Origin of the sequence: Streptomyces sp. NPDC093089 (genome assembly GCF_044754405.1) — a bacterium.
Classification (GTDB): Bacteria; Actinomycetota; Actinomycetes; order Streptomycetales; family Streptomycetaceae; genus Streptomyces.
Map to the genome: position 1 here is coordinate 1 of NZ_JBIVPA010000018.1, position 113,657 is coordinate 113,657.

The window sequence follows — 113,657 nt, forward strand, 5'->3', positions numbered from 1 at the left end:
CGGCGCCCTCGGGGCCTCCCACGACCTGTGCCCGATCGGCTGCTGCCCCGCCAGGGCCGAACGGCCGGCCGCCGCCGGAGCCGACAGCCCGTACGTCTCGTCAACCGTCGAGGAAGACACGGATGAGCACTCCTCACTGGCTGTTCGGTGACCAGCCGGTGCCCTCGTTCGCAGCCCCTGCCGACGACGGGCCCTCCCGCGACTCCCCGCTGGTGATGATCGAGTCACGTGCGGTGTTTCGACGTCGCCGATATGGACGGTGACCGGCCCCCCCCGGTGGCACGTGGAACCTCGACCACGACAACCGAGAGCCTCCGCCGCGCGGAGCCTCGACACTCAAAGCCCCTGCTCCGTACCGGCCGCGCGAGGACGGCATCGGCGCCGAGGTCCGCCACGACCTGGACCGCTGGGAAGCGGCGGGGACGTGTCGTTCGTCGGTCGCGACGGGCCCCGGCTCTTCCCGGCCGACCGTCGAGGGGAGCTCGCCGCACTCCGGCGTTTCATCGCACACCTGCTGGCGGGCTTCGGTGCGTACGAGGACGCCGCGCCGGCCGCCGGCCCCATCATGGGTCACAGGCTGCTGTCGTCCTCGCTCAATCTGGGCTTGCTGGATCCGGCCGAGTGCGTCGAACGGGCGGAGGCTGCCCGGCGGGCCGGCGACGCTCCTCTGAACCCGGTCGAGGGTTTCGTCAGACAGGTCGCGGGACGGCGGGAGTGCGTCTGGCACCTCTACTGGTACTTCGGCGAGGACCACCGCGCTTCGAACACGCTGCGGCACCACGCGCCCCTGCCCTCCTGGTGGACCGACCTGGACGCCGACGCCGTGACGGCACGTTGCCTGTCGACGGTCATCCGCCAGGTCAGGGAGACCGGTTGGACGCACCGCACCCCCCGCCTCATGGTGCTCGGCAGCCACGCCCGCCGGCGGGGCTGGTATCCAGCTGCGGTGACCGACTGGTTCCATCGCTGCTTCGTCGACGGCTACGACTGGGTCATGCTCCCCGATGTGGTGGGCATGTCCCAGCATGCCGACGGCGGCCTCATGACGACCGAGCCCTGTACCTCCGGCGGCTCGTGCACCCACCGCATGAGCGATCCGTGCGGTCCTGTCGCTACCGCCCCGAGAGGCGGGTCTGACCGGACGCCTGCCCCTTCACCTTGGGCTGCTGGGCCTTCATGCACCGCCATCGTCACCTACTGGCGCACACCGCACGCACCTCCCGGAGCAAGTCCCTCGGCGAAGCAGCCCGGTCGGCCGGCAGATCATCACTGCGGCGGAGGCCCCGCGTGGGATCGGTGAATCGCCGGGTCCCGCCCACGGTCGACATGAGAACGGTCGGGCTGAACCGACGAAGCCGCAGTCGCCGCAGGCCAAGCAGTCTCTTGACCTGTGGGTACGACGTGTTGAAGATCTGGAATCGCGGTCGACCGTGAAACCCGCGACCTGATCGCTGCGCATGCGGCCACCGGGTGACTCGTCCGCCTCCAGGAGCCGGGCCGCAACCCCGCCGGCAGCGAGGTCCGCCGCACACGCCAGGCCGGCCGCACCGGCCCCGAGACGACGACGCCCGAACCTTCCCTCCCTGACACGACCGTGCCGGTACTCCTCGTCGGCGATGCTCTCCGGGGCGTGCGTGGCCGACCCACACCGCTCGATCAGTCGCCGTGCCCTGTCCCGCCACTGCCGAAGCCGCCGCTGGAGATGCCGCGCCACTTGCGCTTCTCCTCGCTCGGGGGTTCGGGGTCGGCCTCACCCGTGTTCTTGAGGTTGTAAGGCATGAGGCGGTGCTCCCCATCGGTCACAGGAACCTCGGAGGGCTTGCGGTACTCGGTCATCTCACCGGGTAGCTGATCGGATTCGGGCCGGTGGGGTTGCGATTCCGGATCGGGAGGCGGGAGTTCCTTGTCCTTGACCCGGATCCCGAACGCGAAGGCGCCGATCAGTACCGCCACGACAACCAGCCCGCCAAGCACCTGGGCCAGTCCGGACTGCCAGACTCCGGCCGCGAGTACCGGCCCTTCCAGAAGATGAGAGTGCATGGTGCATACCTCACTGTGGCTCGGGGTTGCTCGAACCTCGTTCCGAGAGTCGGCAACGTCACTGATCCATTCCCCGCGGGGGCCGGACTTGGATGCACCCCGGCCATGGGACTCGGCCGTCACCCCGCCTTGAGCCACAGGACGAGCGGAAGGTGAGACGGCTCTTGTCCTCACCCCGCTCCTACCTGCGCTTCGCTGCCGACGTACCTCCCGAGCGCGGAGCGGGGGATATCTGGGGTAGCGGCGGGGGAGTCCCACGATGTCGCTGTTCAGGATGGCTGGACTCGGTCGAAGAGGGCGAGTGCTTCGGCGGGGTCGGGGCTCACGAGGCGTTCCGGTCCGGCCGCCGTGATCCGGGCCCACCTGCCGGCGCGTGCCCACATGCCTTCCTCGAAGGCCCGGACGGCTCGGTCCGGTTCTCCGTGGCCGGTGGCGATGGACTCGGCGAGCTCGGCGCCTTCCAGCATGGCGAGGTTCCCGCCCGCTTCCAGTGGGGGCATCAGATGGGCGGCGTCGCCCAGGAGCGTCACCCCGGGGACGTGGGTCCAGGTGTGGGACACGGGTAGGACGTAGAGGGGGCGACGGACGAAAGCGGTGCCGTGGCGGAGGAGGTCGAGGACGGGAGCGGTGCCGTGGCGGAGGAGGTCGAGGACGGGAGCGGTGCCGTGGCGGAGGAGGTCGAGGACGGGAGCGGCCCAGCCGTCGAACAGCGCCAGCAGGCTTGACCGTACGGCCTCGGCGTCGGCCGGGTCCAGGTTCGTGTGACGGCCCAGCGGCGTTCGGAACCGGGCGTACACCTTGACGTGACCGCCGCTGTTGCGCTGGGCGACGAGAGACCGGTTCACGCCGTACACCGCCAGGGAGCCGTCCCCGATCAACCGTGCGAGGCCGGGGTGGCGGGGGCCGACGGCGTCCAGCGAAGTCTCGACCGCGGTGACGCCGGTGTAGTGCGGGGTCACCGGTGAGACGGCCGAGCGGGTCCGGGACCGGGCGCCGTCGGCACCGACCACGAGGTCGAACGTCTCCTGTCGCCCGTCCGCGAACTGCACCAGAACGCCGTCCCGGGCGCCCGGCACCACTTGTGTCACACCCCGCCCCCACTGGACATCCAGAGGACCGAGCAGGAGGTCGCGGAGGAGTCCGCGGTCGATCTCGGGATTGGCCTGCTCGTCGGGGCGGGGGCGCCAGTCGCGCAGAACGGTCCCCACAGCAGAAACGCATACGGGCCCTCCCCGCCTGGGGCGTTGACGAGGGCATTGGGCGGGGCGACGAGATCGAGTCCGTCAACGGCACGGCTTTGAGCCGGTTCCTCGACGACGTGGATCCGGGAACCGTGCCGCTGAGCCGGCCCCGGGGCGTACCCGGCCGGTGGAGGCCCCGATCATCCTGGTCATCGACCCCGCAGATCCGCGAGTGCGGCCTGTCGCGGCCGCTACGGTGACCCTCCGCCAGGGCTGACACGCGTGCCGGCGCACTCGAACCAGGTAGGCGCTGGAGCCCTGGCTCAGGCATCAGCCGCAAACCAACCGGGTGATCACGCGCCTGCCGACGTGGCGGCCTGTTCGTCGTGTTCGCGAAGCATCCGTACGGCCGTGGCGGGGGCGGCACGCCGAGCGACTTGGCGAGTCGGGGGACAAGGCGGAAGCGGTACGGCCAGACCTGCGGCCAACGCCCCAGCTCAGTCGGTTTCGGATGTCTCCCGAGTGCGGGTGGGGTAGATCCCGTGCCAGTACTCGGCCGAGCGGACCAGGTCGTCCATGACGTGGAGGAGGAACTGGCTCGTGTTCTCCAGCCGGGCGCCGGCCGGGGTGGTGGCGCCGAGTTTCTGGGCACCGGTTGCGCAAGCCTCGGCGATCTGGGTTTGGTTGTGCGCGCTGGCCATGATGGATCGGAACACCACGTCGTCTTCGATGGCGTAGCGTTCGGCGCGACTGCGGGGGTCGCGTTCGCGTTGGATGAGTGCCTGGTTCTCCAGGTAGCCGACGGCCTTGGAGATGGAGGCGGGGCTGACGTGCAGACGTCGCACGAGTTCCGCGGAGGTGAGGCTGCCGCTGTCGGTGGTGAAGAGTGCGGCGAGCACCTTGGCCATCATCTGCGGGAGCCCGGCCTGAACCATCAGTTCTACGCTCTGCGCGCCCACCTCGTCCACGAGCCGTGGATCGCGCCCGTTGAGGTCGGTCCTGCCCGGTGAGGCCGTCGGCGCAGTGGTCCTGCCCTGACGCGTCTGCCGCGTGCCGGCTCGATGGGCCGCCTCGGCGTGGTAGCCGCGCGGTCCGCCGTTGCGCACCACCTCGCGCGTGACGGTCGAGGTCGGCCGGCCGATGCGGCGGCCGATGGCGGCGTAGGTCAGCTGTTCGCGCAGTCCTCCCGCGATCTGCCGTCGCTCCTGGAGGGTGAGTCTGTCACCAGGCATCGGGTGTCCTCCGCTTTCGTCGTCGGGTCCACCTTAATGCAACGCGATGCATTGCATTAGCCGGCATGTTTCATGCAACGATTCAATGAATCTACCTGGGAATACTCCGTTGCTTCATTCCAGAGTGATTGACGATTCTATGTATGCAACGTAATTTTCGCATAAATGTGAAGTGCAGGAGCTCATCGACGGAAGTGAAACCCATGCTTACCGACCTCGATCACCCCGCGCTCACGGCGACCGCGGTACGCAAGGCGTACGGCGACCACGTGGTGCTGAGCGGCATCGACCTCGACATCCCTGCGGGATCGGTCTTCGCGCTACTCGGCCCCAATGGCGCGGGCAAGACCACCATGGTGCAGATCCTGTCCACGCTCATCCGCGCCGACGCCGGGGAGATGAGAGTCGCCGGCCACGACGTGGTCCGGGATCCGGACGCGGTCCGTGCCGCGATCGGAGTCACCGGCCAGTTCTCCGCGGTCGACGGGTTTCTCACCGGCGAGGAGAACCTGCTGCTGATGGCCGACCTGCACCACCTGCCCCGCCGGGAACGGCGGCAGTGCGCCACCGACCTGCTGGCTCGGTTCGACCTGGTGGACGCGGCCCGCAAGCCCGCGGCGACGTACTCCGGCGGGATGCGCCGCCGCCTGGACCTCGCGATGACGCTGGTCGGCCGGCCCCGGGTGATCTTCCTCGACGAGCCGACCACCGGCCTTGACCCGCGCAGCAGGCGGACCATGTGGGAGATCATCCGCAGGCTGGTGACCGACGAAGGCGTCACGATCTTCCTCACCACCCAGTACCTCGAGGAGGCCGACCGGCTCGCCGACCGGATCGCGGTGCTGCACCGGGGAAAGATCGTCGCCCAGGGCTCGGCGGAGGATCTCAGACGGCAGGTCGGCGGCGGCCACATCACCCTGCGGTTCACCGACGCACGCGGCCACGACTACGCGGCCCGGACCCTGGACGTGGTGTCCCGCGACGATGAGGCACTCACTCTGCAGGTTTCCAGCCAGGGCGACGTCCGGTCGTTGCGCGCACTGCTCGACTGGCTCGACCGCGCCTCGCTCACCGTGGACGAACTCCAGGTCCACACCCCCGATCTCGACGACGTCTTCTTCGCGCTGACGGGCAACCCCGCCGCGGAACGGGAGCCTGCCCGATGAGCGGTGCCACCCACGCCTTCACCGACTCGGCGACCATGCTGCGCCGCCAGTTGCGGCACATGCTGCGCTACCCGACGCTCACCCTCACCGCCGCCGGGGTCCCGGTGGTCTTCCTGCTGCTGTTCGTCTACGTCCTCGGCGGCATCCTCGGCAGCGGCCTCGGCGGCCCGTCGGGCGGCCGGGACACCTACGTGAACTACATCGTCCCCGGCGTCGTCCTGATGACCGCGGCCACCGCGGCCCAGGGCACCGCGATCTCGGTGGCCATCGACATGACCGAGGGCATCGTCACCCGCTTCCGCACCATGGCCATCGCCCGCGTCTCGGTGCTCACCGGCCACGTGCTGGGCAGCCTGGCCCAGACCCTGCTGAGCATGACCGTCGTCACCGGCGTCTCACTCCTGGTGGGCTTCGAGCCCACCGCGGACTTCGGTGAATGGCTCGGCGCGCTCGTCGTGCTCGCGCTGATCATCTTCGCGCTCACCTGGCTGGCGGTCGCCCTGGCCATGGCGGCCAAGAGCGTCGCGGCCGCGAGCAACATGCTGACGCCACTGATGGTCCTGCCGATGATGGGCAGCGGATTCGTCCCCACCGACTCGATGCCCCCCGGCCTCAGATGGTTCGCCGACTACCAGCCGTTCACCCCGTTCATCGAGACCCTGCGCGGACTGCTGATGGGCACCCCGATCGGCAGCAACGCGGTTCTCACCATCGGCTGGTGCGCCCTGATCACCCTGGGCGGCTACCTGTGGGCCAAGAAGCTCTACAACCGTGAGCCCACCCAGTGAGCGGCTCAGGCGCCGGAGACCAGCAGCCCTCCGGTCCGCACACCGCCACGAGCATCCTTCGACGGCAAGGGCGAGGCCCTGGCAGCGACTTGTCAGGGAGGCGCCCCGGACCCGCACCGACGAACCAAGGGATACCCCCGCGCCAGCGCCTTGGCACTCCGCCCAGACCCAACCCACCACCAGGTCACCCGATCAGCGGCTCCCGGTCTCGCCGGAGAACACCGGCCACGGTCGAGTACGGCACCGCCGCGAACGGCCTACAGCCGGATCCCGTTCACACCGGGGCAACGGCTCTCGTATGACCCGACGAAATCAGCCGGGTCAATACACCTACCTAGGTCTATTGACCCGCAGGGTTGCTGCCGCTCCCGGGGTTCGGACGGTGAAGGACCGGCCCAGGCACGTCCGTCCGACGGTCCGATCCTCTCCCGGCCTATCGACACGCCCAGGTCCGAAGGACATCGTTGCGTGCGGATGCCTGCCGTGACTGACTTGATCGAAGCGCCGAGGACGATGACGGGGAGGAGACGGCCATGGGCCTCAACAAGGCGGTCTACGAGAAGGAACTGCTGCGGCTCCAGACGAATCTGGTCCAGCTTCAGGAATGGGTGCGTGCGGAGGGCGCCAGACTCGTCGTCGTGTTCGAGGGCCGTGACGCGGCGGGCAAGGGGGGAACGATCAAACGAGTCGCCGAACACCTCAACCCCCGCGTGGCCCGTATCGCGGCGCTTCCGAGGCCGACGGAGCGGGAGCGCACCCAGTGGTACTTCCAGCGCTACGTGGAGCATCTGCCGGCCGCCGGCGAGATCGTGCTCTTCGACCGAAGCTGGTACAACCGTGCTGGAGTGGAACACGTCATGGGCTTCTGCACGCCTGTGGAGTACCAGCTCTTCCTGCGCCAGTGTCCCGTCTTCGAGCGGATGCTGGTGGAAGACGGGATCCTGCTCCGCAAGTACTGGTTCTCCGTCAGCGATGCCGTGCAGGAGGAGCGCTTCCGGCGCCGCACGGAGGACCCGCTGCGGCGGTGGAAACTCTCGCCGATGGACCTGGAGTCCCTCACTCGGTGGGAGGCGTACTCGCGGGCCAAGGACGAGATGCTCGTTCACACGGACACCGCGGACTCCCCCTGGTACGTGGTCGAGAGCGACGACAAGCGCAGCGCGAGAGTCAACATGATCGCCCACCTGCTGTCCTCCGTGCCGTACGAGGGCGTGGCCCTGCCGTCGCTCGTCCTGCCGCCCCGGCCGGCGCCGACGGGGTACGAGCGTCCGCCCAAGACGCTGCAGACCGCCGTACCCGATCATGCGTCCACTCTCCGGAAAGCGTGATGCGCCGCCGACGCGGTAGGCGGCCGCCTGACGAGTCGTCGGCAAGGAGGGCGGTCCCCGAGCGCGGAAGGCCCTCCCTGGTGCCCGCCGGTCTGCGGGGATACCGCCGGTCGTGGTTCGGACAGGACGCGTTGGCCGGGGTCACGGTCACTGCCTATCTGGTGCCGCAGGTCATGGCGTATGCGGGCGTGGCCGGACTGCCTCCGGTCGCGGGGCTGTGGGCGGTCCTGCCCGCCATGGTCGTCTACGCGTTCATGGGTTCCTCGCGGCTGCTGTCAGTGGGGCCCGAGTCGACCACGGCGCTGATGACCGCCGTCGCCGTCGGACCGCTCGCGGCGGGTGATCCGGGCCGGTACGCGGTCCTGGCGGCAGCCCTTGCCGTGGTGGTCGGTCTACTGTGCCTGGTGGCATGGGCGGTGCGCCTCGGGTTCCTCGCGGACCTGCTCTCGCGGCCGGTCCTCGTCGGATACCTGGCCGGTGTCGCAGCCATCATGATCGTCGATCAACTGCCCCGGCTCACCGGCGTGCATACGACGGGTTCGGACTTCTTCCCGGAGCTGTACTCCTTCGTACGGCACCTGGGGCAGGCGCACTGGCCTACCGTGGGCCTGGCCACTGCCCTGCTCCTCGTGCTCTTCGCGGCGCCCTCGCGCTGGCCGGCGGTTCCGCGTCCGCTGCTCGCCCTGGTCCTCGCCACGGGCGTGGTGGCGGGATTCGGGCTGGACGACCGGTACGGGATCGCCGTGATCGGAGCCGTACCCTCAGGGCTGCCAGTGCCTGCTTTCCCGTCTCTCGGCGACCTGCCGCAGCTGGTGGTCCCGGCGCTGGGCGTCCTCCTCGTCGGCTACTCGGATGTCATTCTGACCGCCCGTGCCTTCGCGAGGCGCAGCGACCTTCATCCGCTGGACGCCAATCGTGAACTGCTGGCTCTGGGCGCGGCGAACCTGGGAGCGGGGCTCCTGCATGGTTTCCCGGTCAGCAGCAGTGCCAGCCGCACCGCCCTCGCCGAATCCGCCAAGGCCCGGAGCCAGGTGTACTCACTGGTCGGGGCGCTTGCCGTCCTGACGGTACTGCTCTTCCTGGGCCCTCTCCTCTCCCACACCCCGAGTGCCGTCCTCGGAGCGATCGTCGTCTACGCCGCCGTCCGCCTGATCGAAACAGGCGAGTTCCGGCGCCTCGCCGCCTTCCGTCGCCGCGAGCTGCTGTTGGCCGTCGGGTGTCTGCTGGGCGTCATCGGCCTCGGCATCCTCTACGGAGTACTCGTCGCGGTGGCCCTGTCGGTCATCGACCTGTTCGCCCGTGTCGCCCGACCGCACGATGCCGTGGAAGGGCTGGTACCCGGGCTCGCCGGCATGCACGACGTGGACGACTACCCGACGGCGCGCACCGTTCCGGGGCTTGTGGTCTACCGCTACGACTCGCCGCTGTTCTTCGCCAATGCTGAGAACTTCCGCAGTCGTGCCCTGGCCGCGGTGCACGAGCAGCGCCCCCCGGTCCGGTGGTTCGTCCTCAACATGGAGGCGAACGTCGAGGTGGACATCACCGCACTCGACGCCGTTGACGCGCTCCGCCTGGAACTCGAGCAGCGGGACCTCGTCTTCGCGCTGGCCCGGGTCAAACAGGAACTCCGCGAGAATCTGGACGCCTACGGACTGACGGCCTCGGTGGGCGCCGACCGGATCTACCCGACCCTGCCCACGGCCTTGGCGGCATACCGCGCCTGGAGCCACGGGACAGGTTCCGGCGTGGAGTGACTCGGAGGGCGCCCGATGTTTATCTCCCTTCCTTTACCTGGTGTTGAGCCTCCTCCTGCAGGAGCCCCGCCAAGGGCAGCGCCGCATGCGCTGCCCCGAGGGAGCGACAGGCTGCCGCCGCTTGTCCTTCGAACACCCAATCCCGTCCCCCGCGTCAACGGTCCCGTCTGGCGTCGGAGTATGACGGAGCCGCAACAGGATCCATCTGCGGCAGCGTCACCTCCGGACTCTTCCGCTGCCGGACAGTCATCTCCGGGCTCACCCAGGGCGGTGGGGGCGATTCGCGTCGCGGTCTGCCGCGGTCGGTGCGGGCGATGCTGCGGCACTTTGGCCGGCAGTCGTCAGTTTCCGGGGTGAACAGCGGGCCGTCGATGTTTCCGCGAGGGGTCCCCCAGCAGATCGCGTGCCTGGCGGTCACTGGTGAGGACGTGCCCGGCGAACCGGCGGTCGGCGGCGGTGACGCGGCTGCGGTGGACGCGGGGGCGGATGCCGTCGGCCGTGAGCTCCAGGCTCCCGGGAGCTGGGCGGGAGATGACGGCGCGGAGCGGGGCCCTTGACGGGCTGCTCGTCATTCGGTGACGCGGACCGCGAGCGCCGGGCGGATGGCGGCCGCGCGGCGCGCCGGCCCGATCGTGGCCAGGAGCGAGGCGGCGAAGGTGGCTGCGGCCAGGACGCAGATGCTGGTCCATTCGATGGGGAAGCCTCCTTCGAGGCCCTCGAACGCAGCACTGTTGGCGTACATCAGCCAGGTGGTGAGCACGCCCAGGAGGGAGCCGAGCACGATTCCTTCCACGGCGATGAAGGAGCTCTCCCACAGGAAGGACCGGCGGACCGTCCGTGCCCGGAAGCCGAGGGCGCGCAGGATGCCGATGGTGCGGCGGCGTTCGCGTACGGATCGGACCATGACGACGCCGAGGCCGGTGATGCCCACGCCGAGGCCGAGGGCGAGGAAGCCCTGCATGAGGCGGAAGAAAGCGGTGCTGGAGTCGAACTGTTGGCGGATGTCCGACTCTATGGGTGTGGCGACCAGGCTGGACGAGAGCTGCTCGCCCTGCAGTCGGGTCGCCAGGGCGTCGGGGGAGGTTCCGGGGCTGGTTCTCACCAGGGCGGAGGCGTTCTGCGCCTGGGCGCCGAACAGTTCGCGCGTCGCCTGCTCGCTCAGCACCACGGGGTAGGTGGTCGAACTGGCGCCGGTACCCGGGTAGAAGACCAACCCGTTGCTGAGCACGCCGGCGATGATCTTCTGTTCGCTGCGGCCGGTGCGGGGATCGGTCAGGGTGAGGGTGTCCCCGGGGTCGTAGTAGTCGCCGGCCGGGCCGCCGGTGCTGCCGAAGAAGCTGTCGAGCACGATGTAGCGCGGGTCGGAGGCGAGGGCCTGCCACACTGCGGGGTCGTTTTCCAGGCCGGGCAGCCGCTCCCGGAAGGTGATGCCGGCGATCGCCCCGTCCGGCACACCGACGACGGCGGTGTCGAGCGGTTGGGGGCTGCGATGTCCCGGATCGGTGGCCCGCCCTGTGGCGTTGAGCAGCGGTGTCACGGCGGCGATCCCGGCGGCCGACTGGCCGCCGCGGAGATCGGAGACGAGTCGGTCGCCGGCGACCTGGGGGTTGTAGTCCAGTCGCAGGGAGTATCCGGCGGTGGCATCGGCGACGACTCCGTCGACGCCGGCGCGGAGGATGCCCGAGATCTCCGTCAGCAGGACGAGGACGAACACGATCAGGGTGTACATCACCAGCGTCGCGCCGGTCCTGAAACGCTTGGCCAGCGGGTAGGCGACGGCGAGCCGCGCCGCCAGACCGCCCTCCGTCGGGCGCTGGAGGAGTCGCCGCACGGGGCGTAGCAAGGTCTTCTGGTTGTCGCTGACGAGCACCACGGCGGAGAAGGCGGCCAGGGCGCCCTGGACGACGTACACGGACATCGAGGGTGTGTCGAAGATCCGGGGGCGGATGACAGGTGCCAGGAGCGTCCAGGCGAGGACGACTCCGGCGACCAGGGTGGTGACCGTGTGACGGGGAAGAACGCGCAGCAGTGCCGGAGTGGCGAAGGCGAGCGCGAGCGCCGGCATGAGGTAGGTCGCGTCGGGCTGGCTGCGCGCCACTGCGGGGACGGCCACGAGCGCGCACAGGACGGCCAGGGTGGTGGACACCGCGAGCAGCCGGCGGCGCGGTCCCTGCCCGGGCGTGGCGGGCAGGTCCCGGATCGCGGCGATGATGTTGAATCTGCTGATGCGCACGCTGGTGGCCAGGATGGCGGCGAAGGCGATGAGCAGGCCCATGGCGAGTCCGTTCAGGACGCTCGTGGGCGTGACGGCGAATGCGATGCGGAGGCTGCTTCCGCCGACCGACCAGCCCTGGAAGATCTGCGCGGCCACCACGGCGACGCCCCAGCCGACGGCGACCCCGATGGCCATGCCCGGCAGTGCGGACAGCAGCGCGTAGGTCGCCCCTTCGAGTGTGAAGGACCCGACGAGCCGCGAGCGCTTCATCCCCACGGCCCGCACCATGCCCATCTGGGACTTCCGCTCCTCGCCGAGCATCACGAAGATGTTCACCAGGAGCAGTGCGCCGGCGATGATGCTGAAACTGCCGATCATGAGGAACAGTGCGCCGAGGGAATCCCCGGCCTGCTTCGCGTCGCGCAGGACCGTCTGCTTCGGTGTCTCGATGCCCGTCTGCCCGGCGAGCGGGCCCAGAGCCTGCCGGATGTCGGCCGTCACCCGGCCGGTCAGGGCTTCGCCGCTTTCGACGCCGCCCCGGTTGGAGACGAAGGTGACCGAGCGCGGTTCCGCACCGGCGGCCCGGGCGGCGGCGTCCAGGGTCCCCGGCGCCAGGAACACGTCGCGGTTCAGCCTGCCACCGAGGCCCACACCGGCCAGCCCTGCCTCCGGCACCACGCGCTCGACCCTGTACGTCCCCGGAAGTCCGAACAGGTACAGCGTGACCGGATCCCCGGCCCCCACGCTCAGGGAGCGGGCCAGCGGTTCGTTGACCACTACCTCTCCTGGCTTCGGGTTCGGTCCGCCGAGACCGGACTCGCCTCCCGCCGCGCCGAAGCGCGCCGCCTTGTCGAAGTCCATCTGCCAGGCCAGGACGCGTGGCTCGGCAGCTGTGCGGTCGTCGGTGGTGCTGACGGCCGATGCCTGGGTGGCCTGGGCGTTCAGTACTCCGTCGACGTCGGGGTCGTCCACGAGGGCGGCCAGCCGTTCGGTCGCGGCGCGCCCGGTCGGTCCGGGGGGTGCGACGACGCGCTCGTCCACGGGCCCCAGTGTGCGGTACGCCTCCTGCCGTACGGAGAAGTTCAGGGTGTCGCCGACGACCAGGGCCCCGATGACGATGGCCGTGCCGAGCATCGACCCGCCGATCACGAGCGCTGCCTCGGTGCGCCGGCGCGCGACCTGCCGGAAGGCCAGCCGCCGTGACACCGGCTGCCGTACGGCGACCAGCACCAGGGCCGCGAGGGCGAGCGCCAGGGCGGCGAGCAGCGGGACGAGGAGGTTCGGGTACATGCTCAGCCCAAGGGGACGTCGGGGATCGAGGCTCGGGCCGTGACGTCCTGGCGGACGTCGTCGACCAGCTGCCCGTCATGCATGCGGATCAGCCGAGGGACCCGGGCGCCGATGGCACTGTCGTGGGTGACCAGGACGATCGTCTGGCCCTCGTCGCGGTTGAGCTCGCACAGCAGGTCCATGACCTGGTCGGCCATCGCGCTGTCGAGGTTGCCCGTGGGTTCGTCCGCCCACACGATGGCCGGGCGTCCCGCCAGGGCACGGGCGATGGTCACCCGCTGCTGCTCACCCCCGGACAGCTCGCTCGGCCGGTGTTCGACCCGGTGGCCCAGGTCCACCCGGTCGAGCATGTCCAGCGCCCGGCGACGGGCTTCGCGCGGACGGGTGCCCACGAGCAGGAGGGGGAGCTCGACGTTCTCCACCGCGGAGAAGACCGGTATGAGGTTGAACGCCTGGAAGACGAACCCCATGGTGTGAGCCCGGTGCTCTGTCCGAGCGGAGTCCGACATCGCGAACAGGTCGTGGCCGTCGACCTCGACCCGGCCGGCGTCGATGTCGTCGAGCCCCGACAGACAGTTCAGGAGAGTGGTCTTTCCGGAGCCGGACGGTCCCATGACCGCCACCATCTCCCCGTGGCGTACGACGAGATCCAGGTCGAGCAAGGCCGTGACCTCGACCGAGCCCGTCCGGTAGATCTTGCGGACTCCGGATGCCACGAGGAGCGCTCGATCGGTATTCATGCTCTCCATACCACCCTCCGGATGGAACGCGGGGCTACGGCCACCTTGGTCCCCAGGAAGGGCCGAAAGGCCCAACGGCCGGGCCGCAGTGACGCTCGCTGGGCTGCCTCGACCCCGCCGTCAGGCGTCCGGGGTCGCCCGGGCGCGGCGCCGGACGGCGGTGGCCGCCAGGGTTCCTGCGCCCGCCGCGGTGACGGCGAGGAGGGCGAACCCCCACGTGTAGTCGTGCGCGACGCCGTCGACCACCCCCATCACGAGGGGTGGGAAGAAGCCTCCGAGACCGCCCGCCGCCCCGACCACTCCCGTGACCGAGCCGACCCGCTCGGCCGGAACCAGACGTGCCACGAGTGCGAAGACCGCCCCGGACCCGGCGCCCAGGCCTGCGGCCATGCCGAAGAAGGCCGCCGTTCCCACGGGGACCAGGTCGGCCTCGAACGCCGCGACCAGCGCACACACCGTGACGAGCCCGTACGAGACGGTCAGTACGGGTACGGGATGCACACGGTCCGACAGCCAGCCACCCACCGGCCGCATCGCGACGGCCAGGACGACGAATCCCGCGGTTCTCAGTGACGCGTCGGAGCGGCCGAGCTCATAGGCCCTGGTGAGGTAGGTCGGCAGGTAGACGCTGAACGCGACGAACCCGCCGAAGGAGACGGCATACAGGAACGCCAGCTGCCAGGTGGCCGGTGTACGCATCGCCAGTGCCGTGCGCGAGAACAGCGACCCCGCCGCCGTCGCGCGCCCGGGCCTGTCGCGGAGCAGGAACCAGGCCACGCCGGCGTACACGGCGAGGCAGCCGGCCACGAGGTCGAAGGGGAAGGCACGTCCCACGGCGTCGGCGAGCTGGACCGTGGTGAACGCGGACAGGGCCGTACCTCCGGTGCCGATTCCGAAGATCCCGAGGGCGACGCCCCGCCGCGCGGGTGGGTACCAGGCGTTGACGAAGGGGACTCCGACGGCGAAGGCCGTTCCCCCGAGCCCGAGGAGGAAGCCGCCTGCGAGTACCTCGGCAAGCGAGTCCGCCAGGTGGCCCAGGTACAGCACGGGGAGGATCGTCAGGGCCGCGACGAGGGGGAAGACCCTGCGTGCTCCCCAGCGGTCCGTCAGTGCCCCCGCCGGGATCCGGCCGAGCGCACCGACCACCACCGGTACGGCTACCACCAGTGACTGCTCGAAGGAACTGAGGCCCAGGTCGTCACGCAGCCGTGGGCCGAGCGGGCCCAACAGCGCCCACGCCCAGAAACAGAGGGCGAACCCGATGGTGGCGAGGAACAGCATCTGCCACGGTCGGGGCGCCTCCACGACGGGTGGGATCCCCGAGTTCCGGACCATGGTGGCCTCCCGGCAGCGATCCGCATGGGCTGGCGTGAGCCTGCTGTTCCCCACCCTCCGGCCCTCGGGATCCCGGCCCCAGGGGCCGCCTGTTCCCTTCCGTGCCCGTCCGGCCCCCTGACGGGGACCGGACGGCCCTGTGCTGGGCCTCCCGGGACGCCGCACGGTGATAGCGGACAGAACGGAGGCAGGGGCGTCCGGTCCCTGCCGGCCCGGCCGCCGGGAGTGTGAGTGGCGATGACGTTCTGGTACGGCGACGGCATGAACGGATGGGGCTGGTTCGCCATGTCAGCCGGAATGGTGCTGTTCTGGGGCCTCCTCATCACCGCCGCGGTGATGCTCTTCCGCACACTTGACCGTGCCGCGGAGCGGCCGTCGGGGCATTTGCCTGCCACGTCGGCCGAGCAGATCCTGGGCGAGCGACTGGCGCGCGGTGAGATCGACGAGGAGGAGTACCGTCGGCGGCTGGCCGCCCTGCGCGACGCGAAACCGTGAAACCCACGTCCGGCCGGGATGCGGGCGGGAGCATGGCCGGTCACCCTGGGAGCATGACCGGTCGGATGCCCGGGGAACCGGGCCGACGCCCAGACGCGCTCCGTGAGCTCACCGAACGGCACGGACACCGCGGGGGGCTGATACCGGCCGCGCTGGAACGCGCCAGGTCGGGCACCTCCGCAGGGCCCGAGGTGTGGGCGCCCCCGGTCGCGCAGGCGGCCGGACTGCCGGCCGCCGCAGGGCTCGGCCCCGCCACCTTCTTCGCCGACCTCGCCGCCCCGCGCGGCGAGCGGCATGTGAGGGTGTGCACCGCGACGGCGTGTTTCGCCGCGCGGGGCGGGGAGCATCTGGCGGAGGTCGAAAGCGCCCTCGGTGTGATGGCGGGCACCGTCGACGAGGCGGGTTCGACCTCGTTGCAGACCGTGCACTGCCTCGGCTACTGCTACGCGGGCCCCGCCGCCCTCGACGGCACCCTCCCCTGCGCAGGCCCGGACCTGGCCGACCAACTCGGCGGGAGGACGGAACCGCGGACGCCGGGCATCCCCGCTGCCGACACCACCCGGGCGCCCGTCCTGCTCGCGGGCCTCGTGGGAGGGCAGCCGGCCTGGGAGGTCTGGCGCGAGGCGGTGGCCGGGCTGACGCCCGCGGACGTACGGGAGGAGATCGCGGCCTCGGGACTGCGCGGGCGGGGCGGTGCAGGCTTTCCGGTTGCCGACAAGTGGGCCGCGGCGGCGGGAAAGCCGGACACGGTCGTGGTCGCCAACGGGGACGAGGGGGACCCTGGCTCGTACGCCGACCGGCTGCTCATGGAGGAGGACCCCGAGCGCGTCCTCGCGGGACTCGCCCTGGCCTGCTTCGCCTGTGGTGCCCGGCGCGGCACCGTCCTGGTGCGCTCCGAATATCCGAAGGCCATGTCCCGGCTGCGCCGGGCGGTGGAGCGGGCGACGGAGGCGGGGGACCTGTCCCCCTCGGTGGAGGCGACCGGTCCGCGGCCGTTCGTCGAGATCGTCGAAGGAGCCGGTTCCTACGTCGCCGGCGAGGAGACCGCCCTCATCGCCCGCCTCGAAGGCGCTCGCGGCTGTGCGCGCCCGCGGCCCCCCTACCCCACGGACCACGGCCTGTGGGGCATGCCGACGGTGGTCAACAACGTGGAGACCTTGGCGGCCGTGCCCTGGATCGTCGCCCACGGCGGCACGGTCCACGCCCGACGCGGCGTGCCGGACGAGACCGGCACCAAATTGGTCTGCCTGTCCGAACGCTTCGCACGACCCGGCGCCTACGAAGTCGAACTCGGTACTCCTGTGGTCGAGATCGTCACCCGGCTCGGCGGCGGCCTCAAGGACGGCCGCGAGCTCGTCGCGCTCCAGGTCGGCGGGCCCCTCGGTGGCTTCCTCGCCGGGACCGCGCTCGACATACCCCTCACCACGGCGGCGCTCGCCGAGAACGGCGCCGCCCTCGGTCACGGTGGCATGGTCGCCTTCGGTGACGACATCGATCCGTACGAACTCCTGAGTCACATATGGGAGTTCGCCGCGGACGAGAGTTGCGGAGCCTGCTCGCCCTGCAGGGTCGGCACCCGGCGAGGAGTCGAACTCGCACAGGTCCGGGGCGAGCCGGGAGAGACGTACGAACGACTGGCACGGCTGATGGGCGAGGCGAGTCTCTGCGCCTTCGGCCGCCGCGTCCCCGCCGCCGTCCGCAGCCTGGCCCGGGCCTACGGGCCTGCACTGGAAGGATGGGACCGATGACATGGCTCCAGGTCGACGGTGCTTCCGTTGAACTGCCCGCCGGTTCCTCACTGCTTGACGCCGCACGTGCCACCGGGGCCGACCTGCCCAGCCTCTGCCACGACGCCCGTCTCCGGCCGGCCGGCTCCTGCCGGACCTGCCTGGTCCGCGCCGACGGGCGTACCGTCGCCGCCTGCGTCACGCCCGTGACGCCGGGCCTCACCGTCGACACCACCGACGAGGACATTCGGAACCTGCGCCGGGACGCGATCGCTTTGATCGCCTCGGAGCTCCCGCCGCACGCCCTTTCCGACAGCGCGCACAGCGAACTCGCCGAGGCGTGCCGGAACTCGGGGATTCCCGCGGACGCGGCGGCCGGTTACCCCACGCGCGGTCGGGACGAGAGCCACCCGTACGTTCACCTCGACCGCGACCTGTGCATCGCGTGCGGGCGCTGCGTACGCATGTGCGCCGACGTCCAGGGCACTTTCGCGCTCACCCTCGCAGGACGCGGCGCCGACACCGTCGTCGCCCCGGGTACCGGCGGCCCCTGGGCCGCCTCCGACTGCGTGTCCTGCGGTGGTTGCGTCGACACCTGTCCGACGGGGGCCCTCACCCAGCCCGGACCCGGTCAGGGCCTCACCTCCCGGCAGGCCCCCACCGACCGGGTACGCACCACCTGCGGCTACTGCGGAGTCGGCTGCGCCCTCGACGTCGTCGTCCGTGAGGACCGTGTGGCCGCCGTGCTTCCTGCCCGGGACGGGCCGGTCAATCGGGGCCACGCCTGCGTCAAGGGCCGCTTCGCGTACGGATATCTCAGCTCCGCCGAACGCCTCACCGAGCCCCTGGTCCGCGAGGGCGGCGAACTACGACCGGCGACCTGGGACGAGGCGGTGACCCGGGTAGCCGACGGCCTGCGCGCCGCGCTACGGGACGGCGGCCCCGCCGCGGTCGCCGCGATCTCCTCCGCCCGCGCCACCAACGAGGAGAACTACCTCGTCCAGAAGTTCCTGCGGACCGTCATCGGCACCAACAACGTCGACAACTGCTCCCGCCTCTGCCATGCCCCCTCCGCAGCCGGCCTCACCGCCTCCTTCGGACACGCCGGCGGCACCGACCCCTTCGACGACGTCGAGACCGCCGACTGCCTCCTGGTCGTCGGAGCCAACCCCGTCGAAGCCCACCCCGTCGTCGGCGCCCGCCTCCTCCAGCGCGCACTCGCAGGGGCCTCCCTGATCGTGGCGGACCCCCGTGCCGTGGGCCTCGCCCGTCATGCCGACGTGCACCTTCGTCCGCGCCCTGGCACGAACGTCGCTCTCTTCCACGGCCTGGCCCACGTCCTCGTCGACGAAGGCATGACCGACCCGGACTTCCTCCACGACCGGGCCACCGGACTCGACGAACTCGTCGACCTGCTGGGCGACCACCCGCCCGAACGGGTCGCCGGGATCACCGGAGTCCCGGCCGACGACATCAGGAGGGCCGCCCGCCTCTACGGCCGTGCCGAGCGTCCGGCCGTCCTGTACGGGCTGGGCGTCACCGAGCATCTGCACGGCACCGACGGTGTACGCACCCTGGCGAACCTCCCGATCCTGCGCGGGGCCGTCGGAGGCACCGGCCGTGGGTTCGGGATCAGTCCCCTGCGCGGCCAGAACAACGTGCAAGGCGCCTCCGACATGGGCGCCCTGCCCGACCTGCTCCCAGGCTACGGCCGCGTCACCGACCCGGAGGCCCGAGCTCGTGCCGAGACGGTGTGGGGCCGACCGATCCCCGAGCAGCCGGGCATGCGCATTCCCGAGATGTTCGCGGCAGCGCGGGAAGGCCGCCTGCGCGCACTCTGGATCATCGGGGAGGACGTGTGCGCGACCGACCCCGACAGCCGGCGCGTCGCCGAAGCCCTCGACGCCTGTCCCCTCGTGGTCGTCAACGAGCTCTTCCTGGGTGAGACCGCTCACCACGCCGATGTCGTCCTGCCCGTGGCCTCCTGGCTGGAGAAGGACGGGACCTTCGTCAACTTCGACCGCCGCTTCCAGCGCGTACGGCCGGCGGTGTCCCCGCCGGGCACGGCGCGCTCCGACTTCGAGGTCGTGCACGCCGTCGCCGGTGCCCTCGGTGCCGACCTGGGCTGTTCCACCCCGGCGACGGCGCTCGCCGAATGCGGACGTGTGGCACCGCGCTTCGCGGGACTCTCACACCAGCGGCTCGACCGGGAGGGGGCCGTTCCCTGGCCCTGTCCCGCGCCGGACCGACCTGGCGAGAGCACTCTGTACGTCGACGAGTTCGCCACCCCGGACGGGCGCGCCCACCTCTCGGCGGCCCCCTACTTGCCGCCCGGCGAAGAACCGGACCAGGACTATCCGCTGGTGCTCGTCACAGGGCGCCGATGGGCCCACTACAACTCCGGGAGCATGACCCGGCGCGGCGGCAACCTTCTCCTCGACGCGTTCGACCACCTGGACCTGCACCCGGAGGACGCCGCCCGGTTCGGTTTGCGGGACGGCACCCCTGTCACCGTCGAGAGCCGTCACGGACGGGCGAGACTGGTCGCCCGCGTCGGGACGGAACTCGCTCCCGGACAGGTTTTCTGCGCGTTCCACTTCCCGGCCAGCGGCGTCAACTCCCTCACTTCGCAGCACGCCGACGCCGTGACCTCGTGTCCGGAGTACAAGGTCACGGCGGTACGACTGCGACCGACGGCGTCCGACGGCTGATCGGCACCGAAGTCAGTCGTGGGGGACGAGGGCGACCGGCGAGTGACAGTGGTGCAGCACCGCGTGGGCCACGTTGCCGATGCGCGTGCCCAGTGCCGACCCCCGGGCGCGACGACCGACGACCACAAGAGCCGCGCCCCCGGCAGCGTGCACCAGCTCCTGACCGGCCGAGCCGATCGCCACTCGCCCGGCCGCCGACAGGTCGGGGAACTTCTCTTGCCAGGGTTCGAGGAGCTCGTCGAGCGAGCGTTGGATTTCGGGGGCGACGGTGGGTCGGATGTCCGGGACCATGGAGGGGCCGAGCGCCCCGTAAGCCGACAGCTGCTGCGTGTAGACGACCTGCACCCGGGCGAGACGCCGTGCCGCCTCCTCGAAGGCGAATCCCAGAACCGTGTCCACGGGCTGCCGCAGGTCCACGCCGACCACGACGGGTCCCTGCGAAGGCGATGTGCCGACCGACCGTACGAGGACGACGGGCCGATTGACGCGACCCGCGACCGTCATCCCGACCGAGCCGATGAGGTATCCGGCCATGCCGCCCAGGGCACGCGAGCCGAGGACGAGCAGGTCACCCTCCTCGGCCGCGGCGACCAGGCTCGCCACGGGATCCGACGGCAACAGCCTGGTGGTCACGGACAGATCCGGATGGCGTTCGCGCAACCCGGTCGCCGTGCGCGCGAGCAGATCCTCCGCCCACGGCTCGTCGGGCTCCCGCGTCGCGAACGGCAGCAGGGCGTCCGGCGACATCTCCTTCACATGCACCAGGCGCACCCCGGTACCGCGCAGCACCGCCTCCGCCGCCGCCCACCGCGCGGCCGCGTTCGCCTGATCCGTGCCGTCCAGACCGACCACGATGCCCTGCGTCATGACCGCCCACCTCCTCGTTCGGTGTCGTCGGTGTCGTGGGCGAGACGGGTCGAGGAGACCGAGACCACTCCGTCGACCGTCGCGCACATACGCTCGACCGCCGGGATCATGCTGCGGAGCGGAAGCTTCCCGGTGAGGTCGACCCGCCCCTCGCGCACGTCGACGGTGAGCAAGGCCGGGTCGAGACGCAGGGTGTCACCGAGCACGTCCTCGACGATCTCCCGGCGGATGTCGTCGTCCTTGCGGAGGAAGACGCCCAGGAGGTCGCGGCGACTCACGATGCCCACCAGCCGGTCCTCGTCGTCGACGACGACGAGCCGCTTGATTCCCTGGACCTCCATGAGCCGTGCCGCCTCCGCCACGGTCCAGTCGGGGCGGGCGCACACGGCGGGTGCGGACATCAGCTCCTCCGCGCGCGTTCCCTCGGCCTTCGCGCGCTCCCAGGCCTCCAGCCCCGGCACGCCGGGCACCTCTCCCGGTGTGGCCGTCCGGTCGGCCGTCTTCCGCATCAGATCGCCCTCCGACACGACTCCGACCACCCGGTTCTCTGCGTCCACCACCGGCAGCGCGGTGACCCGGTGCTGCGACAGGATCCGCACGATCTCCTTGAACGGCGCGTCGCCGAGGACGCTCACCACCTCACGGGTCATCAGCTCGTCGATCCTGCGGTGTCGCATCACCCGCTCCTTCCCTGCGCGGACGCACCCGCTCCGGCCACCAGGCGGGCGGCGCAGCCGTCCCAGGTGACGAGGGCCGGATAGTCGTCCTCGGTGAGTTCCCTCCCACTGAGTTCGGCGAGCGCTTCCACGAACTTGAGGAAGTCCAGCGAATCCATCTCGAAGGTGTCCCGCAGGGACACGACGGGATCGAGCCCCGTGAAGTCGGCGCCGGGGACGACACGCTGCACGGCTTGCCGAACGAACGCCTTCGCCTGGTCGTGGTTCACAGTTCCTCCGGGTGTTGCAGGAGCCGGTCCAGGGCGGTCAGGAGACGCGCGCCGGTGGCGCCGTCGGCGGCTCGGTGATCGGCGGACAGCGTCGCCGTGAGTACGGGACGTACTCCCAGCAGGCCGTTCACGGCCACGGGCCGCTCGACGATCCTGCCCAGGCCGACGAGGGCGACCTGCGGCGGGTAGACGACGCCCAGCACGGCCTCGACGCCCTGGTCGCCGAGGTTGGTGACGGTGAGACTGGGGTCGACGGTCTCGGACGCCCGGAGCCGTCCGCCCCGTGCCCGTGCCACCAGATCCTTGAGCGCGGCCATCACCTCGGCCACGGAGAGGGTGTCGGCGTGGGCGAGGGCTGGTGCGACGAGGCCGCCGCTCCGCAGGGAGACCGCGACGCCCAGTCGCACCTCTCCCGCCGGGACGAAGCCGTCGTCGACCCAGTGCCCGTTGAGCTCGGGCACCTTCCGTGCCGCCAGCGCCACGGCCTTGAAAGTGAGTGCCGCCGGCACCAGCCTTGCGGAGAGCGGTAGTTCGCGGTTGCGGGCGTGCATCCACTCCAGGGCCGCTGCCATGTCCACGGTCGTGGCGAGGTAGAAGTGCGGGATCTCCCGCTTGGATCGGCTCATGAGTCGTGCCGTGGCCGCCCGCCCCATGTCCGGGACGGTCGGCCGCTGCGCGCCCTCGGCGGCCGCTGCGGAACGGACGTCCTCCGCACGGACGGTGCCACCCCGACCCGTGCCGGTCACCTCGGCGAGGTCGACGCCGAGCTCGGTGGCCAGCCGCCGTGCGAGCGGAGAAGACTTCCCACGCAGCGGAGCTGGACGCTCCCTGGTCGAGCGGGTGCCGCGCACCGGCTCGGCCGGCCGTCTCGTCGGCGCGGTCTTGTCGCGCTCCGGTTCCGGTGCGGGCTCCGCGTGCTCCACGTCCGCGCGTGTGACCCTGCCTCCCGGGCCCGAACCATGGACGGCGGCGAGGTCGACGTGCCGGTCCTGGGCGAGTCGGCGGACCAGGGGCGTCGAGGACGGCTGGCTTCCGGCGGGCGGGCTCTCGGCCGGTCCGCCCTCGGTCGGCCTGGTCTCGGCCGACGGGCTTTCGGGCGCCGTGCCGATGCGTGCCAGCGGGGTGCCCACCGGCACGGTGGTTCCCTCGTCGACGAGGAGGGCGTCGACCGTACCGCTGTGGAAGCACTCCACCTCGATCGCGGACTTGGCGGTCTCGACCACCGCGATGACGTCGCCGCGCTTCACGCGGTCACCCGGGTGCACCAGCCACTCGGAGAGCGTGCCCTCCTCCATGTCGGCGCCGAGCGAGGGCATCGTGAACTCGGCCATCTCAGCCCACCGCCCGGCGTGCCGCCGCCACGATTCCGGCCGGCTGGGGGAGCGCCGCCTCCTCCAGCCGACGGGCGTAGGGGATGGGAACCTCCGCGCTGCAGACCCGTTCCACGGGCGCGTCCAGGTCGAAGAACGCCTGCTCGCAGATGCGCGACTCGATCTCGGCGGCCAGACTGCCGCTGCGCCAGCCCTCGTCGACCACGACGGCCCGGTGGGTCCGCCGGACCGAGCCGACGATCGTGGCGTCGTCCAGGGGCCGCAGCGACCGCAGGTCGACGACTTCCGCGCTGATCCCCGCACCCGCCAGTTCCTCCGCGGCTTCGAGGGCCTTGGGCACACAGCCGCCGTACGCGACGACGGTGACGTCGTCGCCCTCGCGGCGGAGGACCGCACGGTCCAGGTCGACCTCGTGGACCGCCGGATCGAGCGTGCCGGCCGCGTTGTAGAGGCTGCCGTGTTCGAAGAGCAGCACCGGGTCCGGGTCGGCCAGCGCGGCGGACAGCAGATGGCGGGCGTCGTCGATCGTGGCCGGCGCCAGGACACGGAGGCCGGGGATGTGGGCGTACCAACCCTCGAGGCTGTGGGAGTGCTGCGCGGCAAGCTGCCGTCCCGCGCCCGTCGTCATGCGGATCACCAGCGGCACACCGAGCTGTCCGCCCGACATGTGCCTCAGGGTGGCGGCGTTGTTGAGGATCTGGTCGAGTGCCAGCAGGCTGAAGTTGACCGTCATGATCTCCACCACCGGCCTCATCCCGGCCAGTGCGGCGCCGATCCCGGCTCCGACGAACGCGGACTCCGAGAGGGGGGTGTCGCGGACGCGGTCGGGGCCGAACTCCTCCAGGAGGCCGAGGCTCACGCCGAAGCAGCCGCCGTAGCGGCCCACGTCCTCGCCCATCAGGAAGACACGGTCGTCCGACGCCAGCGCCTCGCGCAGGCCCTCCCGAAGGGCCTCCCTGAAGGTGGTGGTGCCGTCGTCGGGATGCGCCCGCGGTCGCGTACGCGTGCTCATGACGGAACCTCCTCGCGTTGGCCCGTGACATGGAGCAGCAGGTCTTCGGCCGGCTCCTCGGGAGCCTGTTCGGCCTCGCGGACAGCTCGGTCGATCGCCACCGTGACCTCGTGGTCCAGGGCCTCTTGGGCGTCCGTGTCGAGGAAACCGGCCTTACGCATGCCCTCGGCGAGGCCCGTGACGGGATCGTGCCGCTTCCACTCCTCGACCTCGCCCTTCGGCCGGTACCGGTCCGGGTCGTACATCGAGTGCGCGCGGAACCGGTACGTCCGCATCTCCAGGAAGTGCGGTCCGCTGCCGGCCCGAATCGACTCGACCGCTCCGCGCGCCGCCTTCTCGACGGCATGCACGTCCATGCCGTCGACGGCCCAGGCCGCCATGCCGTACGACGCAGCCCGCATCGCCAGGTCCGTCTGGGCGTGTTCGCGGGTGAGGGCCGTCCCCATCGCGTACAGGTTGTTCTCGCAGACGAAGAGCACGGGCAGCCCCCAGAGCGCGGCCAGGTTGGCGGTCTCGTGGAACTCGCCCTCGGCGAAGGCCCCGTCACCGAAGAAGCAGCAGGTCACTCCGGACTCGCCGCGCATCCGGTCGGCGAGGGCCAGGCCGGCCGCGAGCGGCAGGCCGCCGCCCACGATGGCGTTGCCGCCGTAGAAGCGGCGGTCGGCGTCGAAGAGGTGCATGGAGCCGCCGCGGCCGTGGCTGCATCCGGTGGCCTTCCCGTACATCTCCGCCATCACGGCCTCGGGCGGCACCCCGCGGGCCAGCGCGTGGCCGTGTTCGCGGTACGTGGAGACGACCGCGTCGGCCTCGCCGAGCGCCTGGTGGACGCCGACCGCCACCGCCTCCTCGCCGATGCAGAGGTGGACGAAGCCCCGGATCGCGGCCGCACTGTACAGCTCGACACACCGCTCCTCGAAGCGTCGGATGAGCAGCATCCGCCTCAGCAGGTCCAGGTCGTGGGTCGCCGCGGGAGTCGCGGCGGGCGGCGCAGGGCCCCGTGCGCGACGCGGAGGCTTCGTCCGCGGTGTCCTGGCGGACGTGCCGCCCTGTGTGGTGGCCATCACGGCTCCTTCCCGGAGAGCCCGGTCGTCCCGGCGGGCTCGGGTGCCTCCAGCGTCGACACATCGCCCTCGGGCAGGCCCAGTTCGCGGGCCCGCAGCAGGCGGCGCATCACCTTTCCGCTGCGGGTGTGAGGCAGATCCTCGACGAACTCGATCTCCCGTGGGGCGACAGCCGGCCCGAGGCGCCGACGAGCGAACGCCAGGACGTCCCGCCGTAGTCCGGTGTCGGGCGGATACTCGGGGCGCGGCAGCACGAACGCCTTGACGATCGCGCCCGCCAACGGGTCAGGGCGTCCGATGACACCGGCCTCGGCGACGGCCGGATGCTCCATGAGGGCGCTTTCCACCTCGAACGGCCCGATGAGGTGCCCCGCGGACTTGATGACGTCGTCGGCCCGGCCCACGAACCAGTACCAGCCGTCGGCGTCGCGGCTGACCAGGTCGCCGGTCAGGTACCACCCGTCCGCGAAGCACGCCTCGTAGCGGCTCGGTTCGTGGAGGTAGCCGCGGAACATCGACGGCCAGCCCGCCCGCAGGGCGAGCTCGCCCTGCGCGCCCGGCTCCTGGAGGATCCGGACGCGCCCGCCGACGACCGCGGCCCGGCCGTCCTCGCCGCACTCCAGGACGGCGGCCTCGACACCGGGAAGCGGTCGGCCCATCGAACCCGCCCGCACCGGATCGGCCGCGAAATTGGCGATCATGATGGCACCGGTCTCGGTCTGCCACCAGGTGTCGTGGACCGGAAGCCCGAGTGCCTCCCGGCCCCAGTGCACGGCCTCGGGATTGAGCGGCTCGCCGACGCTCGCGACGAACCGGAGCGACGAGAGGTCGTGGCCCGCGGCGGGTGTCGGGTCGCCGCTGCGCGGTGCTGCCCGCATGAGCATGCGGAGCGCGGTGGGGGCCGTGTACCAGACGGTGACGTGCTGGTCGGCGAGGATCCCGTACCAGCGGGCGGGGGAGAAGTCTCCTTCGTCGACGACGGTCGTCACCCCGTGGGTGAGCGGGGCGATGATGCCGTACGACATTCCGGTGACCCAGCCGGGGTCGGCGGTGCACCAGAAGACGTCACCCTCGTGCAGGTCCAGGGCGTAGGCGGCGGTCACGTGATGGGCCAGGACCGCCTCGTGCACGTGTATCGCGCCCTTGGGGGTGCCCGTCGTGCCGCTGGTGAAGTGCAGCAGCGCCGGCTCCGCAGGGTCGGTCGGTCCCACCGTGTACTCGTCCGGCGCGGCGTCCGTGAGCGCGGGGTGGGAAAGGGTGCCCGGGGGCGGGTCGTCCCCGGGGTCGAGGAGAAGGACGTGCCGCAGGTGCGGAAGCCGGGACCGTACCGGCGCGACCTTGCGCTCGTACAGCTCCCGGGTCGTGACCAGCGCCCGGGCGTTGCCCAGCTTCATGCGCAGCGCGACCGGTTCGGGACCGAAGGCGGTGAACAGGGGGCACAGGACTCGCCCGGCGCGCAGCGTTCCGAGGACGGTGCCGTACAGCTCGAACCGGCGGCCGAGCAGGGTGAACACCCGCTCGCCGCGTTCCAGGCCGAGCGTCTCCAGCACGTGCGCGAAGCGGGAGCTCTCGGCTGCGAGCCGGGCGAAGGTCACCGTCGCCACGGCGCCGTCGCGACCGACGCAGCGCAGCGCGACGCGATCGCCGTGCCCCTCACGCAGGTGCCGGTCGACCGCCTCGTACCCGATGTTGATGCCGCCGTCCGGCAGCCCGGCGAGCCGGGACCGCTCGCGTCGCCAGGAGAACGTGGCCCGGGCGCTGTCGTAGTCGGGCATGACCGGCGCCACCCACAGGGCGTTCATCGCGGGGGCTCCACGTCGAGCGCGAGGTTGTCGTAGGCGTACTCGATCGATTCGTGCAGGGCGACCACTCCGTCGACCGAGCGGCAGAGCCTCACGATCACGCGGACGTCGGCGCGTTCGTCGACCCGACCCGTCAGGCTCACGACTCCGTCGTCGACCGTCACACGGATCGTGTCGGGAGCGAGGCGCAGGGTGTCGGCCAGGACGTCGTGCTCGATCTCGTCACGGATCGCGGTGTCACTGCGCAGGAAGGGCCGCAGCAGGTCGCTGCGACTGATGATCCCGATGAGCCGACCGGTCTCGTCCACGACGGGAAGCCGTTTCACTCCCTTGCGATGCATCGTCCGGGCCGTCTCGACGAGGTTCCAGCCCGGCTGCGCCGTGATGGCCGGTGAGGTCATCAGCTGGGCTGCCGTCTCCGCGTCGGGCAGCCCTCGCTCCTGGGACAGGAGTCGGACGCCCGCCGAACGGCCCTCCAGGTCGGGGAGCTCGGCGGTGGCCCGCAGCAGGTCGGCCTCCGAGACCAGGCCGAGCAAGCGCCGGTCGGGGTCGACGACCGGGACCGCGGAGACGTCGTGTTCGGCGAAGAGCCGGGCGATCTGCTTGAACGGGGTCTGGGGGGCGGCGGTGACCACGTTGTGGGTCATCACCTCGAAAACCGTGCGGTGCTGCATGACGGTCCTCCTTCACGGGACGAGGCGGCCCCGGTAGATCTCACCCTGCTGCGCGGAGTAGCCCACGGGCAGTGCCGAATGGTCCCCTTCCGGGACGGTCGGCCCCATGACGAGCGGCCGATCGGGACGCAGGGTGGAAGGCGTGAGCACCGGTCCCGGGAGGGCCGTGGCCGGTCACTCCGACCAGGAGGCGAGGAGCATGACTGCGACCGAAACACGGCAGGGCCAGGAGACGCCCCGCGTAGGGTTGTGGGCCCACGTCGGCGACCGTCTGATCGTGGGCGGTTCCACCGTCGGGGACGAGGGACGTGACGGTGAGGTCGTCGGTCTGCACCACGCGGACGGCACTCCCCCCTTCGACGTCCGGTGGTCGGACACGGGCAGGGTCACCTTGGTCTTCCCGGGCCCGGACGCGCGAGTCCAGCACTTTCCGCCGCATGACACGAGGGCCGCTACGCGGTCGTGAAATCCTCCGCCGCGTCCACCACACCGGGCACCGCCCGGGTGAGCCGCAGGGCCAGCCCCGGGGACACGGATGGCGGCAGGCGTCCGGAGAGCGTCACCACTCCGTCCGTGACCCGTACGGCGAGTGCTGCGTCGCCTTCGGCGATCAGGTGCGTGAGGAGCTCGTGCCGCACGTCCTCGGCGATCTCGGCGTCGGAGCGCAGGTAAACCTTGAGCAGGTCGCCCCGGCTGACGACACCTACCGGGCGACCGTTCTCGTCCACCACGGGAAGCCTCTTGAGACGCCCACGCCCCATCAACCGCGCCGCCCCTGCGATCATGGCGCCGCGCGGCACGGTGATGGCCGGCGCCGACATCAGACTGCCCGCCGTCACCGGACCCGCGTTGTCGCCGTCGTCTCCCGGAACCTTGCCGAGTACGTCCGCCTCGGACACCACGCCGACCACCCGCCCCTCGGTCGACAGCACGGGAACCGCGCTCACCCCCCAGTGCCGCATGGACCGGACGATCTCCTTGACGGGTGCGTCGAGCCTGGCGGAGACCACCGCGTGGGTCATCACGTCGTCGACGGTACGTGGGTGCCTCATGACCGGCCTCCGGTACTTCCGCGCCCGAATCCTGTTCCTGCGAGGGTGCCGTCGCCGGACTGCGGACGACAAGGGCCGAAAGGGGCATGTCGGAACCCGGCCAGCCCTGGCCCGGCCCGTCGACCGGTGCTTTCCTGAAAGTGAGGAGGGGCCCGCCCCCAAGACGCGGGGAAGCGGCTTCGAGCCGTGCACCGCGCGATCAGGATCCGCGAGAAGCGGATGGGCCCCTCCCCTCGTCATGTCGCCTCTCTCCGAGGTCCTGGCGGGCCGCGAGCGGGACCGACCGGCCCTACCCGATTCCCCGAACCCGGTGCGAGCGTGGCAGCAGGCCGTCTCACGACCTGGAAAGGCGGTGGGCACGATGGAATCGCCCCTGGTGGTAGGAGTGGACGGGTCCGACGCCAGTCTCACGGCCCTGGACTGGGCAGTCGACGAAGCCGTACGGCACGGGTTTCCCCTCCGGATCGTCCATGCCTCGCTGTGGGAACGGTACGAAGGCGTCGTGCCGACCTGGGCCACGGAACGTCCGTCGGGCCAGGTTCTCGCCGAGAACATCGTCGGCATCGCGGCCGAACGTGCCCGACGCCGCGCACCCGGTCTCCCCCTCACCACGGCTGTCCTGGCCGAGGACGCGTCCACCGCGCTGCTCGGGGAAGGGCAGGCGGGAGCGTTCCTCGTCGTCGGATCCCGTGGGCGCGGCGAGTTCGCCGACCTTCTGCTCGGCTCCGTCGGCCTCGTCGTGGCCGCCCGGGCTTCCTGCCCGGTCGTCGTCGTGAGAGGAGACCGGCACGCCCTGGAAGCGCGCCATGGACGCGTGCTGCTCGGCGTCGGAGAGCACGACGTGGACTCGCCGGCCGTGCGTTTCGCCTTCCGTGAGGCAGCAGCCCGGGACGCGGAGCTGGACGTCGTCCGCACCTGGCGACGGCCGGTCCACGACCCCATCGACCACCCGCTCCTGAGCGGCAACCGCGCGATCCACCTTGCTGAAGGGTCCTCCGAACTGCTCGACAAGGCCCTGGAGGCCGCGGCGACCGAACATCCCCGGGTCCGCCTGCGCAGGGCCACGCTCGAGGGTTCCGCCCACAGGGTGCTGACCGAGCGCTCTGCCGCCGCCGACCTGCTGGTCGTCGGGGCACGGCGCCGGGACGGGCTCGTCGGTCTGGAACTCGGCAGGGTCGCCCACCGCGCCCTGCACCACGCCACGTGCCCCGTCGCCGTCGTACCCCAGCGGCGTCTCGAGAGCACGGAAGGAGAGCGGTGATGAACACAGCCGACCGGCACGCCACGAGCGACCTCGGCCGCCGCGTCGCGGCCAGGCGCGCACAACTCGGCCTGTCCCGAGAAGACGTGGCCGAACGGGCCGGCTCCACGCCCGGCTTCATCGCCTACGTGGAGGAGCGCGTGCCCGTTCCGGGAGTCGAGTTCCTGATCCGACTCGCGAACGCCCTGGAGACCACCGTCCAGGATCTCACCGGGTACACGACGGACCTCGCCCCTGGAGGAGCCCGCGCCGGGTACCGGCCACGGATGGAGGAGATCGACGAGGCGGAGTGCTGGGAGCTGCTCGACGGCCACGGCGTCGGCAGGATCGCCGTCGAAGGGCGGGACGGGCTCATGGTCATCCCCGTGAACTACCAGGTCGTCGACGGGCAGATCGTCTTCGTGACCGCCGCGGACTCGTCCCTCGCGCGCACCGCGGCGTCCGGTGTGGAGGTCGCCTTCGAGGAGGATCGCCTGGACGAGGCCTTCAGCCAGGGCTGGAGCGTCCTTCTCGTCGGTCCGGCACGCACGGTGTCGGACGAGACCTCGGCACGGAGGATCAAGGACGCCGTCCAGTCGGAGCCGTGGGCCGGGGACGGGCGGGACACCGTGGTGACGCTCTCGCCGCGCCGGGTGACCGGTCGCCGTATCCGTGTGCCGGGCGCGCCCGGAGGCCCGTAGGCATCGGACCCGGTGCACACTGCCGACATGGCTGAGGACGAGGCGCAGGTCAGCCCACCTGACTCGCTGCTGCGGTTGATCGACAATCTCGCGCGGTTCCATCGCGAGCATGAGGAGTACTACGCACAGGCGCCGTTGCGGCAGGCCGGCGACCTGCAGGCGCGCTCCCGTGCACTGAAGGCGCTGGCCGACCGGTGGAGCGTGATCGGCGTGGGTGAGCAGGCGTCGGAGATCGCGTTCGCCGGAACGGAGGACCTGAACGCCCCCGGGCTCGTCGCGGAGTCGGGGATCCTCTTCATGGAGGGGGAGGGCGAGCCGGCCGAACTGCAGAGGTTGAAGCGTGAGGTCGGGCTGCTCGCGGACGACCTCCAGCAGACGGGTGTCTGGCTGGCCGAGGCGATGGGGCAGGCGTGGGAGATGGCGGGGGGCTTGGCTGCCCATCCCGCCCTGGCCGACCTGCTCGGGGAGCGACATCGGATCATCGCCAACGACTGGCAGTCGGCGGGTCTGCAGGCACTGATCGCTCGGCTGCTGCGACGCGCCCTTGACCTGCTGGCCCGCGTCGACTTCGCTCCGGTGGCGCTTCGGGCCGACCTGCGGGGCGGTCGGACGGCCCCTGCCTACCTCTATTCGGCTTCGGAGCTGCTCGACCGGGCGGCGGATCTGATGGCGGAATCGGCGACCCTGGTGCACGACAACGAACGACGTTGGCGCGTCTTCCGCGCCAGGGTCCGCGAGTTGCGGTCCTCATAGGACGAGCCTCGGAGGGACGCGCCACGCGAGGTGGTCATCGGTGCAGGTCGTCAGTCGCCGTGGAGCATCGCGCGCATCTGGATGATCTCGGCGGTCTGCGTTGTGATGATCTGATCGGCGAGGACCTCGGCGGGGCCGTAGGCACCGTTCAGCTTCTCGGCCTTCGCCATGTCGATGGCGCCTTCGTGGTGTTCGATCATCATGATCAGGAACATGCTGTCGAAGGTGCGGTCGGAAGCGCGGTCGAGGTCCGCCATCCGCCGGTTGCTCATCATGCCGGGCACGGTGCTGTTGGTGTCGCCCGGGCCGGGGTCGTGCATGCCGTCCATGCCCTCGGGGACTTCCTCGCCCCATGCCCTGAGCCAGCCGGTCATGGTCCGGATCTCGTGTTCCTGAGCCCTCTCGATCTGCTCGGCGAGGGCCTTCACATCGCTGGAGGCGGCGTGGCTGCGGGCCATCCGGGACATCACGACGGCCTGGCGGTGGTGGGGGATCATCTGCTGGGCGAAGGCGATGTCCGCCGCGTTGCGGGCGCCGGACTCGGCGGTGACCGGTGCCTCCGCGGCGGTGACGGGCGAGGTACTGGCCGGGGCGCCGGTGTCGTTGCCGTCGCAGCCGGTCAGGACGAGACCGGCGGTGAGCGCGGCCGCGGCGGTGGCGACCGAGAGGCGGCGGGCGGTCGTGCGGGTGGTGCTCATGGTGTGCCTCCAGCGGTGCATCCGTACCGGTGTCCGTCGGCGATCACCACGGCGGATGGGCGCGGGCCCCGTCGGTTCCGCTTCATCGCGGGACTCCTTCTGCCCTCTCATCGTCTCCCCGGCCGACAGACGCGGAGGAGGGCCGGACGGTCCCGACCGGCGGACCCGGTCGGGCCCTGCCCGGCCCCGGTGGCAGACGGGGATGCCGCGCGGGAGGCTGGAGGAGCAGGCGCGCGAGGAGGCGAGTGTCATGTCTGTCGCGGACGTGGTCGTCGTCGTGGCCTCCGTCGGCCTGGTCACTGTGCTGGGCTGGTACTTCTTCGGGCCGCGCAAGGTCGGCACGGTCCGCGTGGAGGAGGGGGTGCAGCGGGTCGACGTGACCGTGCGGGGCGGCTACAGCCCCAACCTGATCAAGGTCCGCCAGGGCACACCGGTCGAGCTCGTCTTCGACCGGCAGGAGGCCGGCGAATGCACCTCCCGCGTCGTCTTCCCCGATCTCAGGGTCGGGGCCGGCCTGCCGGCTCACACCCGCACGACCGTCCGGCTGAGCCCTGACCGGCCCGGCACCTACGGGTTCGCCTGCGGCATGAACATGATCCACGGGACCCTCGTCGTCGAACCCGCCGACGGCGCAGGACCCGAAGAACCGGTCGAGGCACCGGGCGGAGAAGCAGCGACCCCGGCCGCGTCGAAGACCTCGGCCGAGGACGCGGAGGCAGCCGACATCGCCGAGCGCCAGGCCGAGATCAAGGACCTGACCCGCCGCGTCGTCGTGGGCGCGGTGCTCACCGCGCCGGTGCTGTTCGCCGTGATGGCGCACGAGTTGTTCGGCGCCGACTGGGTGCCCGGCTGGATGCTGAACCACTGGTTCCAGCTCGTACTGATCACGCCGGTGATGTCCTATACCGGCTGGCCCGTGCACTCCATCGGCTGGCTGGCTCTGCGACACCGGTCGGCGGACATGAACTCCCTGATCACGCTGGGCACCAGCGCCGCCTACGGCTTCAGTCTGCTCGTCACCGTGGCCCCTGGCCTGCTCCCCGAAGACGTGCGCGAGGTGTACTTCGAGGCGGTAGGCGTCATCCTCACGCTGATCCTGCTCGGGCGGCTCCTGGAGGCCCGGGCCAAGGCCGGCACGGGCGAGGCCATCCGCGCTCTGATCGGCCTGCAGGCCCGCACCGCACGCGTCCTCCGCGACGGAAGCGAGACCGAGGTGCCCGTCGACGAGGTGGTCGTCGGGGACGAGATCGTCATCCGCCCCGGGGAGAAGATCCCCGTGGACGCTGACGTCCTTTCGGGCTCGTCGGCCGTGGACGAGTCGATGGTGACGGGCGAGCCGATGCCGGTCACGAAGCGCGCGGGCGACGATGTCATCGGCGCCACCATCAACACCACCGGCTCCTTGCGGGTGCGCGCGGCCAAGATCGGCGCGGACACCGTGCTCGCCCAGATCATCCGGCTGGTGCAGCAGGCCCAGGCGTCCAAGGCGCCCATCCAGCGCCTCGCCGACGCGATCTCCGCCTACTTCGTCCCGGCGGTCATCGCGATCGCGATCGCGACCTTCGCCCTCTGGTACACGATCGGACCCGCCCCGGCCCTCACCCTCGCCCTGGTCTCCGCCGTCGCCGTCCTGATCATCGCCTGCCCCTGCGCCCTCGGCCTGGCCACCCCTCTCTCCGTGATGGTCGGCACCGGCAAAGGCGCGCAGGCAGGCATCCTCATCCGCTCCGCCGAAGCCCTGGAGACCGCCCACGAACTCGACACCGTCGTGCTCGACAAGACCGGCACGGTCACCACCGGCAAGCCCGTCCTCACCGACGTCCACCCCGCTGCAGGGGGCGACGAAGCCGGACTGCTGCGGCTGGTCGCCGCCGCCGAGGCCGACAGCGAGCATCCCCTTGCCCGGGCCATCGTCTCCGGCGCCCGCGACCGCGGCATCCAGCCTCCGGCCGCGACCGGCTTCGACTCCGTCACCGGCAAGGGCGTCCGCGCCGTGGCGGACGGCCACACCATCACGGTCGGCAACACCCGCTTCCTCCACGAGACCGGTGTGGACACTGCCGCTCTCGACGCCGTCGCCGCGAACCTCGCGGCCGAAGGCAAGACACCCGTCCTCGCCGCGCTCGACGGCCGTCCCGCCGGCGTGCTGGCCGTCGCCGACACCGTCAAGGACGACTCCGCCCAGGCGATCGCGGCTCTGCGGCACCTGGACACCGAGGTCGTCATGCTCACCGGCGACAGCGCCCGCACCGCCGGCGCCATCGCCGCACGCGTAGGCATTCCCCGGGTCCTGGCCGAGGTGCTGCCCGAGCACAAGACCGACGAGATACGTCGTCTCCAGTCCGAGGGCAGGACCGTCGCCATGGTCGGAGACGGCATCAACGACGCCCCCGCCCTCGCTCAGTCCGACGTCGGACTCGCCATCGGCACCGGTACCGACGTCGCCGTCGAATCCGCCGACATCACTCTCATCTCCGGCTCGCTCGCCGGAGTCGTCACCGCCATCCGCCTCTCCAAGGCGACCATGCGCAACATCAAGCAGAACCTGTTCTTCGCCCTCGTCTACAACGCCGTAGGCATCCCTCTCGCCGCCGGCGCCCTCTACCCCCTGTGGGGTGTCCGCCTCAGCCCGATCATCGCCGCGGCCGCCATGGCCCTGTCCTCCCTGTCTGTCGTCACCAACTCCTCCCGCCTGCGGCGCTGGCATCCCGCACCACTGCCCGAAGCGGGCGGCACTCCGACGCGGCCCGAAGTCGAGACCGCCACCGACACCACAGAGCCGAGGGACGGCCCGGACGGACACGAGACGGCCCTCGACCCCGTGTGCGGCATGGAAGTCGACCCCACGACCGCACCCGAACACCGGGACAGCGCTGCAGGACCACTGCACTTCTGCTCCGCCCGGTGCGCCGCTGCCTACGATGCCGCTCCCGATCGGTACGTGCCGTCCGCCGGCCGCCGACATCAGTAGTGCGCCGAGCGAGACGACGTCCATCCGGGCGAGGCCGATGTCAGAGTCGCCGCCGTCCGCTCACGTCAAAGGGACGACGGCGACCGGGGCGGGGCTGTGGTGGATGACCGCGTGGGCGACATGGCCGAGATGCGCGCCGAGGGGCACCTTCCGGTTCCGCCGTCCCACGATGACGAGGTGCGCGGTCCGTGACGCCTCGATCAGCTGGTACGCAGGCGAGCCCACCACCGCCGTGGCCGCCACGTCTACGCCCGCGTACCGCTTCCGCCACGGTTCCACCAGGTCCTCCAGACCCCCGAGGAGGTGGCCGCCCAGCTCCTCGCCGATCCCCGGGTCCATGACGGCTGCGTAGCCGTACGAGGCGGGAAGCGTCCAGCTGTGCAGGAAGCGCAGGGGCATGCCCCTGCGGGCCGCTTCATTGAACGAGAACGCGAGCAGGGCGTCGCACGGGTGGTAGACGTCGACGCCCACCACGATCCCGCCTCCGGGAGCGGCCGAGGTGCCCTCCGCGCGCACGAGGACGACCGGCCGACGCGCCGAGCCGACGACGGCGAGGGAGACCGAGCCGACGACGAAGCCCCGGACGCCACCGAGCCCGCGGGATCCGAGCACCGTCAGATCCGCCTCGTTCGCGGCGGCCGTCAGTTCCTCGGCCGCCCGGCCCCGCGCACGCTCCGTGACCACCTCGAGGCCGGGATGGTCCTTCCGCACGCGGTCCGCCTCGTCCCGCAGAAGACTCTCGGCCCGCTCGGTCAAGGTCCGTGCGTACGGCAGGGGCACCTCCGGGGTGTTCGGCCACTCCTCCACGTGCACCAGCCGAAGGGGCACCGCGCGCGACACCGCTGCCGTCGCCGCCCAGCCAACAGCGGCGAGGCTTTCGTCCGAACCGTCCAAGCCGACGGTGACCTGTGCCGTCATGGTGTGACTCCTCAGCCGTGTCCGCTCCGTTCCGTGCATGGGCCGGACGGAGGAGGACGTCCCGAACTTCAGGCTGGCGGTCCCGTGCCTTCTGGCGGCAGGGCCGGGCAGGTCTCGATCGGGTCCGAACGGCCCATCCCCGGGAGGCACGCCACGGTGTCAGCGTGGGAGGTGTCGCCCCTCGGGGTGTGCTCCCGCGCTCCGGGCGTACCGGAGGAGGAACCATGGCCAGCGAGATCCCCGCTCGTCCGGAGCTCGGCAACGTCGTTGTGGGAGTCGACGGGTCCCCCTCCGGGCGCACGGCCGTCTTCTGGGCCGCGGCCGAGGCGGACCGACGGGGGCGGATCCTGCACCTCGTCCACGCCGCCGATACCGACCGCCGGGCCCTCTTCGCCAATGCCGAGACGATCCAGGCGGTGCGCGAAGCGGGCCGCGACCTGCTGATCGAGACCGAGAGCACGATCCGAGAGCGCTTTCCGGAGCTCACCGTCACGAAGGAACTGAGCCGTCAGGAACCGGTGGCCGGTCTCCGGGCGGCCGCCGGCCACCGGGGCACGATCGTGGTGGGCAGCCGGGGGCTCGGCGGCTTCTCGAGCCTCATGCTCGGCTCCGTCGGCATGGGGGTGGCGGCCCGCGCCGAAGCACCCGTGATCATCGTCCGCGGTGACGGCGACCGCCCCGAGTCGGGCTCGGTGACGGCAGCCGTGCACGGCGCCTCGGACATCGGCTGGCTGCTCGTCGCGGCCGCCGAGGCGGACTGCCGCCAAGCGGTGCTGCGACTGGTGAGCGTCTGGAACGTGCTCACCCATGTCGGCAGCGTCGTCACCATGCTGGACGACCTCGACGAGATCGCGCGGCAGCGCCTGGACGAGATCAAGGCGCTCGCCGACCGCGTACGTGACTTCTATCCCGGGCTCGACATCAGCCACCACGTCGAGACGGGCACGAGCACGCCCGGAATTCTGGTGGAGGCGAGCGCCCACACCGATCTGCTCGTGATGGGCAGAGAACACCGAATCCTGGGCGCGAGCCCGTCCCTGGGGCGCGTCGCCCACGTCCTGATCCACCACGCCCCTTGCCCGGTGGAGATCGTCCCGCCCGCCTTCGCCACGCGGGTCGAGGAGACGTGAACGGGATACTGCTCGGAATCGCCCCCCGGGAGCAGTCGGTCCCCGCTCTCGTCCGGGCCGCCGACGAGGCCGTGCGAAGAGGGCCGGCGCTCCGCCCGGTCGTCGCCGTACCGCCCGCCCACAACGGGATCCGGTACGACGCGCTCGCTCACCAGAGCGCCCTGCGACTCCGCGCGGAGTCGGCGATCGCCAACGCCGAAGAGCTTGTACGGGAGCTCCACGGCGGTCCGCGCGTCGCGACGGAACGCGTGAACGGTGTGCCGGCGACCGTGCTTCGCGATCCGGCGGCGCACGCCGCATTCGTCGTCGGTTCGCGCCGTCTCGGCAGGGCGGCCGAAGTGTTCAGCGAGAGATCCGTGGTCGTCCCGCTCACCGCGCAGGCCGCCTGCCCCGTCGTCGTGGCCCGCCTGCCCGAGCACGCTGCCGTGCACCCACCGACCCTCGTCGTCGGCGTGGACGGAAGCCCGTCCTCACAGGCCGCGGTCGCCTTCGCCGCGGAGGAGGCGAGCCTGCGCGGGGCACGACTGCGTGCCGTCTTGGTCTGGCCCCCTTCCCTCCTCGCCCATGACGATGTGGACGAGGGTCTGGCCGAGCGCCGTCGGCTGCCGGCCGAGTCGGTTGCGGGGCGGGTGGAGAGGTATCCGGACGCCGCCGTCTCCCAAGAGGTCCTTCGGGGACAGCCGGTCGAGCAACTCGCCCTGGCGTCCCTGGAGTCCCTAGCCCTGATCGTCGGCCGAAGAGGTCGTGGCGGGTACTCCGGCACGCGACTCGGGGCGACGGTCCACGGCCTGCTGCACCGCGCCATGTGCCCGGTGATCACCGTTCCCTTCCCGCAGCGCGGAGAGCGGCCGGGCGACCCGGCATGGGCCGACCGGTCCCGTACCCGTGCGACCGACCGGCCCCGGCCCGTTGACCCGCTCGGCACTGGGCCGCCACTGCCTCCCCGCGAGACGGTGGGGAGAGAGGACGCCCCCGGTCCGTCCGCCGGTTCCCCGGAGAGGTGGGCACCATGCGGCGTATCCGGATCAGCCCCCGGCCCCGAGGGTCCCGCAGGCCGAGCCCCCTCGATCTGCGGACCCCGCCCGGCAGACCGCTCCCGTACCGAGGGCGCCCGAGAGCCACGGAGGATGTCATGGCACCGATGCGTCGCGTCGTACCGTTCACGGAGCTGGACCGCTCGGACGTGGGCCGGGTGGGAGGCAAGAACGCCTCCCTGGGGGAGATGATCAGCCGGCTCGGCGCGGCGGGCATACGCGTGCCGCCGGGCTTCGCCACCACCGCCGAGGCGTACGGGGAACTCCTCGCGGGCCACGGGCTGCGTGACTCCGTGGAGGAGCAGATCGGCCGCCTGCACCAAGGGGTCCCGCTCGACGAAGTGGGAGCGGCCATCCGTTCGTCCTTCCTCGCGCAGCCGCTGCCGTCACCACTGCGGGACGACATCCTGACGGCATACGAACTGCTGGCCGGGGAGAGCGGCCGGAGGGAGCCCGAGGTGGCCGTGCGCAGCAGCGCGACGGCCGAGGACCTGCCGGAGGCGAGCTTCGCCGGGCAGCAGGAGACGTACCTGAACGTCCGCGGCACCGATGCGCTCCTGGAGGCGTGCAGGCGCTGCTACGCGTCCCTGTTCACCGACCGGGCGATCGACTACCGCGAGCGGATGGGCTTCGACCACCTGGCCGTCGCCCTCTCCGTCGGAGTCCAGCTCATGGTCCGCTCCGACCTCGCCGGGGCCGGCGTCGCCTTCACCCTCGACCCGGAGAGCGGCTTCCCCGAGGTGATCGTGGTGAGCGCCGCCTGGGGCCTGGGCGAGACCGTCGTCAGCGGCCAGGTCGATCCCGACGAGTACACGGTGTTCAAACCGAGCATGAAGGACCCCGCACTGAACCCCGTGATCGATGTGCGGATCGGCAGCAAGCGGCTGAAGACCGTGTACGCGGACACCGGCCTGACCCGCACCCTCGACACACCCGACGCCGAGCGGCACCAACGGGTCCTCGCCGACGCGGAGGTCCGCGAGCTCGCCACCTGGGCGGCCGCCGTCGAGGAGCACTACGGCTGCCCCATGGACCTCGAATGGGCCAAGGACGGCCTCACGGGCGACCTCTGGATCGTCCAGGCGCGCCCCGAGACCGTGCAGTCCCGCCGGCGGTCCACGACCCTGCGCCGCTGCCGGCTGACCGTCGTGCCCGGTGAACCCCTGGTGGAGGGCATCGCGGTCGGCGAGGCGATCGGCCAGGGTCCCGTCGTCGCCCTTGACACCCCCGTCGACCTCGACCGCTTCCCGGAGGGCGGGGTCCTCGTCACCCGCATCACCGACCCCGACTGGGAACCGGTCATGAAGAGGGCGTCGGCAATCGTCACCGACCACGGCGGACGCACCTCGCACGCGGCCATCGTCAGCCGCGAACTCGGCGTCCCCGCCGTCGTCGGAACCGGCGACGGCACCCGGATCCTGCAGGGCGGCAGGCCGGTGACCGTCTCGTGTGCCGAGGGCGAGCGCGGACGGGTCCACGACGGCCTGCTCGCGTACGAGGAGATCCTGACCGACCTCGCGGAGCTGCCCGCCACGCGCACCCGGGTGATGCTCAACCTGGCCGACCCGTCGGCCGCGTTCCGCTGGTGGCGGCTGCCCGCCGCTGGAGTGGGCCTCGCGCGTCTCGAGTTCATCGTCGCCCATCAGGTGAAGGTCCACCCGATGGCCCTGCTGCACCCGGAGCGACTCGATCCACAGGACCGACATGTGATCGACCGGCTCACCGAGGGGTACCTCGACCGCGGGCAGTACTTCGTCGAGCGTCTGGCCCACGGCATCGCCCGGATCGCAGCCTCCCGCTGGCCCGCACCCGTCGTCGTACGCACCAGCGACTTCAAGACCAACGAGTACGCCAAGCTCCTCGGCGGCCGGCCCTTCGAACCCGAAGAGGCCAACCCCATGATCGGCTGGCGCGGCGCGAGCCGGTACTACAGCGACGGCTACCGTGAGGGGTTCGCCCTCGAATGCCGTGCGCTGCGCCGGGTCCGTGAAGGGATGGGACTGACCAACGTGGTCGTCATGATCCCGTTCTGCCGGACCCTCGGCGAGGCGGACCAGGTGCTTGCGGTGATGTCGGAGGAGGGACTCGTACGGGGTGAGAACGGCTTGCGCGTCCACGTCATGGCGGAGATACCGGCCAACATCATCCTTGCCGAGGACTTCGCGGAACGCTTCGACGGATTCTCGATCGGCAGCAACGACCTCACCCAGCTCACCCTCGGCGTCGACCGCGACTCGGAAGCCCTCGCCCACGTCTTCGACGAGCGCGACCCCGCCGTCGTCCGCAGCATCCGGAGCCTCGCTGCCCGCGCCCACGCGGCCGGCTGCCCCGTCGGACTGTGCGGGCAGCGGCCCAGCGACGATCCGGCGTTCACCGCGATCCTGGTCGACGCGGGCCTCGACTCCATCTCCGTGGCACCGGACAGCTTCGCCGGCGTCAAACGACACGTGGCCCGTGCGGAGGCGACGCTCGCGAGGGGCGCCGGACGAGGGGAGGAGTGACCATGCCCAGGAAGACACGACGCCGAGGCACCCGGGACACCGGGCCGACGGCCGAGCTCGATCGACAGGCGGCCGCAGAGACCTGGCGCGGTCGCCCAGGAACCACCAGCCGGTCGCAGAGGGTGCGAACGGGCGTTCCGAACGCACGGTGCACACCATCAGGGCGTCGACGCCCTTCCTCCGGATGAACGGAGCATCGGCCGGATCGCGAGTAAGGGGGGCCTGAAAGGAGGCCGCGGCCATGACGACCGCAAGGGAAATCATGCACACCGGGGCGAGCTGCGTGCAGGAGAACGAAACCCTGATGGACGCCGCGCGGCGCATGAGCGAACTGGATGTCGGCGCGCTGCCCATCTGCGGGCCGGACAACCGGTTGCACGGCATCATCACCGACCGGGACATCGTGGTGAAGTGCCTCGCCAGGGGCAAGGACCCCCACCACATGACGACCGGGTATCTCGCCCAGGGCAAGCCGGTCACCGTGGATGTGGACGCCGACAGCGAAGACGTGCTCCGCACGATGCAGGACCACCGCATCCGGCGTGTGCCCGTGATCGACGACCACCGCCTGGTCGGCATGATCAGTGAGGCGGACCTGGCGAAGCACCTGCCGGAGGAACGGGTCGGCCGCTTCGTCGAGGAGATCTGCCGCTGACAGCAGCACAACCATGGCGCCATGGGCCGGTCGGTCCGGGTGCGGCCCGTTCGGCCCCGTCGGACAAGCCCCCTTGGACACTGCGCCAGATGACCTCACGGGCGGACGATGGGGTCACGGAGGCGGATCGGCCTCGCACCCGGCCCACCCGCCCGTCCGCACCGAATCGGGTCCTCGGCGATCGTCCTGGGCCCCGAAACGAGGAGCAGAACAATGGCCGGAGGCAAGGTGGAACGCAGGCACAGCCTGTTCCCCGACTTCAACGACATGTTCAACCGGGAGTTTCCCGGGCTGCCCGGTTGGCGCCCGGCGACGGCTGCGCACTCCATCCCGGTAGAAATGTCCAGAGGCGCCGGCGGATACGTGCTGCGGGCCGAACTGCCCGGAATGGACCCCGACGACTTCACCATCACCGTCGACGACGACCTGATCACGGTGAGCGCGGAGCACAGCGAGAGCGAGGAGGACAAGGAGCACTCGGAGTTCCGCTACGGAGCGTTCCGCAGGACCGTGCGTCTCCCGGCCACGATCCCGGTCGACGACGTCGAGGCGTCGTACGCGGACGGCATCCTCACCATCCGCGTCCCGATGCCCGAGGAGAAGACCGGCGCCGTACGCACCGTCCCGGTGAAGCGAGGCGGCACCCCGCCAGGAGGAGCCGCGCCGTGACCACCAAACGAGTCCTGGTCGCCCACGGCAGCAAGCACGGCGCGACCAGGAGGATCGCCGAAGGGATCGGCCGGACGCTCCAGGCCGACGGCTTCGAGGCCGTCGTCCTGCCGGCCGACACCGTCTCCGACGCCAGCGGCTACGACGGAGTCGTCCTCGGCGGAGCCCCCGGCTCCGTGACCGCCGAGACGCCGGGCCGCATCAGCCGGTCCCTGGTCCGCCACGGCAAGGACGGAGACTTCCGCAACCCGGAACGGATCCAGGACCGGGCCCACCACATCGGGACCGAACCCGGCACCACGCGCTGAACGGTCGCGTCGACCCGTCCGGGAGGCCACTCCACCCAGAGGTGCGACATGGACCACCGCAAGCGGTCGGAACCGCGACCCACGCCGTCCGGGTGGGAAACCGGCGAGCGCGCCGCACTGATCCTCGTACTGATGATCTCCCTGATCTGCGGGGCCGTCGCCGCCGGGATGCTGTGGAGCACCGGAGCCGATGCCGACCGCGAACTCGCCGCCCACCGCCACCAGGTACGGGCGACCACCACCGGACCCGCCAAGGAACCGCCCGTCGCCGCCCGGTACGGATCGACACCGCGGGCGGTGGCACCCGCGGTCTGGGAACAGCCCGACCACATCCGCCGGTCCGGCACCATCCACGTCCCTCCCCGGACGCCCCAGGGCCGCACGGTGACGATCTGGGTGGACGACACCGGTACCCCCGCGCGCCCCCCGGGCAGTGCCGCCGACCGCGCGCTGACCGCGGGGGCGGGCGGGAGCGTCGCCACGGTCGCCGCGGGAGCGATCGGGGCCGGCGTTCTCGTACTCGTACGACGGCGGACCGAAGCCCGTCGGCTCGCCGCCTGGGAACAGGAGTGGGAACAGGTCGAACCCGTGTGGTCCGGTCGGCTCCGCCGGGGGACTGCTCCGGGGACCGACAATGACTGACCGCGTCGCCACGGGCCGGGCGGCCACGCCCGCCGACGCGCTGCCCTTCGACCCCAGCGAGCCCCTGCCCAGGCTGCGCCGGGAACTCGCCACCGGACCGGACGGGCTGTCCGCCCGCGAGGCCGCCCGCCGACTCGCCGTTCACGGGCCCAACGAGGTACGGCGCAAGGCCCGCTCCTCTTTCGCGCGGGAGCTGACCGGACAGCTGGTCCACCCCCTCGCCCTGCTGCTCTGGGCCGCCGCCGCACTGGCCTTCGTCGCGGATCTCGGGGTGCTCGGCTGGGCGATCCTGGCGGTCATCGCCGTCAACGCGGCCTTCGCGCTGCTCCAGGAGCGGCAGGCCGAGCGGGCGGTGGAGACCCTCGCGCGCTACCTGCCCGAGCACGCCCTCGCCGTACGCGACGGCCGGCCCGCCACCGTGGAAGCCCGCGACCTGGTGCCGGGCGACATGATCCTCCTGGAGGAGGGCGACAAGGTGCCGGCCGACGCGCGCGTCACCGAGGGCGGAGTGGAAGTCGATCTGTCCATGCTCACGGGAGAGTCCGTCCCCGCCGAACGCATGGCCGCGGCCGGGCTCCTCGGCGCCCCGTTGCTGGAGGAGCCGAACCTCGTCTTCAGCGGGACGACCTGTGTCGAGGGTCAGGCCCGGGCCATCGTGTTCGCCACCGGCAACCACACCGAGCTCGGCCGGATCGCAGCCCTCAGCCAACGGACCCGGCGCGAGGCGAGCCCGTTGGAACGACAGGTCAAGAAGGTCGCCTGGCTCATCGCCGGCGTCGCCACCGGAATGGGGGCCCTGTTCCTCGTCGCCGGAGTGGCTGTCGGACTGCCGGTGACCGACTCCCTCATGTTCGCCATCGGGCTCCTCGTCGCCAACGTCCCCGAGGGACTGCTCCCGACCATCACGCTGGCCCTCGCCGTCGGCGTCCGCGCGCTGGCCCGCGAGGGCGCGCTGGTGAAGCGACTCAGCGCCGTGGAGACGCTCGGCTCCACGAACGTCATCTGCACGGACAAGACCGGCACGCTGACCCGCAACCGCATGCGTCTGAGAGCCCTCTGGACCGCGGAGCACGGAGCGGAACCCGGCCCCTGGGCGCAGGAGCTGGCGCGGGAGAGCGCGTTGTGCACCACCGTCACCCGCGAGGGGGAGGGCGAACTGCACGGCGATCCGACCGAGGCCGCCCTCGTCACCGGCGCCGCCGACCACGGGGCCCCGGTGGACCTCAACCGGCGCGACGCGGGACGGCGCGGACTGTTCCGCTTCGATCCGCGGCTGCGACTGATGTCGGTCGTGCAGGACGACGAGGCGACGGGTCGCCTGCGGATCGTCGCCAAGGGAGCGCCTGAAGCGGTCCTGGCCAGGGTCCTTCCCGGCTCCGCCACGGACGCGGCCCGCTCCGCGGCGGAGGAGCTGGCCCAGGGCGGCATGCGGGTCCTCGCCGTCGCCGCGCGCGATCTGCCGTCGGGCGCGCAGCCGCCGTCGCAACGCCAGGACGCCGAGTCGGGACTCACGCTGCTCGGCCTGGTCGGGCTGTACGACCCGCCGCGCCCCGAGGTGGCGGAGGCCGTCCGCCGCTGCCACGAGGCCGGGGTACGCGTGCACATCGTGACGGGGGACAGCGGAGCGACCGCCGCGGCGGTCGCCCGGGAGGTGGGCATCGGAGTGCCCCGCCTGCACGTCGTCGAGGCTTCCGAGTCGCTCGGCGACGCCGAGCTCGACCGGCTCCTGGTGGAGGGCGACGCCGAGATCGTCTTCGCCCGCTCCTCGCCCGAGACGAAACTCAAGGTGGCCGACACCCTGCGCGCCCACGGCCTGATCGTCGCCATGACAGGCGACGGCGTGAACGACGCCCCCGCGCTGCACCGCGCGCACATCGGGGTGGCCATGGGACGCTCCGGCACCGATGTGGCCCGCGAGGCCGCCACCATGGTGCTCACCGACGACGACTTCGCCACCATCGTGACCGCGGTCGAATCCGGGCGCCGCGTCTACGACAACGTCCGCAAGTTCATCGTCTACATCTTCGCCCACGCCACCCCGGAGATCGTGCCGTTCCTCGTCTTCGCGCTCTCCGCCGGCGCGGTGCCTCTCCCCCTCACCGTGCTGCAGATCCTCGCCATCGACCTCGGCACCGAGACGCTGCCCGCCCTCGCCCTCGGCCGGGAACGCTCCGAACCCGGCATCATGCAGCGGCCACCCCGGCCCCGGCACCAGGGAGTGATCTCCCACGACATGCTCGTCCGCAGCTGGGGCTACCTGGGCCTGGTGTCGGCGGCCCTCGTCATGGCGGGCTACTTCTACGTGCTCTGGCGCGCCGGCTGGCAGCCGGGAGACCCCACGGGAACCGGCAGCCCCCTGCACCACGCCTATGTGACGGCCACGACGGCCACCTTCGCAGGCATCGTCACCTGCCAGGTCGGCACCGCCCTCGCCGCCCGTACCGACCACGCGGCGCTCCGCGACATCGGGGTGTTCTCGAATCCGCTGCTGCTCGCCGGCATCGCCTTCGAGCTCGCGTTCACCGCCGCCCTCGTCTACGCGCCCCCGCTCCAGCACCTCTTCGGCACGGCCGCCCTCCCCCTGGACGTCGTTCTGCTCATCGCGACGTTCCCGGTCCTGGTGTGGGGCACGGACGAGCTGCGGCGCGCCAGGCGGCGCCGTCAGCACACGGCACCCATGGTGGTCGGCTCGTGACCACCCTGGTCGAGGCGGAAGGGCGGACGGGCGTCCCTCATGAGGCTCGCATAAGCGACGACGCGCAGGACCCAGCGGTTCAGTCCGACGGTCAGGGCGAGCAGACCGCGCGGATAGCGGTCGCTGAAGGCCACGGCGAAGCCCGCGATGAGCATGGGCAGCGTGATCAGGCCGCCGCTCCACCGGCGCACCTCCATCCCGCCGGTGAAGAAGGCGGTCACCAGGTAGTCAGAATGGCGAAGAACGCGATCACCGTCACGACGAGGAAGGCGATCCAGAGGAAGAGCAGCACGATCCAGTGGGGATCATCAGGACCCGTTTGACCAGCCACAGCATCGGGACAGCCGGCCGTCGAGTTCGGCCGCCACCGCCACGGGAGCATGCGGGGTGATCGGGGTGTTCACGATCGTCCCTCCTCCGGCAGGTCGTCGTCTTCGTACGCGAGCCGGTCGATGACCCCCACGACACCGTCGACGCTGTTGCAGAGTCTGAGGAGCACCGGCACGAGGCTCCGTCGTTGTACCGTGCCGGTCAGCGTGACCCGGCCGTCCGCCACCTCGACCGACAGGGCGGACGGGCTCAGCCCCAAGGTGCGGGTGATCACGTCCTCGACGATCTCCTCCTGGATCGCATGGTCCCTGCGCAGGAACAGCTGGACGAGGTCGCTGCGACTGAGGACGCCCACGAGCTGCCCTTCGCCGTCGACCACGGGCAGGCGCTTCACCCTCGCCCGGTCCATCACGCGGGCGGCCCGCACCACGCTCCACTCAGGTCGGGCGACGAGGGCGGGGCTCGACATGAGGGAGCCCGCGGTGTCGAGCCCGGCCCCCGCGGCCCGGCGGCGTACCAGGTCCGCCTCCGAGACAACGCCCAGAGGACGGTTCGACTCGTCCACCACGCACACCGCGGTGATGTCGAACTCGTCCAGGAGCCGTGCGATCTCCTTGAACGTCGTGCCCGGGACGACGCTGACCGCCGTGGGTGTCATCAGATCCGCAACGCTGCGGTGCCTCATTGTCCGTCACCTTCCCGCATCCGGGCCTCGATCCGATGGCGTCCTGCCGCCGTCAAGACCGTCGGGCAGTCACCTCGGCCATGGGCTATGCCCGGCCCTCGGCGGTGAGCTCGCACCGTACGTCCACGACGCCTTCGACCGCGCGGGCAAGACGGGCTGCGAGCGGGATGAGCGCGCTGTCGCCGACTTCGCCGGTCAGCGTCACGACACCGGCCTCGACCCGGACGTCGACCCGACGACGAGAGAGGGGGAACAGGTGCTCGACGACGTCGCGGCGCACTTCGGCGGCGAGGTCCTCGTCCGGGCGGAGGAAGACCTTGAGGAGGTCGGACCGGCTCACGATCCCCTGGACGACGCCGCTCGCGTCGACGACCGGTAGCCGCTTCACGTGATGGGCGGCCATGAGGCGGGCGGCCCGGGGCAGGGACGCACCGGGAGCGACGGTGACGGCGGGCGAGGTCATCAGGTCCTCGGCCCGGTGAGAGCCCGCCTTGGCCGTGGCGTCGAGACGCCGCATCTGTTCCACGAGACCCAGGCGGTGGCCGTGGAGCTCCTCCTTGAGGAGCAGGTCGGCCTCGGAGACCACGCCGACGACCCGACCCTCGCCTTCGACAACCGGCACTGCGGTCACCTTCCACCGCTCCATGGCGGCGACGATCTCCTTGAACTCCGCGCCGGGCCGCACGGCGACGACCTTCCTGGTCATCACATTGGCGACGGTGAACGGCTGAGGTGCCATCGCTCATTCCTTACTCGAGGAGTCGGCGCGCCACCGCTGCCGCCACGGCCGCGGATACCGCCTCACCGACGGAGGTGTCCTGTGCGCAGAGCTCCCTGACGGCCTGCCCGTCGAACTCGAGGGCGTGTACCTCGGTGGTCGTCGTGGCGTCGAATCGCCAGTGGTGAGGAGGGAACAGCCAGGAACAGCCGAGGAGGTCGCCGGGCACCAGCGTGTCGACGCGAGCCGTGCCACGCCCGGGAAGGTGCTTGTCCAGATCGACCCGCCCGGCTTCTATGATCCAGAAGCGGTCGGCATGCTGCCGCTCGCGGAAGATGTGGGTGTCCGCCGGGAAGCGGACCGGGCGGGCCTGTCGCAGGAGCTGGTCCCGAGCCTCCGGAGCGAGTTCGTTCAGCAGCATCGTCATGGTGCTCATGATGTGCCTCCAGCCCTTCACCCACAGGCTTCCGCACGGTGGGCGGGCAGGGGGAGGGCCGCGCAGGTCACACGTGGGGGCCGAAGGGGCCCTTTCAGCGGACCAGGACGGCCTCACCGGAGCGGGGGACGACGGCCGTCCAGCCCAGCTCGCGGTCGATGCGGTCCCGCAGTGCCTCGGACGCGGCCGGTTCGCCGTGGACGAGGTACGTGGTGTGCGGGGGCGGTGCGCCGCGCAGCCAGTCGACGATCTGCCCGGCGTCGGCGTGGGCCGAGAAGTGGGGCACGTCGGCGACCTCGGCCCGTACGGGCACGTACTCGCCGAACATCTTCAGGACGCGGGCGCCGTCCACCAGGTCCCTGGCCCGGGTGCCGGCGGCGGCGAAGCCGACCACGACGACGGCGTTGCGCGGGTCCGGCAGCAGCCGGCGCAGATGGTGCAGGACGCGGCCGCCGGTGGCCATGCCGGCCGAGGAGACGATGACGGCGGGGCCGCGGGTGCTGTTGATGTCGATGGACTCCTGGACCGTTCGGGCGGCGAGGAACGGCTCGGGGCTCAGCGCGGCAGCTCCCTCGGCAAGGATTTCCGGCCGGAGCTCGGGGGAGCGTTCGCGTACCGCGTCGCGGTAGACGTCCAGGGCGGCCAGAGCCATGGGGCTGTCCACGTAGACGGGAACCGATCGGGGCAGGACACCGGTCTCGCGCAGCAGGGTCAGTTCGTGCAGGACGACCTCGGTCCGGTCGATGGCGAAGGCGGGGATGACGACGGTGCCGCCGCGGGCGAGGGTCCGGGCGATCACGGCGGCGAACCCCGAGCGCGCGGACTCCTGGTCGTGGCGGCGGTCGCCGTACGTGGACTCCATCAGCAGCACGTCGGCTCCGGAGAACGGCTCGGGCGGTAGCAGCAGCGGGTGCCCGGGCCGTCCCAGATCCCCGGACACGGCCAGGGTGTGGCCGCCCTCCAGCGTCAGGTGGGCCCAGGCCGACCCCAGGATGTGCCCGCCGTGGTGCAGCGTCATCCGGGTGCCGGTCATGATCTCCACGTCCTCGCCGACCGGGACGGGGTCGAAGAACGCCAGCGTCTTCTCGACGTCGGAGTCGTCGTAGAGCGGTTTGGCGGGACGGTGCTTGGACCAACCGTGCTCGTCGGCGTGCCGGGCCGCCTCCCTCTGCAGCCGGGCGCTGTCGCGCAGCACGATCCCGGCGAGCCGGGCGGTGTGGGCGCTGGTGAGGATCGGGCCCCGGAAGCCCTGCCGGACCAGCCGGGGCAGGTAGCCGCAGTGGTCCAGGTGGGCGTGGGTGACGACCACGGCCTCGACGTCCGCGGCGTCGCGGGCGAACCGTTCCCAGTTGCGGCGCCGCAAGGTCGCGAAACCTTGGAAGAGACCGCAGTCGAGGAGGATCCGCGCACGGTCGCTCTCGACGAGGAACTTGCTTCCGGTGACCGTTCCCACGCCGCCCAGGAAACTGAGCAGTGCGGGCCGCGGAACGGCGGGAGCGGCGCTCGGGGCTGCCTCGGACATGGCCGGCCCTCCTTCGGAGTGGACCGGTCTCCACCTTCGCCTCCGGACCGGCCGGTCGGGAGGGCCCGAGCGGTCCCTTTCGGGGGCCGATCGGCACATGTGCCGTGGGAAGACTTCTGCGGAGCCTGGTGGGCGAGGCCCACAGCGACGCGCGACAGGAAGCAGGTGGACGTCATGAAGGCACTCGTCTTCCAGGAGCCGGGTCGGATCGCCTGGCAGGACGTACCCGACCCGGGCATCGACGACCCCGCCGATGTGATCGTCCGGGTCGACGTCGTCACCATCTGCGGCACGGACCTGCACATCCTCAAGGGGGACGTTCCGGAGGTGACGCCCGGCCGGGTCCTCGGCCACGAGGCGGTGGGCACTGTGGTCGAGACCGGAGGCGACGTCCGTACGGTACGGCCCGGCGACCGCGTCCTGATCTCCTGCATCTCCGCCTGCGGCAGGTGCCGCTTCTGCCGTGAGAGCCGCTACGGACAGTGCCGCGGCGGAGGCGGCTGGATCCTCGGCCACACCATCGACGGCACACAGGCCGAATACGTCCGCGTGCCCTTCGCCGATCTGTCCGTCCATCCGCTGCCGGACTCGATCGAAGGCTCCGACGCCGTCCTGCTCGCCGACATCTTCCCCACGTCCTACGAGGTCGGCGTCCTGAACGGTGCCGTGCGTCCCGCCGACACGGTGGTCGTCGTCGGTGCGGGCCCCATAGGTCTCGCCGCCGTCGCCACGGCCGGCTTCTACAGTCCGGCCCGGATCATCGCCGTCGACCTGGTCGAGTCACGGCTGGCTGCCGCCCGCGCGCTCGGCGCGGACGTCGCCGTCAACGCGGACGAAGGCCCGGAGCAGTTGGTCGCGGATCTGACCGAGGGCCTCGGTGCCGATGTCGTCATGGAGGCCGTCGGCGTTCCGGAGGCGTTCGAGATGTGCACGCGGATGGTCCGGCCGGGCGGCAGGGTCGCCAACATCGGAGTCCACGGCAAGCCGGCGGTACTTCACCTCGAAGACCTGTGGATCAAGGACGTCACGATCACCACCGGCCTGGTGGACACCTCGTCCACCCCCATGCTGCTGCGCATGATGGCCGCCGGGCGGCTGCCGTCGGCGGAGCTGATCACCCACCAGTTCGAGCTGGGGGATATGGCGGAGGCGTACGAGGTCTTCGCCCGTGCGGCCGAGACCGGCGCCATCAAGGTTGCGCTGGGCGGCGCCCGGCACACGGTCGTGAGCCTCCCCGACGCGCAGGTGGCCTGATGGACGGCCGAGGCCCGGCTTCCCGGCCGCCGGACGGTGTCGTCCTCGACACCGACGGAGTCCTGCTCGACTTTGCCGTCGTGCACGCGGCGGGCGTGGAAGATCGCGTTCGACGCCTGCGTCGACCGACCGGAGCCCGACGGCGGGACGCAGCCGCCCTTCGACGTGGACGCCGAGTACTGCAGGCTCGTCGACGGCCGGTCCCGGTACGACGGTGCCGCGGCCTTCCTCACCGCCCGCGGCCTGCGCGTCGGTCACATCCGCGTCGTGCACATGGGGACTCCGGCCTTGGACCCAGTGCACCTTGTTCCGGGCCCATGGCTGGAGCGGTTCGATCGAGGTGCGCTCCGTCCTCGACGGCTCCGTCACCAACGCCGGAGTGGAACGCTACCGGCACCTCGACGGGTGTCATCTCACGGACCACCGGACCGGATCCGAGCCCGACGGTGTCACTTGGATCTCCTGCCGTACCGTCGACCCGGGCACGAGGACAGCCATGGCGGTGCGTACGCCCGCGCGCCCGCTCGGGAGGCGGCCGGCAAGGCCGGCACCGTGCAGACGTACCGCCTGCCCGTCGTCGCTCAGCAGCCTCGTCCACGGCTGGGTGCCCGCCCGGCAGCAGGGCGCCGACGCCTGGCGGTACTGCGAGGAGGCGCTCCTCGCAGACGTGGCCGACGTCCAGGGAGGCACGACCGGCGAGGGCATCCACCTCGGCGTGATGGCCGGCACGGTCGGCCTGGTGGAACGCGGGATCACCGGCCTGGAAACGGGACCGGAGGGTCATCGTCGCGCCCGGACAGGGGCGTTGGTTCCGTCTGTGAGGAGCGGCTCCGTCGTCGAGGAGCGGTTCAGTCGAAGGAGAGCACCTCGGAGACGGGACGGCGCGGCGTGGTCCGACCTTGAGGGCCGTAGCCCAGGCGGAACACCATGTGGACGAAGCCGATCGTCGAGCCGGGATCGCGTGCGTCGGAACGGAGTTCGGGCCATTCCAGCGGCTGGGACATCAGTGAGGTGGCAAGGCCGTCGAGGGTGGCCTGCAGGAGGACCCGGTGCATGGCCTGGCCGGCCTTCAACCAGTCCTCCGGAGTGTCGTCGACCGTGCCGAGCAGCGCGATCTGCGGCGTCTTCTCGAAGCGTGCCGTGGCACGGTCGGGCACCTGCGCGGGGGCGCCGAAATCCCTGACGGGGGAGGTCACGTCGTACTGCCTCGGACCGAAGGCGTACGAGGGGATGCCCTCCGTGTCGGGGCCTTCTCCGGCCGTGCCCGTGCGCGTCCAGGCGGCGATCTCCGCGCGTACGGCTTCGTTCGCGGCCTCGAACAGCTCGGAGGCGTGGACGAGGCCCATGACGGTGTCGGTGTGCCACGCCCCCGGTACCACCAGCCGGCACCCCTCGAGGAGGGCCGCGGCACGGAGCCCGTCGATCACCTCGGAGGGGATCCGCTCCTCGGTGAAGGGGAAGCGGCTGGTGTGTCGACGGGACAGGGCGGCCTGGAGCACGTCCAGTTCACTGTCGGCGTCGTCGGGACCGTCGAGCCGCACGTCGGCGAAGTGCCAGGGATCGTCGGGAGAAGGATGCAGTCGGACAACGGGACGCAAGCCCTTGTGCACGGCGGCGACGCGCAGGCCGAACAGGGCGGCACCACAGCCGAGGTGGAGGGCACGGTGGTCCGGGTCCTGGTGTGGCATGCCGCGCAGCGGGTCGCCGTGCACTTCGATGACGCCGGTGCTCGTCTTGTGGACGAATTTCCAGGGCTGCGCGTTGTGCATCGAGGGAGCCGTGACGGCCTCTTCGACCAGCGAAGCCGCGAGTGATCGGGTCAGCGGGGTGCTAGGCACGGTTCATCCTGTCTGCGATGACTCGTCAAGAGACGTCATGGTGAGTTCGGGCGGGGGATGTGAGACGCGTGTCGTTCTCGTGGAAGGACAGTCGGTCCACGACGGCGACCACACCGTCCACGCGCTCGGCCAGTCCGACGAGCATCAGGGCCTGACTCCGCCGCCGGACGCGGCCTCCCAGCGTCACCACGCCGTCGAGGACGTGCACGTCCACCGCGTACCCGGGCAGGCTCATGGCATCCGTGAGGACGTCCTCACGGAGGCGGCGCCGTATCTCCGAGTCCGGGCGGAGGTAGACACAGAGCAGATCGCGGCGGGTCACGATGCCGACCAGCCGTTCCTCCTCGTCGACGACGGGAAGACGTTCGACTCCGCGGCGCACCATCAGCCGTGCCGCGTCCGCCACCGTCTCCTCAGCGTGAACGGTGACGGCCGGCACGGTCATCAGGTCCCGCGCAGTGAGCTCGTGGCGGGCCAGCAGGTCGCTCTCGGAGACCACTCCGACGACATGATCGTCGTCGTCCACGATGGGAACCCCGCTGATGCCGTGCTCGGCGAGCAGCTTCGCCACGTCCCTGAACGACGTCGCAGGGACGGCGGAGACCACGTTGTCGGTCATCAGACCGCCGACCTTCATGTGCTTCATCGCCACGCCTCCCGTGCGAGGGTCCGGACGGTGCTTCCCACGTCCCCCACCCTCCGACGCGCGCGCGGGGCCTGCGAGGGCCGAATGGTCCAGCCTCAGGACCGAACGGGCTCGACACCGCCAGGCTCTCTCCCCGCCCGCCGAGGGCGGGGACCATCGGTCCCGTCATTGCCCCCAGCGGCCCTCCGGCTTCCCTGGGCCGGCTGCCATGGTGGGAGGAGTTCTCTCGGCCCCTGGGAGGAGAAGCCATGAACGGAACCACAGTCCGTTCCGGCCTGGGCAGGGTGGCCGTCGGTGTCGACGGATCACCGTCCGCAGACGCGGCGGTGATGCGGGCAGAAGTCGGGTCGGCCGGCGAAGCCCTGCTCCGAAAGGTGCCCCTCAGGCTTCTGCAGATCTGGAACGGGAGGCTGTCCGCCGGTTCACGGGGCGTGTCGCGCAACGGTGGCAACGGGAACGTCCGCGATCACGTACGCGTACTGTCCTCGGTCTCCGACCGGATCCGGGACGGTTTCCCGAATCCGACCGGGCAGGCCGACGGCCAGAAGAGCCACAGCGTGCCCGGAGCTCTCGTCGACGCTCTCGCCGTCGTCGTCGGTAGTCGAGGTCGGGGCGGACACACCGGGATGCGGGTCGGTTCCGTCGTCCACGGGCTGCTGCACCGGGCCCACTGTCCGGTGATCACCGTCCCTGCCGGGTGAGCGCGCCATGACGACGTCGGCATCGGACCGGGCCTCTGTGTCGGTGCGGGAGACGACGGGACTCGCCCAGGAGGAGGCCGCCCGGCGGCTCGCCGACACAGGTCCCAACGAGGTGGCCGCGAGAAAACCCGTACGGCTCCACAAGCGGGTTCTGGCCCAACTGACCGACCCGCTGATCATGGTGCTCCTCGCGGCCGTCGTACTGACCCTCGCGATCGGTGACCATCCCGACGCGATCGTCATCGGGCTGGTCGTCCTCGTGAACACGACCGTCGGCGTGGCGCAGGAGATCCGGGCCGACAACGCGGTTGCCGCCCTCTCGGCCCTCACCGCCCCACACGCGCGCGTGCGCCGCGACGGTGCGGTGCGCGACCTACCGGCGGCGGTGGTCGTCCCGGGCGATGTCCTCCTGGTCGGTGAGGGCGACATCGTCGCCGCCGACGCCGAGCTCGCCGAGGCATCCGCCGTTCTGGTGGACGAGTCCATGCTCACCGGGGAGTCCGTGCCGGTGGACAAGGACGCCGGTGCGACGCTGAGCGCAGGCACGGTCGTCGTCCGGGGCCGGGGCGTGGCCGTGGTCACGGCGACCGGCGCTGCCAGCGCCCTCGGCCGCATCGCAGCTCTTCTCGACGAACGCCGTGAGCCGACCCCGCTGCAACGCCGCCTCGCCGCCCTCGGGCGCATCCTCGCGGCCGTGACGCTCGCCCTGTGCGTCCTGGTCTTCGCCCTCGGCCTGGTGCAGGGGCTGCCGCCCGGCACGATGGCGGTCACCGCCATCAGCCTGGCCGTGGCGGCGGTCCCCGAGTCCCTCCCCGCCGTCGTCACCCTGGCCCTCGCCCTCGGGGCACGGCGCATGGTCGCCCGACACGCCCTGGTGCGGCGGCTCCCCGCCGTGGAGACGCTCGGCTCCGTATCCGTCCTCGCCACCGACAAGACCGGCACCCTGACGGAAGGCCGCATGGTCGTCCAGAACGTCTGGACCCCACGGGTGAGCGCCGAACTCTCGGGCGTGGGGTACGAACCCGTGGGCGAGGTCCTGGTCGCCGGGCGGCCCGCGGAACCGGACGAGCTCGAACCCCTCACGGAGCTGCTGACCGTGACCGCCCTGTGCAACGACGCCACGCTGCGCCCGCCGGACGACGGGCGCGACGACGACCGCTGGACAGCCCTGGGCGACCCCATGGAAGCCGCTCTGCTCGCGGCCGCGACCAAGGCGGGCTGCCCGGATTCCGCGGAACTGTCGATGACTCGTCCCCGGCTCGGAGAAGCACCTTTCGACAGTCTCCGCAGACGCATGACCACGCTGCACGCGACCGGGGAGGGCCGGGTGTCGGTCTGCCTGAAGGGCGCCCCCGAAGCCGTACTCGACCCGGCCGTCCTGGCCGATCCTCCAGAGGCGCTCGCGGCGGCCCGCCAGGAGGCCGCGAGCCTGGCCGCCCGGGGGTATCGCGTGCTCGCTGTCGCATCGGGCGTACGGAACGACGTCCCGAGCCCGGTCACCGCGGCGGAGTCGGGGCTCGCGCTGCTCGGCCTCGTCGCGCTCCGCGACCCGCCCAAGCCGCACGCCGCAGCGACCCTCGCCTCCTGCCGGGCCGCCGGCATCACCCCGGTCCTCATCACCGGGGACCACCCGGCGACGGCTCGGGCGGTGGCGTCCCACGTCGCTCTCCTGGGCGACGGCGGCGAGACGGATGGCCACGTCGTCACGGGGGCAGACGTGGCCGCGGGTCGCGTTGCCGACCTCACCGCGGTGCGGGTCTTCGCCCGTACGGACCCCCAGCAGAAGCTGGACATCGTGGAAGCGTGGCGCGCCAGGGGGGCCGTCACCGCGATGACCGGCGACGGCGTCAACGACGGGCCCGCCCTGCACCGGGCCGACATCGGCGTCGCCATGGGTGCACGCGGCACCGAGGTCGCGCGGCAGGCCGCCGACCTCGTTCTCACCGACGACGAGCTCTCGACGGTCGTGGCGGCCGTCGACGAGGGGCGGCGTGTCTACGACAACATCCGTCGCTTCCTCGTCTACGGGATGGCCGGCGGCGCGGCCGAGATCCTCGTCATGCTGATCGGCCCCCTGCTCGGGCTGCCCCTGCCGCTGAGAGCGGGCCAGATCCTGTGGATCAACCTTCTGACGCACGGCCTCACCGGCGTTGCCATGGGCGCTGAACCGGCCTCTCCGGGAGCGATGCGGCGCCCGCCGCGCCCGCCGGACCAGCACATCCTCGGAGGAGGCGCCTGGCAGCGCCTGCTCGTCCTCGCCGCCGTCGTCACAGCGGCCTCCCTCGGCGCGGGGCTCGGTGCCCAGGCGCTGGACCTGGCGTGGCAGAGCGTCCTCTTCCTCGCCCTCCTGGCCGCGCAGCTAGGGGTTGTCCTAGGACTCCGTTCCCGGCTTCTCACCCGCAAGAACCCGTTCCTTCCCCTGTCCGTCCTCACCTCCGCCCTGCTGGCCGGGGCAGCGCTGTACATGCCCTTCCTGAGCTCGGTCCTGGAAACCGAACCGCTCGGCTGGGCCGGCATCGGGATCGCCGTGGCTGCTCTCCCTGCCGGGTTCCTCGCCGCGCGACTCGTTCGCACCGCCTTCCGCGGGACACACCCGGCAGGAGCGTCGGGGGCACGGGAACTACCGTGAATGCGTACCCGTCGGGCGAGGACCGTGCGCGCGACGTGGCCGGAGGTGGTGGGGGAGCACGAGGGGCCGGTGCTGGCGGACAGCGAACTTCTGCGGCTGTGACTCGACGAGGTGCTCGACGAGCTCCAGGATCGCATCGACGACGTACGGGGCACCAAGGAGCGACTCAACTGGGTGCTGATCCTTGCGCGGCGCCATGGGCGGTCTCCGTTCACAGGGGCGGAGACCACCGCCCTCCCCGGATTCGTGGGGCAGGCTGCACTCGCGCTCGAGCTGACGACCGCCGCCGTGACGCCGAGCAGGTGAGCCTCCTGCACGCCGGCTCAGGCACGTCAGCATCAGGTACGTCGGCTCAGGCACGTCAGCATCAGGTGCGTCGGCTCAGGCATCCGGGATCGCAGCTCCCGGCACACCGAGATGCCGTCGCCGTCCGGCAGTCGGACGTAGAGAACCGCGACGTCCGGTCGCAGGGCGGAATCCCTCCTGTGGTCGGTCGGGTGGGTACCGCCGCCCCCACGAGGATTGTCTGTCATGGAGCGTCTCAAGGGGCACCGAGATCCATCCGGACGTCGACGACGCCCTCCACAGCCCGCACGGCGCGCGCAACGAGCGGCACCAGCGACCGGTCGGCGAGCGACCCACGGATCGTGGCCACACCGTCCGTCACCATCACATCGAGCCCCGCGGGGGCGGACGGCTCGCCGAGGACGGAGCGGCGGATGTCCTCCTCGATCTCGGCGTCCGTACGGAGGAACACCTTCAGCAGATCGCTCCGGCTGACCACACCCTCCAGCATGCCGACGCCGTTGACCACGGGCAGGCGCTTCACCCTCCTCGTCGCCATGATCCGCGCCGCTTCGGCGAGCGTCGCGTCAGGATGGACGGTCACGGCCGGGCTGGACATGAGCTCCCCGGCCCGTACGGCTCCGGCCTTGGAGGCCGCGGCGAACTCGTCCGGGCGGGGCTCGTCGGTGCGGAACTCCTCCTTCGGCAGCAGATCGGCCTCCGAAACGACCCCGATCACCCGTCCCTCCCCCTCCAGAACGGGCAGGGCGCTCACCTCCCACTGGTTCATCAGCGCGACGATCTCCTTGTACGGTGCGTCACGCCCGATGGCGATGGCGGTGTGGGTCATGACGTCGCTGACGGTGTAGCGCGAGGCTGGCATCACGTTCTCCCGGAGGGGTGAAGACCTACAGGCGGCTCCCGTGCGGGGCGCGGAGATCCAGCAGCTGTACACGGGAGGGCGAAGACACGGGGGCAAGCTTCTGTCCCACGCAGCGGTCCGGGGCGAGGCCGAAGGCGTATCTGTACCAGCGGTCACTCCCAGTCTGGAGGTGTTCTGCGAGGGGGGAGGAGGGCCGGATGGCCCTCTTGGGGCCCTGTTCGGTCCGTACAGGGCGTGGCGAACCCGTCTCGTTCCCGGCGGAGCCGGTGAGCGGGGGGCCGGCATGTGCGCGGACCGGCCTTCGCCTCGCACGCCGCCGTCGCCTACGGGGCTTGGAACCCGCATTCGGCCTTCCAGGTGCTGGCCGAGACCTCCACGAAGACGAGGTCGCAGGCCCTCGCATGGCGGCGTCGCTACGAGAGAAGGCCTGCTCGACGAGCTCTTACGCTCGCCGGTGGCGTTCCTGGACGGATCGGTCAAGCGATCTGGAGGGCTGCCCCCCACGCCCTCGCGCGATCCAGCTCGCCCTCGCGCAGCGGGCCCTCGGTGTCCTCGATGATGAACCCCTCCGGTTCCGCGACGAGTTCGTAACCATGGCTGCGCAGCCGACGGGCGATGCCGCCGGCGGCGGCGCCGGCCAGGCGCATGTCCGCCCTGGTGTCGAAGGCCGCGGCGGCATGGGTGCCGGTGTGGGCCTTCGGGAGCGTGTCGTGGAACCAGTTGCGCACTCCAGGACCCTCGGCGTCCTCCTCGGGAGTGAAGGGACGCTCCTTCTTCTCGGCCTCCTGCTTCTCGGCCTTCAGCCCCATCTTCCGGCTCATCCCGGTGGTCATGCCCCGCATATGGGTCGGCCCGCCGACGACCAGCAGGTCGGTGGGGCCGACGCGCTCCGGCAGCGCGTCGGCCACCGCCACGCACTCGACCTCGGCGTCCGGATGGGCCTCCTTCACGCCCTCGCCGATCGCGTCCGCGATCTCGCGCGTGTTGCCGAACAGGCTCTCGTACACGATCACAGCACGCATCACGCCTCATCTCCTCATGTGCTTCGTTCTCCGGCCTTCAGGACGACGACGCCCTGCTCGCGACCGTGATCAGCGCTGTCGCCATTCCGGTGAACACCACGGCCCACCCCGTCAAGCATGACCTCGAACGCTTCCGCCGTCTCGGCGTCGGCCGGGTCGCCTACGGGCCACTGCTGCAATTCGCCATGGCGGACGCGATGAAGGAGGTGCTTGCGCCCTGGGCGACCTGAGCGCCTGCACCGCCGAAACTCACGGGTAGAGGAGGCCTGGGCCGCCGCGGGGGACTCGCCGGCGACTGGGGCAGGGGTTGGCGGGTCCGCTGACGGGCTCACGTGCCGAACGGCTGCGCGGGACCTGGCGCAGCGGAACACGCCGACCTGCCGTAAGCCGCTCGACGAGGTCTCGTGTGACGTCGAGTGCGATGGATCAGGGCCGGGCTGTCGCTGCACGGCATGGCTGACTTGTCGTTTCCCGTGCCGGAGGTGCGCGGGCGACCTGAGGCCACCAGGTTGGTAATAAAAATTTCATGTGGCCCTTGAAGGGTATATCTGTAATGCCTGATACTTGTCGACCGGAAGAGCAGCTCGTCAAGGTGAAGGGGTCGGTATGCAGCGCGAGGAGCATGACCTGATTGGTGCCCGGGAGGTGGATGCCGAGGTGTACTGGGGCATCCACACCCTCCGGGCACTGGAGAACTTCCCGCTCACAGGGATACCGTTCTCGTCGCATCCCGAGCTCGTCGTCGCTCTCGCCGACGTGAAGGCGGCGGCGGCGTCGGCGCACCTGGACCTCGGGACGCTTCCCGAGGAGCGGGGGCGGGCCATCGTGCGTGCGTGCCGGGAGATCCGAGAGGGCCACCTTCACGACCAGTTCGTCGTGGACGTCTTTCAGGGCGGTGCGGGTACCTCGGCGAACATGAACGCCAACGAGGTCATCGCCAACCGGGCTCTGGAACTCATGGGGCACGGGCGCGGCGAATATGAGCACCTGCACCCCAACGACGATGTGAACCGGTCGCAGAGCACCAACGACGTCTACCCCACGGCGGCCAAGCTCGCCCTGTATGCGGCTGCGGGACGACTGCTGGATGCCATGACGTTGTTGCGTAACGCCTTCGCGGAGCGGGGCGGGGTGTTCGCCAAGACCGTCAAGCTCGGCCGCACCCAGTTGCAGGATGCCGTGCCCATGACGTTGGGCCAGGAGTTTGACGCGTTCGCGCTCACCGTGCGCGACGATGCCGAGCTCATCGGCCTCGCGGCGGATGGTCTCCTGGACGTCAACCTGGGAGGGACCGCCATCGGTACCGGTCTCAACGCCGACGCCGGGTTCGCCCGTCTGGCCATCGGACACCTCGCCGTCGTCTCGGCGGCGCCTGTCCGGGCCGCCCGTGATCTCGTGGAGAGCACGCAGGGAGTCGGGGGCTTCATCCGGCTCTCCGGTGCCCTGAGGCAGTTCGCCCTCCGCCTCTCCAAGATCTGCAACGACCTCCGGCTCCTGGCTTCGGGCCCTCGGGCCGGCCTGGGCGAGATCAGGCTGCCGGAGTTGCAGGCCGGGTCCAGCATCATGCCGGGCAAGGTCAACCCCGTCATGCCCGAGGCGGTCAACCAGGTCTGCTTCGACGTGATGGGGGCGGACGCCGCGGTGGGTGCGGCGGCCCAGGCCGGGCAGCTCCAGCTGAACGCCTTCGAACCCCTGATCGTCCATCATCTGCTCAACTCGGCGAATCGGTTGACCGCCGCGTGCGCGCTCCTTGCCGAACGCTGTGTGGCCGGCGTCCATCCGGACGAGGAGCGTCTGCGGCTTCTCGTGGAGGGCAGTTCCGGACTTGCCACCGCCCTCAACCCCGTGATCGGCTACCAGCAGGCCACCGCTCTGGCCCGCCGGTGTCAGGAGACCGGTGTGCCTGTCCGGGAACTCGCGGCTCGCGACGGGCTGCTCCCCGAAGAGCAGCTGGCCGAGCTGCTCGACCCGCGGCGGCTCGTTCGGCCTGTCTGAGCCTGCGGCGCACGCGTGAGGCGGTCGGAGTGCATCCGCGGTGCCGGAAACCCGTGGCCGGACCACATGCGGGTCTGGCCACGGGGAGTGGGGGAACCGGTCAGCTCTTGGTCACGGTGCAGTTGTAGGCGGCGGTTCCGGAGCCGCTGTACGCCTCCAGGTCGAGGTAGTAGGTGCCCGTGCCGGATCCGGTTCTGGTGAAGGAGAGGGACTCGTCGGTGCCGGCTCCGTCGTTGACGGAGCGGGTCAGGGTGCTGCCGTTGACGTCGAGCCAGTACAGGTCGGCGTCGTAGGCGGAGGGGACTGCGCAGTTCACGGAGGCGGTCTGGCCCGAGGAGAGGTTCAGGGTGAAGTAGTCGCGGTCGCTGGTCGACTTCATGTTTCCGGTCACGGTGCCGGGAGACGTCAGGGCGGTGGCGTCGTCGGCCGTGTCGCGGGTGTCGTTCGGCTCGCTCTCGGCGACGGTGGCTCCGCCGCTCTGGCTGCCGCAGTCGGTTACCGGGGTGCCGTTGTAGAGGTTGGGGTCGGCGACACCGTTGGTGACGCTGCGGAGGTAGTAGCCGCAGGTGGGGCGGTTCTTGAAGTCGAAGGTCGAGCCGGGCGTCAGGCGCCAGATCTTGAAGTTCGAGTAGGTCAGCGGCTTCCTGTCGAGCGCCTGTTCCGGCTGGTGGTCGGCGAGGACGACGTATGCGTCCTTGCCGTACTGGGTCGCCGTGCCGTTGCGGTCGAGGAACAGCGAGCCGCCGCCCTCCTCCACCCCGACGCCCCAGGCGGCGCCGCCCGGGGCGAGGCCGTCCTTGACCGCTCGGGCGAGGAACGACATCGTGCGGCCCATGCGGTCGCGGGTGACGAAGTGCGAGTCGTTGACGACCGCGCCGTAGTGGGCCCATTCGAACATGCCGGTGGTGAAGCTGATGTACCGGTCGTAGGGGTTGGCGAGGGCTTCCGCGCTGGTGACGCTGCCGTTGCACGCGTCGTAGACGATCGGGCTGTTGATGTGATGGCCCGCGCTGCCCCCGCCGGAGCCTCCGCCCTTGGCCACCACCGATTCCACGGAGGCCTCCAGGGCCGTTCCCTTCCAGGCGGCGTAGCGGCACTGGTCGCCGCCTGCGAAGTAGACGAACTCGGCGTTGCGGACGTCGGTGTTGACCTGGCTGTTGTTGCCGTCGCCGGCCGTGGTGAGCGTCCACGTCGTGCAGGAGTTGACCCCGGTCAGCCCGGTGATGGCGTCGCACTCGGGAGTCTTGCTTCCCGACGTCGGCGACGAGCCGGCCAGGACGACCACGTCGAGGGTTCCCGTACCACCCCTGATGTCGTCGACGGCGCGCGTCATCGAGGCGGCGACGATGCCGCCGGCGCCGTTCATGGTGAAGGCGGGGCCGTTCCACGACGCACGGGTGACGTCGGCCGTGTTGCCGAGCCGGATCCTGTCGGCCGCCGCGTGTGCCGGCTGATGCACCATCAGCGCTGTCGCGATCGCGGCGAGTCCGACCGCAGCCGAGGTGAACCTGAGTGAACGGAGTGGCATCTGCGCTCCAAGCAAGGGGAATCGATCCAGTCCGCCGTGGCCCACACGGGCCAAGGGCGTTGGTTGCGGAACATACAAGTAACGGAAATGAAGCGGAAGATGTAAGGCGACTTCGGCCTTCGTTTGCCTGCCCGCGGGAAACTTCCAGCGCCAAAACGGCCATTTTGCCCATAAGGCCCCGTCTGGGGGTGCGTTACATGAACGTAATGGGGCTTACATCTAGCCAACAAAGGCGTTGATCTGTAACTTCTCCGCTGTGCCTGACGGCCAGAATCCGTCGGCAGGAAACCACCGAGAGGTTCCACGCGATGAACGCTCGTATCGCACGCCCCGCCGCAGCCGCCGCTCTCGCGGCCGCCGTGCTCGTGTCCCTGACCGCCTGCGGAGGTGAGGACACCGCCGCCCCGCCCGGCAAGGTCGTCATCGCCGGCGCGGAGATCGTCAAGGACCAGAAGCTGCACGACCTCCTCCCGGAGAAGATCAAGAAGGCGGGTGAGGTCCGTGTCGCGACCGACGTCCCGTACCCGCCGTTCGAGATGTTCGTGAAGGAGGGCGAGCCCACCCTGACGGGACTGGACTACGACCTGGGCCAGGCCCTGGGGGCGAAGCTCGGCGTGAAGTTCACCTTCACGCCGCAGAAGTTCGACGGCATCGTCCCCGCCATCCAGGCCGGCAAGTTCGACGTCGCGATGTCGGCCATCACCGACAACAAGGAGCGGCAGAAGGTCGTCGACTTCGTCGACTACTCCCAGTCCGGCTCCGGCATCCTGGTCGCCGAGGGCAACCCGTCGAAGGTGACCACCCTGAACGACCTCTGCGGGCAGAAGGTCGCCGTCCAGACGGCGACCAACCAGCTCGACCTCCTGAAGTCCCACCAGGCCGCCTGCTCCACCGCGGGCAAGGGGAAGATCGACATCCAGACCTTCCCGAAGGACTCCGACGCCCAGCTCGCCCTGCGGTCCGGCAAGGTGATCGCCCAGGTCCTGACCAAGCCCGCCGCCGGGTGGGTGGCCAAGACCGCGGACGGCGGCAAGGCCTTCGACCTCGCCGAGGACCCCGCCGCCCCGGGGGGCTACAACGCCTCGCCGAACGGCATCGCCATCAGCAAGCAGCTCCCCGAGCTGACGGACGCGGTCCTCAAGGCGCTCCAGGCCCTCATCGACGACGGCGACCTCGTCCACATCTACAACAAGTACGGCGTCGCGTCGATCGCCATCCCCAAGGCCACCAAGAACGCGGCGGTTGACTGAAGATGATCGACACCAAGAGCCCGTCCGTGACCACCACGCGCGCGCAGGAACTCGAAGTCGTCCCCGTCCGCAACTACGGACGCTGGGTCGCGGCGGTCGCCTCCCTGATGGCGCTCGTCGGCCTGGTCGGCTCCCTGGCCAAGAACGACAACCTGCGCTGGGACGTCGTCGGCGACTACCTCTTCGCCGACCTCATCTTCGACGGCCTGGCCACCACGCTCTGGCTGACCGCCGCCGCGATGCTCCTCGGTCTGGGACTCGGCACCCTGATCGCCGTCATGCGGCTCTCGTCCAGCCCGGTGCTGTACGGCCTCGCCAACGCCTTCGTCTGGGTCTTCCGCGGCACCCCGCTGCTCGTCCAGATCATCTTCTGGGGCTACGCCGCCGCCCTCTACAAGTACGTGAAGATCGGCGTCCCCTTCACCGACATCACGTTCTTCCAGGCCGAGACGAACGCGCTGCTGACGCCCGCGATCGCCGCCCTGCTCGCCCTCGGGCTCAACGAGGCCGCGTACGCCTCCGAGATCGTCCGTGCCGGCATCCAGTCCGTCGACCCCGGCCAGGCCGAGGCCGCGCACTCGCTCGGCATGCGCCCCGCACTCACCATGCGGCGGATCGTCCTGCCCCAGGCCATGCGCGTGATCATCCCGCCCATGGGCAACGAAACCATCAACATGCTCAAGATGACCGCCCTGGTGTCCGTCATCTCCGCCCACGACCTGATGTCGAACATCCAGGACGTGTACGCCCAGAACTACCAGGTCATCCCCATGCTGGTCGTCGCCAGCATCTGGTACCTGGCCCTCGTCACCCTCCTCGGCGTGCCCCAGGCGTGGCTGGAACGGCGCTACGGACGCGGCACCACGCGTGCCGGTCACGTCTCTCCCCTCCGCCGCCTGCTCGGCGGGACCGTGGAGCGGCTCGGCAAGAACAGCAAGGAGCAGAGCCGATGAGCACACCCATGGTGCGTGCCGAAGGCGTCCGCAAGCACTTCGGAAAGCTGGAGGTCCTCAAGGGCATCGACCTGACGGTCGAACGAGGCCAGGTCTGCTGCCTGCTCGGGCCCTCCGGATCGGGAAAGTCCACCTTCCTCCGCTGCATCAACCACCTGGAGAAGGTCGACGGCGGCAAGCTCACCGTCGACGGCGAACTCGTCGGCTACCGCCAGCACGGCGACAGGCTCTACGAGCTGCGCGAGCGCGAGGTCGCGGACCGCCGCCGGGACATCGGCATGGTCTTCCAGCGGTTCAACCTCTTCCCGCACATGACCGCCGTCGAGAACGTCATGGAAGCCCCGGTCAAGGTCGCCGGCGTCTCCCGTGCCGAGGCCCGCGAGCAGGCCCACGCACTCCTGGAGCAGGTCGGGCTCGGTGACCGGGCCGACCACTACCCGGCCCAGCTGTCCGGCGGACAGCAGCAGCGGGTGGCCATCGCCCGCGCCCTCGCCATGAAGCCCAAGCTGATGCTCTTCGACGAGCCGACCTCGGCCCTCGACCCCGAACTCGTCGGTGACGTCCTGGACGTCATGCGGCAGCTCGCCGCCGACGGCATGACCATGGTCGTCGTCACCCACGAAATCGGTTTCGCCCGAGAGGTCGGCGACACCGCCGTCTTCATGGACGAGGGCGTCGTCGTCGAGGCCGGTGACCCCCGACGGGTACTCGTCGACCCGGAGCAGGAGCGCACCCGCGCCTTCCTGTCCAAGGTCCTGTGAGCGCCCCCACCCGCCGGCAGGAGAAGCTCGACCGCTTCCTCGACCTGGCCCAGTCACTCCGGCCCCGCTTCCTGCACGACCTCGAGCAACTCGTCTCCATCGACTCGGGCTCCTACAGCGCCGACGGCGTCAACCGCGTCGCCGACTGGATCGAGCGCAGACTCGAACGGATCGGCTTCGACGTCCAGCGCGTACGCTTCCCGACCGCACCCGACGGCCATCGGACCGGCGACGCGCTCATCGGCCGCAAGCGCGGCGGACTCTCCGAGGCGGCAGGCGGCCGCAGGATCCTCCTCGCCGCCCACATGGACACCGTCTTCGAGGACGGCACCGCCGCGGCCCGCCCTTTCCGCGTCGACGGCTCCGTTGCACACGGCCCCGGCGTCAGCGACGACAAGGGAGGACTGCTCGCGGGCCTCACCGCTCTGGAGATTCTCGCCGAGTCCGGCGCCGACTCCTACGACGAACTGGTCTTCCTCGCCACCCCCGACGAGGAGATCGGCTCACCCGCAAGCCGGGCGCTCATCGAGGACACCGCCAAGGGCGTGCACTACGGTCTCGGTCTCGAATGCGCCAGGGAGAACGGCGACCTCGTCATCGCCCGCAAGGGGGTCGCCGACTTCCGCCTCACCGTCACCGGACGGGCGGCCCACGCCGGAATCGAACCCGAGCGGGGAGCGAACGCGGCCCTCGCCGCCGCCCACCTCACCGTCGCCCTCCAGGCCCTCAACGGGCACTGGGAAGACGTGACGGTCAACGTCGGGGTGGTCCGCGCCGGTACCCGCGCCAACATCGTCTGCCCGGAGGCGGAGCTTCGCATCGAAGTCCGCGCCGCCACGACGGCCGACATCGAACGGGTCACCCGGGCCATCCAGGAGGCCGCCGACCACCCGGGTGTCCCCGGTGTCAGCGTCGAGGTCGAGCAGCTCGACCTCTGCCCTCCCATGGAGGACACCACCGCCTCCCGGCGCATGCTCGACCACGCCCAGCGGGCCGCCGACGCGGTCGGCATCGCCCTGGGCGCCGCCGCGACCGGCGGAGTGGGAGACGCCAACCTGATCGCCGGCACCGGAGTCCCCGTCCTGGACGGCCTGGGACCCGTCGGAGGTGCCGACCACACTCCCCAGGAATGGCTCGACACCACCAGCGTGCCCCAGCGCGTCGCCATGCTCGCAGGCATGATCGCCTCGCTCGGCGACGCCCGGACCACCTGAACGACGGCGGCGCACCGCGGAGGACGTTCCTTCCTCCTCGCACGCCCCGCCACCCGAGACGGGCGGACCGACATGTGCTCGGTCCGCCCGACAGGCATACGAGTCCCACCACCCCCTCTCCCGACCTCGGAGGCACCATGCGCGTCCCGCCCCACCCCGCACGCCGCACCGTCCTCGCCTGCAGCCTCGCCGTCGCACTCCTCACCGGCGTTTCCGCCGCACACGCCGAACCCCGACCGGGCCGCGCCCACGCCGGCTCCCTCGTACTGGTCGGCGGAGCCCTGAAGGAGAGCAACACCCAGGTCTACGGGGAGATCATCAAGCGGGCCGGCGGCCCGCAGGCCCGTATCGGCGTCATCACCGCCGCCTCCGTGCCCCAGAGCCAGGACCCGAACGCCGACGACCCCGACCTGTGCAGCAACTCCGCCTGCAACGGCGCCTACTACGCCGACCTGTTCAAGAGGCACGGAGCCGCCGACGCGCAGTGGATCCCCCTCGACCTCGACCACGTGGCCAACGCCGACTCCGAAGCCGTCGTCGCCCAGGTCGAGTCCATGACCGGCTTCTTCTTCGGAGGAGGAGACCAGTACCGCTACGTCACCACCCTCCTCCGCGGTGACGAGCACAAGGACTCCAAGGTGCTCGCCGCCATCCGCGCCAAGCTCGCCCACGGCGCCGTCGTCGCGGGCTCCTCCGCCGGCGCCCAGATCGCCGCCGGCCCCGACATGGTCAGCGGCGGCGAATCCTACGAAGCCCTGCGGGACGGCAGCGCGCCCGGCTACTTCGACGACCCGACCCGCCTGGGATACCTACCCCGAGGCGGCTTCGGCTTCCTCCGGTCCGGCCTGGTCGACACCCACACCGGCGCCTACGGACGCGAAGGCCGGGCCCTGCGTCTCGCAGCCGACACCGGCCACGACCGTGTCTACGCCCTGGAGGAGAACACGGCCCTGGTCGTCGACCGGCCAGGCACCGACCGCGAGCACATGACCGTCCTCGGCCCGAACGGCGTCGCCGTCCTCGACCTGCGCGACGCCCGCGCCCACGACTCCGCGAACGGCTGGGCCCTCCGCCGCGCCCGGTACAGCTACCTCACCGACGGCGACCGGTACGACGCCCGCACCTGGACCCCGCGCATCGCCCCCGCCAAGCAGCCCCTCACCCCTGGCAACGCGACACCCGTGCCGGCCAACGACGACGTCTTCCACTCCGCCTCGAACCCGGACGGCAGCCCCTACTCGTTCCGTACCACCGCCCGGGCCCTCGCCTCGACCCGAGCGCAGAACAGCGCGACGGCGACGACTTTCGAAAGCGGACCGCGGTTCACGGTGACCCTCACCAAGGCACGGGGGTTCGCCGCCTTCACCGACGACGACACCACCGCCCGGACCCTCGTCGCCCTGCAGGTGGACATCGCGCTCCAGCGGTGAGCCGAGCGGCTGGGCAGGCCCCGTCGCCAGGCTTGCCCAGCCGTTCCCGTACCCGGCCGCATTGCGACCGGGCCGCACGTCGGGGAGACCGCCGGCCACAGGGTTCCCCCGTCGCGTCGATCCTGCCGGACTCGGCGGCGCCCACGGACCGGACGGGCGCCGCCCCCACCCGCCCACCACCACCGAGAAAGGCCGCTCCCTCACCATGCGTACCCGTACCGCGCTCATCTCCGTCGCCGCCTCGGCGATCCTCGCCTCCGGATGCGGGGCCCCGTCCGACACGTCGGCCGCCCGCGACGGATCCCGGACGGCAGGACCGGTTGCAGTCCTTCCGGACCTCGCCGTCAGCCCGGACCCCAAGCTCCACGCGATGCTCCCCGAGGCCATCCGCGCCTCCGGCACCGTCCGTGTCGCCACCGATGTCCCGTACCCGCCCTTCGAGATGTTCGTCAAGGAGGGGAGCACCCAGATCACCGGAATCGACTACGACCTCGGCCAGGCGATCGGGGCCCGGCTCGGAGTCACCTTCCGCTTCGAAGCGCAGAAGTTCGACGGAATCCTGCCGGCCGTCCAAGCCGGGAAGTTCGACGCCGTCATGTCGGCCATGACCGACAAGAAGGCCAGGCAGAAGTCCGTGGACTTCGTCGACTACCTCAACGCCGGTCCCGGCTGGCTGGTCAAGAAGGGCAATCCCGAGAACATCACCGTCGTGACCGATGTGTGCGGAAAGCCCGTGGGGGTGCAGACCGGAACCAACCACCAGAAGCTCCTCCAGCAGCGTCAGGAGCTCTGCAAGGCGAAGGGCCTTCCGCCCATCGAGATCCTCGCCTTCTCGAAGGACTCCGAGGCCCAGCTGGCTCTTCGCAGCGGAAAGGTCATCGCCGACTACGTCGACGAGGTCACGGCCGCCTACGTCGCCGCCACGGCGGACGACGGCAAGACCTTCTCCACCGTCACCGGCCGCCCCGCCGTCGGAGAGTACAGCGCCTCTCCCATGGGCATTGGCGTGTCGAAGGACCGCCCCGGACTCAAGGAAGCCATCCAGGCGGCCCTGCAGTCCCTCATGGACGACGGCTCTTACCGCAAGGTCCTCATGAAGTATCAGGTCCCGAACATCGGGATTCCCGAGGCGACCGTGAACGGGGCGCTCGACTGACCCTCCCTGCGCACTGAGGGCGGGACGGGTCGGCCCCGTGGCCCGACCTCACAGGAGGCCGGTGCGACGGGCGACCCTCTCGGCGGCCTTCATCCGCTCGTGGCCGTCGCCGCCGATCCGGTCGAGGACGGCGGCGACGAGCGACTCCACGACGGCCATCGACGGCGTCAGGCTGTCGTACGGAGAGTCGGAGGAGACCTGGGAGATGAGCACGACGTCCGCGTGAGCGGCGGCGGGGGAGAGCCACGGATCGGTGAACACGATGACCTTGCCGCCCCGCTCCCGTGCCAGTTCCGCGATGAGGGTCTTGTCGGTCTCGTAGCGCCTGTAGTCGAACAACACGGTGACGTCCCGGCGGGCGAGTTGCGTGAGGAAGGACGTGCGCTCCACGTCCTTGTGGGGCACCAGGCTCACCTGGTCGCGGAACTGCATCAGATGCAGGCCCAAGTACTCGGCCAAGAGGTGCGTGAAGCGTCCTCCCGCGAGGTGCACCCTGCGCCTGGGGTCGGCGAGGAGACCCACCGCGTTCTCGAACTCGTGGGGCGCCACCTCCTCGAAGGTCCGGGACACCGCCTGCTGCACGAGCCCCGCACGTTCCCCGAGAGAGGTCGCGGAGGAGCCTCGCGGCGGCGCCGCCGTGTCATGCTCCGAATCGTCCGCGGCCGTGTAGAGGGTGATCGGCGAGGCGTTGCGCGCGTCGAGCTCGGAACGGAGGGCCGCCTGCAGATCGGGGAAGCCCTTGTACCCCAGTCGCGCGGCACACCTCAGCACGGTGGGCGCCGAAACCCCGGCGCGTTCCGCGATCGTCGCGACGGTCTCGAAGACAGCGGAGGGATACCCCGCGAGCAGGACCCGTGCGACCTTTCGCTCTGCAGGGCTCAGCTCTCCGAGCCGACCGCGGATCTCATCGGCCAGGGTGAGGCTCATGGGATTCCCTCCTCCGGCGGAAGCTCATCGAGGGCTGCGGACAGCCGACTGAGCCGCACAGTCCGGTTCCCGTTTCAGAATGCTGGACTTCAGGTCGTAAATGTATCGTCCATTACGGAATCTGAACAGCGCCGGAGCCTCGACCACGAGAGGGCCGGGGGAAGGGCATGCCGAATCGCCTGGCGGGCAGGCACCCCTGCCAGGGGGATTGCCTGCCGGTCAAGGCCTCGGCGGCCGCCGGGACCGAGATGCTCCACGGGCTGTCGGCTCCGGCCGCCGCCGGCCGTTCGGCCCTGGCGGGGCAGCAGCCGATCGGGCACAGGTCGTGGGAGGCCCCGAGGGCGCACCGCTCGGTGCGGGTGTCCCGTTCGGCGGCCGCCCGTTCCAGGACGAGGTCGCGGACGGCCGCGGCGAAGCGGGGGTCGGCGCCGACGGTGGCGGAGCGCCGGACGGGCAGCGTGTCGGTGAGTTACGGCTCCCAGTTCCGGTTCCCCCAGTGGACCGGGAGGTCGAGGCCGGCCTCCGCGAAGTCCGTCCGCAGCGCGTCCAGGAGCGCGCGGTTCTGGTCGTTGATCGGGGAGACGCCGCCGAAGAGGAAGTAGTACTGCCCCACTTCCCTGAGCCGTTCCTTCGGGATGCCGCGGCCGCGCGTCACGTTCTCCAGGAACGGGACCACGTCGTCCGGACCCTCGGGGCCGCCGAAGGAGAACAGCAGCAGGGCGTCGTACGGGGCGGGATCGTGCTGATCGGACATCAGGATTTCCTCGGAGAAGAAGGGACCGGATCGCTTCCGTCTTCCTCCTTCGGTTCCACTGCGCCGCGTACGAGTGGGTCCCGTTAACCGTCCACGTCGGCGGTACCGGCCAGGCCGCCGGCTCGGCACACGGCTTCCTTCCGGACCAGCCGTCGCGGCAAACGGGCTTCCGTCCGGGGACCGTGCATCCGGCGGCAGGGCGTGCGCCGAATGCAGTGCACCCGACACTCGAAGGAGCATCCAGCACATGCGCCGACTCCCTGCCGCGAGGCGTGCCTCAGCAGCACTTGTCATGACCGTCGTAACCGTCGTGGCCCTCGTGCCCGCCGCGTCGGCGAGCGCGTACGGCACGCGTCCGTCCGCCGAAACCGTGGACCTGACCCGTTACACCGGAACGTGGCTGCAACTTGCCTCGGTGCCGCAGCTGTTCGAGATTCAGTGCGCCAAGAACGTCAAGGCGGTCTACGGCACGACCGAGCGCGGTACGGTCTCCGTGGCCAACAGCTGCACCACCTGGCTCGGTACCCAGAGCAGGGTGAACGGCGAGGCCCTCCCTCTCGACCGGACCGACACCCGTCTCAACGTCTCCTTCCTTCCCTGGAAGGACGGGTACCGGCACGGCACCGACGCCAACTACGTCGTGGCAGGCTTGGGCGACGCTTACGAATGGGCCGTCGTCACCAACGAGGAGCGCACGTCCGGCTTCGTCCTGTCCCGCACCCCCCGTCTCGACCCGGTCCGCACAGCCGAAGTCCTCGACGCGATCAGGGGGGCCGGACTCGATCCGCACGACTTCCGGACGACTCGTCAGGACGGCGGCGACCGCGCCTGGAGCCTCGTGCCCTGACGAACGGGCGGAGCGTCCCGGCGGGTACGACGCCTGGCTCACGGCCTCGCGGCACTACGGGGGCGACCGCGCGAGACGCCTGGGTCGGGCTGCGCCGGGCCTATGCCGGTGGCCGGCGCCGGAGAGTGGCGACTCGTGCGCGCGTGCGGTGGACCGCCTGGGCCTCGTCGGTCACATGGCCTGCCCGCCGCCCGAACGCCGGGAGATCCTCTTCCTCGCCCACGAGGCAGGCGCGGGACCTCCGTGAGGCGGCGGGGCATGTGCCTTGTCGGACGTCCCGTGACGCCCGCCCCACCTCCGGGGGACTCTTATCCGCCTCCCTGCTCCAGGGCCTCCAGTTTCTTCGGCAGGCTTGTGGCCGGCCTTGGCCTTGGTCCGCCCCGCGCGGTACGAGACTGTCCGGTGCAGGCAGAGGCTTGTCGGGGGGCCGTGTTCCCGGCCGAGGCAGCCCGTGGTCGTGGTGGGCCACGGCCCACTCGCCACCGCCGAGACACTCTCACGCTGCCGGTGTCGGTCACGGTGCCTCGCAGCTGCTCGGCCTGGTCCGTCCTAGACAGGGGGCTGGTCCGTCTCGTCCTTCTCGTAGTTCGCCAGGGCAAGCCCGAGGGCGAAGAAGGTGGGAGCCCACTCACCGACGAAGATGCCCCAGCGGTCCGCGCGCTCGAGGTTCTCGCGCCGGTTCGAGGCCAGCCACGAGACGAGAGAAAGCCCGATTGATCCCATAGCGGCCAGGTAGGCGTGTTCGCTGCGGAGGCCGGCTTCGTGGAGCTTGTGAACGATCATGTCGAGATCCTTCCTGTCGGCTGCGGCCCGCCGCGCATCGACGGCACGCACACAGCGGAAAGTCGAACGTCACTCCACACCTTCTTCAGACACCCACGCGCCTCTGGATGCGCCCGCCCGTCGACGACCCCCGAACGGCTCACACCGCACGCCCCGTTCCGCGCTGGTCGACAGGCCGTCCGAAGAAAGTCCTGTGACAGGTGAATCCACTGGGCGCTCCTGGAATGAATGCCTCCTCAACCAAGGGTTCGAGATCTTCTCGACCGTTCGAAGGGATGTCCGCCATGACTTCTCGTTCCACCGGTGCCGCTCTCGCTCTGAGCATCGCCGCCGTTCTGACACTCTCCGCGGGTGCCCCTGCCGTGGCAGTGCCGCAGGCCGAGACCGGTGAGGCCACCGTGTCGGTGTTTCACGCTGTGCCGGGCCTCACCGTCGACGTCTACGCGGGGGACAAGGAACTGCTCCCCGACTTCGCGCCGGGAACGCTGACCGACCCGCTCAAGCTGGCTGCCGGCTCGTACGACATCAAGGTCTTCAAGGACGGCGAGGGACCGAAGGGAACCCCCGCCATCGAGAAGACGGTGAACGTTCCCGCGGGGGCGAACGCCACACTCGTCGCCCACCTGGCCGCCGACGGCAAGCCTGCCCTGGACGCCTTCGTCAACGACACCTCCAAGGTCCCCGCGGGGAAGGCGCGGGTCACCGTCCGGCACGTTGCTGCTGCGCCCGCCGTCGACGTCCGTGCGGACGGCACCGCCGTGTTCAAGGGGCTCGTGAACCCCAAGGAAGCGAGTGGCGAAGTGGACGCCGGCAGCATTTCGGCCGACGTCGTCCTGGCCGGCACCGACACGGTCGCGATCGGCCCCGCCACGCTCGACCTCGCCGAGGGCAGCAACACGATCGTCTACGCATGGGGCAGCGCCACCGACAAGAACCTCGCGCTGAAGACCCAGACGATCACAGGCATGCACTCCGCCCCCTCCGGCGTTCCCGCAGGCGAGACCGGCCAGGCCGTGAACCGCAACCAGTCGGCGCAGATCGGCGCCTTGTCGCTGGGCGCCGTCCTCGCTGTCGGCGCATCCGTCTTCCTGCTGCGCCGCCGTGCCGACGTCAGCTGAAGTCCCACGCTGACGCTCCGTTTCCAGGTCGCGGCCCCTCCACCGGTGGCCGCGACCACCCGCTCTACTCGCCACGGAAAGGCACCTACGCCATGGGCAGGCCCCGGGCAGGGCGAACACGAATCCTCGGATCGGCCTTCGGGCTCGTAGGCATCCTTCTGACCGTACTCCTCGGCTTCACTCTCGTACGAGCGGAGGACGGGACCGTGGCCGACTTCGGCAGCGTACCCACTTACACGGCTCCCTCCCGTACGCCCGCGGAACCCCTACCGCAGTCCCACCGGACGGAGAAGGCCGACGACGTCAGGTCCGGACGGGCCGGCGAGTCGGCGACCGAGCCGGCCGACCCCACGTCCCTCTCCATCCCCCGGCTGCGAGTGCGCGCACCCGTCGACCAGGTCGGGGTCGCGGAGGACGGCCAGGTCGTCGTGCCCGAGAATCCGGATCGTGTGGGCTGGTACCGCTTCTCGCCCCTGCCGGGAGCTGGAGCCGGATCCTCCGTGATCGTCGGTCATGTCGACGCCGCGGGAGGGGGACTGGGCGTGCTCGCCGCGCTCGGCGACATCAGGAAGGGCGATGAGGTTCTGGTCGGCAGGCGCGATGGGACCACGGCGACGTTCAGGGTCGCTGCGCGTCGCACCCTGGCCAAGGCGTCGCTCGGCGCGTCTGGCGTCTTCCGCCGCGGGGGAACTCCCGTACTCACGCTGGTCACCTGCGCAGGGCCCTATGTGAGGGGCGACGGCGGATACCAGAACAACCTTGTCGTCACCGCCGTGGAGGTGCCCCGGTGAGAGGACTGTGGGGTGGCGCCCAGGTCCTGGCCGCCAGTGTCGCGGCTGTGACCACCGAGTCCGAAGACAGCCTGGGCGAACGCCTCGTCACGGGTGACGAGGCGTCTCTCAGTGAGGTGTACCGCCGCTGGGGCCCGCTTGTGTACACCGTCGCCGTCCGCAAACTGGGGGATGCCGAGGAAGCCAAAGACGTGACACAGCAGGTCTTCGTCGGGGCGTGGGACAGCCGCAAGACCTTCGACCCTGTTCGTGGATCGCTCAAGACCTGGATCCTGGGGATCACACACAAAAAGATCGTCGACGCCCTTCGGCGCCGATCCCGTCACCTGAGAGACGTCGAAGCGGTGACTGCGGTGTCCGGCAGTGAGCCGGAGGTGACGGTTCCGATGACGGAGTCGCTACTCGAGTACGTCACTCTGATGGGGGAGATGGAGACTCTTCCGGAACAGCAGCAACTCGTACTGAGAATGGCCTTCTACGAAGACATGTCGCAGTCCCAGATCGCCGAACGGACCGGACTGCCTCTCGGCACGGTAAAAAGTTACACGCGCCGCGGACTGATGCGGCTGAAGAAGCGGTTGGAGGTGGACGGTGAAGCACACCGATGAAGAGACCCTCGTGATGCTGGCGCTCGGGGAATGCTCCGACACATCGGCCTCTCCTCACCTCCGTGGCTGCGCGGCATGCCGGCGCGAACTCGACACCCTGCGCGACGTCGTCGCCGCCGTACGAACGACCGTCCCCGAGGCGGAACTGCTCACCCCGCCTGGCACGGTGTGGGAGGCAGTCACCACGGAGCTGCGCCTGCCCCGTCCGACGCAGCCCCTGAACGGGGACGTGGCCCCGATCTCGGCGACCGAACGCCCCTCGGAGCAGCAACCGGGGAACCACCGCCGCGCACGCAGCTTCGCGGTCATCCTGGCCGCATGTGCCGCGCTCCTCGGTGCGGCCTCCGGCAGTGCGATGACCTGGTGGGTCACGAGACCAGTCGTGACCCAGGCCGAGGGATCCCCGACCGAGGGGAATCGACTCCAAACGCTGCGCGCCGGCTCGGCCGGCTACGCCCGGATGGAAGACCACAGTGGCCGCCGGACACTCGACATCACGGTCCGAGGACTGCCGGAGAGCAGCGGCTACTTCGAGGTCTGGCTCATGGACGCCACCCACACCAAGCTCGTCTCGATGGGAGTCCTCGGCCCCGACGGCCGTGCCACCCTTCCTGTCCCCGACAACATCGACCTGAACGAGTACTCCGTTGTGGACATCTCCCTCCAGGCTTTCAACGGAAAACCCGACCACTCCGGCAACAGTCTCGTCCGCGGAAGCTACGCCCTCTGATCCGTCCGAGCAGCTCGGCATTCTGCTCACTGCCCGCGGCAGCGTACGAAAGTCACCACGACCCTCGTGCGCTGACGTGGGCGGCACGTCCTGTTACGGCTGATTCTCCAGAGGCAGCCGCGAACCAGCGGTCATCAGGCCTCGGGCGATGAAGTCCAGGTCCACTTCGATGCGCCCAAGCAGGGGCAGGACCTGCCGAGCGCCACCGCACCCGGCCCGCGTCGAAGGCACGCGGCATGACGGCCTCAACGACGATCGATCGCCTGACATGGTGGTGGAAGGGTAAGGGCCGTTCCCGATCGGCAGGCGTCGGCCATGGCCCGCCTGTGGCGCTGCACTGCCGGGAAGGCGTTCCCAACCGATGATCGGTCGACCTGCCGTGAGAATCTTGCGTCCGTCATCGGGGTGACTCCCCGTAAGGAACGCGCCCGCATCCGCAGCGAGAAGACATTCGCCGGGGCGGACGTCCCCTCGCACCGGCGGCCCCTCGCACCGGCGGCCTGACCAACCCGTGACGCGGCAGGCGCGGAAACGTGTCTCTCAGCCTTCCCGAGGCTCGACTGCGCCAGCTGTCCGGGCGCCTGAATCCTCGCGTGCCGCGAGCAGGAACAGGACTGCAGCGGCCGCGGTGAAACCGAAACCGACGCCCATCCAGGCCATGACCGTCTCGAAGGAGGCGTCGGCGATCCGGGGGACGCCGTTGACGAGCATGAGGGCGTAGATGCAGAGGATGCCGTAGGCGTGAAGCCGCATCCCGGCCTGTCGCTTCCGCATCCACGGCGGTGTCCACCCCGCCAGCATCGCCACCGGTATCGGCAGCATGAGCGCCGTGGACACTGCCAGCGCTATCCAGTGGTACAGCGGATTGCCGTTCACCCCGCCCCCTTCGTAGGCGATCACGAGCCTACGGAGGGTTGGCGAGGCCCGTCCATACCGAACACCGCGAGCTTCCGGTGAACCTGTCCGGTCAGGGAACTAGCCAAGAAAGTGCTGCAGGAACCCGGTCATGCCGAACGACGCACCGGGCCCGTCGCCTTCTGCGGTCAGGGTGCATCCGACGGGCCGATGAATCCGGAACACCCCGTGCACGGGCTCACACGTCCTCCGGTTTCTCACGCCTGTGCGTCGTGTGCCGCGCCCAGCTCGGCGTTGAGGGCTCGTAGGAAGGAAGCGATCGTTGCCAACTGCTCCGAGGAGAACTGGCTGCGCGCGTTCTCGGTGGCTTGCGCGAGAGGACTGAAGTACTCACGGGCGAGCGCTCGGGCGTCAGGGTTGTAAACAAGCTGGACGACCCTGCGGTCCGTGGTGTCGCGGATGCGGCTGACATGTCCCGAGCGCTGGAGCCGGTCGAGACACGCGGTGATGGCTCCGGAGGTCAGGCCGAGTTCTTCCCGGAGGCGGGTGGGGGTCACCGGGCCGTCGGCGGAGGCGGAGGGATCCATGATCACGGCGAGGGCATGGATGTCCGTGCTGTGCAGTCCGTGCTGGTGGGCGAAGTCCAGTGTGGCCCGGTTCAGCTCGCGGTTCAGCGTGCGCAACAGGACAGCGTAGGCGAACAGGTCACTTGCCTGGTCGGTGGTGTCTGGTGAGCGTGACTGCATACGCCAATTGTAGTATCACTCAACCGTTGAGATAGTTTATGTTTGAGATACCTCACCCGCTCGTCCCGATAGGGAGTCGATGAACAGCGCTCGTCGACCAGTCCGCTGGCTGGTCCCCCTCGTCCTCGTGGTGGTCTGGCTCGGCCTGGGAGGAGCCTTCGGCTCCTACGCAGGCAAGCTCGGAGAGGTCTCCACCAACGACCAGGCCGCCTTCCTGCCCCAGAACGCCGAGTCCACGAAGGTGATCGCGCAGCAGAAGGCCTTCAACCAGCAGGAGACCCTGCCCGCGATCGTCGTCTGGACCGCCTCGGAAGGAGGCGACGTCTCGCCGGCCCAGCAGAAGGCGGCGACCGCCGCCTTGCAGTCGCTGAACGGCGCACGGGGCGTACAGGGCGCCGCCTCTCCCGCCTTCCCGTCGGAGGACGGCAAAGCCCTCCAAGGCGTCGTGCCGCTGTCACCGGACCTAGGTGAGGAACTCGGGGAAACCCTGGACGAGATCAGGGCCGCAGTCGATGAGGTACCGGACACCCGAGTCCAGCTCGCCGGACCCGCCGCGACCCAAGGAGACCTGGGAGATGCGTTCGCCGGCATCGACGGGATCCTGCTCGGCGTGGCCCTGGCCGCGGTGCTGCTCATCCTGCTGCTGGTCTACCGAAGCGTATTGCTCCCGTTCCTGATCATCATCAGCTCCGTCTTCGCCCTCGGAGTTGCCGGAGCCATCGTCTACGTACTGGCCGACCACGGCATCGTCCGCGTCGACGGCCAGGTCCAGGGCATCCTCTCCATCCTGGTGATCGGCGCGGCCACCGACTATGCCCTGCTGCTCACAGCCCGCTTCCGCGAGGAACTGGCAACCACCAGCGACCGCGCCGCAGCCGCCTGGGCCGCCACGCGTGGTTCGTTCGGAGCCATCACCGCCAGCGCCGCCACCGTCGCGCTCGGCCTGCTCGCCCTCCTGCTCAGCGACCTGACGAACAACAGGGCGCTCGGACCGGTCGGTGCGATCGGAGTCGTCTGCGCCGTCCTCACGACCCTCACCTTCCTTCCCGCGGTCCTTGCTCTGATGGGCAAGGCCGCCTTCTGGCCCGCCAAGCCGAAGTCGGCCGATGCCGAAACCGGAGGCCACGGGATCTGGCGCCGCGTCGCCCACTGGGTGGACACCCGCCCCCGGCAGCTGTGGATCATCACCACAGGCCTTCTGCTGATCGGTGCGGCGTTCTTCCCCGCTCTGCAGTCGAAGGGCGTGCCCCTCGACGAGCTGTTCGTCAACGATGCCCCGTCAGTCGCTGCGCAGCAGACCCTGGGCAAGCACTTCCCCGCCGGCTCCGGCCAGCCTGCGGTCATCATCGCCGACGCCGACAACCAGGCCGCAGTGCAGAAGGTCGCGGCGCAGACGCCTGGAGTGGTCGACGCCCGCGTGGTCACCAGCACTCCTGGCGGGAAGCCGCTGGTCGTCGACGGTCTGGTCCGCATCGACGCGACTCTGGCAGACGCCCCGGACAGCGATGCCGCCAAGGAGACCATCCAGAACCTCCGCGACCAGGTCCACGCCACGGACCCGAGCACACTCGTGGGCGGCTACACGGCTCAGCAGTACGACACCCAGCGCACCGCCGAGCACGACAAGAACCTCATCATTCCCGTCGTTCTGGCGATCATCCTCGTGATCCTGATCGTCCTCCTCCGCTCACTGCTCCTGCCCGTCCTGCTGGTCGCCACCGTGGGCCTGAACTACCTCGCCACCCTCGGCATCGCCGGACTCGTCTTCGAGTACGGTTTCGGCTTCTCCGGCACCGACGCCTCCGTCCCTCTGTACGGCTTCGTCTTCCTCGTCGCCCTGGGAGTCGACTACAACATCTTCCTCATGTCCCGTGTGCGCGAGGAAACGCTGCGACTGGGAACCCGTCAGGGCATGCTCCGCGGGCTCATCGCGACCGGCGGCGTGATCACGTCGGCGGGAGTCGTCCTGGCCGCCACCTTCGCGGCGCTCATCGTCATCCCCCTCGCCTTCCTGGCACAGATCGCCTTCATCGTCGCCTTCGGTGTTCTCCTCGACACCATCATCGTGCGCTCGCTCCTCGTACCCGCCCTCGTCAGGGACATCGGGCCGGCGGTCTGGTGGCCCAGCCGACTCGACCGTGAAGCGGAAACCGAGCCCCTGAATCCGACCGCTCCCGACGCCAAGGCGACCGGCCGGATCGGCGGCTGAGACGGACACAGGACTCCGTGGCAGCCGACCATGCCGCCACGGAGTCCTCCACGGTCATCGACGCCGATGGCTCTGCCGGGGTTTTGGGCGCGGTAACCGCGTCTGTACGTCCTATGTCCTGCCCCGTAGCCCGACGCATTGCTTCGATGTCACCGGAATGTCGCTGGCTACGAACGCCGTACGTTTGCGGTCTCGAAGAATGAAACCCAAAATGATCAGCGTTCTCGTAGTCAGCGATGAGTCGCTGCAGAGGCTTGCCCTGCGCACTCTCATCGCCGGCGATGCCGCTATGACGGTGATAGGTGAAGTGGCCGATGCCGCTGAAGCCGTGGAGGCGGGCAGCGCCCTGCGGCCCGACGTCATCCTCCTGGATCGCAGATTCGCCAACGGGGACAACCTTCGCGTCATCGGCAACCTAGTCGATCCTGCGCGCGCGCCATTCGGACCGGCATCGTCGCGCCACCTCGACGCTCCTCGCCGCGTACTCGTCATGAACGTAACGGAGTCGGACGGGTACGCTCTGGCTGCCCTTCGCTCCGGCGTGCGGGGACTGGTACCGGCAAGCACTCCCACTTCTCGTCTGCTCGCCGCCATAAGGACGGTGGCAGCAGGCGGCGCAGTACTCCCACCGCAGTGCACGCGGATCCTGATGGAAACGGTTCGCCAGCACCAGTACATGCCCCTTGCCTCGCCGAACGAAGGGATAAGCCTGCTCACTGTGCGAGAACGGGAAGTGCTTACTGCTGTCGCATCAGGATGGTCGAACTCTGATATCGCCGACTGGTTCGGGATATCTACATCGACCGTTAAATCTCACGTGGGTAAAATCCTTAGAAAGATCGGACTGCGTGCGCGTGTCGAGGCTGTTTCCTTCGCGTACGAATGCGGCCTTCTGCGGTCTTCGTGAAAATTATTTCTTGTCTATCGACTCCCGCGACCACCGATCATCGCCATCGCGGGACCACTGAACTTGAATGGGCGATGTCGGAGTCATTGCCCGGATGGGGTCGCGCCGTCGTGGACCCTTCGGAGGAGATCCACCGCATGGTAGGGATGGCGGCGTGATCACGAACCCGCCGCCCTTGGCTGCCATGCTCCACCGTCTGCCCCTGCCCGGGTACCGGGGGCCGCTTCTTCTGGCCGTGGCGCTGGCCGTCGTCGCGGCGCCGGACCGTTATGCACGCCAGGTCGTGGTGTTCGGCACGGTGCTCACCGGTTTGTTCGCGGCGGTGCCGCTCATGGTGGTGCTCGCATGGGGCCTGGTGAGGCTGGCCGCGTCACCCGGTGCGCGCAGCCGCACACGGCGGCTGCGCGCACCGGGCAACAGTGCGCTGCTGGGCTGCTTGCTGGCGTCGGGTGCCATTGCGCTCGGCTACAGCGTGCCCGGTGAGGACCTCGGGATGCTCGCAATGGGTTTCGCGGTGCTCTGGCTACTGCCGTTCGTCTGGTTCGCCTGGCAGATGGTGAGTACCGCGGAGCCGGCCGAGAAGGCAGGAACGGGGCGGCTGCGTGGCCTCTGGCGCTGGACAGCAGCCCTGCTGCTGGTCGGCACCACGGCGCTGCTGATCAACCACGACCTTCCCCGCGAGGCGCGATTCGCGATCGCCCGGCCCGCACTCACCTCCTTTGCGGAGCAGGCCCTCACCACGGGCGCGGTGGACCCTCACCGGACGTGGATCGGCGGCTACCCGGTCCAGGACGCCGAACTGGCAGACGGCGGCGTAAAGTTCGCCATCGGAAGGTCCGGCCTTTTCGCCCGCCACGGCTACGCCTACTTCCCGCAGGACGGCCCGACGCAGCACAGTGACGAGTACGTCCAGGTCGGCGGCCCCTGGTACAGCTGGTCGGGGCCCGATCACTTCTGAGCATGCCGGGTCACGGCGGCGGATCACCTTCAGGTATTGGACTCGACAGGGCGATGCGGGTCAGCCGTCCGCGATCAGGCCGGTGTCGGCGAGGCAGCCGTCGACGAGGTGCGGGTGGTACTGGATCTGCTTGAGCTTGCGCTTGACGGCCTGGGTGAACCGGGCGAGCTGCGCGGCGGCCAGGTTGCCGATGTTGCGCTTGGCCGGCGACCAGATGCTCTCCTGCGGGTTGAGGTCCGGCGCGTAAGTGGGCAGTGGGAAGACGGTCAGCCAGTCGCCGGCGCCACCGCTCCACCGACCGCTCGCTGACCCGCAGCGCGCCAGCGGTCTCCCGGTTCTTCTGCCCGCCCTCGAAGCCTTCCACGGCCTGCAGTCGGATCCACGGTTGGTTCGCTCGTTGGGCCGCCGACGGTGCCTTCGGTCGCCTCCTGGAGGTGACCCAGGGACGGGCGGAAGCGGACTGGCTGGTCGCGGTCGGTTCCGCGGCCGTTCGTGTCCACCGGTACGGGGCTGCAAGTGCTCGGATCGATGCGGCCTTGGGTGCGCCTGCGGTGGACGGAAAGGAAGAATCCGCTTTGTCCGCCAGGGTGGGGTCGGCCTCAGGCCCTCCTGGTGGCAGCTGGCAACCCTGCGAGAGGACGTTGCGCATGCTCGCCCAAGTGGTCTCGCACGGCGAGCGATCGTGAGATGGCAGGACGTCAGGGCCGTTGGTGATCCGCTCCGGTCGCTGTCTCTGTGCCCGCCGCCCCGACGCGGATCGGGATGCCGAAGTGGACGGGTAGGCCGGGGGAGTACAGCACGCTCGCGGGTGGGGAGTCGGCGACGGGGAGTCCGGTGGCTGCGCCGATGAGTTCGTCCTCCAGGGACAGCAGGTCGACCTGCTGGAAACGCCACGGTTCATGGTGGAGGGGCCAGTAGTACGTCCGTCCCCACGCCTCAGCGTGAAGACCCCATCGGGCAGTGAGGAAGTCGTCCAAGGGGCTCGGGTGTCGCTCTTCCTCCTCCACGGTGCCCCACACGCGGGAGCGGCCCCCGGCCGGCCCCCTGCGCCGCACTGTGTAGAGGAGGCGGTCGCCGAAACGCAGCCGCCGTGCCGAAGCCCATCGGTAGGGCAGCCCGAAGGCTCCGCGCGCTGCCAGGGTGGGCAGGAGCCGGGCGCAGTCCAGGCTCAGGAACACCACCCCTCGGCGCCCGGTGGCGTCGACGCTGTAGAGCCGCACGTTGATCTCCGGAAAGTGCCCGATGACAGGCAGGGCGGGCCCCATGGCGAAGGAAAGGTCCCGCATCTCGAAGTAGACCAGTCCCACGAACGTCCGGCCGTCGATCACGTCGGGGCGCGTCCCGGGTGGGAAGAGGTCGGCCACTGCCTGCGGCCGCACTTCCCAGTGAACGAAAAGCAGATCGCTCCAGACCTGCCGGAACGAGCTTCGTCCCTCATCCGGGGGAGGGGTTCGTGTCACGGGTCCTGGTGGGGTGAACCCGGCCGAACGGGGGCCTCGTCGTCCTTCGATTCGTCGGTACGGGGTCGGCATGTGCCCTCCCAGCCGTCGCCCGGGCTTGCGCCTGAGGTTGGCGGACGCGTCACCACCCGAAGGTCCTTGAATTGCCGAATCCGGACAAGTCGCATCGGTGGTGCGTCGAAACGCGGTACGGTCGGGCTTCGACGGTGGCCCAGTCGTGGTCGCGCTTCGTCCGGCCCTGCCCTGCAGGCAGCCCCCGGTCCCACGCTCTCCGATGAATCGTGATTCCTCGGCCCGCTTCGCCCCCTGACGCCGTGGAGCACCGGGCACGGACCGCTCGGCCGGGAGCGCGGTCAGGGTGTGCATCCTTGATGCGGGCGAGTGGGACGAACATAGAGGTGGAGTTACGGGGCGGGCAGCCGTGCCACGCGCTCAGGTCCCGCGTCGAGACCGTCCTCGCCCAGCGCCTGGGAGTGGTGCGGGGCCGGGAGCGTCATCCGGCTCGGTGTCGTACGGAGGGACCAGCAGCTGCGACGGCAGGCGCTGCCTCGTAGGCTGCCGCCATGACCGAGATCCAGATGCAGCCCCCGACGCCTCGCGACGCCTTCGATCTGCTCATAGCCGGTAACCAGCGCTTCGTCGCCGGTAGCCCTGAGCACCCGAATCAGGACGCCACTCGTCGCACCGAGACCGCTCCGTCGCAGCGGCCCTTCGCCGTACTGTTCGGATGCTCCGACTCCCGGCTGGCCGCCGAGATCATCTTCGACCGCGGCCTGGGCGACTTGTTCGTGGTCCGCACCGCCGGGCACGTCGCCGGCACCGAGGTCCTGGGCTCCATCGAGTTCGGGGTGAGCGTCCTGAACGCTCCGCTCGTCGTCGTCCTGGGCCACGACTCGTGCGGCGCCGTCGCGGCGGCCTGCTCGGCCCTGGAGAGCGGGCAGACACCGGGTGGCTTCGTCCGCGACGTCGTCGAGCGGGTCACCCCGAGCGTGCTCGCCGCCCGCGCCGCCGGACGCGAAAAGCCGGAGGAGATCCTGGCCGAGCACATCGAGCACACCGTAGACCTGCTGCTGGAACGCTCCCGCGTCCTGGCCGAGGCGCTGGCCGCCGGCCGAACCGCCGTGGTCGGGCTGTCCTACCGTCTGGCCGATGGAAGCGCGCAACTCGTGGCCACCCGCGGCCTCGACACAGCGGTCCAGACCGTGTCGTGATGGTCCCAGCTGGGCCGGTTCACGCGGAGCGGTGGGCCGAGCCGTTCGGCGGAGCGGGTTGGTGATCACGAGCCCCAGCCCTCCTCCGCCGACGGCGACGTGATGATGAAGCCGCACTTCTGCTGGTCAGGCGTACGCAGGAACCCGGAGAGCCCGTCGGTTCAGGCGTCCATTGCATCGGCCGGCGCGACCAGGGCGAGAGGCGGCAACGTTGGTTGTGCGTATGCCCGACAGCCCTGTCGCACCACTGTCGGCCTTCTGCGGTGGTGTCACGATCCGTCCGCGCACCGGTTCGGCTCGGTTTGCCCCATCATGGCGAGCCAAGTCCGGACCGAGCTCGGCGGGCTGTCGACTTCGTGATCGATCCGCGGCTTCACCGCAGCTGAGGCAGCCGGGTGTATGGCCAGTAGGTTCGGCGACTGTCTGCGGCCTGCGGTACTCGTTCCGGACGAGGCGGGCTCCCGGCCCCTGGCTCGCGTGGAGGCCAACCCGGTCTTCCGAGCCAGCGATGCGCGGCTCGTCTCGTCAGCCGTGTCACCTCGGCATTCTCGCTCTCGCGGAGGCGGTTCTCCCCGGGACGCCCCGGGAGGAGCGCCGCGCCGAGTACGCCGAGCAGACAGACGCCGGCCGCGACGCCGCAGGCGACGTGGAAGCCCCACATGAAGCTGTCTTGGACGGCGTCCAGCAGCTGTTGTTGTCCGGCAGGGGCGGCACGAGTGAGAGACAGGGCGGCGGCGACGGACTCCTGTCCGGCCTGCAGGACGGGACCGGGGAGGGGTCTGAATGCCGTGTTCGGCAGGTGACCGGCGTACAACGGGGTGAAGATGCTGCCGAGGACGGCGACGCCGAGTGTTCCGCCGGTTTCGCGTGTGGCGTCGTCGACTGCTGATCCGATGCCTGCGTTCGCAGGTGGCAGGGCGCCGGGGATCGACTCGGTGGCCGGCGCCGTGGTCATTCCGAGGCCAAGGCCCATCAGGATCATCTGCCCGACGATCACGCCATAAGGCATGAAGGCCGGTGAGACGGCGATCCAGCCGAACGAGCCCGCGAGGAGCGTCAGCCCTGTCATGACCGTGGAGCGTGTGCCGATGCGCACCGCCAGGGCTGCTCCGCCGACCGAGCCGGTGGCGATGCCGAGCGCCCGGCAGCGAGGAATCCGGCGACCCGCGCCGGGCTGCCCCAGCCGCTCTCAGGTCCTTCGATGATCGTGCAGACGAGCAGGGCGATGGCTGCCGTGGACAGTACGAGTCCTGGGATGTCGATGTGTGCCTGGTCGGGATTGCTGGACTCGGGAACGAAGAGCCATGCGGCGGTGAGGGCGAGGACGGGCACGGGGACGAGCGCGAAGAAGACCGACGGCCGGGAGAAGTGCGCGAGGAGAATGCCACCGACCACAGCCCCACGGCCACCCCGAGGCCTGTCACGGCTCCCCAGACGCCGATCGCCTTCGCCCGCACCGAGCCGGGCTGGTTCCAGACCGCCTTCTCCGTCACGGGTGCGCACGCCCCGCCCTTGCCGAAGGCCTCTGCGACCGCTCCGCACGCCTTTCTCCTGCTCACGCAGTGCCTCGATGATCTGACCGAGGCGGGGGCGGTACCGGCCGACAGGCGTCATGGCTCCGAGTGCGCAGCCTGGTCGGCGGTCCACGGACTGAGTCACCTGCTCATCGGCGGCCCCCTCCAAGAGCTGTCCGAACAAGAAGTCCAACTGGCCTTGGAAGTAACGCTTTCGGTGATCAGTCGTGGTCTCTGACGAGCGGCCCGCTGTCACCATCACGGTGTTTCGTCCGTTCCTTTCCTTGCCCGGGAGGCCGGTACCAGGTGTCCGCCCGTCTGCCGGTTCCGGGCGAGTCTTCCGGCGTGTCCGGAGCCGGCCGTGCTCAGATTCAGCGGGACACCAAACGGCACAGGGAGAGGTTTCGCGTATGTCCGAGGGCACCATGAGGGCGATGGCGTACGAGACCTACGGCGGGGCGGAAGTGCTCCGCGAGACCTGGCTGCCGCTGCCGAAAGTCGCCCCTGGCGAGGTTCTCGTCAAGGTCCGATGTGCCGGTGTCAACCCGGTCGATTGGAAGATCATGGCAGGCGGGCTCGACAGCCTGATGGATGTCGTTCACCCGGTGGTGCCTGGTTGGGACGTGAGCGGCACCGTGGAGCGGGTCGGCATCGACGTGCCCGAGTTCGCAGTCGGCGACGAGGTGATGGCCTATGCCCGTAAGGACTACGTGCACGGCGGTACCTTCGCCGAGTACGTCAGCGTGCCGGTACGTGCTCTTGCCGCCAAGCCGGCCTCGTTGGACTGGGCGCAGGCAGCAGGACTGCCGCTGGCCGGCCTGACCGCCTACCAGCTCCTCACGCGCCTGGGGACGACCGCCGACGACACCGTTCTTGTGCACGGCGCGGCCGGTGGCGTCGGATCCCTCGGTGTCCAGCTGGCCAGGGCGCGGGGAGCGAGGGTCATCGGCACGGCCTCCCCGCGAAACCACGACCGCCTGCGCGGGTTCGGCTGCGAACCCGTCACCTACGGGGACGGACTGACCGAACGCGTTCGCGCCCTGGCTCCAGACGGGGTCACGGTTGTCGCCGACTTCGTGGGCGGGGTTCTGGAGACCACCGTGGCCGTTCTGGCCGAGGGAGGTCGGCATGCTTCCGTCGCCGACCACGCCGTGCTCGGTGCGGGTGGACAGTGGATCTGGGTCCGCCCGAACAGCGAGGACCTGGCGGCGTTGGGCAGGCTCGCGGACGAGGGTCAGCTCACGGTCGACGTTGCCGCAAAGTTCCCGCTCTCCGAACTCGCAGCGGCCTTCGCCCTCAACCAGGAGGGCCACACCCCAGGGAAGATCGTCATCGAAGTCTGAACACGGACCGAGAGCCCCACTCCGGTCCGTCGAGGCGAGGGGTCTGTCCGGGACGCGCGGCCGGCGCCCGCGCCATCTTCAGCGGGCGGAGCCCCAAGAGGTGTTCTCCGCTCAGCGGATCGTCGGTCTGATGGTGGGGTGGAAGGAGATCTGCCCGCCTGGCTGTCTTGCCGGGGGCTCGGGCTTGCTGCTTGTGCGGTTGCCGGGCTTGGGCTGGTTGCTCGTGCGGTTGCCGGACTGGCGCCGTCTTTCCGGGAGGGACACCCGCATGCCGTTGTGCGGTAGGGAACGCCATTGCATTCTGTGAAACCTTCAGTCGCATCCTGTGACAGTGTGTGACGGCGCCCCTGAGCCAGGGTGTTCTCAGGGGCGCCGTACGAAAGAGTCACGCATCTCGGGGTGAGCGGCGGTAATGAGGTCGCGCGGCTGGATCGTCGCCCGCTCTCATGTCGCCTTGCTTGCGCTAGCGACCGTTCGCGCCGTGACAGGAACCCCACCGAGTTCGGCCCGCTCCTTGAGTCGAGGCGCTGTATGGGTCGACGGGGTGCGGTGCTCGGCTGGGTCCGTGGGACTCTGCGGCGATGTCTGCGCGACGCCGTCTCGTTCCGCCTGCCGAGCCGTCGCCGTTCCCGAAGCGGGCGAGCCGGCCTTCAACTGCGGAGTCAGGCGAATGCGGCGGACCAGGTGGCCGGCCCGACGACGCCGTCTACGGTCAGAGCTTTGCGCGACTGGAAGCTGCGGCAGGCCGCGTCGGAGCCTGGTCCGTACTGGCCGTCCACGGTGAGGGAGTAGCCGTGTGCGCTGTTCATGCGGAATTGCCAGGTCGCTACGCTCGCGTGCACGAAGCTCGGGGGCTGGCGGAAGCTGACCCCGGGGTAGGGCAGGGGGCCGCCCCCGGGATTGACCGCACCACTGACGACGTGGGCGTACAGGTTGCCCGGGCAGCCGGTCGAATGGTGGTCGCGATGGCCCGTGATGGCCGGCGCGGCGCCACCCGACACGCGGAGGCGGGTGATGCCGTACCGGATGGCGTCGATCAGCTCCGGTGTGATCACGTCGTAGTCGGTGCTGGTCCCACCTGTGAGCGCACAGACCGCGTACCAGTCGTCGTTGCCCTGTGTGGTGCCCTGGGCCGCGGTGCGCACCTTCTCGCCGCGCCCCTCGAAGAGGGAGCCGTGGACGCAGGCCAGATGGCTGTAGGCGATGTCGGACCAGCCGTTCGCGTCCATGTGGTAGTTCTGGATGGCCCGCACCTGGGCCGCGCAGTCGGTGTGGTCGGCCTCCGCCACCTTGACGGCGTCGACGTGGTGGACGACCACGCCGCCTTGTGCCGGGGTGATGTTGCCGCTGATCTCCAGTGGCGCTCGGGCGCCCCACTGCGCGCGGGTGACGAACGTGGCCATCAGCTCCTGCCCCCTCGGTCCATGGCGCATCCGACGGCTGCGTTCAGCGGCTCGGCGTGCGCGCCACGGGCGGCTGCGGAGCTGTACACCGCGGTGCTCTGGCGCGGGTGGGTCGCGAAGGAGTTCTTGTCGCTCTTCGTCGGGGGGACGGAAGCCTGGGCGGCTCCGGCGCCGATGGCGGGCAGTGCGAGTGCGCTGCCGACTGCCGCGAGGAGTGCGGCGCGGCGCGAGGGTCCTCTGGTCAACGGTCCTCCTGCTGGAGTGAGTGATCGTGATGGTTCGGGGCGCGGGGTGTTCGCTGGGGGAATGCGTGATGCTCCGGCGCCCGCCCGCCGTCGAACGGTGTGTCCGACGGCGAGCCGGCATGCTGTGCCGGCTGGACAGGCCGTCTGCCTGGTACACGTGCACCAGGCAGACGGGGAGGCGGTCAGCAGCCGCCGCAGTTGTAGAAGGTCACGTCCCAGTGGTTGCCCTCGTCGGCATAGATGTTGCCGGCGCCGGACTGCCACTGCGGGGCCCCGTCACCGCGAAGGCCGATGTAGGTGAAGTTGTTCTGGATGTAGGTGGCCAGGCACTTGGCTTTGCCGAAGTCGAGCTTGTAGCCGTTCCAGTGGGAGTACGTGCCGCTCGCGTGCCCGGTCTCGGTGCCGCCGGTGATGTTGAGGGCGCAGGCGCTCGCGCTCTTGAGGGTCTGGGCGCCCTGGGCGGTGGCGAGGTTGAGCTGCTCGAAGGACGTACAGGTGGGGTCGTACCGGTCGGAACAGTTTCCGGACGACGACCAGGTGATCCCGGAGGCGGTGAACATCGACGTGGCGGTGGAGTGGCTGATCTTGGTGACGGCGTGGGCGTCGGTGGCGGTGGACAGGGCGCCGAAGCCGGGGGCGAACAGCGCGCCGGTGACGAGTGCCAGTGCGGTCATGACGGACCGGATCCTCATGCTGCGTCTCCTGGGTGAGAGGTGGGTGGAACGGCCCTTCGGCGCGGATGCCGCACAGGAAGGGCAGATCTGGGGCCTGGCGAACCCGGCCATGGGGCGGCACTGCCTGGCGTCCTCGGTGCCGTACGCGGAGGGCGTGGACGCGGGCGGGTGGGGAGGGCGGGAGAGAGGGTCCCGTGCCCGGGGTCAGGGCGTGGGGCGTTCGTCTCCGTCGTCCGCGTACACGCGCGGAACGCGCGTGCCGATCCGGGTGACGATGTCGTACACGATGGTGCCGGCCGCCTCCGCCCAGTCCTGGGCCGTCGGTTCGCCCCGGCTGCCCTGCCCGAACAGGACGGCTTGCGTGCCCGGCTCCGGTTCGTCGCTGCCGAGGTCGACCATGAACTGGTCCATGGCGACCTGTCCGGCCACCCGGCGGACGTCGTCCCCGACGAGGACGGGCCCGCGCCCCGAGGCGTGCCGGGGTGCCGATCTCGGGGCTCGGCGAGAGTCCGTACAGGGAGATACCCGTCCGGACCAGGTCGAAGTGGGTCTCGGGGAGGGTGAGGGTCGCCGGCGAGTTGGCGATGTGCCGGACCTCGGGCTCGACCCCTGCCTTCTCCGCGTGCTCGACCATCGAGCGGAAGACGTCCACTTGCGTGGCGCTCAGCGGATGGCCGGGTACGTCCGCGCAGGCCAGGTGCGACCAGAGGCCCGTGACCTCGACCAGGCCGTCCTCCTGCGCCTCCAGTGCCGCGCCGACGAGCCGGGGCCAGTCGGCGGGCGGGCAGCCGCTGCTGCCCAGCCCCGTGTCCGCCTTGAGCTGGATGCGGGCGGTCTTCCCGGTGGTCCGGGCGGCCGCGCGCACCTCGTCGAGGGCCCACAGGGCGCTCACCGACATGTCGAGTCCGGCCTCGATGCCCCGGTCCCACGGATCGCCGGGGGCCCACAGCCAGCACAGGACCGGCACCCCGGTGATGCCGGCGGCCCGCAGCGCGAGTGCCTCGTGGGGCGTGGCCGTGCCCAACCAGGAGGCGCCCGCGGCGAGCGCCGCTCGGGCACAGCGGACGGCGCCGTGACCGTAGCCGTCGGCTTTGACCACTGCCATCAGCTGGACGTGGGGGGGCGACGCGGGCGCGCAGCGCTCGGACGTCGTGCCGCAGCGCGCCGAGGTCGATCTCCGCGCTGGCTCGGCGGGGCGATGAGGTTTCCGTCGTCACTGGCCTTTTCCTTCGAGGAACGTCCTGTCCGGACATGCCGAGCGCGTGCCGGCGAGGGGACGGTCGGTATGCGCCGGGCATGTCGGGGGTGGGGAGTAGGCGGAGCGATCGCTTCCCGGCGGTCGCCCAGTGATCAGGAGGTGCAGCCGGAGGACGGAAGGGTCCACGGTGACGGCGGGGTGAGACCGTCGTACAGGGCGATCAGCAGCTGCTGGGGGCAGACGGATGCGCCCTGCCGGAAGACGCCGAAGTGGAGGTGGGGGCCGGTGGAGTTGCCGGTGTTGCCGGTGTGGGCGACCAGCTGACCGGCGGTCACCCTGGTCCCGTCAGCCACGCTGCGGCTGTCGAGGTGGCAGTACTGGTAACTGACGCCGTCGTCGCCGTCGATCGCCACGCCCAGACCGCAGGAGTCGTCGAGTCCGCCGTTGAGGCGGGCGGTGCCGGAGGTGATGGCGTAGGCGGGGGTTCCCGTCTCGACCGCCATGTCGCTGGCCGGGTAGTCGTGATGGGGCCACAGGAGGCTTTCGCGGCCGTCGAAGACGGCCGTGCGGGGGATGACGAAGGCGTAGGTGCCCAGGGGGCCGGATCCGGGAGGTGAGCCGAGCAGGTGCTGCCAGGTCGTGGCGCCCACGGTCGTTCCACCGGTGAGCTGGTGCTGCGTCTTGTAGTCCTGGACGGCGTTGCTCGTCAGGTCCCCGAAGACGCCGTCGGCAGCGATGGCGTATCCGTGCTTGCGGAGTTGGAACTGCAGGGCGCGTACGGCGTTCGCCTGGGTGGAGCCGGGAGCCACGGAGACCACCAGCCTGCTCCAGGTGGCCGGCCCGACGATCCCGTCGGCCGCGAGCCCCTGGCTCTGCTGGTAGGAGATCACGGCGCTTCTGGTCTGCGCGTCGAACTCGGCGTTGGCCGTGACGCTTCCTCCCTGCTGACGCAGGAGGAACTGCAGGCTGGCGACGTCGTTTCCGATGGCCCCCTTCTGCAGCAGGGGCCAGTTCGGAAGGGCCGCGTGGGCCGGTACCGCGGACAGCAACCCGAGGAGCAGCACCGAGATGAGCGCGGTGACCACTGCTCGCGTGCCTCGGGGACGGGCGCTGCGCGTGGCGGAGACGGCGGGTGCTGAGACCATGGACGGTCCTCTCTGCTCGTACGGTTGCCGACCCCGGTGACCTCGGGGGAGAAGGGTTCCCCAGGAGGACGGAACAACGTGGCTGCTCGTCGGGAGCATGGCCGGCAGGCGTACGGTAAGAACCGGACCGACTGTCTTGAAATGGACGGGATGTCGATCCGTCCGCAGGGTGCTTGGACTGTTTAACCCTGTGTGGGAATGGTGTTCTTGTATCTCTGCTGATGGGGGAGGGGTGTTCCCACGGCGCGTGCCGTCAGCGCCAGCCAGAGGTCGACCCGGTCCTCGGCCCGGTCCTGCTGCCGCCCCGTCAGTCTGGCCACCTTCTCGATGCGGTTCTGGACGGTGTGTCGGTGCAGGCCGAGCAGGGAGGAGGTCTCGGCCCAGGAGCCGTTCGTCTCGAGCCAGACCCGAAGGGTCTCGATGAGCTCCCCGCCGGGGTCGGCCGCGTCGAGGGGTGCCAGTACCGTGTCGGCGAACGCCGCCAGCGTCGCGGGACTTCCGAGACTGAGCAGGAGCCTGACGGAACCGGCTTCGGACGCGCTGACGGGACGCCCCAGCTCGGCACTGGAGGACAGGAGGGCGATCGCCTGGCGCATGGAAAGGCCCGCGTGCTGGGGGGCGACCGCCGGACCGATCCCCGCCGGTCGGCCCGGTGCGAAGCGGCGCAGCACGGCCGATGTGTCCAGATCCTCCGAGACGACCATCTCGACCCTGCCGCCGGTCACGCGGGCCAGCCCTCCCGGCACCGCCAGGGCGAGGTCCGCCGCGAGTTCGACCGGCTCGCCGGCGGCGAGCACCGCCACGGCCCGGATGGTCGAGGAGGGAACGCCGGCGGTCTGCAGCAAGCCCCGGGCCTGCTCTGCGGTGATGTCGCTCTGGAAGAGCCGGGCGAGGAGGGTCGCCCGACGACGGCGTTGTGGCTCGTCCGCCAAATGGCGCCGCTCCAGTTCGACCGAGAGCAAGGACACCAGGACACTGATGAGCAAGCGCGCTTCCTGCGAGTCCGCGTTCAGCAGGATGAGGAAGCCGCGCAGCCTCGTGGTGCCCAGAGGCTGCACCACCAGCCTTCCGCACGGCAGGTCGGCGCCACCGCTTCCCCGGAGGCCGTGGAGGGCGACGGTCTCGATCACCGGGGCGGCGTCGGTCAGGAGCCCTTGTCCGTCGGTCCCGGCCGAGCCGAGCAGGCGGCCTGAGGCATCGCAGACGGCGACGCCCGAGTGCACCGCCTGGAACCAGGACGAGAGCAGCCCCGTCAGTCCGTCGTTGGAGGCCGCCGCGGAGGACAGGCGACGTTGGGTGCGAAGGGTCTTCTCCAGCAGGCGTCGTTCCTCGGCCGCGCGGGCCGCGAACACGGCTTTGGTGATGGAGGCGAAGGCGACGCTCGGCGGCGCTGCGAGCACGGGCATGCCGGCCTGCTCCGCATGGTGACTCAAGGCGGGCGGCACCGTCTGCAGGGGAAGGCCGGGACCCACTCCCACGATGAGGGCGGCTGCCTTGCCGGCACTGAGCTCTTCGACGTACGCGGTGTAGTCGCTCTCGTCGGCCGACAGCAACAGGCCGCTGGTCATCACCACTTCGGAGCCCTCGAGCCAGGAGGCGGGACGGGTGTTCTCGGTGGCGTGCGCTGCCTCGATGACCCGGCCGAGGCCCGTACTCCCGGCCACCAGGGTGAGCCGAAGGGAAGGGATGGCCAACAGGTCGCGAACGGTGAGGGGCATGGGACGCATGGTCCACGAAGCGGTCCCGCCTGTCGACCGTATGTCCAGGGCCGATTCGAAGATCGTCCGTGACGACGCATCACGCCCACCCGGCAGGGGCTGTTCCCGCGGGACTTCCTGAGGCAGTGGGCAGGTGGACGGGACGCGGACGGCGGCGCTGCCGGGGGCCGGGGCCGCGGAGTGCCCGGTGAGAGCCAGGCGTCACCGACCGCCCCGGCCCCAGGGACGGTCGGTGCTGATCGGCGATGTCAGTGCGAGGGGCGTGACGGTTTGCCTTGACGCTGGACGCGGTCCACGGCTGCCACCGCGTACCAGCAACCTGCCGGGGCTTCGGCATCGCGGTAGGTGGTTCGTCCTCCCCCGGGGATCACCGCGATGGGGGTGGCGCGTCCGGCCTGGGGACGGTGGCCGGGATCGGTCGGGAAGCGGTACACCGCGTAACGGAAGGGGCTGTGCTCGCTGCCCGGCGCGCCTGCGCGGATGCGGAGGACGGCGGTGCCGGTGGAGGGTTCCCGCTGGACCTCCACGACGGGCCTGAGGGGGCCGGGCCGCGTGTCCAAGCGGGTCGGGAGCGGGCCCAGGACGGGTTCCCGCCAGTGGGCCCGACGCATGGCGGCGAAGTCCGCCACGCGATCCGCGCGGACGTCCTTGGCGCTGAAGAACAGGTCGCCACCGATTTCGGGAAGAGTCGCGTTCAGCGTCAGGTGGCGTGTGAGCTCCTTGCCGTCCTGCCAGGGCGCCGGCTGGCCGGCCGCGCCGGACTTGTAGACCGCCTGCCCGATCCACAGCCCGGTGTCCGTGCCCCTGACCACCTCGGCCCACCACGGCGCGAGGACGGCGTAGTCGGCCACCGGCAGCCCGATGTGCCAGTACACCTGGGGCGCTACGTAGTCGAGCCAACCCTGCCGCACCCAACCTCGGGTGTCCGCGTGCAGGCCGTCGTAGGACTGGAAGGCGGCGGTTCGCGACCCGAGGGGATCCGTGGTGGCATTGCGCCAGACGCCGAAGGGGCTGATGCCGAAGAGCGCGTTCGGCCTGATCGCGCGTACGGCGTCCCGCATCTCACGGACCATGAGGTCCACATTGGCGCGGCGCCAGGCGGCCTTGTCCGGGTAGCCCGCCCCGTGGGCCCGGAACGTCTCCTCGTCGGGGAAGTCCGAACCCGCTATCGGATACGGGTAGAAGTAGTCGTCGAAGTGGACGCCGTCGATGTCGTACCGCCGGACGGCGTCGAGCATGGCTTCCTGGCAGAAGCGCCGGGCGTCCGGCACGCCGGGGTCGTAGTAGAGCTTGCCGCCGTAGGAACGGGTCCACTCCGGATGCGTGCGGGCCGGATGCCGGGGATCCAGTGTGGACGGATCGGCCTGCATGGAGACCCGGTAGGGGTTGAACCACGCGTGGAATGCGAGGCCCCGCTGGTGTGCCGTCTCGATCATGAATGCCAGCGGGTCGTATCCCGGGTCCTGTCCCTGGGTACCGGTGAGCCACTGCGACCAGGGTTCGAGGGGCGAGGGCCAGAAGGCGTCGGCCGTCGGCCGGATCTGCACGAACAGGGCGTTGAACCCCAGGGCGAGGGCGTCGTCCGCCAGCCTCACGAACTCCGCGCGTTGTGCGGCGGGGTCCAGGCCGGTGCGTGACGGCCAGTCGATGTTGACCACGGACGCGATCCAAACCCCGCGCATCTGCCGCCTGATGGGAGGTCCGGAGGGCGCGGTGGCATGAGCTGCCGCAGGGGGGAGCGCCGCAGTGCAGCCGGCCGCCGCGAGGGCTGCGAGCACCGCTCGGCGGTCGAGGGCAGGACGGAGCGATGAACCGGTTGAGTCTTTCGATGACACGGTTGCCTCCGCGGGGCAAGGGACTTCGGCCGGTGAGAGAGGGACAGTGCTGCTTCGGGTGCCGTGGGCGTCCAGGAGGTGAGGCGAAGGGGGCGCAGCCATCCGCGACAAGTAACAGGTGTAAGCCTGGATCCCTGAAGGCTCCATATGTATCGTCTGTTTCGGCCTTCAAGGACGTCACGGCACGGTCGCGCGTTCCTTGTCGGCCACACGGTCCGCGTTGTCGCCTCCAGCAGTCGCATGCCGGGCCGGCGTGACGGTCGCTGCGCACAGCCCATGCTCCGCCCGATGGTCGTGAGTCGGTAACGACCCGATGTCCACTGCACCGAAGGGAGCTTGGACATTCCGTCGATCGTCCGCCCATCGGCCGGATACCTACCGTGTCGCCCCGGCCCCACTCCACGAGCCGCCCGTCAGCTGCCCCGCTCGGGGCTGCGAACCGCCTTCCCGAAATGAGCACAGCGCATGAACACCGCCCGCTCCACCGTCCTGGCGGCATCCGCCGCTCTCACCCTCACCCTGGTCGCCACGGCCTGCGGACCGGCAGAGCCGACGAAGACGAACAACACGTCCAACAAGCCCGGCGGCGCCTACTCGGTGGCGCTGACTGAGCCGGACCACCTCCTGCCGGGCCGGACCACCAGCAGCTACTCCCTGCAGGTCCTGCAGGGACTCTTCGACCCGCCCGCCTCGCTCGACCCGAAGGACGGCACCGTCAAGCCGCTGGCCGCCCTCTCCTGGCTCACCGAGGACAACGTCGTCTGGACCATCAAATTCAGATCCGGCACCACCTTCCACAACGGCGAGAAGGTCACGGCCGCAAGTTTCGCGGACGCGTGGAACGCCGCCGCCTACGGGCCGAACGGCTGGGACAGCAACTACTACTTCGCCCAGATCAAGGGATACGACGCGCTTAACCCGACGGAAGAGGCCGCCAAGCCGACCGCCCGGACCCTGTCGGGGCTCAAGGTCGTCGACGAGACGACCCTGCAGGTCACCCTGAAGGCCCCCTTCAGCCAGTTCCCCATGCTGCTGTCCTTCCCCGCCTTCGCCCCCCTCCCCAAGGCGGCCATCGCCAAGCCGGACGCCTTCGACGTCGCGCCGATCGGCAACGGCCCCTATCAGCTCGACGGTCAGTGGGAGCGCAACCAGAAGATCAGGCTGAAGAAGTTCGCCGCCTACCGCGGGCCCCGCGAAGCCATGGCCGATCGCGTCGACTTCAAGATCTACACGAGCCGCGAGACCGCCTTCACCGAACTGCAGGCCGGCAACGTGGACGTCCTGACGACCGTCCCGGCCGCCAACTCGGCACAGGCCAAGCGCCTCTTCGGCGAGCGCTTCTCCATACGCCCCAGCGGAACCATGGACTACCTCGGTCTGCCCGTGAAGGACCCCCGCTTCGCGGACCCCCGGATCCGCAAGGCCATCTCCATGGCCATCGACCGCAAGGGCATCACCCAGGCCATCTACAACGGCGTCTACAAGCCCGCCACCTCGATCGTGGGCGACATGATCCCCGGCTACCGTCCCGAGGCGTGCGGCAAGACCTGCGCCTACGAACCGGCCGCCGCCAAGGAGCTGTTCGACGAGGCCGGCGGCTTCGACGGCCCGCTGGAGCTCTACTTCTCCAACTCCGATCCCACCTACGAGCAGTGGATGACCTCCGTCGCCAACCAGCTCAAGGACAACCTCGGCATCCAGGACGTCAAGTTCCGCAAGATGGCCCCCGCCGACCTGTCCCCACTGCTCAACGACGGCAAGAACAAGGGACCCTTCCGGCAGAACTGGGTGATCGACTACCCCAGCATCCAGAACTACCTGGACGGTCTCTACTACCCCGGCAACCGGTCGGGCTGGAGCAACCGCGAGTTCGACGCCCTCGTGGCGAAGGGCAACGCCGCCAAGGGAACCGAAGCCACCGCGGCGTACCAGGAGGCGGAGGACATCGCGCTGCGCGACCTGCCGTACATCCCGCTGTGGAACTGGCAGGACCAGTCCGCGTGGAGCGACCGGATCGGGAACGTCGTCATCGACTCCTACGCCGCCGGCCTCCACCTGGACCGCGTCACCGTCAACGACTGAGGCCGTCACCGACCCTCTGCCGGCGCTCCTCCGGGAGCGTCACGCAGACCGATTCCCTGGGGGCCGTCCGCCGTGTGGAGATTCGTCGCCCGTCGCCTGCTGCATGCCCTGCCCGTACTCCTCGGCACCACCTTCCTCATCTACACCCTCGTCTTCGTCCTGCCGGGCGACCCGATCCAGGGCCTCGCCGGCGACAAGCCCGTCCCGCCGGCGGTCCTCGCCGAGCTCCACGCCCGTTATCACCTCGACGACCCGTTGTGGATGCAGTACACGCACTACCTCGCCGGCCTCCTCACGGGGGACCTCGGCACCACCTTCACCGGCCGTGACGTGTCGGAGCTGCTCGCCGACCGGTGGGCCGTCACCCTGCAGCTCGGCCTGACCGCCTGGGTCCTGGAGCTCGTCCTCGGCATGGCCCTCGGCGTGTGGGCAGGCCTACGGAAGGGGAAGTGGGACGACAGCGCGGTGCTCTTCGGCACCACGCTGGTCATCTCCGTCCCCGTCTTCGTGGTCGGGTACCTGGCCCAGCTCGTCTTCGGCGTGCAGCTCGGCTGGCTGCCGGTGGCGGGCACCGAGGGCGGCTGGCCCCTGGCCTTCCTCCTGCCCGGTCTCGTCCTGGCCTCCTTCGGGCTCGCCTACGTCGCCCGGCTGACGCGCAGTTCCCTCATCGAGAACCTCCGGGCCGACTACGTGCGCACCGCCCATTCGAAGGGGCTGAGCCGACGGCGCGTCGTGGTCAAACACACCCTGCGCAACTCCCTCATCCCGGTGGTCACCTTCCTCGGGCTGGAGCTGGGCGGTCTCATGGCCGGCGCCGTCGTCACCGAGTACATCTTCAACCTGCCGGGCGTCGGCCAGCAGCTCTTCCAGTCCATCCAGCTCCGGGAAGGCCCCGTCGTCGTGGGCACCACCACAGCCCTCGTGCTCATCTTCCTGCTCGCCAACCTGCTCGTGGACCTGCTCTACGGGCTGCTCGACCCGAGGATCCGTCATGACTGACACCGCCAGGACCCTGGAGGCCACGAGCGACGCAGCCGAGGACACGGCCCCCGACACGACGCCCCCGCCGTCGCGGCAGCGGGCCTCCCTCAGCAAGGACGCGTGGCTCGAACTCCGACGGCGCCCCACGGTGTGGGCCGCCCTGATCACCCTGCTCCTCATGACGGCCATGGCCCTGGCGCCCGGCGCGTTCACGGCGCTGCTCACCGAAGCCGGAGACCGGTGCGACCTGGCCGACTCCAAGCTCGGCCCCTCCGCCGGCCACCCCTTCGGATTCGACCTGCAAGGGTGCGACTACCTCGCCCAGGTCATCCGCGGAACCCGGCCCTCGCTACTGGCCGGCCTCGCCGTCACCGCGGCCTCCCTGCTCATCGCCGTCGTCCTCGGCCTCCTGTGCGGCTTCTACGGCGGCTGGCTCGACGCACTCGTCTCCCGGGTCACCGACATCTTCTTCGGCCTGCCCTTCGTGCTCGGAGCCACCGTCATCCTGGTCGCCTTCCCCGACCACGGTCTCGGCGCCATGATCCTGGTCCTCACCGCGCTGGGCTGGACGACCATGACACGCATCATGCGCTCCCAGGTCATCGCACTGGCCGAAGCCGACTACGTGAAAGCCGCCCGCATGCTCGGGGCACGGCCCGCGCGCCTCATGCTGCGTCACATCCTTCCCAACGCCATCACCCCCGTCATCGTCGTCGCCATGCTCAACGTCGGAGCGGTCATCTCGGGCGAAGCGACGCTCGACTTCCTCGGGGTAGGTCTGCAGTACCCCCAGGTCTCCTGGGGGCTGCAGCTGAACGCGGCCCAAGCCTTCGTCCTCGACCATCCCCACCTGCTGCTCTTCCCCGCTCTCTTCCTGTCCGCGACCGTCCTCGGCTTCATCCTCCTCGGGGACGCCCTGCGCGACGCCTTCGACCCCCGGCTGAAATGAGCGCCCATGTCCGCCGACACCCCTCCGCTCCTGGAGGTCGACGACCTCTGCGTCGAATTCCGCACCCGCCGCGGCACCATCCGCGCGGTGAACGGTCTGTCCTACACGCTCCGCGAAGGCGAGACCCTGGCACTGCTGGGCGAATCCGGATCCGGTAAGTCCGTCGCCGCGCAGGCCGTCATGGGGCTGCTCGACACCCCGCCGGCGCACATCACCCGCGGCTCCGTCCGGCTCCGCGGCGACGACCTGCTCTCCATGCCACCGGAGCACCACCGGGCCGTGCGGGGCACCCGCATCTCCATGATCTTCCAGGACGCGCTCACCGCGCTCAATCCCGTCCTGACGGTGGGCGACCAACTGTCCGAGATGTTCAGGGTGCACCGTGGGGCGGGGCGCAAGGCAGCGCTCGCCCGGGCCGTCGCGCTCATGGACCGCGTCCGCATCCCGGCCGCCGCCCGCAGGGTCCACGACTACCCCCACCAGTTCTCCGGCGGCATGCGACAGCGCGTCATGATCGCGATGGCGCTCGCCCTGGACCCGGAAGTGGTCATAGCCGACGAACCCACCACCGCCCTCGACGTCACCGTCCAGGCCCAGATCATGAGGCTGCTGAAACAGCTGCAGGACGAAACCCGCATGGGCCTGCTGCTGATCACCCACGACCTCGGCGTCGTCGCGCAGGCCGCCGACCGCATCACCGTCATGTACGCCGGCCGCACCGTGGAGTCCGCAGGGGCGGAAGACCTCTACACCCGACCCGGCCACCCCTACACCCGAGGCCTCCTCGATTCGGTCCCCCGGCTGGACCGCATGGGCAAGCCGCTCGTCCCCATCACCGGTGCTCCACCACTGCCCTCCTCCGTTCCCACCGGATGCGCCTTCCACCCCCGCTGCCCCCGCGCCGAGCCGCGCTGCGCCAGTGAAGCACCCCCCTACCAGACCCTTTCGCCCGCAGGACACCGCAGTGCCTGCCACTTCGCCGAAGAGGTTCACCGTGCCCCCGTTGGCTGAGGCCGCTCCGCCCCTCCTCCAGGCAACAGCGCTCACCCGTCACTTCCCGATCACGGAAGGCGTCCTGCTGAAACGCCGCACAGGAGCGGTCAGAGCGGTCGACGGCGTCGACCTGGCCGTCCGTCCGGCTGAGACGCTCGGCATCGTCGGCGAATCCGGCTGCGGCAAGTCGACCCTGGCCTCCCTTCTGATGGCCCTCGACCGTCCCACCTCGGGCAGCGTCGTGATCGACGGGCAGGATCCGTTCTCCCTGTCCTCCCGGGAACTCCGCACCGTCCGCCGACGCGTCCAGATGGTGCTGCAGGACCCGTACACCTCCCTCGACCCGCGGATGACCGCCGGGCAGATCGTCGGAGAACCGTTCGCCATCCACCCCGAAGCCGCCCCGAAGGCCGACCGCGGGCGCCGTGTGGACGAACTCCTCGAAACGGTCGGCCTGGACCCCACGCACCGGGACCGCTACCCGCACCAGTTCTCCGGCGGACAACGTCAGCGCCTCGGAATCGCCCGCGCACTGGCCCTCGGGCCACGGCTGCTGCTGTGCGACGAGCCGGTGTCTGCTCTGGACGTCTCCGTCCAGGCACAGGTGCTCAACCTGCTGCAGGAACTCCGCCGCGACCTCAGCCTCGCCTGTGTGTTCATCTCGCACGACCTCGCGGTCGTACAGCACCTCTGCGACCGGATCGCGGTGATGTACCTGGGGAAGATCGTGGAGACCGGAACCCGGGAGCAGATCTACACGACCCCCCGCCATCCCTACACCCGCGCGCTCCTTGCCGCGGCACCCGTTCCGGACCCGAGACGCCGTGCGGCCGACGACGAGCACCTCCTGGAAGGGGACCTCCCTTCCCCCGCCTCGCCGCCGTCCGGCTGCCGCTTCCGCACCCGCTGCCCCTACGCGCGCGAACAGTGCCTGGTGGAACCGGAGCTGCGCACGCGTGACGGAGCCGATCACCCCACCGCCTGCCATTTTCCCATCGAAAGCACGGCAACAAGGAGGAACGCGTGAGGAGACCCACCCCGCGCCGACGAGCAGCCGGCGCAGCAGCCGTCGTGACGGTCCTGATGACCGCGGCGCTCGCCACGCCCCCCGCGCAGGCGCGGTCGTCCGCGGCCGCCGAGCACGGCACCGGCGCCGGGAAGTCGTCCCGCGCGGAACTCTTCCGCGAGGCCGGCGAGCGCCACCACGTGCCCGAGCCGGTCCTGCTCGCGGTCTCGTACCTCCAGAGCCGCTGGGACGACCACCGCGGCGCGCCCAGCGTCGACGCGGGCTTCGGCCCCATGCACCTGACCGACGCCCGGGCGGCGCTCGCCGAGACGCACCACCACCACTCGAGTGGTGACGAGGACCCACGGGGCGACGCGTCCCGGCCGCCCCTCGTACACCGTGAGACACCCGTCGACCAGGAACGGCTCCCCGCCTCACTGGAGACCCTGGGCCGGGCTGCGGCACTCACGGGACTGCCCGCGAGCCGCCTCAGGACCGACCCCGCGGCCAACATCGAGGGCGGCGCCGCGCTCCTCGCGGACCACCAGCGGTCCGCGGGACTGCCCCTGAGCCCCGACCCGGCCCAGTGGTACGCGGCGGTCGCCGCCTACTCGGGTGCCGAGGAGACGGGCGCGGCCCGCCGGTTCGCCGACGACGTCTTCTCGCTGATCAATGCGGGAGAGTCGCGCCGCACCGACGACGGAACCGTCGTCACCCTTCCCCCCGCGCCCGTCCGGCCGGAGACCCGGCAGCTGGAGAGGCTCGGGCTGAAGGCCACCGTGCCGGGCGCCGAGTGCCCCCGCGACCTGGGCTGTGACTGGACGCCGGCCCCGTACCAGATGCTCTCCGAGGAGCCGGGCGACTTCGGGAACCACGACCTCTCGGACCGCCCGCGCAACCAGGCGATCGACTACATCGTCATCCACGACACCGAAGCGACCTGGGACACGACCCTCAGGCTGGTCCAGGACCCGACCTACGTGTCCTGGCACTACAGTCTCCGTTCCGCGGACGGCCACATCGCCAACCACCTGCGGGCGAAGGACGTCGGCTGGCACGCCGGCAACTGGTACGTGAACTCCAAGTCCATCGGTCTCGAACACGAGGGCTTCCTGGCCGAGGGCGGCCAGTGGTACACCGAAGCCATGTACCGGACGTCCGCCCGCCTCGTCCGCCACCTCGCCAAGAAGTACGGCGTCCCCCTGGACCGGGCCCACGTCATCGGCCACGACAACGTGCCGGGCACCGTGCCCGCCAACGTCGCCGGCATGCACCAGGACCCCGGCCCCTATTGGGACTGGGACCACTACTTCGACCTCCTGGGCAAGCCGTTCAAGGCCCACGGAAGGCCCACCTCGCCCCTGGTGACCATCCGCCCCGACTACGACTCGAACACGGAGCCGTACTACTGCGGAGCGACCCCGGCCGACCTCTGCCCGGTGCACGGGTCCGCCTCCATCACCCTGCGCAGCGAACCCCGGGACGACGCCCCGCCGGTCACCGACGTCGGCGTCCGGCCGTCCCCCGGCACCTGGTCCGTCTACAACCACGCCGCGCGGGTGAGCACCGGGCAGAAGTACGTGGTGGCCGAGCGCCGAGGCGACTGGACGGCCCTGTGGTACCTGGGGCAGAAGGGCTGGTTCAAGAACGACCCCCGCCACGCGATGACGCTGCCCGCCAAGGGACTGGTGGCGCGGTTGCGCCCCGGACTCGACAGCGCGCCGCTCTACGGCCGCGCCTACCCGGAGCCCGCCGCGTATCCCGCGGACATTCCGGTCCAGCCCCTGGTGCCTCTGCAGTACACCCTCCTCCCGGGACAGTTCTACAGCGTCGGCCAGACGGTCAACGGCGAGTACTACCACTCCAAGACCTTCGAGCTCGCCGGCCACACCGTGGTCCGCGGCGCGATCAGGTACCACCAGGTGCAGTTCGGTCACCGCATCATGTTCGTCAAGGCGGACGACGTCGTCCTGGCATCTGCCGCCGGACTGCCGCCCGTACCGAACTGACCGCGGGCGGCACCCGGAGCGGCCTGGAACTCCTCATCGGGAAGTCCAGGCCGCTACCATGTGGGCCCCGCCCGCCACCCACGACAGGCAGGGTCGTACCGGAGCTACGAGAGAGCGGCAGGCAGACCGTGACAGGCGAGAACCCTGGGCGAACGAACGACCCATTCAATCCCCAGGCGGTGCTGCACCGCTGGTCAGAGGCCCGTCACTTCTCCAACGCCACCTTCAAGGGCACGGCCTGGTCGGACGGGGCCCTGCGCCTGGAGAACGCCGAAGGACAAGAGGCCTTCGTGGACCAGCACGGCCACGCCACCCTGGAATGGGATTACGCGACCTGCTCCACCGGCTGGCGTGAGCTGCCCTTCCCCGCCGAGGAGCTCATCCCCTCGTGGACGGCGCTCACCCCGGCGGGGACCCGGCTGATGGTGAGGCTCCGCGTACGCGACGCGCAGGGAGACACCTCCCCCTGGTACGTCATGGCGCACTGGACATCGGACGACGACGTGGTGCACCGCACCACCGTGCCCGGCCAGTCCGACCCCTTCGGAACGGCGGACGTCGACGTCTTCGTGGCGTCTCCCGGCCGGCCCGTGCTCGCCTACGAACTCGAGGTCCGACTGGCGCGCACCCGAGGCACCTCCGAAGGCCCCGTCGTGCAGGCCCTCTGCCTGGCCGCGTCGTCGACGCCCCCCGACCACCGCCAGGCGGTCAGCGCACCGGCCGGGGCATGGGGCAAGGTCCTCGACGTACCGCGCCGCTCCCAGGAAGTGCACACCGGCCACAGTCCGCAATGGGACGGAGGCGGAGAAGCATGGTCGGCCCCCACCTGCACCGCGATGCTGGTCGAGTACTTCGGCCACGGCCCGGGCGATGAAGAGACGGCGTGGATCGACCCCGCCGACACCGCCCCCCAGGTCGACTTCACCGCCCGTGCCGTGTACGACTACGCCTACAAGGGATGCGGCAACTGGGCCTTCAACGCCGCCTATCCCGCCCGCTACGGGCTCAGGGGCCTGGTCACGCGCCTGCGTTCACTGAGCGAGCTCGAACGCTTCATCTGCGCGGGCATTCCGATAGCCACGGCCCAGAGCTTCCGCATCGGCGAACTGGCGGGCGCGGGATACTCGCCGGCCGGCAGCATCAAGATCGTCTGCGGGTTCACGGACGACGGGGACGTCGTCGTCAACGACCCGCTCTCCGCCACCGACGAAGACGTACGAAGGGTCTACCCGCGCGGGGAGTTCGAACGCGTGTGGCTGTCGGCGTCCGGCGGCGGGGGAGTGGTCTACCTCCTGCACCCGCCCGAGCTGCCCCTCCCCGCGCACGTACCCGGTCTCGACCCCAACTGGTGACGCGCGGGGCACTTCCGGCCCCCGCCTCCTGGGCGTGCCCTTCCGCTCCTGCCGGGCTCGCGGCGTCCGGCACCGCTCCCTGAGTCCGACTCATCCCCCAGAACGGTCTCGAGGACCGACGAAACGTCGCGTCCCCCCTTCCAGGTCGGGACTTTTTGTTGATCGCCCCGGTCCGGACCACCTCTCTAACGTGGGGGTCATGAGAACGGCTCCGCCGCACAGCCGCGGTTCACGTGACGGCACGGCACACATCTGCCCGCCGCCCTGAGGCACCCGGCGCCTGCGCGTGCCCCGCGCACCCCTGCCGGGAGCAGGCCCCTGCCCGCCCGAACGACACCCGCGGCCGTCGGCCGCCCAGACGTACCCCGCACGTGTGCTCCCTCGCGCCCCGAGGCCCGACCGGCGAAACACCCGGCCCCGCGGTCCGCCCGGCGGAAGAAGGCACACGCCTCCCCCCCGCCCGGCTCGTATCCGATCCCGGGCGCGCACCCTCTTCGATCGACCTTCGCGACGCCCATGCGCATGGGCACAAGGCGGTAACCCGATGAGTCACCCTTCCGCCGCCCGGACCACGACGAGTGCTTTCCGGGCCTGGCCCTCCCCCATCACCGCCGCGGCCGTCGCCCGCCAGGACGGCACGCCCGGCTGGGTTTCCCTGGTCGGCGACGAGGTCTGGTGGGACGAACCGCGACCCCACGAGGCCGGGCGCCGCTGCGTCGTACGCGCCAGACCGGACGGCGAGGTCGAGGACGTGCTCCCCGCCGGCTTCGACGCCCGGAACGGCCTTCACGAGTACGGCGGCCGGAGCTGGCGTCCCACCGGTGACGGCCTCGTCTTCACCCACTGGCACGACCAGCGTCTCTACCTCCACCGCCCGGACGGTCACGACGCGCCCCGGCCCCTGACGCCGACGCGCAAGAACGTCACCTACGGCGACCTCTACCTCCCCCCGTCGCGTGATGAGGTCTGGGCGGTCCGCGAGACCCGTCTCGGCGGAGTGCGCGACGTCGAGCGCGCCCTCGTGGCCGTCTCCCTCGGCACGGGCACCGAACGAACGATCGCCGCCACCCACCGGTTCATGACGTGCCCCCGCATGTCACCGGACGGCCGGCACCTGTCCTGGATCGGATGGAACCATCCGAACATGCCGTGGGACGGCACGGAGTTGTGCGTCGCGCCCTTGCTGGCCGACGGGACGGCCGGCGTCCACGGCGTCAGAGCGGGCGGTCCGAGGGAGTCCGTGGTCCAGGCCGAGTGGAGGGACGCCGACGGTCTCTGGGCGGTCACCGACCCAGACGGCTGGTGGAACCTGCACCTCGTGCCCGCCCAGGAAGGCCCCGCACGGGCCGTCGCCCCCGCCGAGGAGGAGTTCGGCGGAGCCCTGTGGAAACCGGGCACCTCATGGTTCGCCCCCCTTCCCGACGGACGCGCGGTGGCCATCAACGGAACAGGCGCGGGACGGCGTATCTCCCTGGTGGACCCGGACGCCGGCCCCGGGACGTCCGCACTGACGCATCTCGACCTGCCCTACACCGACTTCGTCCAGAGCATCGACGCCGACGCCGGCCGCCTGGTCGCGGCCGGAGCCGCCACGACTCTTCCCTACGCGGTCTTCACCGCCGCGGTCCCGGCCCCTGGCGCCGTACCCGGCCACGAGGCGCGGATCCTCTCCGCCTCGTACGTCCCGGACGTCGACCCTGCCTGGCTGCCCCGCCCCACGACCCGCACCTTCCCGGCCGACACGACCGGGTCCGCTCGCGGCCGGACCGGGACCGACGCCCTCCTGGTGCACGCCCACACCTATCCACCCGCCCACCCCCACCACACCACCCCCGACGGGGAACGCCCGCCCTGGGTGATCTTCGTGCACGGCGGACCCACGGGCGACTACCCGATGGTGTACGACCTCGAGATCGCCTACTTCACCAGCCGCGGCATCGGAGTCGCGACCGTCGACTACGGCGGGTCCGTCGGCTACGGCCGCGCCTACCGGGAGCGCCTGAACGGTGCCTGGGGCATCGTCGACGTCCAGGACTGCGTGACCGTCGCACGGGCCCTGGTCGCCGAAGGGCTCGCGGACCCCGACCGAATGGCGATCCGGGGCGGGAGCGCGGGCGGCTGGACCGCCCTCGCCGCCCTGACGCACACCGACGCCTTCGCCGGTGCGGTCTCCTTCTACGGCATCACCGACCCCGTCAGCTGGGCGGACACCACCCACGACTTCGAGTCCCGCTACCTGGACGGCCTGATCGGCCCCCTGCCGCGAAGTGCCGCGCTCTACGAACAACGCTCCCCGGTCCTCGCGGCATCCCACGCCAGTGGGCCCGCCCTGCTGCTCCACGGCCTGGAGGACGCCATCGTGGACCCCGCCCAGTCCTCGGCCATGGCCCGTGCCCTGAGAGCAGCCGGCATCCCCTACGAGCACGCGGAGTTCCCGGGCGAACGGCACGGCTGGCGGCGCGCCGAGACCATCCGGTCGGCGCTCGAGGCCGAGATCCGCTTCTACGAGCGGATCTTCACCCCTCCCGAAGGCCCTGGGGCGAGCCCTGGCCGACCCGTGGGCTCCCCTCGTACGGCGGATCCGTCGTGACGGCTCGCACCACCGAAAGCACCTTGGTGGAGCATGCTGTGAGAAGACCCCGTCTGCTCCCTCCGCTGCTGAGACCCGGTGACACCGTGGCCCTCGTCGCACCGGCCGGGCCGGTGGACGCCACGGAGGCATCCGCTGCCCGGAGCCTGTTGGAGAGCTGGGGTCTCACGGTGCGCTCCACCCCCCGGCTCCTCGCCAGTCGGCTCGGCTACCTGGCGGGCTCCGACGAAGAGCGCCTCGAAGACTTCACCGAAGCATGGCTCGATCCCGAGGTCCGAGGACTCGTCTGCGCGCGGGGCGGCTACGGAACCCAGCGCATGGCGGACCGCCTCGACTACCCGCGCCTCGCCACCGCGGGCCCCAAGTTCCTCGTCGGCTCCAGCGACGTCACGTGCCTCCACCAGGCCTTGGGCGACCGGCTCGGCCTGGTCACGCTCCACGGTCCCATGCCGGCCTGCCGGCCGCTCCACGACGACAAGGAGACCGCCCGTCACCTCCACGCCGCCCTGTTCGGCCCGTCCGCGCCCTCGCTTCCCCTCAACGGGCCCGTCCTCGTTCCAGGACGGGCCGAGGGCCCCCTCACCGGGGGCAACCTCTCCATGCTCGCCTCGTCGGTCGGAACCTCCACCGCACCCGACACCGCGGGCCGCATCCTCGTCCTCGAAGACGTCGGCGAGGACCCGTACCGCCTGGACCGGGCCCTGACGCAACTCAGACGCGCCGGCGCTCTGCACCGAACCGCCGGCATCGTCCTCGGCGACTTCTTCGCCTGCGGCCCCTCCAAGCAGGTGGAGGGCGTCCTGCGCGACCGCTTGTCCGACCTGGGCGTCCCCGTGGCAACCGGACTGCCCGCCGGTCACGGACCGCGGCAGCTGACCGTTCCCCTCGGCGCGGACGCGGTACTCGAGACCGCCCGGCACCGCATCGCCCTCACCCCGCAGAAAAGGACGTCCCGATGACACGCGTACTCATCTCCGCGGACATGGAAGGCGTCACAGGCGTCACGTGCCCGGACGACGTCGAACCCGGCACCGCCTCCTGGGAACGACTGCGGCCCCTGTTCACCGGCGACGTCAACGCCGTCGTCGACGGACTCCTCGCCGGCGGCGCCGGCGAGGTCATCGTCAACGACGCCCACTACACCCAGCGCAACCTGCTCATAGAGGCCCTCGACCCCCGCGCGCGCCTCCTCACCGGTCGCCACAAGCCGCTGGGCATGATGGAGGGGATCGACCGGGCCGACGCGGTCGTCTTCCTCGGCTACCACACCGGCGCCGGAGAGCAGGGCGTCCTGTCGCACACCTATCTCGGAACCGGCCTGACCGCCTTCCGGATCGACGGCGAGCCCGCCGACGAAGGACGCATGAACGCCCTGATCGCCGAGGAACACGGGGTGCCCGTCATCCTGGTCACCGGCGACGACCGCACCTGCGAGGCCGCCCGGGTGTGGGCCCCGGACGTTCGCGTCGTGGCGGTCAAGGAATGCGTCAGCCGGTACGCCGCACTCTGTCTTCCTCCCACGCGGAGCGCCGAGCTTCTGCGCGCACAGGCGACAGAGGCCGCCCGCGCACAGAGCGCCCGCCACAAGCGTCCTGACGGGCGGATCCGGCGGGTGCGCAGCAGTCCCGCACGACCCCACCGCTTCGAACTCGACTTCCACGCGCCGCACCTGGCCGCGGCGGTGCTGGCCGTCCCGACCGTCGAGCACAACGGCCCGCGCGGCATCGCCTTCACGGCACCCGACGCCACCACGGCGGCCAGGACCTTCAAGGTGTGCACCTCCATCGCGGGCGCCGCGATGGAGGACCACTTCGACTGACCACGCCCCCGACCCGTCCGCCCCGACTCCCTGCGGAGACCTCCGTGACTCTCGCACCACCGCACGGTCTGCACGACGGCTTCGCCAACGACGTCGCCCGGCTCTGCTCGGACCTCCTGCGCATCGACTCGACCAACGCCGGGGACGAAACAGGACCCGGCGAGCGACAGGCCGCCGAGTACGTGGCGGAAGCCCTCGACCAGGCCGGCGTCGCCGCGACCCTCACCGAACCCAGGCCCCGCCGTACCAGCGTCCTCGCCCGGGTCGCCGGGCAGGACCCGCACCTGCCTCCACTCCTTGTGCACGGGCACCTCGACACCGTGCCCGCCGAACCCCGCGACTGGACCCGGCACCCCCTCTCCGGCGACCTCCACCACGGCTGTCTGTGGGGGCGGGGAGCGGTGGACATGAAGGGGACCGTCGCCATGGTCCTCGCCCTCGTCCGGGCCTGGGCACGCACCGGGCACCGCCCACGCCGCGACCTGGTCCTTGCGTTCCTTGCGGACGAGGAGGCGACGGGAGAGTACGGCTCACGCCACGTCGTCAGGACGCACCGGGAGCACTTCGCCGGGGTGGGGGAGGCCATCAGCGAATCGGGCGGCTTCTCGATCACCACACGGCCGAGGCACGCCGGGACCGACGCTCGCGTCTACCCCATCGCCGTCGGAGAGCGCGGAACCGCCTGGATGCGCCTCACCGCCCGAGGCACAGCCGGCCACGGATCAGGCTCCGCCCAGGACAACGCCGTCGCCGAACTCGTCCACGCCCTCGCACGACTCACCACCCACCGATGGCCCACCGTCGTGCCGCCGGCAGTCGCCACCCTCCTGGACACCCTCGACCGCATCCTGGGAATTCGCATCGACCGCACCCGACTGGAGGACGAGGCCGCCCGCCTCGGACAGTTGGGTGAACTGTTCGACTGCACCATCCGCCACACGACCAACCCCACCGTGCTCCAAGCAGGCCACAAGGTGAACGTCATCCCCTCCCTCGCCCGGGCCGAAGTGGACGGCAGGTTCCTTCCCGGCGCACAAACCACCTTCCTGGAGACCGTCGACCGGCTCCTCGGCCCCAAGGTGACGAGAGAATTCATCAACTGCGAAGAGGCTGTCGCAGCCGACCACGAAGGACCGGCCTTCGCCGCCATGGCCGATGCCCTCCGCAGCCAGGACCCGCACGCGCACCCGGTGCCCTTCATCCAGTCCGGCGGCACCGACGCCAAAGCCTTCGCGAAGATCGGGATCAGCACCTACGGGTTCACACCCCTCCTGCTCGACCCCCACCTGCACTACTTCGGCATGTTCCACGGAGTGGACGAACGCGTGCCCGTGACCGGCCTCGACTTCGGGGTCCGCGTCCTCCACCGGTTTCTGACCACCTACTGAACGCCCTTTCGAAAGGGAACCACCGTGCACCCTCCTCAGCACCTGTGGCCCGTCACGACCACCAGCGGCACCGAAGGCATGAAGATCGGCGGCCTGCTCCTGAGCGATCTCGCCGAAGAGTTCGGCACCCCCGCCTTCATCCTGGACGAAGAAGACTTCCGCGGGCGCTGCCGCTCCTGGCGCGACGCCTTCAGCGGCCACGACGTCTACTACGCCGGCAAGGCCTTCCTCTGCCACCAAGTCGCCACCTGGCTCAAGGAGGAGGGCCTGGGAATCGACGTGTGCTCCGCCGGCGAACTGCGCACGGCCCAGCGCGCGGGAGTGCCGGGCGCTTCGTTGATATTCCACGGCAACAACAAGTCGGCTGCCGAACTCGCGGAGGCCGTCGCCTACGGGGTCTCGCTCGTCGTCGTCGACTCCGAAGACGAGATATCGAGGCTCTCGGCCGTCGCCGTGCTCAGCGGAGTGCACCAGCAGGTCCTCATCCGGGTGACTCCGGGTGTGGAGGCACACACGCATGCCTCCATCACCACCGGTACCGACGACCAGAAGTTCGGCTTCTCGCTGTCCACCGGAAGCGCCCACCGCGCGATCTCCCAGGTCCTCGGCGCTCCGGGCCTCGAACTCGTCGGCCTGCACAGCCATCTCGGCTCGCAGATCCTGCGCCCGGACGTCTTCGAGCTCGCCTCCGACCGACTCGTCGGACTCATGGCCGACACCGCACGCACGCACGGAGTTCTGCTGCGCCGACTCGACCTGGGAGGGGGACTGGGTATCGCCTACCTTCCCGACGAGAAGCCCTTGGACGTGCGAGACCTCGCCCCGGTCGTCATCGACCGCGTTCACAAGGCGTGCGCTGAAGCGGGCCTCCCCATGCCGCGGCTGGCCGTCGAGCCCGGGCGGGCGATCGCAGGGCCCACCACGGTGACCCTCTACACCGTGGGCACGATCAAGCGCCAGCCCGGACTGCGCACGTGGGTGTCCGTGGACGGCGGTCTGAGCGACAACATGCGTCCCGCACTGTACGACGCCTCCTACACCGCTGTTCGCGCGGGCCGCAGCACGGGGACGGCCGCCGAGGAAAAAGTCACCGTCTGCGGCCGGCACTGCGAGTCCGGAGACATCGTGGTGGACTCCGCACCGCTCCCGGCCGACCTCGCCGTCGGCGATCTTCTGGCCGTTCCGGCGTCCGGTGCCTATCACCGCTCCATGGCGAACAACTACAACTGCCAGCCACGCCCGCCCGTCATCGCCGTCCGCAACAGCACGGCACGCGTCATCGTCCGGAGGGAGACCATCGACGACGTGCTGCGGCTCGACGTCGAGTGAGCGACCTCCGCCAGACGGAGCGCGACGACGCCGCCACCGCTCGACGAGCCGTTCGGCGTCCACCAGAGCACGGTCCTTGCCCCTCACGTCCGCGCACCTGAGGCGACCGGACGCCGTACCCGCTGGAAGCGAAGGAGAAGACGCATGCTGCACCAGGAAAAGGTCCAGGCCGCACTGCGAAAAGCGACGGCGGAGGGCGTCGTGGGGGAGAGCCACCCCGTCGCCGGCTTCATCGACATCCAGGGCGTACGCGACAGCGTCACCGCACTCCATGACGCATTCGCCCACGTGCCGGACGTCCTGCACGCCTTCGCCGTCAAGGCCTGTCCGATCGTTCCGGTCCTGCGGCTGTTGGCAGACGCGGGAATGGGATGCGAAGTGGCCAGCCCCGGCGAGACCCGCCTGGCCCTGGCCGCGGGGTTCACCCCCGAGCGCATGGTCCTGGACTCACCGGCCAAGACCCGAGCCGAGATCCGAGAGGCGCTCACGCTGGGAATCGCGCTGAACGCGGACAACCTCACCGAGCTCGATCGCATCGACGCTCTTCGTCCCCGCCGTTCCCGATCCGTCATCGGCTTGCGCGTCAACCCGCAGGTCGGGGTCGGCTCCATCGCGGCCATGAGCACGGCGACATCCCACTCCAAGTTCGGAGTCGCCCTGGAGGACCCCGGCGCCCGAGTACGCGTACGCGAGGCCTTCCTGCAGCGTCCTTGGCTGACCCGCCTCCACGCCCACGTCGGCTCGCAAGGTTGTCCCCTCCCACTGATCGCGGAAGGACTCGCCGCGCTGCACGGACTCGCGGAGGACATCAACGAGTACGTCGGGAGACGCCAGATCACCAGCCTTGACCTGGGCGGAGGACTTCCGGTCAACTTCTCCGACGACACGACCAGGCCGACGTTCAAGGACTACGTCCGTGTCCTGACCGATGTCGAACCGGCCCTGCTCGACGGCCGCTACGAGCTGGTCACCGAATTCGGCCGGTCACTGCTCGCCAAGAACGGTTTCACCGCGGCGGTGGTCGAGTACGTCAAGACCTCAGGCGGCCGGCGGATCGCGCTCACCCATGCGGGAGCGCAGGTCGCGACCCGTACGGTGTTCATGCCTGACGCCTGGCCCGTCCGGATCACCGGTCACGCCTCGGACGGCACACCCAAGACGACTCCCTTGGTGCCCCAGGACGTCGCCGGGCCCCTGTGCTTCGCGGGGGACGTGGTGGCGCACGAGCGCCTGCTGCCCGAACTCTCGGAGGGCGACCTCGTGGTGTTGCACGACACCGGGGCCTACTACTTCTCCGCACCGTGGGCGTACAACAGCATGCCGCGACCGGGAGTGTACGGAGTGCTCCACCAAGCCGGGGACACCGTGCTCGTTCCGGTGCGATCGCCCCAGCCGGTGGACGAGCTGGTGGAGGAGAGCGGTGGGTGTCACGCCGAAGCATTGCTGGGGCTGTGACCCGGCTTGCGGGCGATCCCGCCACGTTTCCCGGGGCCAAGAGCACGGTCAGGCCCCGCACGGTCCGGTCTCACGCCGGCAGGAGCGTGGTCGCGTCAGGCAAGACCGGTGTCGCGGGTCGGGAGCGCGGCCTGCACGCGGTTGGTGACGTCCAGGGCAGTGAGGGCTGGCATGGGCTTTCACCGTGCTTGTGCACATGCCCGGAGAGGCAGCCATGCCAGTGCTGGTATCCCTCTGCGCGAGCAGGGCCAGGACGTCGCGTGCACCTCGCGGGTCGCGCTCAGCAGGTCCGCGTCCGCCCCCGGCGCCCGCGATCTCCGGCTCTGAGCACACCGCGTCCGGAGCCGACCGGTGAACGCCCTGATTACCGCCCTCAGCCGCGTACCGTCGGCAGGAGCGTACGTGATCGTGAGCATGGCGGTCCTGGCCGAGGCGGTCCTGCTCATCGATGCCTTCGTTCCCTCCTGACCCTGCTCCTCACGGCAGGCGCACTGGCCCGTACAGGGCGGCTCGGCCTTCGCCGCTGATCGCGACCGCCGCAGGCGCGGTGGTCGCGGGTGACTTCCTCGGCCACCGCGCCGGCCGCGCGCTCGGCCCGCCTGCGTACCGGCCGTCCGGGCCGCCCTCGAAGCAGGCACCGGATACGCGGCCACCGCATTCCTCCAGCACGCCCTCGCCCTCGGCGGCCCGGCCCTCGCCGCGGCCGCAGCCGCCCTGACGGCCGTCCTGGGAGGGGCGAAGCTGCGCCACCGCGGCAGGACCCGGATGCCGTCATCAGCCTCGCGCCGGTAGCGGGCCGGGCCTTCCTTCAGCTGACCGAGGGCCTG

The 113,657-nt window shown here is 70.6% G+C and carries 97 protein-coding genes and 6 pseudogenes; 58 read left to right on the forward strand and 45 right to left on the reverse strand.

Annotation, left to right across the window (positions count from 1 at the left end; all coding sequences use genetic code 11):
- Nucleotides 1-122: 122 nt before the first annotated feature.
- Nucleotides 123-1,227, forward strand: a pseudogene (locus tag ACIQFX_RS33425) (cryptochrome/photolyase family protein); the annotation flags it as partial.
- Here the strand turns inward: ACIQFX_RS33425 and ACIQFX_RS33430 are convergent.
- The 4 genes from ACIQFX_RS33430 to ACIQFX_RS33445 form a co-directional block, all read right to left on the reverse strand.
- Nucleotides 1,175-1,714 (reverse strand): NAD(P)-binding protein, encoded by a 540-nt coding sequence (locus ACIQFX_RS33430; protein WP_402471014.1) that lies wholly within the window; start codon nt 1,712-1,714, stop codon nt 1,175-1,177. The pseudogene ACIQFX_RS33425 and the gene ACIQFX_RS33430 overlap by 53 nt on opposite strands.
- Nucleotides 1,657-2,040 (reverse strand): DUF6479 family protein, encoded by a 384-nt coding sequence (locus ACIQFX_RS33435; RefSeq protein WP_402471016.1) that lies wholly within the window; start codon nt 2,038-2,040, stop codon nt 1,657-1,659. Before ACIQFX_RS33435 ends, ACIQFX_RS33430 begins: the two co-directional genes overlap by 58 nt.
- 269 nt (nt 2,041-2,309) lie before the next feature.
- Entirely contained in the window at nt 2,310-3,248 is a 939-nt protein-coding gene (locus tag ACIQFX_RS33440; protein WP_402471018.1) for an FAD-dependent monooxygenase, read from the reverse strand.
- A gap of 470 nt (nt 3,249-3,718) precedes the next feature.
- Nucleotides 3,719-4,453, reverse strand: a complete 735-nt coding sequence (locus ACIQFX_RS33445) for a helix-turn-helix domain-containing protein (RefSeq protein WP_402471020.1) — start codon at nt 4,451-4,453, stop codon at nt 3,719-3,721.
- Between the two features lie 203 nt (nt 4,454-4,656).
- On the opposite strand from ACIQFX_RS33445, the gene ACIQFX_RS33450 reads away from it, so the two are divergent.
- The 4 genes from ACIQFX_RS33450 (at nt 4,657) to ACIQFX_RS33465 (ending at nt 9,489) form a co-directional block, all read left to right on the forward strand.
- Nucleotides 4,657-5,619, forward strand: coding sequence for an ATP-binding cassette domain-containing protein (locus tag ACIQFX_RS33450; protein ID WP_402471022.1), 963 nt, complete (start codon nt 4,657-4,659; stop codon nt 5,617-5,619).
- On the forward strand, nt 5,616-6,407 hold the full coding sequence (locus ACIQFX_RS33455) for an ABC transporter permease (protein ID WP_402471024.1): 792 nt from the start codon (nt 5,616-5,618) through the stop codon (nt 6,405-6,407). The genes ACIQFX_RS33450 and ACIQFX_RS33455 overlap by 4 nt, the downstream gene beginning before the upstream one ends.
- Before the next feature lie 533 nt (nt 6,408-6,940).
- A complete protein-coding gene (ppk2, locus tag ACIQFX_RS33460) occupies nt 6,941-7,735 on the forward strand; it encodes a polyphosphate kinase 2 (RefSeq protein ID WP_402471027.1) in 795 nt (264 codons plus the stop codon).
- On the forward strand, nt 7,735-9,489 hold the full coding sequence (locus ACIQFX_RS33465; RefSeq protein WP_402471030.1) for a SulP family inorganic anion transporter: 1,755 nt from the start codon (nt 7,735-7,737) through the stop codon (nt 9,487-9,489). The genes ppk2 and ACIQFX_RS33465 overlap by 1 nt, the downstream gene beginning before the upstream one ends.
- A gap of 568 nt (nt 9,490-10,057) precedes the next feature.
- On the opposite strand, the gene ACIQFX_RS33470 is transcribed toward ACIQFX_RS33465, so the two are convergent.
- The 3 genes from ACIQFX_RS33470 to ACIQFX_RS33480 form a co-directional block, all read right to left on the reverse strand.
- Nucleotides 10,058-12,994, reverse strand: a complete 2,937-nt coding sequence (locus ACIQFX_RS33470) for an ABC transporter permease (protein WP_402471031.1) — start codon at nt 12,992-12,994, stop codon at nt 10,058-10,060.
- Between the two features lie 2 nt (nt 12,995-12,996).
- Entirely contained in the window at nt 12,997-13,734 is a 738-nt protein-coding gene (locus ACIQFX_RS33475) for an ABC transporter ATP-binding protein (protein ID WP_402471034.1), read from the reverse strand.
- 120 nt (nt 13,735-13,854) lie between these two features.
- Entirely contained in the window at nt 13,855-15,069 is a 1,215-nt protein-coding gene (locus ACIQFX_RS33480) for a nitrate/nitrite transporter (protein WP_402471036.1), read from the reverse strand.
- A gap of 237 nt (nt 15,070-15,306) precedes the next feature.
- Between ACIQFX_RS33480 and ACIQFX_RS33485 the strand changes: the two genes are divergently transcribed.
- The 3 genes from ACIQFX_RS33485 to fdhF are packed head-to-tail and all read left to right on the forward strand — an operon-like array spanning nt 15,307 to nt 20,002.
- Nucleotides 15,307-15,564, forward strand: coding sequence for an SHOCT domain-containing protein (locus ACIQFX_RS33485; RefSeq protein ID WP_402471311.1), 258 nt, complete (start codon nt 15,307-15,309; stop codon nt 15,562-15,564).
- A 53-nt stretch (nt 15,565-15,617) separates the two neighbouring features.
- Nucleotides 15,618-17,312 carry an NADH-ubiquinone oxidoreductase-F iron-sulfur binding region domain-containing protein gene (locus ACIQFX_RS33490; protein ID WP_402471038.1) on the forward strand — a complete coding sequence of 565 codons (1,695 nt, stop codon included), beginning with the start codon at nt 15,618-15,620 and terminating at the stop codon, nt 17,310-17,312.
- A complete protein-coding gene (fdhF, locus tag ACIQFX_RS33495; protein WP_402471041.1) occupies nt 17,309-20,002 on the forward strand; it encodes a formate dehydrogenase subunit alpha in 2,694 nt (897 codons plus the stop codon). Before ACIQFX_RS33490 ends, fdhF begins: the two co-directional genes overlap by 4 nt.
- A gap of 12 nt (nt 20,003-20,014) precedes the next feature.
- Here the strand turns inward: fdhF and ACIQFX_RS33500 are convergent, their stop codons facing one another.
- Genes ACIQFX_RS33500 through ACIQFX_RS33535 form a run of 8 tightly spaced genes read right to left on the reverse strand, consistent with a single transcriptional unit; the run spans nt 20,015 to nt 27,695 of the window.
- Nucleotides 20,015-20,869 carry a universal stress protein gene (locus ACIQFX_RS33500; RefSeq protein ID WP_402471043.1) on the reverse strand — a complete coding sequence of 285 codons (855 nt, stop codon included), beginning with the start codon at nt 20,867-20,869 and terminating at the stop codon, nt 20,015-20,017.
- Nucleotides 20,866-21,546: a CBS domain-containing protein gene (locus ACIQFX_RS33505; RefSeq protein WP_402471045.1), complete on the reverse strand. Its 681-nt coding sequence runs from the start codon at nt 21,544-21,546 to the stop codon at nt 20,866-20,868. The genes ACIQFX_RS33500 and ACIQFX_RS33505 overlap by 4 nt, the downstream gene beginning before the upstream one ends.
- Nucleotides 21,546-21,815 carry a phosphopantetheine-binding protein gene (locus ACIQFX_RS33510; RefSeq protein ID WP_402471048.1) on the reverse strand — a complete coding sequence of 90 codons (270 nt, stop codon included), beginning with the start codon at nt 21,813-21,815 and terminating at the stop codon, nt 21,546-21,548. The genes ACIQFX_RS33505 and ACIQFX_RS33510 overlap by 1 nt, the downstream gene beginning before the upstream one ends.
- Nucleotides 21,812-23,146, reverse strand: a complete 1,335-nt coding sequence (locus ACIQFX_RS33515; RefSeq protein WP_402471051.1) for a 2-oxo acid dehydrogenase subunit E2 — start codon at nt 23,144-23,146, stop codon at nt 21,812-21,814. The genes ACIQFX_RS33510 and ACIQFX_RS33515 overlap by 4 nt, the downstream gene beginning before the upstream one ends.
- A gap of 1 nt (nt 23,147) precedes the next feature.
- Nucleotides 23,148-24,158, reverse strand: coding sequence for an alpha-ketoacid dehydrogenase subunit beta (locus tag ACIQFX_RS33520; RefSeq protein WP_402471054.1), 1,011 nt, complete (start codon nt 24,156-24,158; stop codon nt 23,148-23,150).
- Entirely contained in the window at nt 24,155-25,219 is a 1,065-nt protein-coding gene (gene pdhA, locus ACIQFX_RS33525; RefSeq protein WP_402471056.1) for a pyruvate dehydrogenase (acetyl-transferring) E1 component subunit alpha, read from the reverse strand. Before pdhA ends, ACIQFX_RS33520 begins: the two co-directional genes overlap by 4 nt.
- Nucleotides 25,219-27,021, reverse strand: coding sequence for an acetate--CoA ligase (acsA, locus tag ACIQFX_RS33530; protein WP_402471059.1), 1,803 nt, complete (start codon nt 27,019-27,021; stop codon nt 25,219-25,221). The genes pdhA and acsA overlap by 1 nt, the downstream gene beginning before the upstream one ends.
- Entirely contained in the window at nt 27,018-27,695 is a 678-nt protein-coding gene (locus ACIQFX_RS33535) for a CBS domain-containing protein (RefSeq protein WP_402471062.1), read from the reverse strand. The genes acsA and ACIQFX_RS33535 overlap by 4 nt, the downstream gene beginning before the upstream one ends.
- 199 nt (nt 27,696-27,894) lie before the next feature.
- Here ACIQFX_RS33535 and ACIQFX_RS33540 point away from each other — a divergent pair, with 199 nt between their 5' ends.
- Nucleotides 27,895-28,161 (forward strand): DUF1918 domain-containing protein, encoded by a 267-nt coding sequence (locus ACIQFX_RS33540; RefSeq protein WP_402471065.1) that lies wholly within the window; start codon nt 27,895-27,897, stop codon nt 28,159-28,161.
- Here ACIQFX_RS33540 and ACIQFX_RS33545 read toward each other — a convergent pair.
- The gene (locus ACIQFX_RS33545) at nt 28,148-28,747 is read right to left on the reverse strand and encodes a CBS domain-containing protein (RefSeq protein WP_402471068.1); all 600 of its coding nucleotides are present in this window, start codon (nt 28,745-28,747) and stop codon (nt 28,148-28,150) included. The two genes, ACIQFX_RS33540 and ACIQFX_RS33545, sit on opposite strands and share 14 nt — an antisense overlap.
- Before the next feature lie 361 nt (nt 28,748-29,108).
- Here ACIQFX_RS33545 and ACIQFX_RS33550 point away from each other — a divergent pair, with 361 nt between their 5' ends.
- From ACIQFX_RS33550 to ACIQFX_RS33560, 3 genes are read left to right on the forward strand one after another with little or no spacing between them, the layout of a single operon-like run.
- The gene (locus tag ACIQFX_RS33550) at nt 29,109-30,008 is read left to right on the forward strand and encodes a universal stress protein (protein ID WP_402471070.1); all 900 of its coding nucleotides are present in this window, start codon (nt 29,109-29,111) and stop codon (nt 30,006-30,008) included.
- Nucleotides 30,008-30,688: a helix-turn-helix domain-containing protein gene (locus ACIQFX_RS33555; protein ID WP_402471074.1), complete on the forward strand. Its 681-nt coding sequence runs from the start codon at nt 30,008-30,010 to the stop codon at nt 30,686-30,688. The genes ACIQFX_RS33550 and ACIQFX_RS33555 overlap by 1 nt, the downstream gene beginning before the upstream one ends.
- Nucleotides 30,689-30,715: 27 nt before the next feature.
- Entirely contained in the window at nt 30,716-31,441 is a 726-nt protein-coding gene (locus ACIQFX_RS33560; RefSeq protein ID WP_402471077.1) for a hypothetical protein, read from the forward strand.
- Between the two features lie 50 nt (nt 31,442-31,491).
- On the opposite strand, the gene ACIQFX_RS33565 is transcribed toward ACIQFX_RS33560, so the two are convergent.
- Nucleotides 31,492-32,139, reverse strand: a complete 648-nt coding sequence (locus ACIQFX_RS33565) for a DUF305 domain-containing protein (RefSeq protein WP_402471080.1) — start codon at nt 32,137-32,139, stop codon at nt 31,492-31,494.
- Between the two features lie 250 nt (nt 32,140-32,389).
- Here ACIQFX_RS33565 and ACIQFX_RS33570 point away from each other — a divergent pair, with 250 nt between their 5' ends.
- Entirely contained in the window at nt 32,390-35,110 is a 2,721-nt protein-coding gene (locus tag ACIQFX_RS33570; protein WP_402471083.1) for a heavy metal translocating P-type ATPase, read from the forward strand.
- A gap of 60 nt (nt 35,111-35,170) precedes the next feature.
- On the opposite strand, the gene ACIQFX_RS33575 is transcribed toward ACIQFX_RS33570, so the two are convergent.
- Nucleotides 35,171-36,028 carry a universal stress protein gene (locus tag ACIQFX_RS33575; RefSeq protein WP_402471086.1) on the reverse strand — a complete coding sequence of 286 codons (858 nt, stop codon included), beginning with the start codon at nt 36,026-36,028 and terminating at the stop codon, nt 35,171-35,173.
- A gap of 224 nt (nt 36,029-36,252) precedes the next feature.
- Between ACIQFX_RS33575 and ACIQFX_RS33580 the strand changes: the two genes are divergently transcribed.
- From ACIQFX_RS33580 to ACIQFX_RS33615, 8 genes are all read left to right on the forward strand, one after another.
- Nucleotides 36,253-37,158 (forward strand): universal stress protein, encoded by a 906-nt coding sequence (locus ACIQFX_RS33580; protein ID WP_402471088.1) that lies wholly within the window; start codon nt 36,253-36,255, stop codon nt 37,156-37,158.
- 452 nt (nt 37,159-37,610) lie between these two features.
- Nucleotides 37,611-38,384, forward strand: a complete 774-nt coding sequence (locus tag ACIQFX_RS33585) for a universal stress protein (protein ID WP_402471313.1) — start codon at nt 37,611-37,613, stop codon at nt 38,382-38,384.
- A complete protein-coding gene (gene ppsA, locus ACIQFX_RS33590; RefSeq protein WP_402471090.1) occupies nt 38,291-40,693 on the forward strand; it encodes a phosphoenolpyruvate synthase in 2,403 nt (800 codons plus the stop codon). The genes ACIQFX_RS33585 and ppsA overlap by 94 nt, the downstream gene beginning before the upstream one ends.
- Nucleotides 40,694-40,934: 241 nt before the next feature.
- Entirely contained in the window at nt 40,935-41,348 is a 414-nt protein-coding gene (locus ACIQFX_RS33595; RefSeq protein ID WP_402471093.1) for a CBS domain-containing protein, read from the forward strand.
- A gap of 213 nt (nt 41,349-41,561) precedes the next feature.
- The gene (locus tag ACIQFX_RS33600; protein WP_402471095.1) at nt 41,562-42,017 is read left to right on the forward strand and encodes an Hsp20/alpha crystallin family protein; all 456 of its coding nucleotides are present in this window, start codon (nt 41,562-41,564) and stop codon (nt 42,015-42,017) included.
- Complete coding sequence (locus ACIQFX_RS33605) at nt 42,014-42,325, forward strand: hypothetical protein (protein ID WP_402471097.1); 312 nt, start codon at nt 42,014-42,016, stop codon at nt 42,323-42,325. The genes ACIQFX_RS33600 and ACIQFX_RS33605 overlap by 4 nt, the downstream gene beginning before the upstream one ends.
- A 48-nt stretch (nt 42,326-42,373) precedes the next feature.
- Nucleotides 42,374-42,967 (forward strand): hypothetical protein, encoded by a 594-nt coding sequence (locus ACIQFX_RS33610; protein ID WP_402471100.1) that lies wholly within the window; start codon nt 42,374-42,376, stop codon nt 42,965-42,967.
- Nucleotides 42,960-45,662, forward strand: coding sequence for a cation-translocating P-type ATPase (locus ACIQFX_RS33615; protein WP_402471103.1), 2,703 nt, complete (start codon nt 42,960-42,962; stop codon nt 45,660-45,662). The genes ACIQFX_RS33610 and ACIQFX_RS33615 overlap by 8 nt, the downstream gene beginning before the upstream one ends.
- On the opposite strand, the gene ACIQFX_RS33620 is transcribed toward ACIQFX_RS33615, so the two are convergent.
- The 5 genes from ACIQFX_RS33620 to ACIQFX_RS33640 all read right to left on the reverse strand — a co-directional run bounded on the left by ACIQFX_RS33620 (nt 45,629) and on the right by ACIQFX_RS33640 (nt 49,353).
- Complete coding sequence (locus tag ACIQFX_RS33620; protein ID WP_402471106.1) at nt 45,629-45,883, reverse strand: hypothetical protein; 255 nt, start codon at nt 45,881-45,883, stop codon at nt 45,629-45,631. The genes ACIQFX_RS33615 and ACIQFX_RS33620 overlap by 34 nt on opposite strands.
- Nucleotides 45,884-46,062: 179 nt before the next feature.
- Nucleotides 46,063-46,677 (reverse strand): CBS domain-containing protein, encoded by a 615-nt coding sequence (locus ACIQFX_RS33625; protein ID WP_402471109.1) that lies wholly within the window; start codon nt 46,675-46,677, stop codon nt 46,063-46,065.
- Between the two features lie 85 nt (nt 46,678-46,762).
- On the reverse strand, nt 46,763-47,416 hold the full coding sequence (locus tag ACIQFX_RS33630; protein WP_402471112.1) for a CBS domain-containing protein: 654 nt from the start codon (nt 47,414-47,416) through the stop codon (nt 46,763-46,765).
- A gap of 10 nt (nt 47,417-47,426) precedes the next feature.
- Entirely contained in the window at nt 47,427-47,831 is a 405-nt protein-coding gene (locus tag ACIQFX_RS33635) for a cyclic nucleotide-binding domain-containing protein (RefSeq protein WP_402471115.1), read from the reverse strand.
- Between the two features lie 94 nt (nt 47,832-47,925).
- The gene (locus ACIQFX_RS33640; protein WP_402471117.1) at nt 47,926-49,353 is read right to left on the reverse strand and encodes an MBL fold metallo-hydrolase RNA specificity domain-containing protein; all 1,428 of its coding nucleotides are present in this window, start codon (nt 49,351-49,353) and stop codon (nt 47,926-47,928) included.
- Nucleotides 49,354-49,527: 174 nt separating this feature from the next.
- Between ACIQFX_RS33640 and ACIQFX_RS33645 the strand changes: the two genes are divergently transcribed.
- Together ACIQFX_RS33645 and ACIQFX_RS33650 are read left to right on the forward strand one after the other, a co-directional pair.
- Nucleotides 49,528-50,607: an alcohol dehydrogenase catalytic domain-containing protein gene (locus ACIQFX_RS33645; RefSeq protein WP_402471120.1), complete on the forward strand. Its 1,080-nt coding sequence runs from the start codon at nt 49,528-49,530 to the stop codon at nt 50,605-50,607.
- A 559-nt stretch (nt 50,608-51,166) separates the two neighbouring features.
- Nucleotides 51,167-51,376 (forward strand): annotated as a pseudogene (locus tag ACIQFX_RS33650) (trehalose 6-phosphate phosphorylase); the annotation flags it as partial.
- A 79-nt stretch (nt 51,377-51,455) separates the two neighbouring features.
- Here the strand turns inward: ACIQFX_RS33650 and ACIQFX_RS33655 are convergent.
- Both ACIQFX_RS33655 and ACIQFX_RS33660 read right to left on the reverse strand, forming a co-directional pair.
- On the reverse strand, nt 51,456-52,445 hold the full coding sequence (locus ACIQFX_RS33655) for an Acg family FMN-binding oxidoreductase (protein ID WP_402471122.1): 990 nt from the start codon (nt 52,443-52,445) through the stop codon (nt 51,456-51,458).
- Between the two features lie 25 nt (nt 52,446-52,470).
- On the reverse strand, nt 52,471-53,091 hold the full coding sequence (locus tag ACIQFX_RS33660) for a CBS domain-containing protein (protein WP_402471124.1): 621 nt from the start codon (nt 53,089-53,091) through the stop codon (nt 52,471-52,473).
- 248 nt (nt 53,092-53,339) lie between these two features.
- Here ACIQFX_RS33660 and ACIQFX_RS33665 point away from each other — a divergent pair, with 248 nt between their 5' ends.
- The 3 genes from ACIQFX_RS33665 to ACIQFX_RS33675 all read left to right on the forward strand — a co-directional run bounded on the left by ACIQFX_RS33665 (nt 53,340) and on the right by ACIQFX_RS33675 (nt 56,727).
- Entirely contained in the window at nt 53,340-53,792 is a 453-nt protein-coding gene (locus tag ACIQFX_RS33665) for a universal stress protein (RefSeq protein WP_402471126.1), read from the forward strand.
- A gap of 7 nt (nt 53,793-53,799) precedes the next feature.
- Nucleotides 53,800-56,421, forward strand: coding sequence for a cation-translocating P-type ATPase (locus tag ACIQFX_RS33670; RefSeq protein ID WP_402471128.1), 2,622 nt, complete (start codon nt 53,800-53,802; stop codon nt 56,419-56,421).
- Between the two features lie 111 nt (nt 56,422-56,532).
- On the forward strand, nt 56,533-56,727 hold the full coding sequence (locus ACIQFX_RS33675) for a hypothetical protein (protein ID WP_402471328.1): 195 nt from the start codon (nt 56,533-56,535) through the stop codon (nt 56,725-56,727).
- 53 nt (nt 56,728-56,780) lie between these two features.
- On the opposite strand, the pseudogene ACIQFX_RS33680 reads toward ACIQFX_RS33675, so the two are convergent.
- The 3 genes and pseudogenes from ACIQFX_RS33680 to ACIQFX_RS33690 all read right to left on the reverse strand — a co-directional run.
- A pseudogene (locus ACIQFX_RS33680) lies at nt 56,781-56,966 on the reverse strand (hypothetical protein); the annotation flags it as partial.
- A complete protein-coding gene (locus ACIQFX_RS33685) occupies nt 56,963-57,589 on the reverse strand; it encodes a CBS domain-containing protein (RefSeq protein WP_402471130.1) in 627 nt (208 codons plus the stop codon). The gene ACIQFX_RS33685 and the pseudogene ACIQFX_RS33680, both read right to left, overlap by 4 nt.
- Before the next feature lie 476 nt (nt 57,590-58,065).
- Entirely contained in the window at nt 58,066-58,611 is a 546-nt protein-coding gene (locus ACIQFX_RS33690; RefSeq protein ID WP_402471133.1) for a hypothetical protein, read from the reverse strand.
- Between the two features lie 35 nt (nt 58,612-58,646).
- Between ACIQFX_RS33690 and ACIQFX_RS33695 the strand changes: the two are divergent.
- Both ACIQFX_RS33695 and ACIQFX_RS33700 read left to right on the forward strand, forming a co-directional pair.
- Nucleotides 58,647-58,841, forward strand: a pseudogene (locus tag ACIQFX_RS33695) (isocitrate lyase/phosphoenolpyruvate mutase family protein); the annotation flags it as partial.
- Nucleotides 58,842-59,217: 376 nt separating this feature from the next.
- Complete coding sequence (locus ACIQFX_RS33700; protein ID WP_402471135.1) at nt 59,218-60,606, forward strand: aspartate ammonia-lyase; 1,389 nt, start codon at nt 59,218-59,220, stop codon at nt 60,604-60,606.
- 100 nt (nt 60,607-60,706) lie between these two features.
- Here ACIQFX_RS33700 and ACIQFX_RS33705 read toward each other — a convergent pair whose 3' ends face one another.
- Nucleotides 60,707-62,134, reverse strand: a complete 1,428-nt coding sequence (locus ACIQFX_RS33705; protein WP_402471137.1) for a hypothetical protein — start codon at nt 62,132-62,134, stop codon at nt 60,707-60,709.
- 308 nt (nt 62,135-62,442) lie between these two features.
- On the opposite strand from ACIQFX_RS33705, the gene ACIQFX_RS33710 reads away from it, so the two are divergent.
- The 6 genes from ACIQFX_RS33710 (at nt 62,443) to ACIQFX_RS33735 (ending at nt 68,898) form a co-directional block, all read left to right on the forward strand.
- Entirely contained in the window at nt 62,443-63,384 is a 942-nt protein-coding gene (locus ACIQFX_RS33710; protein WP_402471140.1) for an ABC transporter substrate-binding protein, read from the forward strand.
- Between the two features lie 26 nt (nt 63,385-63,410).
- Nucleotides 63,411-64,337, forward strand: a complete 927-nt coding sequence (locus ACIQFX_RS33715) for an amino acid ABC transporter permease (RefSeq protein ID WP_402471143.1) — start codon at nt 63,411-63,413, stop codon at nt 64,335-64,337.
- Nucleotides 64,338-64,345: 8 nt separating this feature from the next.
- On the forward strand, nt 64,346-65,098 hold the full coding sequence (locus tag ACIQFX_RS33720; protein WP_402471316.1) for an amino acid ABC transporter ATP-binding protein: 753 nt from the start codon (nt 64,346-64,348) through the stop codon (nt 65,096-65,098).
- Nucleotides 65,095-66,312, forward strand: coding sequence for a M20 family metallopeptidase (locus ACIQFX_RS33725; RefSeq protein WP_402471146.1), 1,218 nt, complete (start codon nt 65,095-65,097; stop codon nt 66,310-66,312). Before ACIQFX_RS33720 ends, ACIQFX_RS33725 begins: the two co-directional genes overlap by 4 nt.
- A 137-nt stretch (nt 66,313-66,449) precedes the next feature.
- The gene (locus ACIQFX_RS33730; RefSeq protein ID WP_402471149.1) at nt 66,450-67,742 is read left to right on the forward strand and encodes a cyanophycinase; all 1,293 of its coding nucleotides are present in this window, start codon (nt 66,450-66,452) and stop codon (nt 67,740-67,742) included.
- A 205-nt stretch (nt 67,743-67,947) separates the two neighbouring features.
- On the forward strand, nt 67,948-68,898 hold the full coding sequence (locus ACIQFX_RS33735; protein WP_402471152.1) for an ABC transporter substrate-binding protein: 951 nt from the start codon (nt 67,948-67,950) through the stop codon (nt 68,896-68,898).
- Nucleotides 68,899-68,946: 48 nt separating this feature from the next.
- On the opposite strand, the gene ACIQFX_RS33740 is transcribed toward ACIQFX_RS33735, so the two are convergent.
- Both ACIQFX_RS33740 and ACIQFX_RS33745 read right to left on the reverse strand, forming a co-directional pair.
- Nucleotides 68,947-69,825, reverse strand: coding sequence for a MurR/RpiR family transcriptional regulator (locus tag ACIQFX_RS33740; protein WP_402471154.1), 879 nt, complete (start codon nt 69,823-69,825; stop codon nt 68,947-68,949).
- 250 nt (nt 69,826-70,075) lie between these two features.
- Nucleotides 70,076-70,579, reverse strand: a pseudogene (locus tag ACIQFX_RS33745) (ferrochelatase); the annotation flags it as partial.
- A 292-nt stretch (nt 70,580-70,871) separates the two neighbouring features.
- On the opposite strand from ACIQFX_RS33745, the gene ACIQFX_RS33750 reads away from it, so the two are divergent.
- The gene (locus ACIQFX_RS33750) at nt 70,872-71,426 is read left to right on the forward strand and encodes a lipocalin family protein (protein ID WP_402471157.1); all 555 of its coding nucleotides are present in this window, start codon (nt 70,872-70,874) and stop codon (nt 71,424-71,426) included.
- A 549-nt stretch (nt 71,427-71,975) separates the two neighbouring features.
- Here ACIQFX_RS33750 and ACIQFX_RS33755 read toward each other — a convergent pair.
- Entirely contained in the window at nt 71,976-72,209 is a 234-nt protein-coding gene (locus tag ACIQFX_RS33755) for a hypothetical protein (protein ID WP_402471159.1), read from the reverse strand.
- A 284-nt stretch (nt 72,210-72,493) separates the two neighbouring features.
- On the opposite strand from ACIQFX_RS33755, the gene ACIQFX_RS33760 reads away from it, so the two are divergent.
- The 4 genes from ACIQFX_RS33760 to ACIQFX_RS33775 all read left to right on the forward strand — a co-directional run bounded on the left by ACIQFX_RS33760 (nt 72,494) and on the right by ACIQFX_RS33775 (nt 75,456).
- On the forward strand, nt 72,494-73,327 hold the full coding sequence (locus ACIQFX_RS33760; RefSeq protein WP_402471161.1) for a DUF4397 domain-containing protein: 834 nt from the start codon (nt 72,494-72,496) through the stop codon (nt 73,325-73,327).
- Between the two features lie 206 nt (nt 73,328-73,533).
- On the forward strand, nt 73,534-74,118 hold the full coding sequence (locus ACIQFX_RS33765) for a class F sortase (protein WP_402471164.1): 585 nt from the start codon (nt 73,534-73,536) through the stop codon (nt 74,116-74,118).
- Nucleotides 74,119-74,165: 47 nt separating this feature from the next.
- On the forward strand, nt 74,166-74,726 hold the full coding sequence (locus ACIQFX_RS33770) for an RNA polymerase sigma factor (RefSeq protein WP_402471167.1): 561 nt from the start codon (nt 74,166-74,168) through the stop codon (nt 74,724-74,726).
- Nucleotides 74,710-75,456: an anti-sigma factor gene (locus ACIQFX_RS33775; protein WP_402471170.1), complete on the forward strand. Its 747-nt coding sequence runs from the start codon at nt 74,710-74,712 to the stop codon at nt 75,454-75,456. The genes ACIQFX_RS33770 and ACIQFX_RS33775 overlap by 17 nt, the downstream gene beginning before the upstream one ends.
- A 540-nt stretch (nt 75,457-75,996) precedes the next feature.
- On the opposite strand, the gene ACIQFX_RS33780 is transcribed toward ACIQFX_RS33775, so the two are convergent.
- Together ACIQFX_RS33780 and ACIQFX_RS33785 are read right to left on the reverse strand one after the other, a co-directional pair.
- Nucleotides 75,997-76,356: a hypothetical protein gene (locus ACIQFX_RS33780; protein ID WP_402471172.1), complete on the reverse strand. Its 360-nt coding sequence runs from the start codon at nt 76,354-76,356 to the stop codon at nt 75,997-75,999.
- Between the two features lie 212 nt (nt 76,357-76,568).
- Complete coding sequence (locus ACIQFX_RS33785; RefSeq protein ID WP_402471174.1) at nt 76,569-77,057, reverse strand: MarR family winged helix-turn-helix transcriptional regulator; 489 nt, start codon at nt 77,055-77,057, stop codon at nt 76,569-76,571.
- A gap of 79 nt (nt 77,058-77,136) precedes the next feature.
- Here ACIQFX_RS33785 and ACIQFX_RS33790 point away from each other — a divergent pair, with 79 nt between their 5' ends.
- The 3 genes from ACIQFX_RS33790 to ACIQFX_RS33800 all read left to right on the forward strand — a co-directional run bounded on the left by ACIQFX_RS33790 (nt 77,137) and on the right by ACIQFX_RS33800 (nt 81,131).
- On the forward strand, nt 77,137-79,266 hold the full coding sequence (locus ACIQFX_RS33790; protein WP_402471176.1) for an MMPL family transporter: 2,130 nt from the start codon (nt 77,137-77,139) through the stop codon (nt 79,264-79,266).
- Nucleotides 79,267-79,477: 211 nt separating this feature from the next.
- On the forward strand, nt 79,478-80,173 hold the full coding sequence (locus tag ACIQFX_RS33795; RefSeq protein ID WP_402471179.1) for a LuxR C-terminal-related transcriptional regulator: 696 nt from the start codon (nt 79,478-79,480) through the stop codon (nt 80,171-80,173).
- A gap of 154 nt (nt 80,174-80,327) precedes the next feature.
- Entirely contained in the window at nt 80,328-81,131 is an 804-nt protein-coding gene (locus tag ACIQFX_RS33800) for a hypothetical protein (RefSeq protein ID WP_402471181.1), read from the forward strand.
- A gap of 10 nt (nt 81,132-81,141) precedes the next feature.
- On the opposite strand, the gene ACIQFX_RS33805 is transcribed toward ACIQFX_RS33800, so the two are convergent.
- On the reverse strand, nt 81,142-81,780 hold the full coding sequence (locus ACIQFX_RS33805; protein WP_402471182.1) for a helix-turn-helix domain-containing protein: 639 nt from the start codon (nt 81,778-81,780) through the stop codon (nt 81,142-81,144).
- Nucleotides 81,781-81,829: 49 nt separating this feature from the next.
- Nucleotides 81,830-82,663, reverse strand: a complete 834-nt coding sequence (locus ACIQFX_RS33810; protein ID WP_402471184.1) for a YqjF family protein — start codon at nt 82,661-82,663, stop codon at nt 81,830-81,832.
- A gap of 491 nt (nt 82,664-83,154) precedes the next feature.
- On the opposite strand from ACIQFX_RS33810, the gene ACIQFX_RS33815 reads away from it, so the two are divergent.
- Nucleotides 83,155-83,802, forward strand: coding sequence for a carbonic anhydrase (locus ACIQFX_RS33815; protein ID WP_402471185.1), 648 nt, complete (start codon nt 83,155-83,157; stop codon nt 83,800-83,802).
- Between the two features lie 373 nt (nt 83,803-84,175).
- Here ACIQFX_RS33815 and ACIQFX_RS33820 read toward each other — a convergent pair whose 3' ends face one another.
- Together ACIQFX_RS33820 and ACIQFX_RS33825 are read right to left on the reverse strand one after the other, a co-directional pair.
- On the reverse strand, nt 84,176-84,871 hold the full coding sequence (locus tag ACIQFX_RS33820) for a hypothetical protein (RefSeq protein ID WP_402471186.1): 696 nt from the start codon (nt 84,869-84,871) through the stop codon (nt 84,176-84,178).
- Nucleotides 84,868-85,197 (reverse strand): hypothetical protein, encoded by a 330-nt coding sequence (locus tag ACIQFX_RS33825; protein ID WP_402471331.1) that lies wholly within the window; start codon nt 85,195-85,197, stop codon nt 84,868-84,870. The genes ACIQFX_RS33820 and ACIQFX_RS33825 overlap by 4 nt, the downstream gene beginning before the upstream one ends.
- On the opposite strand from ACIQFX_RS33825, the gene ACIQFX_RS33830 reads away from it, so the two are divergent.
- Nucleotides 85,171-85,554: a TetR-like C-terminal domain-containing protein gene (locus tag ACIQFX_RS33830; RefSeq protein ID WP_402471188.1), complete on the forward strand. Its 384-nt coding sequence runs from the start codon at nt 85,171-85,173 to the stop codon at nt 85,552-85,554. The genes ACIQFX_RS33825 and ACIQFX_RS33830 overlap by 27 nt on opposite strands.
- Nucleotides 85,555-85,741: 187 nt before the next feature.
- Nucleotides 85,742-86,659: an NADP-dependent oxidoreductase gene (locus tag ACIQFX_RS33835; protein ID WP_402471318.1), complete on the forward strand. Its 918-nt coding sequence runs from the start codon at nt 85,742-85,744 to the stop codon at nt 86,657-86,659.
- Nucleotides 86,660-87,321: 662 nt separating this feature from the next.
- Here the strand turns inward: ACIQFX_RS33835 and ACIQFX_RS33840 are convergent.
- The 7 genes and pseudogenes from ACIQFX_RS33840 to ACIQFX_RS33870 all read right to left on the reverse strand — a co-directional run bounded on the left by ACIQFX_RS33840 (nt 87,322) and on the right by ACIQFX_RS33870 (nt 94,700).
- On the reverse strand, nt 87,322-88,062 hold the full coding sequence (locus ACIQFX_RS33840; protein ID WP_402471190.1) for an N-acetylmuramoyl-L-alanine amidase: 741 nt from the start codon (nt 88,060-88,062) through the stop codon (nt 87,322-87,324).
- Complete coding sequence (locus ACIQFX_RS33845; protein ID WP_402471193.1) at nt 88,062-88,307, reverse strand: hypothetical protein; 246 nt, start codon at nt 88,305-88,307, stop codon at nt 88,062-88,064. The genes ACIQFX_RS33840 and ACIQFX_RS33845 overlap by 1 nt, the downstream gene beginning before the upstream one ends.
- Nucleotides 88,308-88,489: 182 nt before the next feature.
- Nucleotides 88,490-88,999 carry a hypothetical protein gene (locus ACIQFX_RS33850; protein WP_402471194.1) on the reverse strand — a complete coding sequence of 170 codons (510 nt, stop codon included), beginning with the start codon at nt 88,997-88,999 and terminating at the stop codon, nt 88,490-88,492.
- Between the two features lie 186 nt (nt 89,000-89,185).
- A pseudogene (locus tag ACIQFX_RS33855) lies at nt 89,186-90,234 on the reverse strand (alanine racemase).
- A gap of 97 nt (nt 90,235-90,331) precedes the next feature.
- Nucleotides 90,332-91,324: a peptidoglycan-binding protein gene (locus tag ACIQFX_RS33860; protein ID WP_402471197.1), complete on the reverse strand. Its 993-nt coding sequence runs from the start codon at nt 91,322-91,324 to the stop codon at nt 90,332-90,334.
- Nucleotides 91,325-91,506: 182 nt separating this feature from the next.
- Nucleotides 91,507-93,042: a PucR family transcriptional regulator gene (locus ACIQFX_RS33865; RefSeq protein ID WP_402471199.1), complete on the reverse strand. Its 1,536-nt coding sequence runs from the start codon at nt 93,040-93,042 to the stop codon at nt 91,507-91,509.
- Between the two features lie 248 nt (nt 93,043-93,290).
- On the reverse strand, nt 93,291-94,700 hold the full coding sequence (locus ACIQFX_RS33870; protein WP_402471201.1) for a glycoside hydrolase family 10 protein: 1,410 nt from the start codon (nt 94,698-94,700) through the stop codon (nt 93,291-93,293).
- A 642-nt stretch (nt 94,701-95,342) separates the two neighbouring features.
- On the opposite strand from ACIQFX_RS33870, the gene ACIQFX_RS33875 reads away from it, so the two are divergent.
- The 13 genes from ACIQFX_RS33875 (at nt 95,343) to ACIQFX_RS33935 (ending at nt 112,830) form a co-directional block, all read left to right on the forward strand.
- A complete protein-coding gene (locus ACIQFX_RS33875) occupies nt 95,343-96,959 on the forward strand; it encodes an ABC transporter substrate-binding protein (RefSeq protein WP_402471203.1) in 1,617 nt (538 codons plus the stop codon).
- Nucleotides 96,960-97,031: 72 nt separating this feature from the next.
- On the forward strand, nt 97,032-97,958 hold the full coding sequence (locus ACIQFX_RS33880; protein ID WP_402471206.1) for an ABC transporter permease: 927 nt from the start codon (nt 97,032-97,034) through the stop codon (nt 97,956-97,958).
- Complete coding sequence (locus tag ACIQFX_RS33885) at nt 97,951-98,889, forward strand: ABC transporter permease (RefSeq protein ID WP_402471207.1); 939 nt, start codon at nt 97,951-97,953, stop codon at nt 98,887-98,889. Before ACIQFX_RS33880 ends, ACIQFX_RS33885 begins: the two co-directional genes overlap by 8 nt.
- Nucleotides 98,890-98,895: 6 nt before the next feature.
- The gene (locus ACIQFX_RS33890; RefSeq protein ID WP_402471210.1) at nt 98,896-99,900 is read left to right on the forward strand and encodes an ABC transporter ATP-binding protein; all 1,005 of its coding nucleotides are present in this window, start codon (nt 98,896-98,898) and stop codon (nt 99,898-99,900) included.
- Complete coding sequence (locus ACIQFX_RS33895; RefSeq protein ID WP_402471211.1) at nt 99,884-100,909, forward strand: ABC transporter ATP-binding protein; 1,026 nt, start codon at nt 99,884-99,886, stop codon at nt 100,907-100,909. The genes ACIQFX_RS33890 and ACIQFX_RS33895 overlap by 17 nt, the downstream gene beginning before the upstream one ends.
- 56 nt (nt 100,910-100,965) lie before the next feature.
- On the forward strand, nt 100,966-102,897 hold the full coding sequence (locus ACIQFX_RS33900; protein WP_402471320.1) for an N-acetylmuramoyl-L-alanine amidase: 1,932 nt from the start codon (nt 100,966-100,968) through the stop codon (nt 102,895-102,897).
- A 179-nt stretch (nt 102,898-103,076) separates the two neighbouring features.
- Complete coding sequence (locus tag ACIQFX_RS33905; protein WP_402471215.1) at nt 103,077-104,249, forward strand: C39 family peptidase; 1,173 nt, start codon at nt 103,077-103,079, stop codon at nt 104,247-104,249.
- 544 nt (nt 104,250-104,793) lie between these two features.
- Nucleotides 104,794-106,839 carry a S9 family peptidase gene (locus ACIQFX_RS33910; protein WP_402471218.1) on the forward strand — a complete coding sequence of 682 codons (2,046 nt, stop codon included), beginning with the start codon at nt 104,794-104,796 and terminating at the stop codon, nt 106,837-106,839.
- A 38-nt stretch (nt 106,840-106,877) separates the two neighbouring features.
- Nucleotides 106,878-107,798 (forward strand): LD-carboxypeptidase, encoded by a 921-nt coding sequence (locus ACIQFX_RS33915; RefSeq protein ID WP_402471221.1) that lies wholly within the window; start codon nt 106,878-106,880, stop codon nt 107,796-107,798.
- Nucleotides 107,795-108,658: a M55 family metallopeptidase gene (locus ACIQFX_RS33920; RefSeq protein WP_402471223.1), complete on the forward strand. Its 864-nt coding sequence runs from the start codon at nt 107,795-107,797 to the stop codon at nt 108,656-108,658. Before ACIQFX_RS33915 ends, ACIQFX_RS33920 begins: the two co-directional genes overlap by 4 nt.
- A 44-nt stretch (nt 108,659-108,702) precedes the next feature.
- Nucleotides 108,703-110,046, forward strand: a complete 1,344-nt coding sequence (locus ACIQFX_RS33925) for a M20/M25/M40 family metallo-hydrolase (protein WP_402471225.1) — start codon at nt 108,703-108,705, stop codon at nt 110,044-110,046.
- 24 nt (nt 110,047-110,070) lie between these two features.
- A complete protein-coding gene (lysA, locus tag ACIQFX_RS33930) occupies nt 110,071-111,375 on the forward strand; it encodes a diaminopimelate decarboxylase (protein WP_402471227.1) in 1,305 nt (434 codons plus the stop codon).
- Nucleotides 111,376-111,519: 144 nt separating this feature from the next.
- Nucleotides 111,520-112,830, forward strand: a complete 1,311-nt coding sequence (locus ACIQFX_RS33935) for a diaminopimelate decarboxylase (RefSeq protein WP_402471230.1) — start codon at nt 111,520-111,522, stop codon at nt 112,828-112,830.
- Nucleotides 112,831-113,657: the final 827 nt, after the last annotated feature.

Coding starts and splice junctions, on each gene's coding strand:
- ACIQFX_RS33435 (WP_402471016.1), bottom strand. CDS start 2,040: ATGCACTCTCATCTTCTGGAAGGGCCGGTACTCGCGGCCGGAGTCTGG.
- ACIQFX_RS33445 (WP_402471020.1), bottom strand. CDS start 4,453: ATGCCTGGTGACAGACTCACCCTCCAGGAGCGACGGCAGATCGCGGGA.
- ACIQFX_RS33450 (WP_402471022.1), top strand. CDS start 4,657: ATGCTTACCGACCTCGATCACCCCGCGCTCACGGCGACCGCGGTACGC.
- ACIQFX_RS33455 (WP_402471024.1), top strand. CDS start 5,616: ATGAGCGGTGCCACCCACGCCTTCACCGACTCGGCGACCATGCTGCGC.
- ppk2 (WP_402471027.1), top strand. CDS start 6,941: ATGGGCCTCAACAAGGCGGTCTACGAGAAGGAACTGCTGCGGCTCCAG.
- ACIQFX_RS33465 (WP_402471030.1), top strand. CDS start 7,735: ATGCGCCGCCGACGCGGTAGGCGGCCGCCTGACGAGTCGTCGGCAAGG.
- ACIQFX_RS33470 (WP_402471031.1), bottom strand. CDS start 12,994: ATGTACCCGAACCTCCTCGTCCCGCTGCTCGCCGCCCTGGCGCTCGCC.
- ACIQFX_RS33475 (WP_402471034.1), bottom strand. CDS start 13,734: ATGAATACCGATCGAGCGCTCCTCGTGGCATCCGGAGTCCGCAAGATC.
- ACIQFX_RS33480 (WP_402471036.1), bottom strand. CDS start 15,069: ATGGTCCGGAACTCGGGGATCCCACCCGTCGTGGAGGCGCCCCGACCG.
- ACIQFX_RS33485 (WP_402471311.1), top strand. CDS start 15,307: ATGACGTTCTGGTACGGCGACGGCATGAACGGATGGGGCTGGTTCGCC.
- ACIQFX_RS33490 (WP_402471038.1), top strand. CDS start 15,618: ATGACCGGTCGGATGCCCGGGGAACCGGGCCGACGCCCAGACGCGCTC.
- fdhF (WP_402471041.1), top strand. CDS start 17,309: ATGACATGGCTCCAGGTCGACGGTGCTTCCGTTGAACTGCCCGCCGGT.
- ACIQFX_RS33500 (WP_402471043.1), bottom strand. CDS start 20,869: ATGACGCAGGGCATCGTGGTCGGTCTGGACGGCACGGATCAGGCGAAC.
- ACIQFX_RS33505 (WP_402471045.1), bottom strand. CDS start 21,546: ATGCGACACCGCAGGATCGACGAGCTGATGACCCGTGAGGTGGTGAGC.
- ACIQFX_RS33515 (WP_402471051.1), bottom strand. CDS start 23,146: ATGGCCGAGTTCACGATGCCCTCGCTCGGCGCCGACATGGAGGAGGGC.
- ACIQFX_RS33520 (WP_402471054.1), bottom strand. CDS start 24,158: ATGAGCACGCGTACGCGACCGCGGGCGCATCCCGACGACGGCACCACC.
- pdhA (WP_402471056.1), bottom strand. CDS start 25,219: ATGGCCACCACACAGGGCGGCACGTCCGCCAGGACACCGCGGACGAAG.
- acsA (WP_402471059.1), bottom strand. CDS start 27,021: ATGAACGCCCTGTGGGTGGCGCCGGTCATGCCCGACTACGACAGCGCC.
- ACIQFX_RS33535 (WP_402471062.1), bottom strand. CDS start 27,695: ATGCAGCACCGCACGGTTTTCGAGGTGATGACCCACAACGTGGTCACC.
- ACIQFX_RS33540 (WP_402471065.1), top strand. CDS start 27,895: ATGACTGCGACCGAAACACGGCAGGGCCAGGAGACGCCCCGCGTAGGG.
- ACIQFX_RS33545 (WP_402471068.1), bottom strand. CDS start 28,747: ATGAGGCACCCACGTACCGTCGACGACGTGATGACCCACGCGGTGGTC.
- ACIQFX_RS33550 (WP_402471070.1), top strand. CDS start 29,109: ATGGAATCGCCCCTGGTGGTAGGAGTGGACGGGTCCGACGCCAGTCTC.
- ACIQFX_RS33555 (WP_402471074.1), top strand. CDS start 30,008: ATGAACACAGCCGACCGGCACGCCACGAGCGACCTCGGCCGCCGCGTC.
- ACIQFX_RS33560 (WP_402471077.1), top strand. CDS start 30,716: ATGGCTGAGGACGAGGCGCAGGTCAGCCCACCTGACTCGCTGCTGCGG.
- ACIQFX_RS33565 (WP_402471080.1), bottom strand. CDS start 32,139: ATGAGCACCACCCGCACGACCGCCCGCCGCCTCTCGGTCGCCACCGCC.
- ACIQFX_RS33570 (WP_402471083.1), top strand. CDS start 32,390: ATGTCTGTCGCGGACGTGGTCGTCGTCGTGGCCTCCGTCGGCCTGGTC.
- ACIQFX_RS33575 (WP_402471086.1), bottom strand. CDS start 36,028: ATGACGGCACAGGTCACCGTCGGCTTGGACGGTTCGGACGAAAGCCTC.
- ACIQFX_RS33580 (WP_402471088.1), top strand. CDS start 36,253: ATGGCCAGCGAGATCCCCGCTCGTCCGGAGCTCGGCAACGTCGTTGTG.
- ppsA (WP_402471090.1), top strand. CDS start 38,291: ATGGCACCGATGCGTCGCGTCGTACCGTTCACGGAGCTGGACCGCTCG.
- ACIQFX_RS33595 (WP_402471093.1), top strand. CDS start 40,935: ATGACGACCGCAAGGGAAATCATGCACACCGGGGCGAGCTGCGTGCAG.
- ACIQFX_RS33600 (WP_402471095.1), top strand. CDS start 41,562: ATGGCCGGAGGCAAGGTGGAACGCAGGCACAGCCTGTTCCCCGACTTC.
- ACIQFX_RS33610 (WP_402471100.1), top strand. CDS start 42,374: ATGGACCACCGCAAGCGGTCGGAACCGCGACCCACGCCGTCCGGGTGG.
- ACIQFX_RS33615 (WP_402471103.1), top strand. CDS start 42,960: ATGACTGACCGCGTCGCCACGGGCCGGGCGGCCACGCCCGCCGACGCG.
- ACIQFX_RS33625 (WP_402471109.1), bottom strand. CDS start 46,677: ATGAGGCACCGCAGCGTTGCGGATCTGATGACACCCACGGCGGTCAGC.
- ACIQFX_RS33630 (WP_402471112.1), bottom strand. CDS start 47,416: ATGGCACCTCAGCCGTTCACCGTCGCCAATGTGATGACCAGGAAGGTC.
- ACIQFX_RS33635 (WP_402471115.1), bottom strand. CDS start 47,831: ATGAGCACCATGACGATGCTGCTGAACGAACTCGCTCCGGAGGCTCGG.
- ACIQFX_RS33640 (WP_402471117.1), bottom strand. CDS start 49,353: ATGTCCGAGGCAGCCCCGAGCGCCGCTCCCGCCGTTCCGCGGCCCGCA.
- ACIQFX_RS33645 (WP_402471120.1), top strand. CDS start 49,528: ATGAAGGCACTCGTCTTCCAGGAGCCGGGTCGGATCGCCTGGCAGGAC.
- ACIQFX_RS33660 (WP_402471124.1), bottom strand. CDS start 53,091: ATGAAGCACATGAAGGTCGGCGGTCTGATGACCGACAACGTGGTCTCC.
- ACIQFX_RS33665 (WP_402471126.1), top strand. CDS start 53,340: ATGAACGGAACCACAGTCCGTTCCGGCCTGGGCAGGGTGGCCGTCGGT.
- ACIQFX_RS33670 (WP_402471128.1), top strand. CDS start 53,800: ATGACGACGTCGGCATCGGACCGGGCCTCTGTGTCGGTGCGGGAGACG.
- ACIQFX_RS33685 (WP_402471130.1), bottom strand. CDS start 57,589: ATGCCAGCCTCGCGCTACACCGTCAGCGACGTCATGACCCACACCGCC.
- ACIQFX_RS33690 (WP_402471133.1), bottom strand. CDS start 58,611: ATGCGTGCTGTGATCGTGTACGAGAGCCTGTTCGGCAACACGCGCGAG.
- ACIQFX_RS33700 (WP_402471135.1), top strand. CDS start 59,218: ATGCAGCGCGAGGAGCATGACCTGATTGGTGCCCGGGAGGTGGATGCC.
- ACIQFX_RS33705 (WP_402471137.1), bottom strand. CDS start 62,134: ATGCCACTCCGTTCACTCAGGTTCACCTCGGCTGCGGTCGGACTCGCC.
- ACIQFX_RS33710 (WP_402471140.1), top strand. CDS start 62,443: ATGAACGCTCGTATCGCACGCCCCGCCGCAGCCGCCGCTCTCGCGGCC.
- ACIQFX_RS33720 (WP_402471316.1), top strand. CDS start 64,346: ATGGTGCGTGCCGAAGGCGTCCGCAAGCACTTCGGAAAGCTGGAGGTC.
- ACIQFX_RS33730 (WP_402471149.1), top strand. CDS start 66,450: ATGCGCGTCCCGCCCCACCCCGCACGCCGCACCGTCCTCGCCTGCAGC.
- ACIQFX_RS33735 (WP_402471152.1), top strand. CDS start 67,948: ATGCGTACCCGTACCGCGCTCATCTCCGTCGCCGCCTCGGCGATCCTC.
- ACIQFX_RS33740 (WP_402471154.1), bottom strand. CDS start 69,825: ATGAGCCTCACCCTGGCCGATGAGATCCGCGGTCGGCTCGGAGAGCTG.
- ACIQFX_RS33750 (WP_402471157.1), top strand. CDS start 70,872: ATGACCGTCGTAACCGTCGTGGCCCTCGTGCCCGCCGCGTCGGCGAGC.
- ACIQFX_RS33755 (WP_402471159.1), bottom strand. CDS start 72,209: ATGATCGTTCACAAGCTCCACGAAGCCGGCCTCCGCAGCGAACACGCC.
- ACIQFX_RS33760 (WP_402471161.1), top strand. CDS start 72,494: ATGACTTCTCGTTCCACCGGTGCCGCTCTCGCTCTGAGCATCGCCGCC.
- ACIQFX_RS33785 (WP_402471174.1), bottom strand. CDS start 77,057: ATGCAGTCACGCTCACCAGACACCACCGACCAGGCAAGTGACCTGTTC.
- ACIQFX_RS33790 (WP_402471176.1), top strand. CDS start 77,137: ATGAACAGCGCTCGTCGACCAGTCCGCTGGCTGGTCCCCCTCGTCCTC.
- ACIQFX_RS33795 (WP_402471179.1), top strand. CDS start 79,478: ATGATCAGCGTTCTCGTAGTCAGCGATGAGTCGCTGCAGAGGCTTGCC.
- ACIQFX_RS33805 (WP_402471182.1), bottom strand. CDS start 81,780: ATGCGCAACGTCCTCTCGCAGGGTTGCCAGCTGCCACCAGGAGGGCCT.
- ACIQFX_RS33810 (WP_402471184.1), bottom strand. CDS start 82,663: ATGCCGACCCCGTACCGACGAATCGAAGGACGACGAGGCCCCCGTTCG.
- ACIQFX_RS33815 (WP_402471185.1), top strand. CDS start 83,155: ATGACCGAGATCCAGATGCAGCCCCCGACGCCTCGCGACGCCTTCGAT.
- ACIQFX_RS33820 (WP_402471186.1), bottom strand. CDS start 84,871: ATGACAGGGCTGACGCTCCTCGCGGGCTCGTTCGGCTGGATCGCCGTC.
- ACIQFX_RS33835 (WP_402471318.1), top strand. CDS start 85,742: ATGAGGGCGATGGCGTACGAGACCTACGGCGGGGCGGAAGTGCTCCGC.
- ACIQFX_RS33840 (WP_402471190.1), bottom strand. CDS start 88,062: ATGGCCACGTTCGTCACCCGCGCGCAGTGGGGCGCCCGAGCGCCACTG.
- ACIQFX_RS33850 (WP_402471194.1), bottom strand. CDS start 88,999: ATGAGGATCCGGTCCGTCATGACCGCACTGGCACTCGTCACCGGCGCG.
- ACIQFX_RS33860 (WP_402471197.1), bottom strand. CDS start 91,324: ATGGTCTCAGCACCCGCCGTCTCCGCCACGCGCAGCGCCCGTCCCCGA.
- ACIQFX_RS33865 (WP_402471199.1), bottom strand. CDS start 93,042: ATGCCCCTCACCGTTCGCGACCTGTTGGCCATCCCTTCCCTTCGGCTC.
- ACIQFX_RS33875 (WP_402471203.1), top strand. CDS start 95,343: ATGAACACCGCCCGCTCCACCGTCCTGGCGGCATCCGCCGCTCTCACC.
- ACIQFX_RS33885 (WP_402471207.1), top strand. CDS start 97,951: ATGACTGACACCGCCAGGACCCTGGAGGCCACGAGCGACGCAGCCGAG.
- ACIQFX_RS33890 (WP_402471210.1), top strand. CDS start 98,896: ATGTCCGCCGACACCCCTCCGCTCCTGGAGGTCGACGACCTCTGCGTC.
- ACIQFX_RS33900 (WP_402471320.1), top strand. CDS start 100,966: ATGACCGCGGCGCTCGCCACGCCCCCCGCGCAGGCGCGGTCGTCCGCG.
- ACIQFX_RS33910 (WP_402471218.1), top strand. CDS start 104,794: ATGAGTCACCCTTCCGCCGCCCGGACCACGACGAGTGCTTTCCGGGCC.
- ACIQFX_RS33920 (WP_402471223.1), top strand. CDS start 107,795: ATGACACGCGTACTCATCTCCGCGGACATGGAAGGCGTCACAGGCGTC.
- ACIQFX_RS33935 (WP_402471230.1), top strand. CDS start 111,520: ATGCTGCACCAGGAAAAGGTCCAGGCCGCACTGCGAAAAGCGACGGCG.